Consider the following 113,234-nt stretch of genomic DNA (forward strand, 5'->3'; position numbering starts at 1 on the left):
TCCTTGCCGCGGATGGCGCGCATGGTTTTCTGCGGTGCGGCGGTCAGGTCGATCTCGCCGTCCTTGCCGAAAAACAGGATGCGTCCCGTCGGGAATTGGCCGCCCATCATGTCGGCAAGCCGCATGATGGAGAGCGACGTTACCGACTTGCCGGAGCCGGACTCGCCGACGATCGCGAGCGTGCGTCCCGGTGTCACCGTGAAGCTCAGGTCTTCCACGACCGGATTGCCGTTGAAGGCGACGGAAAGCTTCTCAACGGCAAGCAGTGGTGCAGGCGTATCGACGGTCACGCGGTCTTCCTCGTTACAATGTGGTCGCGGCGCGCGCGGACTGTTCATAGGCGCCCGACATGAAACGCAGGACGGCGGCGATCTCGGAAAGCGTCTCCTCAGAAGGACGCGCTTTGGCGGTGGAGGAAACCAGCAGGCGCTCGCGGATCTGGGCGTAGCGCGTGCAGGCCTCTGCCCCCTTGTCGGTGATGCGGATGGTCTTTTCCTTGCCTTCCTTGCCCGTCGTCACCAGGCCGGCGGCTTCGAGCTTGCGGATGGCATAGGTCGCGACATGGGTGTCTTCGATATCGAGCACCAGGCAGATGTCGGCGAGCTTCTTGCCGCGATCGCGATGGCGGATCGTGTGCAGGATCAGGATTTCGATCGCGGAAAGACCGGGTACGCCGGCGGCCGCCATGCAGCGTATCATCCAGCGGTGAAAGGCATGCGATGCGAGGATCAGCCCGTATTCCACTTCGGAGAGCCCGGGGGAGCCGCCTTCGGCAAGGTGTGCGGAAGAGACGATTGGGCCGATGGCCGCGACCGGTTTTAGATGTTCGGGCAGGGCATTTTCGGCCCATTCCCGACCTTCGAAGCTCTCCTCCGACTTCTTCGTCATTCAGCTCTTCCTCATCTTGACGATTTTATGTCATCATTTTATCGACATTTTGTCAACGAACTGCTTTGATGAATTTCCGGGCTTGCGCAATGATAAAATGCGGCTCGCGAACGAGAGGGATGGACAATGAGCGCACGCGAAACCGGCAGTTGGGACTTCTGGATCGACCGCGGCGGCACCTTCACCGATGTCATCGGTCGCGATCCTGAAGGGGTGCTGCATGCGCGCAAGGTGCTTTCGGAGAATCCGGAAGCCTATCGCGACGCCGCCGTTCAGGGCATTCGCCTGCATCTCGGCCTTGCGACAGGCGCTGCGATCCCGACCGGCCTCATCGGCGAAGTGCGCATGGGAACGACGGTCGCCACCAACGCGCTGCTCGAGCGCAAGGGCGAACCGCTGGCGCTGGTGACCACCAAGGGTTTCCGCGATGCGCTGAAGATCGGTTATCAGGAGCGCAAGAAGATCTTCGCGACCGAAATCATCAAGCCGGAAGCGCTCTATCAGGACATCGTCGAGCTCGACGAACGCGTGCTGGCCGACGGCGTTGTCGAGCAGCCTCTCGATGAAGCAAAGGCGCGCGCGGCACTCGAAGACCTCAAGGGCAAGGGCTACAAAGCCGTCGCCATCGTCTTCATGCATGCCTACAAATATCCCGAGCATGAGGCGATCGTCGCCCGGCTTGCGCGCGAGCTTGGCTTCGAACAGGTCTCCGTCAGCCACGAAGTCTCGCCGCTGATCAAATATGTCGGGCGCGGCGACACCACTGTGATCGACGCCTATCTCTCTCCGGTTCTTCGCCGGTACGTCGCCCAGGTTTCGAGCGAACTCGACGTCGCGCGCACCGGCGCGCGCGTCATGTTCATGATGTCGTCCGGCGGCCTGACCGCGGCCGATATGTTCCAGGGCAAGGATGCGATCCTCTCCGGCCCGGCGGGCGGCGTGGTCGGCCTTGCCAAGACCGGTGAAGCCGCAGGCTTCGATCGTGTCATCGGCTTCGATATGGGCGGGACCTCGACCGACGTCGCCCATTTCGACGGTGAATATGAGCGCGCGTTTGAGACCGAAGTGGCCGGTGTGCGGGTGCGTGCGCCGATGATGCTGATCCACACGGTGGCGGCCGGCGGCGGCTCGATACTGCATTTCGACGGCGAGCGTTTCCGCGTCGGTCCCGATTCAGCCGGTGCCAATCCCGGTCCTGCCTGCTACCGCAACGGCGGCCCGCTCGCGGTCACCGATGCAAATGTCATGCTCGGCAAGCTGCTGCCGGAGTTTTTCCCGGCGCTTTTCGGCCCGAACCAGGACGAACGCCTTGACGTCGAGACCGTGCGCGACCGTTTCGCGGCGATGGCGGTCGAGATCGGCGATGGTCGCAGCCCGGAGGATGTAGCCGATGGTTTCATCCGCATCGCGGTTGCCAATATGGTCGAGGCGATCAAGAAGATTTCCGTACAGCGCGGCTATGACGTGACGCGCTATGCGCTGAGCTGCTTCGGTGGCGCCGGCGGGCAGCATGCCTGCCTTGTCGCCGATCAGCTCGGCATGAAGAGCATTCTCGTACACCCGATGTCCGGCCTGCTTTCGGCCTATGGCATGGGGCTTGCGGATATCCGCGCCACGCGCCAGAAGGCGCTCGGCGTCCCGCTCGATGACGAGGCGCCGGCGGCGCTTGGCGCCCTTGGTGTCGAACTGGAAGTCGAATGCCTCGGCGAACTCGAAGCGCAAGGTATTCCCCGCGACGCGATCCGTACACACTTGCGCGCCCATATCCGCTACGCTGGCACCGATACGGTGCTCGCCGTCGAGGCGACATTCCCTGATCATGACGACATCGTCCGTCTACGCGCCGAGTTCGAGATCCTGCACAAGCGCCGCTTCGGCTTCGTCGCTGAGAACAAGGCGCTGGTCATCGATGCCGTCGAAGTCGAGACGGTTGGCGGCGGCGCCGCCCAGATGGAGCGCGAAGGCGGCACGGTCACCGAGGGAACGCCGGCTATCGCGCGGCGCACGCGCTTCTATTCGCAGGGCCAGTTCCACGATGCGCCGATCCTCCTGCGCGCGGAGATCGCGCCCGGCCAGCGGCTCGATGGTCCGGCGATCATCATCGAGCCGAACCAGACCATCGTCGTGGAGGATGGCTGGCAGGCGGAACTGACGGCCAAGGACCATATCGTGCTCACCCGCGTGAAGGCTCTCAAGCAGCAGAGTGCGATCGGCACGCATGCCGATCCGGTCATGCTGGAGATCTTCAACAACCTCTTCATGTCGATCGCCGAGCAGATGGGCGTGACGTTGCAGAACACCGCCTATTCCGTGAACATCAAGGAGCGGCTCGATTTCTCCTGCGCCGTCTTCGACAACCGGGGCAACCTCGTCGCCAACGCGCCGCATATGCCGGTGCATCTCGGCTCCATGGATGCGTCGGTCGCGACCGCGATCCGCGAGAACCCGGTGATCCGGCCAGGCGACGTGTTCCTCATCAACGCACCCTATAACGGTGGCACGCATCTGCCTGACCTCACCGTCTGCACGCCCGTCTTCGACGACGCCGGCAAGGAGATCCGTTTCTGGGTCGCAAGCCGCGGCCATCATGCCGACATCGGCGGCATCTCACCGGGCTCGATGTCGCCGCTTGCCACCAACATCGAGGAGGAGGGCGTCTATATCGACAACTTCAAGCTCATCGATGCCGGTCGCTTCTGTGAGGCGGAGCTCGAAGCGCTTCTCAGTGGCGCGCGCTACCCGGTGCGCAACATCGTGCAGAACGTCAACGATCTGAAGGCGCAGGTGGCGGCCAATGAGAAAGGCGTCGCCGAACTCAAGAAGATGATCGCCCAGTTCGGTGAAGACGTGGTCGAGGCCTACATGGGCCACGTCCAGGACAATGCCGCCGAGAGCGTGCGCCGTGTGCTCGACCAGTTGCCGGATGGCGAATTCTCCTACGAGATGGACCAGGGCTGCAGCATCGTGGTCAGGATCACCGTCGACCGCGACAAGCGCGAGGCAACGGTCGATTTCACCGGCACGTCCGAGCAGCGCGGTGACAATTTCAACGCGCCGGCGCCGGTAACCCGCGCGGCGGTGCTCTATGTCTTCCGCGTGCTCGTCGAGGCCGATATCCCGATGAATGCAGGCTGCCTGCGTCCGATCCACATAGTCATCCCCGAGGGCACGATGCTGACGCCGCGCTATCCGGCCGCCGTCGTCGCCGGTAACGTCGAGGTCAGCCAGGCGGTCACCAACTGCCTGTTCGGTGCGGTCCAGAGCCAGGCGGCCGCCCAGGGCACGATGAACAACCTCACCTTCGGCAACCAGAACTACCAGTATTACGAGACCATCTGCTCGGGCGCGCCGGCCGGTCCCGGCTATAACGGCGCCGACGCGGTCCATACCCACATGACCAACTCGCGCCTCACCGATCCGGAAATCCTCGAATCCCGCTTCCCGGTCGTGCTCGAAGACTTCCACATTCGCGTCGGTTCGGGCGGCCGGGGCCAATGGAATGCCGGCAATGGCACGAAGCGCACGATCCGCGCCCGCGAGACGCTGGATTTCGCCATCCTCTCCGGCCATCGCCGCATAGCGCCCTTCGGCATCAAGGGCGGCGGCCCGGGCGAGCTTGGCCGCAACCTCGTGCGCCGCAATGACGGCCGGACGGAGGAATTGCCCGGTTGCGCCCACACGATTCTCGAGGCCGGCGAAGCCTTCACCGTGGTGACGCCGACCGGCGGTGGCTACGGCCGGCCGTAAGTATCGAGAATAACGATCTCCCAAGACTGCTGCGGCGGTCTGCGGGCGGATGAGAAATCGTCCGCCCGCTTTTGTTTGGTTCCGGCCCACTGCCAGTTTTGCTGCGCCTGCGAAAAGCCACGGTCGCTTCCTTAACCCTAATTTAAATTCGAAATTACTAAGTACTTATTGGTCAGTGCGCGCCCCCAGTTCCTCCCTTTCGGGCGCAGCAAACAGCCGGTCCTCCTCCCGCCGGTATGGCTGACCATGTCCTCCCAACAACGCGATCGCGACATCACAGGAGTCACGGCAGTGACCTTCAAGAACCTCTCGATATTGACCAAGGTCGGCCTTGTGGTCGTGGTCATGGGCATATCTTCCATTCTGATCGCGCTTGCCGGTGCGCGCGGTCTTTCCTCCCTCGGCGCGACGATCATCGATGTCGGCGCGCGCGAAGAGGCGGCGCGCGAGGCGATGGACCTGCGCGTCGACATCATCGCCATTAGCCGCATGACCTACCAGCTCGCCGCAACCCCCGAAAAAGCTGCCGATTTCGGCCAGGAAACCGAGAAGCGCGCCGAGGAAATGCTCGGTCGTCTGACGAAGATCGAGGCGGTCGCGGACGACGCCGAAGACAAGCTGCTCAACGATGTCCGCATGACCCTCAACGGCTATTTCGACGAGATCCGGGCGATGGTCGCCGTTGCCGCCGAGAAGGGCACAGACGAGGCGGCCGTCAAGGCTGCACTCGACAAGGCGCTCGAAGCGCAGAAGACAGTGACGGCGACAGTCAAGTCCTACAGCACCTACTCCGGTGATGAACTGGCCGCTGCCCGCGCCGAGGCGCTCAACTCATCGTCCGTCGCGATGAGCATTCTTGCTGCCGCCGCCGTGGCCTGCGTTCTCTTCGGCGTCGGCGTCAGCCTCGTCGTTGCCCGCCGCGGCATCGTCATGCCGGTGCGCGAACTTACCGCGACCATGAGCGAACTTGCCGACGGCAAGCTCGACGGCAACAGCACGGATGTCTCGCGCCAGGACGAGATCGGCGAAATGGCCCGCGCCGTCGAAGTCTTCCGCAAGAACGGTATCGCCATGCGCGCAATGAAGGCGCAGGAAGCCGCACTCCATGCCCGCAGCAGCGACCTGCAATCGAACATCAGCGTCGTCGTCGCCTCGGCCGTTGCCGGCGATTTCACCGGCCGCATCAACAAGGATTATGAAAACGACGACCTCAACCGCTTTGCGGCGAGCGTCAACGAGCTGGTCTCAAGCGTCGACCAGACGGTCAATGAAGTCCGTCGCGTCATCGCCGCACTCGCTGACGCCGACCTGACGCAGAACATGCGCGGCGAGTTTCACGGCGCGTTTGCCGAACTGCAGAAGAACGTCAACCAGACGATGGTGACCTTGCGCTCGACCATGCAGAACGTGCGCACGGCCGCAAGCACCATCAACGATAACTCAGCCGAGCTAAGCACCGCCGCCAATGATCTGTCGAAGCGCACGGAGCAGCAGGCGGCAGCACTCGAAGAGACCGCCGCGGCGCTCGACGAGATCACCTCGACCGTGCGTACCGCGTCCGAGCGGGCGAACGAGGCGCACGAGATGGTGCGTGCTACCAAGGAAAGTGCGGGCCGGTCCGGAGCGATCGTGCGCAGCGCAGTCGATGCCATGGGCCGGATCGAGGATTCCTCCAACCGCATCAACCAGATCATCTCGGTGATCGACGAGATCGCCTTCCAGACCAACCTTCTGGCGCTGAACGCCGGCGTCGAGGCGGCGCGCGCCGGCGAGGCCGGTCGTGGCTTTGCGGTCGTCGCCCAAGAGGTCCGGGAACTGGCCCAGCGCTCGGCCAACGCCGCCAAGGAGATCAAGACGCTGATCCACAGCTCGGCGTCGGAGGTCGAAAACGGCGTCACGCTGGTGCGTTCCACCGGTGAGGCGCTGCTCGAAATCGAGACGCTGGTCAACAATGTCAGCGGCCACGTCAACACGATCGCGACCGCCGCCCGCGAACAGGCGACCGCGCTGCAGGAGATCAACACCTCGGTCAATCATATGGATCAGATGACCCAGCAGAATGCGGCGATGGTCGAGGAAACGACAGCGGCCAGCGGCACGCTGGCCGAGGAAAGCCGGCAGCTTCGCGCCATGCTGGCGAAGTTCAAGCTCGAAGCGCAGACGGGCCGCGAGAGCTGGAGCCGTGCTGCCTGATCGAGGGTCGGGATAAGAATGCGAACGGGCCGGCCATTGCCGGCCCGTTATCGTTTTCAGCAGGTCGATATCGATCAGGCTTCCGGTGAATAGCCGAAGACGACGGCCGGGTTCTCGGCGGTCTCGACCCAGACGCTCTTTGTCTGAGTATAGGCCATCAGCGCATCGCGCCCGGAGGAGCGGCCATAGCCGGAGCGGCCGAAGCCGCCGAAGGGCGACATCACACTGATCGTCTTATAGCCGTTGATCCAGAAGGTTCCGGCCCGCACCTTGGATGCGACCCGATGAGCGCGTCCGACATCGCCAGTCCAGACAGCGCCTGCAAGGCCATAGGGGTTGTCATTGGCAAGCGCGATCGCCTCCTCCTCGTCATCGAAGACCGAGACGCCGACGACTGGACCGAAGACCTCCTCGCGGGCGATCGTCATATCGGGCTTGACGTTGTCGAGGATGGTGGGCGCGAAATAGAAGCCGCCGGAGGATTGAAGTGCAGCCGGCTTGGCGCCGCCGGTTGCAAGGCTGGCCCCTTCGGCCACACCCTGGCGGACCATTTCCTCGATCTTCGCCCATTGGCGGGCGTTGTTGATCGGGCCGATCTGTGTGGTGTCCGCAAAGGGATCGCCGACCGGGATGCGTTCGGCGGCCTGGACGTAGCGGTCGACGAATTGCTGGTGCACGGAGCGATGCACGAGCAGACGTGAGCCGGCAACACAGCTCTGGCCGGCGCCGGAGAAGATTGCCGATTGTGCGCCGACGATGGCGCGGTCGATATCGGCATCGGCAAAGACGATGTTGCCGGACTTGCCGCCGAGTTCGAGGATGCAGGGCACGACGTTCTTTGCCGCCGCCGCCGCGATCGCCGAGCCTGCAAGCGCGGAGCCGACGAAGACGACGAGTGCCGTCTTTGGATGCGCGACCATCGCCTGACCCGCCGTCACGCCCTTTCCGGCGATGACGTTGACGAGGCCGCGCGGCGCGCCGCCTGCCTCGCAGAGCGCGCCGAGCACCAGCGTGCTGAGCGGCGTCAGTTCCGAAGGCTTGATGACAACGCCATTGCCGGCGCAGATCGCCGGGGCAATCTGCCAGCCGCCGGTAAAGAGCGGCGCGTTCCAGGGGGTGATCTGCGCGACAATGCCGACGGGCTCGTTGCGGGTATAGTTCAAGTGCGAGGTCGGCACGGGTATAACCTCGCCGTGCAGCTTGTCGCACCAGCCGGCGTAATATTCAAACATCTCGGCGACCCGCACCGCCTCGCCGCGGATATCGCGGATCGGCCGGCCGGCGGAGCGGCTTTCCAGTTCAGCAATCTCGCCGGCGCGCTCGCGGATCTTGCGGGCGATTTCGTTCATCACCCGGCCACGGGCCGAGGCGGTCATGGTAATCCATTCGCGCTGGGCGCGCGCCGCAGCCTGCATTGCGGCGTCGACGACGTCCGTGCCGGCGTCTTTGAAGGTCGCGAAGATTTCGCCGGTCGCCGGATCCGTCAGCTTCTGTTCGTCGCCGGAGCCGGATACCAGCGCGCCATCGACATAGCTGCCGATCTCGCTGCCGGATAAAAAGCCGTGGAAGAGGGCGCGGATGCGTTCGGCCTTGGCGGGCATGGTCATGTCGTTCATCATCGTTCCCTTTTGTCTCAGTTGTCGTTGGCCACGGGGCGGAAGGTGCCCATGCGGGTAAAGTCCTCGGCATTGTCGAGCGGGCTTTCGGCCCAGAGCTTCGCGACGGCGCCCGAGAGCGGCAGGTCGGTGCCGGTGCGCGCGGCAAGTTCGCTCGCAAGCCGCACATCCTTGCGCATCAGGCCCATGGTGAAACCGCTGTCGAAGCGGCCGTTCATCACCCATGTGGGAAAATGCACCTCACTTATCATCGACTTTCCAGAAGCCGCGTTCAGCACATCCAATGCCGCTTCCGGATCGAGTCCGGCGGCGAGCGCCAGCTTCAGGCCCTCGCCTGTCGTCACCATATGGGCGGCGGCAAGCAGGTTGTTGACAAGCTTGGCGACGTTGCCGGCACCGCTCGCACCCACATGCAATGCTTTTGCCGACATGGCATCGATCACAGGGCCGGCAACCGCAATATCCGCATCGCTGCCGCCGATCATTATCGTCAGCTTGCCGCTTGCGGCACCGGCCGGTCCGCCGGAGACAGGTGCATCGATGAAGCCGTGGCCGATGTCGGCGAGGGCCGCTGCGAGATCGCGTGAGACGTCCGGTTCGGATGTCGAGGTGTCGATGATGACGACGCGTCGGCCCGCGGACTTCAGCGCGTCGAGATTGGCTTCCACCACCGCTGCGACATCCTTGGCGGTCGGCAGTGAGAAGACGATGAAGTCGGTATCGACGAAGACCTCGTCGAGCGAGGCGACGGGGGAGACGCCACCGTCGACCGCGAGGGCGCGCCGTGCTTTTGAAAGGTCGAATCCCTTGACCGCGAAGCCCTTGGCGGCAAGCGCCGTCGCCATGCCAAGCCCCATGGCGCCCAATCCCACCACGCCAACACTTGTCCGTTCCGCCGTCATAGTTCGCTGCACCCCCATATGGTTTTGATGATCCGGGGAAGGTGGCATGCGGGCTGGTGAGCGGGTAGACGGCGCGCCCGGTACAATGTGTTGCTGGCGTGGCAACGGGCGGGGCGGGTCAGTCGCGGAAGGACTGCATCTCGCGTGCGAGGTGCTGCGCGAGCTTTTCGACCGACAGGGGCAGGCGTCGGTGCGCGCGCACCATCAGATGAGCGCTTGCTTCGCGAAGCAGCGGGTCGGCAAGGTCGAGAGCCTGCATGGCGCCGCGCGCCATTTCGCTGGCAACGGCCGTACGCGGCAAGAAGGTGACGCCGAGTCCGGCGGCGACGAAGCGGCGCAGCACTTCGATAAAATGGGTTTCGAGCAATGGGGCGAGCGCCAGTCCAGCATCGGCCGCCACCCGCGCCACCAATTGCGTCACGCCGTTGCCCTTGCCGAGCAGGGCGCAAGGCGAAGTAAGGCAATCCGCGAGTTTCAGGTCGCTGCGCTCCGACAAAGGGTGGCCGGTTGGCACGATCACGCAGAGCGGTTGGCGGGCGATCGCCAGCGCCCGGATGCGCGGGTCGGTGAAGGGGGTGTAGGCGATGCCGATATCGGCGTCGCTGTTGGCGATGGCATCGACGACATCTTCGGTGCTGCCGAGCTCGACGATATAGCGCACGTAGGAATGCGCCTTCGCGAACGACGAAAGCCCGTTTTCGACCAGATCGGCCATGAAGCCTTCGCCGCAGCGAATGCGGATGCGGGTCTGCTGCACGCCGCGGATCTGATCGAGCTGTTCGGCGAGCAGCCCGTTGTCCTCGAGCACCCGCTTGCCATGTTCGAGAACCAGCTCGCCGGCATCGGTGAGCACCGTGCCTCTGGCCGTCCGCTCGAAGAGGGATAGGCCGATGTCACGCTCGGTATCGGCGATCTGCCGACTGACGACGGACGGAGCAAGCCCCATATGCTCCGCTGCGCCCCGGATCGAGCCGATGCGCGCAACCGCCATAAATATCCTGAGCGCCTTCGCGTCGAGTACGTCCATGGCGGTCATGGATGCGACGGAATCCCCTTGGGGTCAACGGCCAAGCGATGTCGCGATCAGGCGCGTCCAGAGATTGACGCCCTGGCCGATAATCGCGTCGTTGAAATCATAGTGCGGCGAATGCAGCCCCGGGTTTGCGCCCTCGCGCCGGGCGCCGAGCCACAGGTAGCAGCCGGGGCGCTCGTCGAGCATGAAGGCAAAGTCCTCGGCCGCCATACTCGGCGGCGCGTCGACGACGGTCAGCGCAGGGTCCTTGGCTGCGACGGAGCGCACCAGGGCCGCAGCCGCGGCGTCGTTGATCGTTGCTGGGTAGCGTCGCTGATAGTCGAGCTCAGCGTTGCAGCCGAGCCCCTCGGCGAGCGCCGTGACGAGCGAGCGCATGCGGTTTTCCAGCGTATCGCCGACCGACCTGTCGAACCAGCGTGTCGTGCCGCGGATCACCGCCTTCTCCGGGATCACGTTCCAGGCGTCGCCGCCGTGGATCTGCGTCACCGAGATGACGGCCGCTTCGAGCGGCGAGACATTGCGGCTGGCGATCGTCTGCAATGCGGTGACGATCTGGGCGGCCGCGACCAGCGGGTCTGCGCCCTCATGCGGCATGGCGCCATGGGCGCCCCGGCCGGAAATCGTGATCTCGAAGACGCCGAAAGCGGCCATCATGGCATCGTCGCGGGCGACCACCGAGCCGACATCGAGCGCCGGCCAGTTGTGCAGCGCATAGACGGCATCGGCGGGGAAGTCACGGAAGAGCCCGTCGGCAACCATGACCCGCGCGCCGCCTTCGGCCTCCTCGGCCGGCTGGAAGATGAAGTGCACGGTGCCGTCAAAATCCATCTCGCTCGCCTGGCGGGCGGCCGCGAGCAGCATGGACACATGGCCGTCATGGCCGCAGGCATGCATTTTTCCCGCAGTTCGCGATGCATAGGCGACGCCGCTCGCTTCGACAATCGGCAGTGCGTCCATGTCGGCGCGGATGGCGATGGCCCGGCTCGAGGCGCCACGCTTCAATGTGCCGACGAGTCCGGTGCCGCCGTAACCGTCCTTCAGCTGGATGCCCCATTCCGCGAGCTTGCCGGCGATGAAAGCCGCAGTTTGTCGTTCCTCGAAGGCCAGCTCCGGACAGGCATGCAGGTGATGGCGCCAGCGGATCGTTTCCTCGATGCGCTCGGGGCTGATGTCGTGGCGTTTCATGGCATGCGTCCTGTGAATGGAGGAATGGCCGGCCGGTCCAAGTGGTCCGGCCGATCAATATGGTCTCGATTACTGCCCAAGGCGCAGGAACAGGTCAGCGACGACGACGGAACCCATATAGGTGCCGATCATCACGCAGATCGCCACGATGACGATCTTCCAGCCCGAGCAGCGCGCGATCGCAAACTCGCTCGCCGTCAGGGCGAGGCCGCCATAGGCGAGCGCCGGTGTCGCCAGCGCAAGGAAGTTGAGGTGTTCGACCTTTTCGCTGACCCAGGCAGCACCCGGCACGCCGGGGATGGTGATGAGGATCGCGATCAGCGACACCCAGGCGACTCCAGGCAGATAGAAGGGCACGAAGCGGGCGAGCGCCAGGCCGACAATGCAGGCGACGTAGAGCGTTGCCATGCCCGGCAGCGCCGTCAGCGGCGAGGTGCCTGTGCCGACCCAGTTGGCGACGAGGCCGATGGCGCAGGCGATCAAAAGCAGGCCGGCATGGCCGATGACGTCGATCTTGCGCTCGTCCTCGGCGGCAAGCGGGAGATCGTCTGCGTAGGTGGCGGAGGTGTTGGTCTGGTTGGCCATGATTGTCTCTCCCGATCAGGCTTGAGCGCGACGCTCGGACGGCCGAGCCTTGTTGTAGAGCCACTCGGTCAAGGGCAGCGCGACGAACATGCCGACATAGAGGCCGGTGGCATAGGTCAGGATGTTGCTGGCGGCGGCGAGCGCCAGGATGATGTCCTTCTGGTCAGGGACAGCGGCGACGAGCCCGCCGGTGCAGGCGGCGAGCATCGAGCCGGAGCCGACGCCGCAGGACATGGCGAGCGCCCGCACGTCGAAGACACCGAGGCCGTGGACGATTGGCGGCATGATGGCGAATACGAAGGTGCCGATCAGTGTGCCGGTGGCATAGACGCCCATGGCGCCGGCGCCTTCCGGCGAGTTGAGACCGTATTTGTCGGCGATCAGTGCGAGGTTCGGTTCGCGATCGATCGAATAGGTCGCGCCGACGGCTTCGCGACCCATCCTGAGAAGAAAGACGGCGACCGGAAAGGCGATGAGGATCGTGCCGAGATTGCCGAGTTCCTGCAGCACGAGCGCCGGGCCGGCCTCGATGATCTTCGAGATCTGCGGGCCGACGGTCGTCCCGAACTTGGCGATGAACGGCATGATGGCAACGGTGATCATCGCTCCGGAAAGCTTGACCGCATCGCGCGACAGGAACTTGGCGCTTGCCTTGAAAATGGCAGGATTGAAAAGGATGCCGAGCGCGAAGGCATAGAGAATCGGCAGGAAGATGACGGTGCCGATGCCGATCGGAAGGCGTTGAATGCCGATCAGCTCGGAGACGATGACGATCGCCAGCACAATGAGATGCAGATAGAGCGCGCCGGAGGCGGCTCCGGTTTTCCCGGTCATGATGTTCTCCTCTGGTTGGGAGCCAGTTGTTGTTCTTTACCCAGGTTTCACAGTAGGGGGTGAGGGCAAATTGCGGCTAGTCGGCCCGCAAGCAACGAAGTGTTGCGATTTGAGCAACGGGTGCGCCGTCACTCCGGCGGCAATCGGGATCCACCCCGCAGCGCCTTTATGTCATGGCTCAAATCCTGCATTTCATTCCAGTTGGCGTCACGACGAATCGTCGCCGCCTCTGTCTTTGCTGTTGCACAGCGGGAAGGGGGAGCCAAGGGGCATTGCACCTCCCGTAGCCGTTCTTCCGATGCGTTCCACTGGTTGTCGCCGGTGCTGCCGGAATGTTGGGGCGCACCTCACAAAAGCCCGTGAAAGTCCATTGAAATCGATTACATTTTCTGGCTTGATGGAATTCGCAAGATTTGGGAGGATCTTATGAAGAAATTTATCGCCGCAGCGCTTGGCGCTGTCGCAACCATTGCTATTTCCGCTTCTTTCGCCAATGCCGAGACCTTCAAGATCGGCCTGTCCAACGGTTGGGTGGGCAGCGAATGGCGTACACAGATGATCGACGAGGCCAAGGAGGCCGCGGCGAAATGGAAGGAAAAGGGCGTCGACGTCGAAGTCTCCGTCCAGAGCGCCAATGTCGACGTGCCCGGGCAGATTGCGCATGTGCGCAACTTCATCGCGGAGGGCGTTAACGCCATCATCATCAACCCCAACAGCCCGACGGCCTTCGATCCGATCTTTGCCCAGGCGAAGGAAGCCGGCATCTTGGTGATCGCAACGGACGCCGAGGTTTCCTCGCCGGACGCGATTTATGTCGGCATCGACCAGACGGCCTGGGGTGCGGCCGGTGCCAAGTGGCTCGCCGAAACGCTCGGCGGCAAGGGCAAGGTGGTTGCGATCAACGGCGTCGCCGGCCATCCGGCCAACGAGATGCGCGTCGCCGGCTACAGGAGCGTCTTCAAGGACTATCCGGATATCCAGGTCGTCAACGAGGTCAATGCAAACTGGGATCAGGCGCAGGGCCAGCAGGCCATGCAGAACATCCTTGCGACCTATCCTGACATCAACGGCGTCGTCGTGCAGGACGGCATGGCGGCCGGTGCATGGAAGTCGATCATGGATGCCGGCAAGACCAGTCAGATCGCCGCGACCGGCGAAATCCGCAAGGACTTCATCGATCTCTGGGTGAAGGACAAGCTGAACTCCGGCGCGACCGTCAACCCGCCGGGTGTGATGGCAAGCGCGCTCAACGTCGCGGTGCTAATGCTGCAGGGCAAGGAGTTGAAGGAACCGGCAACGGCGGGGCAGTACAAGAACGCCATGTATCTGCCGATCCCGTTCATCGATTCCAAGAACCTTGCAGACGCCGCCAAGCAGCTCGACGGCAAGCCCGGTTACTACTCCTACACCAGTGCACTTTCGATCGACGACGCGACGGCGCTGTTCAAGTAAGCCTTGGTTCCGCCGGGTAACTTCATAGGAGTTGTCCGGCGACCGTCGCCGACGACTGCCGAGGGCAGGGCCGCGATGGGCATGAAATCAGCTGCAGTTGAGCCCGCGCGAGGCCGGCCTGAAAGGCGATGCGGCAAGCAACCAAATGACGGACGACAGCCGATGTCGAAACTGAGATTGAACGGCGTGAGCAAGGCTTACGGCGCAACGCTGGCGCTACGCCGCGGCGACCTCGAGGTCGCCGCCGGCGAAGTGCATGTGCTGATGGGCTCCAACGGCTCCGGCAAGAGCACGCTCTGCAAGATCATCGCCGGCAGCGTTCGCCCTGACGCCGGCCAGATCCTGATCAATGACAAGCCGGTGACGATTTCCGGACCGCAAGCCGCGCGCGTTGCCGGCATCGGCGTCTTCTATCAGGAGCTCAGTCTGGCCAACCGTCGTTCGGTCGAGGAGAACATCTGCCTCTCCGCGCTGCCGGTGAAGGCCGGCCTCTTCATCGACCGCCAGGCGTTGAAGGCGCGGGCGGCGCGCTACATCGCTCTGTTCTCGCAGGTTGCCGGCGAAGGCTTCCATGCGCAGGCGCTCGTCGGCAATCTCCGGGCCGACCAGCGGCAACTGGTCGAAATCATGAAGGCGCTCGCGAGCGAAGCGCCAATACTGATCTTCGACGAACCGACCTCGGCGCTTGACCGCGCCCAGGTCGATCGCTTCTTCGAAATCCTGCGTGGCCTGAAGGCGCAAGGACGTGGCATCATTTTCATCTCGCACCGCATGGACGAAATCACCGCGATCGGCGATCGCGTGACGATCATCCGCGACGGCGAGACCATCGAGACACTGAAGCTTTCCGACATCGACCCGGCAACGGTCATCCGGCTGATGGTCGGTGGTGCCAGCGATATGCCGGCGGCGCGGTCCGCCGCGCCAGCGGTGGTGGAAACCCAGGCGAAGGCGGCAATCTCCGTGCGGAATCTCTCAGGTAAGGGTTTTCGCGATGTCAGCTTCGAGGTCGCGCACGGCGAGATCCTCGGCCTCGGCGGCCTGCACGGTCAGGGTCAATCGGCGCTGCTGCGGGCGATTTTCGGCGCGAACCCTGTGACGTCGGGCGCGGTGACGATCGGCGGCGAGCGCTATGACGCCAAAAGCCCGCGCGATGCCATCCGGCGCGGCTGCGCCTATGTCTCGGGTGACCGCGGCCGTGACGGGGTGATCCGCGGCCGTCCGATCATCGAGAATGTCACCCCGATCCATTATCTTCGCGACCGGCTGATGATCGCGCGGCCTTCTCGCCTCAGGAACAAGGCAATGCCGGCGCTGGAGGCGATGCACACGAAATTTGCGAGCCTCTTCCATCCGATCAATTCGCTTTCCGGCGGCAACCAGCAGAAGGTGATCATCGCCCGCTGGCTGATCGACCGGCCCGACGTGCTCCTGCTCGACGATCCGACCAAGGGCATCGACCTTTCGGCAAAGGCCGATCTCTTCGCGCTGATCCGGCAGCTCGCGGCCGAGGGGCTTGGTATTCTGCTCTATTCGTCCGAGGATGCCGAGCTGCTCGGCAATGCCAACCGTATCCTTGTCTTTAATGGCGGCTCGGTGACGCGCGAACTGACCGGCGACGATCGCACGCGTTACAATCTCTACCAGGCTGCATACGAGGCCGCGTGATGACATCGACCACGACAGACATTCGATCTTTCGGGGCAGGCGGCTTCCGCTCCTGGCTGGAGCGCTACCCTTTCCTTCCGGCGCTCGTCATCATTGTCGCGCTTCTGGCGCTCAACGGCATCTTTTCGCCAAACAGCCTGAGCTTCCGCTCGCTGACGGGTCTTTTCAGCACCTATCTGGCGCTGGTCATGCTGGCGATTGCGCAGACCTATGTCGTCTCCGCCGGTGACATCGATCTTTCCGCGGGCGCGACGCTGTCGCTGGTCAACGTCGCCATCGTCGTGCTGATGGAGCGCTGGGGCGGTGGCGCCGGCGCCGTGCTGCTCGCGCTGGCGCTCGGCGTCCTCATCGGGCTTGCCTGCGGCCTGGTCAACGGACTCGTCGTTGCCGCGCTGCGGCTGCAGGCGATCGTTGCGACCTTTGCGACCAGCATCTTCTTTACCGGTCTGGCGCTCTATGTGATGCCGGTCGCCGGCACGCCGGCGCCGGCGCTCTTCTGGCGCACCTATGGCGGGCGGCTTCTCGGCGTCCCCTTCGTGTTCTACGCGCTCACGGCACTCGCCGTTCTGCTCTTTCTGCTGTCGCGCACGCGCATCGTCACCGAACTCCTGGCAGTCGGCGACGACCAGCAGGCGGCCTATCAGACGGGGCTTCCCGTCGTTGCCGTACGCATCAAGGGTTACCTGCTCTGCGGGCTGTTCTCGGCGCTCGCGGCATTCTGCCTGACCGGCGACACCGCAAGCGGCGATCCGCTCGTCGGTGGCAAAATGACGCTCTACAGCGTCGCCGCCGTGGTGCTTGGCGGCAGCGCGCTCGCCGGCGGCTGGACAACGGTGGTCGGCTCGATCCTGGGTGCGCTGACGATCGGCCTCGTCAATTCGCTGGTCTTCTTCATGGGCACGCCGTCGGAATGGCAGAACTTCGTCCAGGGCCTCGCCATCCTCCTGGTGCTGATGGCAGGTGTGCTCGCCGGACGGAGGGCACACGCATGACAGCGATCACCACCTTTTTCAAACAGCCGTTGGTCGTAGCGCTCATCCTCATCGTCGTGCTGCTTGTCCTCGGCGAAAGCCTGTCTCCCGGTTTCGCTTCGGCCGATCAGATCCTGCGCCTGCTGATCGTCGCCTCGCTGCTCGGCATCGTCGCGGCCGGCCAGAACGTCGTCATCCTCGGCGGCCGCGAGGGCATCGATCTCTCCGTAGGCGGTGTCGTCTCGCTCTCCGCCATCATCGCCGGCAACGTCATGAATGGCGCCGACGGCGGGATCCTGCCGGCAGTGCTTGCCTGCCTTGCTGCGGGTGCTTTTTTCGGCTTGCTGAACGGCCTCGGCGTCACGCTTCTGCGCATCCCGCCGCTGGTGATGACGCTCGGCATGCTCGGCGTTTTACAGGGGCTGCTCGTCGTCATCCGCCAGGGCATTCCTTCAGGTCGGGCGGCACCCGGCCTCTCCGCCTTCGTCACCCAGCCGCTTCTGCTTGGCATTCCCGGCATCATCTGGCTCTGGATCGCCATCGGCCTGTTCATGGCCCTCATGCTGAACCGGACCGTCTTCGGCCACCGCATCTATGCGATCGGCTCGAATGAACATGCCGCCTACATGGCCGGCGTTCCGGTCCGCCTCATGCGCATCGGCCTCTTCATGATCTCGGGCATGTTTGCCGCGATCGCCGGGCTCTGCCTGCTCGGTTATTCCGGCTCCTCTTTCGCCAATGTCGGCGAGCAATACATGCTTTCCTCGATCATAGCGGTGGTCTTCGGCGGCACCTCGCTTGCCGGCGGCAAGGGCGGCTACACCGGCACCATGGCGGGCGCGTTGCTGCTCGTCATCCTCCAGGGCATCCTGACCACGGTCAACATCGACGAGTCCGGCCGCCAGATGGTGTTCGGCGCGACGCTGTTGTTTCTCATGCTGTTCTACGGCCGCGGGCGGGCGATGCGGGCATGAGCGAGCGGCCGAAGATCAAGGACATCGCAGAGCGCGCCGGCGTCTCGGTCGCCACCGTTTCGCGTGCGCTCAGCGGCTCTTCGCTGGTGACCGACGAGACGCGCAAACGCATCCACGAACTTGCCCGCGAGCTCAACTATCGGCCGAATGTCAGTGCCCGCAATTTGCGAACCCGACGGTCGATGTCGGTGCTGCTCGTCGTCCGCGACGTCGGCAACCCTTTCTATCTCGAGATCCTCAAGGGTGTTGAGGCGACGGCGCGCGAGGCGGGCTACGCCGTTCTCATGGGCAACACCGAGAACGACCCGGATCGCGAGGTTGAATATTTCAACATGCTGCGCGACGGCCATGCCGACGGCATGATCTTGATGACCGGCAAGCTGCCGGCGCCGCGACCGGGCGAAAGTGCCGGTCTTTCACATCTGCCCGTCGTGGTCGCGCTGGAACTGATCGAGACCTCAGGTTTTCCGCATGTGCAGATCGACAATGCCGCAGCGGCGCGTAGCGCCGTGGAACATTTGATCGGGCTCGGTCACCGCCGCATCGCCCACATCTCCGGGCCATTGCCGGAGGTGATGGCGACCCATCGTCGCGATGGCTACCGGGCGGCGATGCAGGCGGCCGGCCTGCCGATCCCTGATGGCTATGAAGTCCGTGGCGATTACCTGCTGGAGAGTGGCGAAGCGCGCGCGGCCGAGCTCTTCGATCTGCCGGAACCGCCGACGGCGATCTTTGTCGCCAACGACGAGATGGCCTATGGCGCGATTCATGCGCTGCGCCGTCTCGGCTGCGACGTGCCCGGCGATGTGTCCGTCGTCGGCTTCGACGACCTCTACTTGAGCAAGGCCTTTTATCCGCCGCTGACGACGGTCAGCCAGCCGCGCGCGGATATCGGCCGCACCGCGATGTCGCTGCTTCTCAACATCATGTCCGGCGACGATGTCGCCGCTCCGGCAATCGTCCTGCCGACCGCTCTCAACATTCGTGGCAGTACCGCGCCGCCGCGGAAATGATCTGACTCTTTGAAATGACGCAATTCCGGACGGAAGCCCGTTTCACAACTTTCCTGGAATTGCGTCGAGACAGCCCGGGAGAAAAGAATGACACAGCTACCGAAACAGACGCTGCGCGTGGGTTTCGTCGGGTCGGGTTTCATCGCCCATTTCCATCTGAAATCGATGATCGGCGTGCGCAACGTCGAGGTGACCGGCGTCTTCAGCCGCAAGCCGGAAAATCGGGAGAAGTTTGCGAAGGAGGTCGCCGCGCTCGGCCTCGGAACCTGCCGCACCCATGAAAGCCTGGAGGTGCTGCTGACGGCCGATGACGTCGACGCGATCTGGATCCTTTCGCCCAACTACACCCGCCTCGACGTGATGCGTTCGTTGCACAAGGCAATCAAGGAGGGCCGCAGCAAGGTCTTCGCCGTTGCCTGCGAAAAGCCGCTCGCCCGCACCGTCGCCGAGGCGCGCGAGATGCTGTCGCTTGCCGAGGATGCCGGCCTCAACCATGGCTACCTCGAAAACCAGGTGTTCTGCACGCCGGTACTGCGCGGCAAGGAGATCATCTGGCGGCGCGCCGCCTCCACCACGGGTCGGCCCTATCTGGCGCGGGCGGCCGAGGAACATTCCGGTCCGCACGAGCCCTGGTTCTGGCAGGGCGACAAGCAGGGCGGCGGCGTGCTCTCGGACATGATGTGCCACAGCGTCGAGGTGGCGCGCTACCTGCTGACGGCGCCCGGAGCACCGCGCAATTCGCTGAAGATCAAGGCGGTGAACGGCACGGTCGCGAACCTGAAATGGACGCGACCGAACTACGCCGAGCAGCTGCGTAAGCGCTTCGGCAGCGAGGTCGACTACCGCAAACGGCCGTCGGAGGATTTCGCCCGTGCCACGGTGACGCTCGAAGACCAGGATGGCAACGAGCTGATGATCGAGGCCACCACCTCCTGGGCCTATGTCGGCGCCGGGCTGCGCATACAGCTGGAACTGCTCGGGCCGGAATATGCGCTTGAATACAATTCGCTGAGCACCGGCCTCAAGATCTTCATGTCGCGCGAGGTCAAGGGCTCCGAAGGCGAGGATCTCGTCGAGAAGCAGAATGCCGAACAGGGTCTGATGCCGGTGCTCGAGGACGAAGCCGGCGTCTACGGCTATACGGATGAGAACCGCCACATGGTCGAGTGCTTTCGCAAGGGAGGGAAGCCGCTCGAAACCTTCGAGGACGGACTCGCCGTCGTCGAGATGCTGATGGGCCTCTACCGCTCGGCGGAGATCAATGCGACACTCAACTTTCCGGCGCCGGAACTCGAGCATTACGTGCCGGTCGTCGCGCGCCGGAGCGCCTGATGGCTGTATTTCCGGCCTCAGGAAATGGTGGCCGGGATTATACGCTCATGTCCGCGATTTCTGTTGACGGGGATCAATGCCGTCGCTCGGGGTTCTACTACGCTGATCCAAACCCAAGATCTGGTCACGAGGAGAAAACGCGATGACATACAAGACCATTCTCGCCGTCGTCGGCGTCGATCATTCCGCAGAGCATCTGCGTGCGGCAGCACAAGTCTGTGCATCCGCAAACGCCCACCTCTCCCTGTTGATCGTCAAGCTCGCCGCATCTCCACCGATCGGGGATTATGCCGCCGCCATCTCCGTCGATTGGCTGAACGAGCGGCAGCGCGACGTCGACAAGCTCGAGTCCTGCGTGGCAAGAGCAACCGATGTTCTGACCAAGGAAGGCATCTCGTTCAGCGTCGAGACGAAATACACCGAGGCTGCCTGGGCCGATGACGAGATCGGCGAGCGCGCCCGCTACGCCGACCTGACGCTGGTCGGTGATGGCCTGACGCTGGATCCGGAGTTGCGTTCACGCACCATCGATGGAACGTTGTTCAGTTCCGCTCGCCCGGTCCTCATCATGCCCAAGGGCAAGCCCGCACGGCTTGATCCGAGGACCGTGGTGCTCGCCTGGAATTCCAGACTGGAAGCTGCACGCGCAGCGCGTGAAGCGCTCGAAATGTTGGCCGGAGCCGAGACCGTCTACGTTACGATGGTCGATCCTCGTGCCGCCTATGGCAAGAACGGCGAGGAACCCGGCGCTGATATCGCCGGCTACCTTGCCCGGCACGGCGTTTCCGTCTCCGTCGAGAGACTGCCGAGCGGCGGACACAGGGTTGACGACGTGATCAACCGGTTTGCGTCGGATGTGGCGGCCGATCTGATCGTCATGGGCGCCTACGGACATTCCAGAATGCGCGAGCGCGTCTTTGGCGGGGTCACCCGCTCGATGCTCGAAAACGCGGTGATCCCCGTGCTCATGGCGCATTGATCCCCATGCTTATGGCACCGACCGGCAGGGACGGGGCGCGGCGCGCAGCCATTTGCCAGCGCGCCCGCGGCGATCAGCCGGCAGAGGCCGCTCGTCCGCTTACGTCGTCGATCTCGATTTCGAAGAAGAGATGCGGGGATGCACCGGCAACGGGCTGTTTCCCGGGCTTCAGGCCGCCCGGTTCCCACCAGTTGACGCGCTGTTCGAGCAACGACCAGGCGTTCATGCGCTCGCGATGCCATTGCTTCGTGTCCGGTAGTTCCTGAAAGCGGCCGTGGATGATGACGCTTCGCCAATTCTGCCGGTCCGCTGTCGTGTCGATCTGTACGCAGACACGCGGATTGTCGCGCATCCAGTCGATCTTCTGCCCCGGCATGGAAAAGCTGTAGAGCCGGTTGGCGGCCAAGGCATACTGGATGGGAACGACATAGGGCTGGCCATCTCGGGCACAGCCCAGGCGGGCGATGTGGTTTTCAGCGACAAGGTCGAGACATTCCTGCCGCGTCATTTCTCTGATCAACATGTGGTCTCTCCTTTTTTGAAAGAGATGTTCAACCGTCAGTCTCCGCCGATCGGATATCGAGGCATTGATCTCGCTCAAGTTCGCTCAGCCTCAGGGGCGTCGCCGTTCTCGTAAAGCGCGGTCGGCGCCGGGCGGCCGCTCGATGCGGAAGCGGCGAAAAGGTGCCCGCGGAGAAGTCGCCGCGTGGCTCAGCGTGACGTTTCGATCGGCACGGACAGGCTGACCTTGACCGGGTCCATCGTCACGAAAGTGCGAAAGCGCTTGATGTTCGGATTGCCGAAGAACATCCGCCGCGTGAAGGCTTCATAATCGGCCATTGTCGGCACGATCACGACGAGCATGAAATCGATGTCGCCGGTGACATAGTAGCATTGCTGCACCTCGGGCGCGGCGGTGAACGCCGCCTTTGCCGCGTCGAGCAGGGCGATCTGCTCACTCTCGACCTCCACCTCCACCAGGATCGTCAGCGCCTGGTTGACGCTCGCGGGATCGACCAGCGCGACATTGGCGCGGATGACGCCGGTTTCCTCCATGCGTTTGATCCGCCGCTGGACGGCCGGAGCGGACAGATTGACCGCCTCGCCGATCTGGCGCTGGGGTATCGAATTGTCCTTCTGCAGGATGGCGAGGATCGCAAGATCGAAGCGGTCGAGTTCGATCTGGGGCTTTTTCGAGGAGGTCATCCGGGGCCTGTCGGTTGCTGAGTTCGCAGCGAGCCGTGAGCGGGACATCAGCCCTCTGGCCGGTCCAACTTTACAAACTTGCATTTGCTTTGGCCATTTAGAGCGCATTTCTCGTTCGCAATGAAATAGATTTTCGCAGGTCTACGGAGATTGCACCATGTTCCTTGCCAATACCCATGCCGATTTCGGCCATCATCTTGCGCCTGAAGATGCGGATATGCTGTCGCTCGCGGCCGCCGAAAAGGTCGAACAGCAGCTTGCCCGGCGCGCGGATCATCGGCCAACGCCGCTTCATGCTTTGCCTGCCTTGGCGAGTGAGATCGGCGTCGCCGGCGTCTTCGTCAAGGATGAGGGCCATCGCCTGGGTCTTGGAAGCTTCAAGGCGCTTGGCGGCTCCTACGCGGTGATACGCCTGGTGATCGAGGAGGCGGAACGGCGCCTCGGGCGTAGCCTCGATCTCGATGATCTCGATCAGCCTGAGGTCCGGGCGATTGCCGCCGGCATGACCTTCGGCTGCGCCACGGATGGTAATCACGGCCGCTCCGTCGCCATGGGCGCCAGGCTCGTCAGGGCGAAGTCGGTGATCTTCGTGCATTCCGGTGTCAGCGAGAAGCGCATAGAAGCGATCGCCCACTATGGCGCCGAGATCGTTCGGGTGGCCGGGACCTACGACGATTCCGTCGAGGAGGCCGCGCGGGTCTGCGAGGCGCACGGCTGGACCGTGGTCTCCGACACGTCCTGGCCGGGCTACGAATATATCCCTGGTCTGGTGATGCAGGGTTACACGGCGCTCCTCAGCGAAGCACTTCGGCAAATGGATCGGCCGCCGACCCATGTCTTCGTGCAGGCGGGCGTCGGTGGTATTGCCGCCGCCACGGCGGGACATCTGGCGCTGCGCTATGGCGCGAAGCGTCCGCGTTTCGTCGTCGTCGATCCGGCGCGGGCTGCCTGCCTTTACGAAAGCGCCAAGGCCGGACATCCCGTCAAGGTGGCGCATGGCGAACCGACGATCATGGCGATGCTCGAATGTTACGAGCCGTCGCTCGTTGCCTGGCGCATCCTGTCGCGCGCGGCCGATGCCTTCATGACCGTCGCCGAAGAGGATGCCGTTTCGGTCATGAACAGGCTGGCGCGCCCTGCCGGCGCCGACCCGGCGATCGTTTCCGGTGAAAGCGGTGGCGTTGGTCTGGCCGGGCTACTGGCGGTGGCCCGGGATCCGGCACTGCGCGAAGCGCTCGGATTGACGGCGCAGTCGCGCGTTTTCGTCATCAATACCGAGGGGGCGACGGACCCCGAGCGTTATGCCGCCCTGGTCGGATTGCCGCCCGAGGCGGTTGCGAACAACTCGAACGAAAGAGGGTGACCCATGGCGGAACTGGATTTTGATCAGCTTGTCGAGGAAATGAGGGCTTGGCGCCAGGACCTGCACGCGCATCCGGAGTTCGGTTTCGAGGAGCAGCGCACGTCATCCTTCGTCGCGGCGAAGCTTCGGGAGTTCGGGCTCGACGAGGTGGTGGAAGGCGTCGGTGGCACCGGCGTCGTTGGCCGGCTGAAGCGCGGCAACGGCAATCGCGCAATCGCGCTTCGCGCCGACATGGATGCACTCCGCATTCCGGAGCAGGGAGAGCTGTCCTATCGCTCGACCCGGCCCGGCACCATGCACGCCTGCGGCCATGACGGCCACACGGCGATGCTGCTGGGCGCTGCCAAGATGCTCGCCGAAGACGGCGGATTCGACGGAAGCGTGTGCTTCGTCTTCCAGCCGGCGGAGGAGTGGGGCAAGGGCGCGCTCGCGATGCTGAACGACGGCCTGATGGAACGCTTCCCCTTTGACGAGATCTACGGCCTGCACAACATGCCGGGGCTGCCGGTCGGCCGTTTCGAAACCCGCGCGGGCGCGATCATGTCGGCAGAGGACAACTTCGAGATCGTGCTGACCGGGGTTGGCGGACATGCGGCGCGACCGCATTGGGGCAACGAGACGCTTGTTGCCGCCTGCGCCACCGTCGTCAATCTGCAGACGATCGTCTCGCGCCGCCTGTCACCGACGGACATCGGCGTCGTTTCGGTGACGGAACTGCTGACGGACGGCACGCGCAATGCCTTGCCCGGCCACGCCCGGATCCTCGGTGATGCCCGCAGCTTCCGGCCGGAGGTCAGCGCGAAGATCGAGGCGGAGATGCGCGTGATCGCCAAGGGCACGGCGGACGCCTATGGCTGCGAAGTCGAGGTCAACTACACACGCGAGTTCGTGCCGCTCATCAACGATCCGGTGCTGACCGGACACGCCTTTGCCGCGGCGGATTCCGTGTTCGGCTCCGAGAACCTCGCAACGGCGGCCGAGCCGATGACCGGTTCGGAAGACTTCGCGCGCTTTCTTGAGCATGTGCCGGGCTGCTTCGTCTTCATCGGTAACGGTGAGGCGTCGGCGCCGCTGCACAATCCGCGTTACGACTTCAACGACGATGCCCTGATCTTCGGCGCGCGCTACCACGCCGAGATCGTCCGGCAGCGACTGGCGCCCGCGGACACCCGGCCCTGATCAGAAAACGGCATGAAAGCAGGACAAGGATGCCATTGTATTCCATCGACGCCGCGCGCCTGACCGGGCGCATTCGCGAGCTTGGCGAAATCGGTCGCGATCCTCAGGGCCAATTGACGCGACTGGCCGGGTCCGACAACGACAGGGCGGGCCGCGACCGCCTCGTCGCCTGGATAAAGGCTGCGGGGCTCGACGTCGTGATCGACCGGATCGGCAACATCTTCGGCGTCTGGCGCGACGCGAGCAGTGCTGACGCAGAACCCATCATGCTTGGCTCGCATATCGACACGGTCATCAATGCCGGCATCTATGACGGCTGCTATGGCGTGCTTGCCGCGCTGGAAGTGATTGAGACCTTGACGGAGCGTGGCGTGACGCCGGCCCGGCCGATCGTCGTGGCAGCCTTCACCAATGAGGAAGGTGTGCGTTTTGCACCCGATATGCTCGGCTCACTCGTCTATGCCGGGGGCCTTTCTGTCGAGACCGCACTGGCAACCGTCGGCACCGATGGTTCGGTGCTGAGCGACGAACTGGAGCGGATCGGCTATGCCGGCGCTGTCGAGCCGGGGTTTCTCAAGCCCCATGCCTATGTCGAGCTCCATATCGAGCAGGGGCCGGTGCTGGAGCGGGAGGGGATGGCGATCGGCGCAGTCGAGAACCTGCAGGGCATTTCCTGGCAGCGGGTCACCATCGACGGTGTGGCAAATCACGCCGGCACCACCCCGATGGCGATGCGCCGGGACGCCGGACTTGCCGCCGCCCGTGTCGGCCTGTTCCTGCGTGAGTGGATCGATCGCTCGAATGCGCCGAGCGTGGCGACGATCGGCACCATGCGCTTCGAACCGAACGCGATCAACGTCATCCCGTCACGCGCGGTCTTCGCCGTCGACCTGCGCGACCCGGACGAGGACCGTCTGCAGGCACTCGAAGCGGCGCTTTCGGATTTTCTCGCGCGTGTCGGCAGGGAGGAAGGCGTAGAGATTTCCGTCGAACGTCTGGCGCGGTTCCAGCCGGTCGCATTCGACCAACACATTGTCGCGGCGATTGAGGCATCGGCGAAGGCGCGCGACCTGAAGAGCCGGCGCATGACCTCCGGCGCCGGTCATGATGCGCAGATGATCGCACGCATCGCTCCAGCCGCAATGATCTTCGTGCCGAGCCGTGAGGGTATCAGCCACAATCCGCGGGAACACACTGAACCCGCCGACCTCGTCGCCGGCGCCAATGTACTGCTCGATGTGGTCGAACGGATGGTTGGCAGCGGCTGGAAAGGCCGTTAGGAACATACGCGGCGAGAAAGACGATGCTCTGTATCCATAGCGCCGACGCCGCACTCCGGCAGGTCGTGATCGGGATAGACATTTCTCGAATGCAAAGCCGTGACGCCAGTTGAGCTGGTTCTCGCGCGTCAGAACTCGTGCCTACACGGACATCCGGAGTCTGGTTTCGAGAAGTAGCGCAGGTCCCCTCCGTTGCGACGAAGTTGACCTGCCTTCAAGGCTCTCATTTCGTGTGAACGGTCTTCTGCCGGCCAGACGATTCAGGCTGGCTATGTTGGAAGCGCCTTTCCGGTGTCCGGCGGAAAAGGTTGAGGAAACTGCTGCCGCCGTACCATACGTTGCCGCTTGGTCCGTAATCCCGTGAGTCGCGCGAGGATGAGTGGCGCTCGCTATGACTATCGCTGTCGATGACGGCAGTACCTCCGCCGCCTGCGCCGGTACCACCGGGCACGCCGCCTACGCCGCTGCCGTTACCGGTGCCCCAATCGCCGCCACCCTCTGCGCCGTTGCTTCCGCCGCCCTCGACGTTTTCGCCACCTTGGTCGCTGCCATCAGCGCCATTTTCACTATTCCCGCTGCCGCCATCGGTGTCGTCCGCATGGGCGGCGGAAATCCAGGAAAAGCCCGCGGCAAGACTTCCGCTGTCGTTGAGGCGTGGCAGATCTCCAGCGAGTGCCGCGAAGCCGCCTATCGACAGGGCCGTCAGTCTCAGCAGGCGTGTCCTCACGTCATTCTCCTCGTAAGCGGCGTTTTTTCGTCGTCTTGCAAGAGCACCACAGCAGACGGCAGCTTGGCGTGAATGACGGGTTCGCTGGCGACGACTTTTGCGTGAGGCTTACATATCGTTCAACCGATACAGGGGCAAGCTAGTCGCCCACGGCCAGCATCCGCCTTGCTGTCGGAAGGGACTGCGAGGCGTCCCTCCCGACGTGTTGCGCGTTAACTCCCAGCTTCGACTTCGCCGACCGGCATATAGAGGTCGCCGCCTTCGCGATACTTGGCGGCCATCGCCTCCAGCCCTTCCTTCTGTGCTTCCGCCCGAATGTCGTGCGAGATCCGCATCGAGCAGAACTTCGGGCCGCACATGGAGCAGAAATGCGCCACCTTGTGCGCTTCCTTCGGCAGCGTCTCGTCGTGGAAGTTGCGGGCTGTCTCCGGGTCGAGCGACAGGTTGAACTGGTCTTCCCAGCGGAACTCGAAGCGGGCGCGTGACAGCGCGTCGTCGCGCACCTGCGCGGCGGGATGGCCCTTGGCGAGGTCGGCGGCGTGGGCGGCGATCTTGTAGGTGATGACGCCCACCTTGACGTCGTTGCGGTCCGGCAGGCCCAGATGCTCCTTCGGCGTGACGTAGCACAGCATGGCGGTGCCGAACCAGCCGATCATCGCGGCGCCGATGCCGGAGGTGATGTGGTCGTAGCCGGGAGCGATATCCGTCGTCAGCGGTCCGAGCGTGTAGAACGGCGCCTCGCCGCAGACGGCGAGCTGCTTGTCCATGTTTTCCTTGATCTTGTGCATCGGCACGTGACCGGGGCCTTCGATCATCACCTGACAATCCTTGGCCCAGGCGATCCTCGTGAGTTCGCCGAGCGTCTCCAGTTCGGCGAATTGCGCCGCGTCGTTGGCGTCGGCGATCGAGCCGGGGCGCAAGCCATCACCGAGCGAGAAGGAGACGTCATAGGCGCGGCAGATGTCGCAGATCTCCTCGAAATGCTCGTAGAGGAAGCTCTCCTTGTGATGATGCAGACACCACTTGGCCATGATCGAGCCGCCGCGCGAGACGATGCCGGTCACCCGGTCGACGGTGAGCGGAATGTAATGCAGCCGCACGCCGGCATGGATGGTGAAATAGTCGACGCCCTGTTCGGCCTGCTCGATCAGCGTGTCGCGGTAGACCTCCCAGGTCAGGTCCTCGGCGATGCCGTTGACCTTTTCCAGCGCCTGATAGAGCGGCACGGTACCGATCGGAACCGGCGAATTGCGGATGATCCATTCGCGGATGTTGTGGATGTTGCGGCCGGTCGAAAGGTCCATGACCGTGTCGGCGCCCCAGCGGGTCGCCCAGACCATCTTTTCGACCTCTTCGGCCATCGACGAGGTGACGGCGGAGTTGCCGATATTGGCGTTGATCTTCACCAGGAAGTTCCGGCCGATGATCATCGGCTCGGATTCCGGATGGTTGATGTTGGCGGGCAGGATCGCCCGGCCGCTGGCGATTTCCTGGCGCACGAATTCCGGTGTGACATGGTCGGGGATATGGGCGCCGAAGCTCTCGCCATCGCGCGCTTTCGCGCGCGCCGCATCGCGGCCGAGGTTTTCTCGGATCGCCACGAATTCCATTTCGGGCGTGATGATGCCGGCGCGGGCATAGGCAAGCTGGGTTACCGCCTTGCCGGCCACTGCCTTCAGCGGCGCATGCTGGAATGGGAAGGTCGGCGTCAGCCGGTCGCCGCTGGCAAAGCCGTTGTCCTCTGGCCGGACGGTGCGCCCCTCGTAGGTTTCCACATCGCCGCGGGCGACGATCCAGTTGCGGCGCAGCCGCGGCAACCCTTCCTCGATGCGGATTTCGGCATCGTCGGCGGTATAGGCGCCGGAGGAATCATAGACCGTGACCGGCGGTTCGCCCGAGGTCGGGTGCAGCGCGATCTCACGCATCGGCACGCGGAGATCCGGATGCAGGATGCCGGCCTTGTGAACTTTTCGGGATGCCGGAAGCGGACCTTGGGTGACCGAGAGGGCTGCGGGCTTTGTGGCAATATTCATGACGAGGCTCCAAGTTTGCGATTGGAGACCCAGTTCTGATGCCGGAAGGATGAAAGACGCGCCGCCAGGTGCTGAACGCACGGAATCCTGGCTTCGATATCTGCACCGTCCCTACGCCAGTATGAACTGGATCAGGTTCAACGGGTCACTGCGCCACAGCCGGCGAGCCGGCCATCCAGCAGAATCTCAGCCCCTTGCGGGACCCCCCTGGTGAATGCCCAAGAGATAGCCATCGAACGGCACGGGTCGTCAAGCGTTAATCCGCTTATCGATCCGATTGCGCGTACTGCGGGTATATCGAGTCTACCGTGGAACTCAGCGGTCGGCCTTCACCGATCCTCCACGCTCCGCATAGTCGGCGCGGTTGATGCCGTGGCGCTGGAGCTTGTCGTAAAAGGTCTTGCGCGGAATGCCGAGCGCTTCGATGGTCGCCTTGACGTCGCCGCGCTGGGCTCGGAGCGCCTCCTTCAGGATCTCCGCCTCGTAGCGTTCGAGCCGCTCCGGCAGCGCGAAACCGGACTGTTCGGCCGAGGCAACGGGCTGCCCCAACGGGCCTTCGACGCCGAGCGCGACGCGTTCGGCAAAATGCGAAAGCTCGCGCACATTGCCAGGCCAGTGGTGCGTCATTAGGTGCTGCTGCACGGCCGGTGAGATGACGGGCATGTCACGCTTGAAGCGCTCGACTGCCCGGGTCAGGAAGTGCGAGAAGAGCAGCGGGATGTCGTCACGGCGTTCGCGCAGCGGCGGGATCGACAACGTCACGACGTTCAATCGAAAGTAGAGGTCTTCGCGAAAGTCACCGCGCTCAACCGGGTCGCCCAGATCGATCTTGGCGGCGGCGATGACGCGGATATCGACAGGGCGGACCTGATTGGTGCCGAGGGGTGTAATCTCGCGCGCTTCAAGAACACGCAGCATCTTGACCTGGGTTGCCGGCGGCATTGCCTCGATCTCGTCGAGGAACAGGGTGCCGCCGCTCGCATGTTCGATCCGGCCAACCCGCTTCTTCAGCGCGCCGGTGAAGGCACCCTGTTCGTGGCCGAAGAGTTCGCTTTCGATCACCGTTTCCGGCAGGGCGCCGCAGTTCAGCGCGACGAAATTGCCGTTGCGGCGCCGGCTCCAATTGTGGAGCAGGGTGGCGACCACTTCCTTGCCGCTGCCGGTTTCGCCGGCGACGAGCACGTCGACATCCGTGTCGGCGATGTGCCGGATCGTCTGGCGCAGCCGCTCCATGACCGGTGTCTGGCCGATCAGCGGCAGGCTATCGCCGGCCGCCTCCGCCGCCCGTTTCAACGCGCGGTTCTCCATGACGAGCCGGCGCTTTTCGAGCGCGCGCCGCACGCTCTGCACCAGCCGATCGGCGGCAAAGGGCTTGGGAATGAAGTCATAGACGCCGTCCTGCAATGCCTGCACCGCCATCGGGATATCGCCGTGGCCGGTCACCAGGATCACGGGCAGGTCGGCATCGAAGGCGACGATGCGGCGATGGAGCGCCAGGCCGTCGATGCCCGGCATGCGGATATCGCTGACGACGATGCCGTCGAAATCGGCGTCGAGCTTCTCCAGCGCTTCGGCGGCACTTGCAAGCGAGGTGACGGCAAGGCCCGCAAGTTCCAGCGTCTGCTTCATCGCCTTGCGCAGATCGTTGTCGTCGTCGATGAGGTAAACGGACGGCTGCATCGCTCAGGCCCTTTTCAGGCGGACCGTGAAGACGGTGCCCCTGTCGCTGGTTTCGACTGATATCTCGCCGCCATAGTCGGCGACGATCTCCTTGGAGATGGCAAGACCGAGGCCGAGCCCTTCGTCCTTGGTGGTGTTGAACGGTGTGAACAGATCCTCGCGGATATGCTGCGGGATACCCGGGCCGTTGTCGGCAACGACAAGCAAAACGGTGCCGGAGGGGCCGTCCTCGCAACGCACGCGGATTTCGGCGTCGGTCCGATTGCCGAGCGCTTCGAGCGCGTTCTGCAGGAGGTTGATCAGGACCTGTTCAAGACGGATACGGCTGCCGAACACGCTGAGGCCGTTTTCCGGCAGGTCGACGACGATCGCATCCATGCGGCCGGCAAAGCGGCTGCGAAGGAGCATCAGCGCGCCTTCGACCACCTCGCGCATTGGTGTCGGCTCGGCCACGAAGCGGCCCTTGCGGGCGAAGCTGCGGAGCTCGTCGGTGATGGTGCCGACCCTTTCGGTGAGTTCCGCGATGCTCGCGAGGTTCTCCACCGCCGTTTCCTGCTGGCCGCGGTCGAGGAAGGTGCGGGCATTGTCGGCATAGGCGCGGATGGTGGCGACCGGCTGGTTGATCTCGTGGGCGACGCCGGCGGCCACCTGGCCGAGGATCGCCAGCCGGTTCGCCTGGACCAGCTCCTGCTGAACTGCCTGGAGTTTCTCGCCGGTGCGCCTGTGGTCGGCGATCTCCGTTTCCAGATGGTCGCGGGCAAGGCTCAAGTCACGGGTACGCTCCGCCACGCGGCGCTCCAGTTCGTCACGGGCGGCACGTTCCCTCGCGGAAACCAGCGCGAGCCTCTGGCGCCGGCGCAGGAGGAAGGCGGCAAGAGTGAGGAGCGGCACGATGATCGCCAGCGCGATCAGGCGCGCCTCGCGGGTCGCGGCAGCAAGCGCGCCGTCCAGCGGCGCCAGTTGCTCCAGCCGCCAGCTCGTCGTCGGAACCAAAGTTTCGACGCGCAGGAACCGTCGCTCGCTGTCGCCGGGCAGCAGGGCGCGCAACTCGCTGGAACCGTCGCTGGTCGCTTCGACGTCCCGGAAGGGCAGGGCCAGTAGCGAGGCGTCGCCGAATTGCAGGCTGTCGCGGATGGCCGCGAGACGATCTTGCGGGATGGTTCTGGTCGTCATGAAGCGCCAGGATGGAAAGCTGGTGATCAGCACGATGCCGCGCCGGTCGGTGACATACACGGGTTTGCCGGAGGCGAGCCATTCCGCCTCGACGTCGTCGAATTCCAGCTTGGCGACGACGACGCCGATCGGGCCGTCGGGGCTGTCCACCCGCCGCGAAATGTAAAGGCCCGGCCGTTTGCTGACCGTACCCATGGCAAAATGCTCGGCCTTGCCGTCGCGCAGCGCCAGACGGAAATATTCGCGAAACGCGTAGTCGTTGCCGACGAAACTCGTCGGCTCCTGCCAATTGCTGGCGGCAAGCGCGACGCCGTCGGTGCCCATCACGTAGATGACGGCGGCATCGGTGTTGGCGGAGAGCGCCTCCAGCTTTTCGTTCAGCCGTTGCAGCGCCCTGCCGTCACGGGTCGAAAGTGCCGACTTCACCTCGACGTCGTCGGCAAGCACCAGCGGCGTGGCGCGCTGGCGTTCGAGCACGGCGCGCAACAGCGAGGCCTTCAGATTGGCATCGATCCGACTTTGTGCGGCGACCGTTTCGAGCGCCTGTTTGCGCCCATATTCGCCCGCAACGAGAAGGCCGGCGACGACGAGTGCCAGAGCGAGGCCAGCGAACAACAGCCAGGCACGGCGCATGGGCTGATCGAGATCTTGCAGATCGACGAGGGCGGCGGAGGGTTTGGACATGGGTGGATTGTGCATTTATCCGCCCAGATTTCCAGATGGCTTGTGCGGAAATCCGCTCAAATGTTCGCGTGCTTGGGGCCGAACACACAAAACATTCCCATCGATTCAACGGCTTGGCTCCATCCGCAGAGAACTGGCACGTCTGTTGCAAATGGCATCCTCATGACAGCCCGAGCTGTCGCGCATCGGAAATTGACCCGGGAGGCCCGGCATGACGCCGGACTGGGTCCAGTGGAGGATCTCATGATTATCGACCAATCCGCGGAACCGCGCGGCAAGACACCTTTCTATCGGCATCTCTACGTCCAGGTTCTGGCGGCGATCGCGGCCGGCATTCTGCTCGGCCATTTCTATCCGTCGCTCGGCACCGAGCTGAAGCCGCTCGGCGACGCCTTCATCCGCCTCGTCAAGATGATCATCGCGCCGGTCATCTTCCTGACGGTTGCGACCGGCATTGCCGGCATGACCGATCTCGCCAAGGTCGGTCGCGTCGCCGGCAAGGCGATGATCTACTTCCTGACTTTCTCGACGCTGGCACTGGTCATTGGCCTGATCGTCGCCAATGTCGTCCAGCCCGGCTCCGGCATGCACATCGATCCCGCCTCGCTCGACGTCAAGGCCGTGACGACCTATGCGGAGAAGGCGCATGAGCAGACGATCACCGGCTTCCTGATGAACATCATCCCGACGACGCTGGTCGGTGCTTTTGCAGAAGGCGACATCCTGCAGGTGCTGTTCATCTCCGTTCTCTTCGGTCTCGCGCTGGCGATGGTCGGCAAGAAAGCCGAGCCGGTCGTCGACTTCCTGCATGCGCTGACGCTGCCGGTCTTCAAGCTCGTCGGCATCCTGATGAAGGCTGCCCCGATCGGCGCCTTCGGCGCCATGGCGTTTACCATCGGCAAATACGGCGTCGCCTCGATTGCCAACCTGGCGATGCTGATCGGCACGTTCTATCTCACGTCCTTCCTCTTCGTGTTCCTGGTTCTCGGCGCCGTCGCTCGCTACAACGGTTTCTCGATCCTCGCGCTCATCCGCTACATCAAGGAAGAACTGCTGCTGGTGCTCGGTACCTCTTCCTCGGAGGCTGCACTGCCGGGGCTGATGAGCAAGATGGAAAAGGCCGGCTGCAAGCGCTCGGTCGTCGGTCTCGTCATCCCGACCGGCTATTCCTTCAACCTCGACGGCACCAATATCTACATGACGCTGGCGGCGCTGTTCATCGCCCAGGCAATGGATATCCAGCTGTCGCTCGGCGACCAGGTACTGCTGCTGCTCGTCGCCATGCTGAGCTCCAAGGGTGCCGCCGGCATCACCGGCGCCGGCTTCATCACGCTGGCCGCAACGCTCTCGGTCGTGCCGGCCGTGCCGGTCGCCGGCATGGCGCTGATCCTCGGCATCGACCGCTTCATGTCGGAATGCCGTGCGCTCACCAATTTCGTCGGCAATGCGGTCGCCACGATCGTCGTCGCGAAGTGGGAAGGTGAGTTGGACGAAGCGCAGATGGCCGCGACGCTCGGCGGCCGTGCGCCTGTCGCCATTCCGCAGCCGGCGCTTCAGCCCGCCGAATAAGCTTGCCTCCCAAGGCATGACTGCGAAATGCAGTCCGGACGCGGCTCGTGGCAACACGGGCCGCGTTGTCGTTTGGGTTTACTGGCCGGCCAGTTTCATTTTCGGCCGGTCAGGCGCGCCACCGTTCAAGTAGGCGATGAACTCTCGAAGCATCGGCACCCGGCGCGGACGGAAACTCTCGTCCGTCATCCTGATATCGGCGATGCGGTCGATGCGGAACTTGCGGAAATCCTGGCGCAGGCAGCACCAGGCGAGCAGCACCAGCATCCGTTCCAGATAGACGATCGCGAGCGGCAAAACCTCCCTGTCCGTTCGCTGCTGGTTTGCATCCACATAGCCGATGACGACGGCGCGCTCCTGCCAGCAGGCCTCGCGCAAAAGGCCGACATCAGCCACCGGCGGATCCCTGCGTTCGAAGCGGTAGACCTGCGACGCGGCATGGAGCGCCTGGCGCTGCAGCCTGTCGGGCAACGTCGCCGTTATCTTGGAAAGCACCGCGGCTGCCGCCGCCGCGAGGTCGGGCTCGCCCATGTGCTGCACTTCCGCGAGGCCCAGCACCAGAGCCTCGATTTCGAGCCGCGTGAAAGTTTGCGGCGGCAAGGCGATGTCCTCCGTCAGCCGGTAGCCGAAACCGCGTTCGCCGTCGATCACGGCGCCGGCGGCCCGCAGGCTGTCGATGTCGCGATAGAGCGAGCGCATCGACACCCCGGTTTCCTCGGCAAGGCGAGCGGCCGTTACCGGAGAGGGCAACGTGCGAAGCGCTTGGAGCAGGCGGAACAGACGATCACTACGGGCCATGGCTTTGGAAGATAGACGAAGCCTACTGACGAAAACTGGCAGTTGGGCGACTGTATAAGACCCGCATCCGCAAACGCAACCAAGGAACCTCATCATGCTGACGCTGTTTCACGCCCCGCGCTCGCGCTCGTCGCGCATCATCACGCTGCTTCGCGAACTCGACGCCATCGACAAGGTGGAGATCGAGATCGTCGACATCACCCGCGGAGACGGCAGTGGTCGGAAGGACCCGAAGAATCCGCACCCGGAGGGCAAGGTGCCGCTGCTTGTGCATGATGGCGTCGTGCTTTGGGAAAGCATTGCGATCATCCAGTATCTGACCGATCTCTTCCCGGAAAAGAAGCTGGCGCCGCTTGCAGGCGACCGGGAACGCGGCCGGTATCTGAGCTGGCTTGCCTGGTATGCGGGCGTGGTCGAGCCCGTCCTGATCATGCAGGCAGCGGGGCTTTCCCATCCCTATCTGGATTTCACCTTCCGCGGTCCGAAGCAGATGGCCGAGCGCCTTGAAAGCGCGCTGAAGGATAGCCCCTATCTGATGGGCGACCACTACACGGCCGTAGACCTGCTGCTGCATTCGCCCTTTGCCTGGTATCCTGCAGCGACACCGGACAGCAATGCCGTCAAGGCATGGGTCGAGCGTTGTGGCGCGCGTCCGTCGCTGCAATGGACCGCCGACTACGATACCCGCACTGCGGCCGCGGCCTGACTGCGCTTAATGGCCACGCGCGGAGAGGGTAGCATTCCTCCGCTATTGTCGTTTGAGGTTTATCTCGCTCGTCACCACGTGCTTACCCGAAGCAGGATCGACGTCAATCGTCGTCAACTGCATTCCGTTGGTGCCGATCTTGCGCACGGTCAGATCGGCCCGGCGGTCGCCGTTGACGTCCCTGGCCCAACGGATGGTGAGGTTGATCGCGTCGCCGCGGCGACGGCCATTGAGCCCGGCGCGCCCGCCGCGGGGGCCGAGATAGGAGCCGCTATAGGTCGAACCCGTGTAGCGCAGCTTTGCGTCGATGGAGCGCGAGATCAGCAGCATCCCCCGGCAGACACCGGCCATTGACAGCGCGAGACCGGTTGCCTCGGAGTTGAAGCTGCAGGAAACGTTGATTGGGGACATGTTCGCCCGGATACGAACGACGCCAACGCCCGCCCAGCTACCACCCAACGACTTCAGGAATGCACCCTCGTCCGCGCGCGCAACGCCAGGGGCGAGCGCGGCCATGACAACAAGCGACAACCAACGAGGCATGGATGCAATCCTCCGTTCAGCGGTGTCGATAGTACAATAGTCGGCGTCTGGATCACTAGCCGAACGCTGTCAGCGTGGCGGATGTTCCGTTCCTCGTCTCAGATTCCGTGCAGAACCTGTGTGGCCTTGACGGCGGCCGACGCCCGGTTCTCGACTCCGAGCTTCACATAGATCTGTTCCAGATGCTTGGTCACCGTACGCGCGCTCAGGCCCAGGATCTCGCCGATGTCGCGGTTCGCCTTGCCCTTGGCGATCCAGAGCAACACCTCGGATTCCCGTTGCGTCAGTGCGAAATGTTGGCGGAGCATTTCATCGTCCGTCAGTCGGTTCTCGGCCGTCAGGCGAAAGAGATATTCGTTCGGACCGATGCCGCCGAGATAGGATATCTGCAGACCCGATTGGCCCGGCTGGTCGAGCGTGAAGCTATCCTCGTGCGATGACGTTCCTCGACCGCGGTTTTCCATCCAGTGCGCGATGCGTTTCGTGACCGTACTCAATCCATCGTCGCGGCCGGTTGCGGCATTGACGAGGCGGGTCGCCTGGGGCGTCGACCAGCAGATACTGCCATCGGCGCGAACCGCCAGCAGGTGGCGCCCGGCGGCATCGAGCGCGACCCGCGCGCTCTGGGCCGAGCGCGCATTGGACAGATGAACGCGGATGCGCGCCCTGAGTTCGTCGATGTTGATCGGCTTGGTCAGATAGTCGACGCCGCCAGCCTCGAGGGCGCGAACAACATGCTCGGTCTCCGTCAATCCGGTCATGAACAGTATCGGTGTCTGGCCGACGGCGGCATTGGCCTTGAGGCGTCGGCAGGTCTCGAAGCCGTCCATGCCGGGCATGACGGCGTCCAGCAGAATGACGTCGGGGGTTATGCGCTCCGCGATCGAAAGCGCGGCGTTGCCCGACGTGGCGATCAGCGCGGAAAAGCCCGATTGCTCCAGGGCCTCGGTGAGGAAGCCGAGGGCTTCCGGTGAATCGTCGACGAGCAGAACGATGTCCCGGCGGTCGTAGGTCTCAGCCACGAGCATCGCCTCCTTCTTGGGTGCTGTTCTTGAGGAAGGCGTCGTAGCCGGAGAGATCGAAGGCCTGCACGTAGGAACGGGCTTCTTCGACGAAGGATTGATGTTCGGGCTCCATCGCAATCTCCGTCAGTTTGGCCTCGATGCCTCTGATGTAGCCGATCTCGCCGAGGCGGATCAGTTCCTGGACGTGGTGGAGGTGCGGGCGCGTCATCGGCCGGGCAACTGGGGCGGTATGCAGCTTTTCTTCGCCTTCGTGGATCCAGGTCAGGCCAAGATGGACCGCAAGCTTGTCGACGAGTTGCCCGACGACGAAGGGCTTGGCGAGCGTGTCGTCGTGGCCGGTGAAAGATCCGGTGGTCGAGCCGTCTCCGATGTTGGCCGACAGCATGATGATCGGCGCCGTTTGTCCAGTTTCGCGCAGCCGCCCCGCGAGTTCCCAGCCGTTCATGCCCGGCATCGAAATGTCGATCAGGAAGAGGTCCGGGCTGACGTCTTCAAGGAGAGAGAGGCAGTCGCCCCCGGATGGAACGGCGAAGACCGTGAAATCCATGGGCAGGAGGATTTCACGCATCAGGGCGCGATGATCGGCATTATCGTCGACGACGACGATCGTGCGCCGCGGGCCGAGATAGGAGGTGATGCGCCGGACGGGCGCTGCCAGCGCCGGGCGGTCGACCGCCGAAAGCATCAGCCGGACGCGGAAGCTGGTGCCTTCGCCGAGCTTACTGGTCACGGCGATTTCGCCGCCGAGCGTCTGCGTCAGAAGCCTGGTGATCGTCAGCCCCAGGCCGAGGCCCGGCATGCTGCCTTGATGCTCGGCCTCGCCGCGCTGGAAGGGGTCGAAAATGCGCGGCAGGTCCTTCTCGGCAATGCCGCGGCCGCTATCGGCAATCATGAAGGTCGCAACCTGGCTTCGATAGGCGACCTCCAGGCGGATGCCGCCGCGCTCGGTGAACTTCAGCGCGTTGGAGAGAAGGTTGACGAGGATTTGGCGCAGACGCTTCTCGTCGGTCTTCACGTAGCGCGGCAGGCTCGCGGTGCGCTCGTGCTCGAAGGTGATGCCCTTGGCCTGCGCCTGCGGTCGGAACATCTCGACTATCTGGTCGAGGAAGTCGTGAATGTTGATCTCGTTGGAATAGACCTGCAGCTTGCCGGCCTCGATCTTGGAGATATCCAGTAGCCCGTCGATCAGGCCGGAGAGATGATCGGCGCTGCGCTTGATCACCTTGATCGCGCCCTGTCGGGCCGGCGGAATGGTCTCGTCGCGCTCCAGCACCTGGGCATAGCCAAGCACGGCGTTGAGCGGCGTCCTGAGTTCGTGGCTGAGGCCGACGACGTAGCGGCTCTTGGCACGATTGGCCGCCTCCGCCGTTTCCTTCGCCTGCTGCAGCGCCGCGTCCGTCTTCTTGTGGGCGGCGATTTCTTTCAGAAGGAGGGTGTTCTGGCGCGAGGATTCTTCTTCCGCGACGACGCGGCTGTCATGGGCGAGCACATAGAACCAGGAGACAATGCCGGCGAGCACGGCAAAGACGAAGAAGACGACGGCGATGGTGCGTTCGACGACGGCGGCAGTCTCTGGCGACGCGCCGGCGGTCTGGTGCGCGATCATCGCCAGGATCACGCCGATGCCGGCAATCGAGAGCACCGCGGAGATCGCGTAGCGGCCGAGGCGCGTCGCGAGCTTTTCCGTGACGGTGCGCGGAAGCAGGGTGTTGGCGACGGCTGCGACCTGGGCGTTGAAGCGCGCCTTCGGCTTGCACATGTCATGGCAACGGCTGTCGAGCGAACAGCAAAGCGAACAGATCGGCGCAGCATAGGCCGGGCACCAGGCCATGTCCTCCGGCTCGAACGGATGCTCGCAGATCGAGCAGGCGATTTCGTTCTGGTTTGCCCAGCTTCGGCGCGGTTTGCGGGCGAGGTAGAATTTGCCATCTGTCAGCCAGGCAATTAGCGGAGAGGCGATGAAGGCGACGACGAGCGCGATATAAGGCGCCAGCGAAGCGGCGATCTCTCCGAAGGCGCCGAAATGCGCCGTCAAAGCTACCGTCGCCGAGATCGCCATGGCGCCAAGCCCCACCGGATTGATGTCGTACAGATGGGCGCGCTTGAACTCGATGCCCGGCGGTGAAAGGCCGAGCGGCTTGTTGACGAAGAGATCGGCCGAAATCGTGCAAAGCCAGGCCATGGCGATGATCGAGAAGACGCCGAGCGTTTCTTCAAGCAGCCGGTAGATGCCGAGCTCCATCAGGAGAAGCGCGATGGCGACATTGAAGACCAGCCAGACGACGCGGCCCGGGTGACTGTGGGTCAGGCGCGAAAAGAAGTTCGACCAGGCAAGCGAGCCGGCATAGGCATTCATGACGTTGATTTTCAGCTGCGACACGACGACGAAGGCGACCATCAAGAGCAGCGCAGCCGCTTCGGACGGGATCATGTAGCCGAAGGCGGTGTAGTACATCTGCGCCGGATCGGCGGCTCTGGTCGAGGGCACGCCGCTCGAAAGCGCCAGCACGACGAGGAAGGACCCGGCAAGCAGCTTCGGCGCGCCGACGATCACCCAGCCGGAACCGGCGAGGAAGACGGCGATGCGATGATGCAGCTTGCGCTGCCCGTCCGGCGGCAGGAAACGCAGGAAGTCGACCTGCTCGCCGATCTGCGCCATTAGCGCGAAGATCACGGCCGACGCTGCACCGAATTCGACGAGACCGAACGGCGCAAACGTGCCGGGAGGGCCCGAAGCGTGATGAATGCCGGAATAGGCAAGCCAAGAGCCGACCTTCTCCCAATCGGCGAATGCGATGAAGACGAAGGGCAGGATGTTGAGCACGATCCAGAAGGGCTGGGTCAAAAGCTGGAACTTGCTGATCAGCCGCACACCGTGAGTGACGAGCGGGATGACGACGGCAGCGCTGACGATGTAACCGACCCACAAGGGGATGCCGAGCGCCAGTTCGAGCGCCCCCGACATGATCGAGGCCTCGATCGCGAAGAGGATAAAGGTGAAGCTCGCATAGATCAGCGAGGTCAGCGTCGAGCCGATATAGCCGAAGCTGGCGCCGCGGGTGAGCAGATCGATGTCGACCCCGTGACGGATGGCGTAGCGGCTGATCGGCAGTCCCACGGTCAGGATCATTAGGCTTGCGACCAGGATCGCGACAATCGCATTGGTGGTGCCATAGGACATGGTGATGGCGCCGCCGATAGCTTCCAGTGCCAGGAAGGAGATGGCGCCGATGGCGGTCTGCGAGATGCGCTCGGAGGAAAAGCGCCGCGCGCTCTTGGCGGTAAAGCGCAACGCATAGTCTTCAAGCGTCTGGTTGGCGACCCAACGATTGTACTCCCGCCTTATGGGAATGATGCGCTGGCGTGCCGCCATGGGGTTCCTAACGTGCCGTCGAGGGAGTTTCTGCACTTTTTCTTAGCACGGATGTTTTCTGCTTAAAATTGCTGCAACAGAGAAATGTGACGGTCCGCACGGAAAAACCGGACCCTCCGGTTTTGGCTGTCGAAGTGCCGAACCGGATGGCTGCCCGGAAGTTCTTGAGTGCAGTGTGCCGTTAGCTGGGCCGGCAATAGATCGGGTTGCTGATGGCGCGGCGGATCGTACGGTTCACGAGATCGTCCTCGCAAAGCTGCCAGGGGAGGGCCTTGCCGCGAAGGGCCTCCCGGAATGTCTCGACGATCCCGCCGCGGCTTGCAGCTGCAACGATCTCGGTGCGCAGGAAGCGATCGGGCGCGCCGACGTACTGGCCGGTCCAGTCGTCGGCTTCGATCACCTGGTCACCGATGACGCCCGAGGCATCGAGCCACATCAGCTTGTCGCCTTTGGCGCCTCGAACCTGCGCATCCGCTGCCACGGGGCCGGCGACGGTCGATCCCATCGGCTCACCATTGGCAGTGAGTTCCAGATGCGGTCCCGTTGGGCTCTCCGTGACATAGCCGCGGCCGGATTTCATGGCGCCGAGCACGGCCTCTTCGGATAGTTCCTCGAGATGAAGCACTGTCGTCGGACGGGCGAGGACCAGGGGGCCTTCCGGCATCAAACGGGCGGGCTGGTGAAAGTCGCTGCCGCCGATGGCGGAGATCTTCAGGCCTGAGGCGAGGCGCTGCTGGTAGCGCTCCAAGGACACCCAGTTCCAGGCAAGCCAGTGGGATTGCCAGACCTCCATGCAATCGATCTTCGGCACCTCGTAGTCCCAGGGGATCGTCGGCTTGTCGTGGTTGATCGAAAGCAGTCCGCCGCGCTCATGCACCAGGCGCGCGAGCGTATGGGCGTGCTCGGGTCTCGTCATGCGGAAATCGATCCAGTCGTCGACACCAAAGACATTGGCGTGGCCGATGGCGGTGGTGACTTCCATGGCACTTACGAAGACGAGGTCTGGAGAAGAGTGCGGATGAAAATAGCGTCGCTGGGTGATCGTGTTGTGGTCGGCAACCGCGAGGAAGTCGAGCCCTGCCTGGCGCGCGGCCGCGTGCAGCAGTTCCGGCGAGCCTGCCGCATCCGAATGGAAGGTGTGGCAGTGCAGGTCGCCGCGATACCAGCCGGGTCCCTTGCGTATCGGGAACTGTCGCGCCGGCTGCGGTGCGATCGCGCGCGGGCTGCTGTCATAGTCTACGGTCACCAATGCCTCGACGCCGTCGTCAGGGATCTTGTAGAGACCCAGCATGACCATCCATCGTCCGGGTGGTATCGCGCCATGGATATAGCCGGGTGTGGCGTCGTCGATGGCGACGAAGAAGCGGTCGCGTGCGCCGCCGCTCCAGCCGCGAAAGCCCCGCTCCGTCGGATAGTCCGTGGCACGCGGGTCAAGCACGCCGAGATCGACGATGCACCCCTCAGACTTGGGATAGCTGAGCGTCACGTCGATCCGTGTCACGCCGTCCGGCACATCGAAGGGCACATAGAAATAGGGATCGGCGGCCTGGTGCTTGCGGGTGATCCGCACGGCGAATTCCTGCATGGCCGCCTCAGCGCTCGCCGGCCGCGGGAATGCGCGCGCCGCTGTCGTCGAAGAGGGTGACGTGCCTGGCATCGAAGGCGAGGTGCACCGAGGTACCGACTTTGATCTCGTCGTCGGTAAAGATGCGCGCGGTGACGCGGCCATTGTCGCCGCGCTCGAGGGTGACGAGGCTTTCCGGCCCCATGTTCTCATTGGCGAAGAGTTCGCCAGAAAGAATGTTGTGGTCGGTGGGACCGGCGACGCGCAAATGCTCTGGTCGGACGCCGAGCGTCATCTTTCCGGCCTTTGCCGCTTTGGCGATGGCGTCGTTAAGTTCGATCGGCGCGACCTGAAGACCGTCAGCGCTGAGATGCAGCGCGCCTTCGCCGATGGATGCTTCGACGGCAACGAGGTTCATCGGCGGGTTGCCGACGAAATTGGCGACGAAGGTGGTCGCCGGCCGGCGATAGATCTCGATCGGCGGCGCAAACTGCACGATCCGGCCCTTGTCCATGACCGCGATGCGGGTGGCGAGCGCCATGGCCTCGGCCTGGTCGTGGGTGACATAGACCGCCGTCATGCCCATGTCGCGCTGCAGATGGTTCAAGAAACCGCGCGCTTCTAGGCGCAGTTTGGCGTCGAGGTTCGAGAGCGGCTCGTCGAAAAGGTAGACCTCGCTCGGATAGACGAGCGCGCGGGCGAGCGAGGTGCGCTGCTGCTGGCCGCCGGAAATCTGGCTCGGCAGGCGTTTCAGGAGATCGCCGATCTTCAGCACGTCGGCCACCTCCTTGGCCCGGGCGTGGCGCTTGGTTTCCTGCTCGCCGCGCACCTTCAAGGGATAGGCGATGTTGTCGGCGATGTTCATGTGCGGATAGAGCGCATAATCCTGGAAGACCATGGAAATGCCGCGGTCCTTCGGATGCAGATAGGTGACGTCGCGGCCGCCGATCATCACCCGGCCCGACGTCGGCGTTTCGAGGCCGGCGATCATGCGAAGGCTCGTCGTCTTGCCGCAGCCGGAAGGGCCGAGTAGGCAGATGAACTCGCCATCGGCGATCTGGAAGCTGATGTCGGGAACGGCGACGAAAGCGCCGAAGCTCTTGGAGACGTTCTGGAATTCGACAGAGGCCATGGCGGATTTCCGATTACGACTTGATGCCACCGAAGAACCGGAAACCGAATTTCCAGTTCACGAAGAGATAGAGGGCGATGACCGGCAGCGAATAGATCAGCGAATAGGCGGCAAGCAGCGTGACGATCGGCGTGCCGGCTTCCGAATAGAAGGAATAGATGGCAACGGAAGCCGGCATCAGTTTGTCGCTGCGCAGCAGGATGAAGGGGATGAGGAAGCTGCCCCAGATGTTGACGAAGGCCCAGACGACGACCACGACGATGCCGGGCCGGATGACCGGCAGCGCGACATCGAAGAAAGCCTGCAGCGGCGAGGCACCCGCGACCATCGCGCTTTCCTCATACGAGCGCGGGATGGCGTCGATGAAGTCGCGAAGGATGAACATCGCCGTCGGTAACAGCCCGCCGGCGAAGACGAGGATGACGGCGAGATGGGTGTCGATCAGCCCGGCCGCCGAGATGATCAGGAAAATCGGCACCATTGCCGCCGAACCTGAAACCACGGACGAAAAGAGCAGCAGGATATAGGTGACGGCGCCTTTGCCCGGGATCGGCGAGCGCGAGAGCGCATAGGCCGCGAGCGTCGCCGCCGCGCCGACCAGCACCACGCCGCCTGCCGCCTGTATGAGACTGTTCAAGAGCGCCTGCATGGCGAAGGTGTTCTCAAAGACGGTCGCGAAATTCGACAGCGTGAAGGGCGAAGGGATGGCAAGCCCGAGTTCGGCTCGGGCATTGAAGGGGGCGAAGATGAACCAGACGAGCGGCAGTGCGAAGACCGTGCCGAGGAAGGTGGCGGCAGCCGCAAAGACCGTACGCCTTACGAAGATGTTCTGCGTCCTCTTCTGCATCATTCCGCCTCCACCGGCTTCTTATGGGCTATGCGAAGATAGACGAGCGCGAATGCCAGGTTGATCAGCATGATGACGACGCCGACGGCAGCGCCTTTGCCGAATTCGAAATCCTTGAAAGCGATGCGATAGGTGTAGATCGAGAGGATCTCGGTGCGATAGGACGGCCCGCCATGGGTGAGCAGGAACGGCGTGAAGACGTTGAAGGTCCACATGGTGATGAGGATCAGGTCCGTCACGACATGACCGCGGATCAGCGGCAGCGCGATGTCGCGCAGCTTCTGCCAGGAGGTGGCGCCGGCAACGTCGGCAGCTTGAAAGTAGCTCGGCGGGATCGACTGGAAGGCCGAGTTGAACAGCATCATCGAGAAGGCCGCTCCCCGCCAGGTGTTGAAAAACACGATCACCCAGAAGGGCTGCTGCAGCAGCCAGTCGCCGGGCGGCAGGCCGAGGCCGCGCAGGATCATGTTGAGGGTGCCGTTGTCGTAGTCGAGAAAGGCGAACCAGGCGAAGCCGATCACCACTTCCGGCAGGATCCAGGCGGCGATGACGGCCGTCTGCAGAAAGGATTTGAGCGTCGGCGTGACTGACTGGCTAAGCCAGGCGAGCAGCAGACCGAGAAGCGCCTGGCCGATCAGCGCCGAAAGCAGCACGAACTGGATCGTCAGGATCAGTGAAAAGCCGAACTGGCCGCGGGTGAAGAAGGTCGCGGGGTTGAAGAGGGCGAAATAATTCTGCAGCCCGACGAAATCAGGGTCGACCGCCGTGCGGCCGAGCAGCGTGCGATTGGTGAAGGAGACGAAGATCACCCAGAAGAAAGGAATGATGACGAAGACCCCGACGAGAGCCGTCGCAGGCGCAAGGAAGAGTGCGCCGGCGCGCGTCGAAAGCAGTGAGAATTTCTTCATGCCCTTTTTCCGGATCGGTCACCCGACCGCTGGAGGGCCGGGCGCGCTGGTCGCTGGATGGGGGCGGGATGAGGAAGCCGAATGAGTTTCCGCTTTCACCCCGCGCGGCTTTCAGAGCGTGCTGACGGTGTTTTCTTCGCCGACGATGGCAATGACCGCCGCCTTGTACTGGGCCATCGCATCCTCGGGCGAAAGCTCGCCGGAAACGACGCTTTCCGTCATACGCTGGATCTCGGTCGAGATCTTGTTGTAGTTGGCATCGTTTGGCCGGGCCGTGGTGATCGGCAGCAGTGTCGTCGCCGTTTCCGTCAGGAACGGCGAATTCGGGATCGCTACGTCATCGCGGATGCGGATCGCCGGCTGGATCTCCTGGAAGGCCGTGAGCTGCTCCTTACTGTTCATGAAGGAAAGCAATGCCCAGGATTCCTGAGGCGCATCGGTATGCGGGTTGATGACGAAGCCGGTGCCGCCCGAGACGGTGACGAAGTCCTGGCCGCGAAGCCCCTTGCCGGGTGCTGTTGCCGGCATCTTCTTCCAGGTCATGACATTGTCGCGATCGGCCACCGCAAACTCGGCTCCGGGTGCCGTGACGGAGCGGTAGAACCAGTCGCCTTCGACCAGCATTGCGGTCTTGCCGTCACGGAAATTGGCGAAGGTGCGGTTGCGGCCGTCAGCAAGCAACTGCGCGCGTTGGTCGCCGAGCTTCTCATCGACATAGATAGTCTTGTAGAGCTTTAGCGTGTCGAGAATGCCCTGGCTAGAAACGATGTATTTGCCGCTGTCGTCGGTGACCTGCTCGCCGGTGCCGAGCAGTGCCATCCAATAGCCCTGCATCGTCGTTGCCTCACCCATCGAGACTCCCGCATTGAGCTGCAGCGGGAAGCTTTCGGGTGCCGCCGCCTTGATCTTGCGGGCGGCTTCGAGCAGCTCCTCCCAGGATTTCGGCTGCCACTTGTCGGCGTCGAGCCCGGCGGACTTGAAGAGGTCCTTGCGCACGAAGATCATGCGCGCGTCGGTGCCAAGCGCGATGCCGTAGGGCTTGCCCTGGTAGCTCATCAGAGCTTTGGTGCCGTCGGAAATGTGCTGCCAGCCGTCCCATTTCGCAACGACGGGACCGGCCACTTCCTCGAGTGATTTGAGAAGGTTGCCCTGAACGAAGCTCGGGATGAGGAAGCCGTCGAAGCCCGAGACGTCGGGGCCGGCGCCGGTGGAGAAGTCGAGTGCGAGCTGCTGCGTCAGCTGCTCGTCTTCGCCGCCAAACTGCGTCAGCTTGACGGTGACGTCCTTGCCTTCGGCCTTCATCTTCTCGGTGAAGGCTGGAATGACCTTCTGTTCGATCCACTCTGCCATGCCGCTGTTGACGCCGCCGACGACGCATCGGCAGGTGATGTTGAGTTCGGTGGCGCTCGCCGGCGCCGCAAAGGCTATGGCTGCGGCCGCGCTGAGCAACAGGGAATGAAACCTGGTACGCATGTTTTCTCCTCCCGGCGGTCCACTCCGGACCAAAGTGTCTGGCTGTGACAGTCCGGCCCTCCTCCAGGTCCGCTGTCCCGACGACGATCAAGAATGAACACGCTTTCATTTTTGTCAACATAGACGATCTGTTCTTTCTACGATTACGACTAGAATTGCTATTCTGCTTGACGAAATCGATAGGTTGTTCTCTTTTGCTGGTGAACACGTTTTCATTTTGTGACGGATAGATGAACGATCGCGCCGACAAGAAAGCCGCCCGAGCCACCGCAGACCAGGTGGCGCGCGAAGCCAATGTTTCCCGCGTTGCCGTATCCCGGGCCTTCAACCCGAACGCCTCGCTGAAGCCGGAGAAGCGCGACCGTATCCTCAAGGTGGCGCGCGAACTAAACTACACGCCCGACATGGCGGCGCGTTCGCTCGTCACCGGCCGCTCGCACCTTGTCGGCATGATCGTGCCCGACGTCTGCAGCCCTTGGGAAAGCCAGGAGATCGACGCGCTGACGACGGCATTGCAGGCGGAAGGTTTCGCGACCCTTCTCTTCAAGGTGAAGGCCGATTTCAGCATGGACCCGCGCTTGCTTACCTATATGCGCGGCTTCAATCCCGATTCGGTAATCGCCTTCACCGAGAACATCCTGCCGGACGTGCTGTGCGGTTTTCTCGATCGCGCCGTGCCGATCTATGTGATCTACGACGACGTCGCGCAGTTTGCGGGGGCGGCATCCGGCACCCTCTACGATCGGCTGCTTGTCCGGCAGAAGAACGGCATCGAGCAGGCCGTGGCCCTGCTTCAGGGCTATGGCGCGCGCCGCATCGCCTATCTCGGCGGCAAGGCGCAATCGCTCGCCAATGCCGAGCGCGAGCGCACGCTGAAGGAGACGCTTGCCGAGCGCGGCATGGATGCGCCGATCGTGCTTCCCGGCGACTATACCTACGACACCGCCTATCAGGCGACGCTCGATCTCTTTCGGATCGGTGAGGGGGCCGACGCGATCTTCGCGGCCAACGACGTCGGCGCCTTCGGTGCCATCGATGCGCTCCGCCACGAACTTGGCCTTTCCGTGCCCGATGACGTCAAGGTCGTCGGCTTCGACGACATCCCCCAGTCGCACTGGAAGAGCTACAACCTCACCACCGTGCGCATCGACCTCGAAGAGCGGGTGCGCGCGCTCGTTCGCCTGATCCTCATGCGACTTCGGGCACCCGATGCCGAGCCGCTCACCGAGACACTCAACACCCGCCTGATCGTGCGGGGCACCGTCGGCTGAAGGTAATGAACATGATCGAAAAGCGCATTCACGTCGTCTTCAAGACTCATCTCGACATCGGCTTCACCGATCACGCCGAAAAGATCCGTCAGCAGTACCACGAGCGCTTCATTCCGCAGGCGATCGAAACCGGGGCGCATTTCTACAACGAGAATCCGCACGAACCGCAATTCATATGGACGACCGGTGCCTGGCTGATCTGGGACCACCTGCATTCGCGTTCGAAGGAAGAGGTCGCGCGGTTGGAACAGGCGATCGAGCGCGGTCTGATCCGCTGGCATGCGCTGCCCTTCACGACCCATACGGAGCTGATGTCGCCGGAGCTTTTCCACGCCGGGCTCTCCTATGCCCAGGAGCTCGACCGCCGCTTCGGTTTGACGACGACCGCCGCCAAGATGACCGACGTGCCCGGCCATACACTCGGCATGGTGCCGCTGCTTGCGGAAGCGGGCGTACGCTTCCTGCATATCGGCGTGAACTCGGCTTCGCCGCCGCCGGAAATTCCCGATGTCTTCCGCTGGCGGGCGCCGGGCGGCGAGGAAATCGTCGTCATGTACCAGCGCTCCTATGGCGAGACCTATTTCCCGCAAGGCCTTTCCGACGGTCTGAGCTTTGCCCACACGAGCGACAATATCGGCCCGCAGAGCGTGTCGCAGACGGCCGAGGCGTACCGCGATATTCTGAAGCACGAGCCCGGCGCCACCGTGCGTGCCGCGACGCTTGAGGATTATGGTGCGCTGATGTGGGACGCGCGCGCGCGTTTTCCGGTCGTGGAGAAGGAACTCGGCGATAGCTGGATCCATGGCAGCGGCACGGACCCGGAAAAGATAGCCCGCTATCTCGCGTTGCAGCGGCTCTATGGTCGCTTCACGGAAGAGCAGATGACGGCGAGCCGTCAGGCTTTCGGGCGCAAGCTGACGCTGGTCGTCGAACACACCTGCGGCGTCGATATCAAATCCTTCCTGCGCGACGAAAAGGCCTGGGCGCGCCCTGCCTTCGAGGCGGCACGAGGGGCCGATCCGCGCTTTCAGTACACGGAGGCTTCGTGGCGGGAGCAGCGCGCCTATCTCGACCAGGCGGTGGCGGAACTGGAGGTCGAGGATGCGGCCCGCGCCGAGGCAGCCCTTGCCGATCTCACGGTTGCGCCGCGACCCGTGCCCACCGGTGCCGCAACGCGGCTTGAGGTCGGCGGATGGAGCATCGATCTCGATCCGGGGACGGGCGACGTCGCCGCGCTGACTGCACCCGACGGCCGAAAGGTCCGCGGCGCCAATGGATCGCTGATGGCCTACCGCTATGAAAGCTATGATGCCGGCGATGTCCGCCGGCACATGGATAGCTATCTGACTCATTGGATGGACTGGGCTGTGCTCGATCATGACAAGCCCGGACTTGCTCACGTCACCGAGGCCCGCTCGCAAGCCTATCGACCGGAGCTTCGAGGCACGACGGCCACATCGATCGTCGCAGCGATGCCGGCCGAGGCGGTAGAGCAATGCGGTGCCCCGGCTGATATTGCGCTGGAGTTTTCCGCGACCTCAACCGGCCTCGACGTCCGGCTGACACTTTACGGCAAGAATGCCAACCGTATGCCGGAGGCGAGCTTCCTGTCTTTCACGCCCGAGGGGCGCTCTGCCTGGACCGTGCGCAAAATGGGCCTCTGGCACGACACCGACAATTTTGCCCGCGCCGGTGGCGCCCAATTGCAGGCGGTCACGGCCGTGCGGGGGCGGCCGGAATCGGGCGTGGAGTTGATGGTCGAGAACCTCGACACGCCGTTGGTCGCGCCTCAGGCATGGCCGTTCATGGCCTTTTGCAAGGGCCTGCCCGACTATTCCGCCGGCGTCCGCTTCAACATCCACAACAACAAGTGGGGCACCAACTTCCCGATGTGGTGGGGCGGCGATTTCACCACACGCTTCAAGCTCAGTTTTGTCGACGGGTAATTGGCGCAAGGCCCGCGATTGCGCGCATTCCGAGTGCGGGGCTACGCCATCGATGATAGGATGCCCTGGCGGCCGAACCATGGGAGGTCGGAATGCGTCGCCCTGTCATCGCCCTCGTCGTCGGAGGGCTATCCATCACAAGCGCGATCGCGGGAGAGCTGGCGGTCTTCCATGCGGAACATTTCAGCGACGACACGGTCGTTAGCCTTGCACTTGCCGGCAACCGCGCGGCACTGCTGCCCGGGTACGACTACGATGTGCTGATCTCGATCTCCTCCCGGCGGGTTGTCGATGGGAGCGTGTACAATGATCCCGGAAAGCACCGTGCGCTGGTGAAGTGCAGCGAGCCGGCGAAAGTCTCCGTCCGGGGCGTCGACTATCCGGTGCTGGCGTCGGCGCCGGTTGATTGGAAAGCCGATCTCTGGAGAGCTGTTTGTATGGTGCCTGTCTTGTAAGGCGAGGTTACGGCGGCGGACAGGCCGCCGGCGTGGCGGGGCAGATACCAGACATCGACAGGCAGTCTGCGTCCGGGAAGCGTGACGTCCTTCTGCGCCATCCAGTTGGCTGGCGGGACCGGAGTCATGAGGCGCGTCATCAGCGCAGCCGATATCGCCAGCGGTGCATCAAGCGATTTGGTCAAGCTTTCCAGGCGCTGGGCGACATTGACCGCGTCGCCAATGACGGTGAATTCGCTGTGGCAACCGCTGTCCAGCACGCCGCCGACCACCTTGCCGTAATGCAGGCCGATGCCGGCATCGAGGGCGGGGTGGCCGTTGAGGGCGTTGTGATTTTTCCAGTCGGTCAGGGCGTCGACGAGATCGAGGGCGCAGGCCATTGCCCGATCTGCATCGTCGTCCATGGGCCTCGGCTGACCGAAGACCGCCATCACGCCGTCACCAATGAATTTGTCGACGGTGCCGCCATGCTCGAAAATCGTCTGCGAGACGAGCTGGCGATACTCAGCCAGCACAAAGGCGAGTTCCGGAGCAGGTGCGGTCTCGGCGAATCGAGTGAAATCGCGCAGATCAACGAACATGATTGCCGCATTCCGGCGTTCCAGACGAAGAGCGCCTCCACGCTCCTGCAGTCCCGAGACCACAAGCGGCGAGAAGAAGCGGGAGAGATTGAGGCGCCGCTGGTCAGCCTTGAGGGCCTCCTTGCGCGTCCGGTCGTGATCCGGCGCGAGAAGATAGATGGCGAAGGCGGTGAAACCGAAACTGACGGTCAGGCCGAGATCCTGATTGAAGAACGAGCGAGCAGCGGGAACACCCCCGCGGTAGGATGTCTTGCGGCCGTAATTGCCAGCATCGCACCCAGGACGTGAGCACGATGCCGCAGAAAATAAGGACGAGCCGTCTTTCCAGCTTGAGGCCGACATGGACGAGCAGGATGAACGCCACGACCAGGCTCGTCGTCGTCAGATTGTGGTTTTCGTTGACCGGCCCGGCGAGGATGTGTGCGTAAAGGAGCAGCGCGACCAACAGGGCGTCAAGGACGACGAACGCCGTCTTCAGCCACGAGCGCCCGGGCAGATAGCGCGCCATTGCCACCGAAGCGACGCTGATGACCAGATAGCTGACGACCACGATCGAATGCACTCGTTCGGCACCCTCGTTGCCGCCGAGCAGCAGGTTTGCCAAAAGGATCGCAAAGGCGACCAAGCGAAGAAAGATCGAGCGTATCTCGCGGGCAAAATCCCATTGGGGGTGTAGTGAGGACGTCATGTTTGTCGGCCCTGAGGTTTGAATATCTTGCCCGTGCCCGCGGACGACCACCGGCTAAAAGCTGTCACCAAAAGTTGCCAACTATCAGCCTTGCTACCGTTCGATTCGCGTCGAATGTGTGGCGAGGCCAAAAGGTCCACTGAGGGTGGGTCGGTCTGGTTTAGCGTTTCCAACGATGGCAAGGTCAAGCGTTGGCGGGATCGAAGGAAATGAACGGGTGGCCTCGTCTGCGGCGCGTATCGCCAGGCACTTCCTCTTTGCCCCCGGCATCTACGTAGAATGACGTATGTGCAGTGCAGCGTGACTGTCCGATGATCCCTCAAGCAACGGCTAAAAAACTCGAAAGCCGCGCTGCTCCAGAACGAGAGGGGTTCCATCAGATGACTATCAGGGCAAGCGTCACCGGCGCATTCCTCGCAGCCGTCCTGTCGACGACGGCATTCAACGGCGCCTTTGCCGCCGATGACACGATCAAGGTCGGCATCCTGCATTCGCTCTCCGGCACCATGGCGATCTCCGAGACGACGCTGAAAGATGCCATGCTGATGCTGATCGACGAGCAGAACAAGAAGGGCGGCCTGCTCGGCAAGAAGCTCGAAGCCGTCGTCGTCGACCCGGCGTCCGACTGGCCGCTCTTTGCCGAAAAGGCGCGCGAGCTGATCTCGGTCGACAAGGTTTCGGCCGTCTTCGGTTGCTGGACCTCGGTGTCGCGCAAGTCGGTTCTGCCGGTCTTCGAGGAGCTCAACTCGATCCTCTTCTATCCCGTCCAGTACGAAGGCGAGGAAAGCCAGCGAAACGTCTTCTACACCGGGGCCGCGCCGAATCAGCAGGCAATCCCGGCCGTCGACTATCTGATGGAAAACGAAAGCGTCGAGCGCTGGGTGCTCGCCGGTACCGACTACGTCTATCCGCGCACGACCAATAAGATCCTCGAGGCCTATCTGATTTCCAAGGGCGTGAAACCTGAAGACATCATGATCAACTACACGCCTTTCGGCCATTCCGACTGGCAGACGATCGTTTCCGACATCAAGAAGTTCGGTTCGGCCGGCAAGAAGACGGCAGTCGTCTCGACCATCAACGGCGACGCCAACGTGCCCTTCTACAAGGAACTGGCGAACCAGGGCGTCAAGGCCGAAGACATTCCGGTCGTCGCCTTCTCGGTCGGCGAAGAGGAACTCGCCGGCCTCGATACAGGCCCGCTCGTCGGGCATCTCGCGGCCTGGAACTATTTCCAGTCGGTCGATACGCCGACCAATGCTGAGTTCATCAAGACCTGGAAGGCCTATACCAAGAACGACAAGCGCGTGACCAACGACCCGATGGAGGCGCACTATATCGGCTTCAACATGTGGCTGAAGGCCGTGGAGAAGGCCGGCACGACCGATACGGATGCCGTGCTCGACGCGATGATCGGCATCTCGGTGCCGAACCTTTCCGGCGGCTATTCGACGATGATGCCGAACCACCACATCACCAAGCCGGTGCTGATCGGCGAGATCCAGGGCGATGGCCAGTTCGAGACCGTATGGGAAACGCCCGGCCTCGTCGTCGGCGACGAATGGTCCGACTATCTGCCCGACTCGAAGGACCTGATCTCCGATTGGCGCGCGCCGATGTCCTGCGGCAACTTCAACGTCGCCACCGGCAAATGCGGCGGCAAAGGCTCCTGATTTCATCACGTAGTCATAGACCGGGCGGGCAGTCCGCCCGGCCAATCCTTGCATGACGAAATCCGGGGGCGAGCATCCCTTCGTCCGGTGATGCGGCCGGGCGGAGGGATCTTAACGCGAAAACCTCGACCGAAGCGCCCGTCGCCCACGCGACGCGCAAGACCCGAGCGAGAGGGCAATGTACCGAATTCTGCAGATCCTGTTTGTTGCGCTCTGCCTGTTGATTTCGACCCATGTGGTAGGCTCCCGTGCGGCGGACGACCTTGGCGCGCTGGTCGACCAGCTCGGCGTCGCGAAACTCTCGGATATGGACGAGCGAATCTCGTCGCTCGCCAAGACAGGCGACGCCAAGGTCATTCCCGTGCTCGAGGCGCTGGGCGAGGGAGAACTCTACCAGCGCAAGTCCGACGGCAAGGTCTTCCTCGTCAAAGTGCAAGGCGCGGACCTGCTGCTGATTGATCCAGTGACGGGAATGGAAGCTGGGCAAGCGCCGAAGGCGGCCATGCAGAAGGTCAAAGTCAACAATGCCGTGCGTCGCGCCGTGCGCAGCGCGCTTGGCGGCTTGACCCTTTTCAGCGATGACACGAGCGCGCGGCTGAAGGCGGCGCAATCCATGCTGCAGACGCCGAACGCCGATGCGCTCGACGCGATCGAGGCCGCGATTGCGACCGAAAAGGATGCAACTGTTCGCAAGGTTCTCGACGAGGCACGCGCCGTCACGCTTCTTCTGTCAGAGCGAAGCGACGAGGAAAAGCGTCAGGCGATAACACTCCTCGCCAAGGGCAATGGACGCACCGGGCTTGCCGTTCTGACATCCGCACTCGCAAATGCCGATGCTGCGCTCAAACTCGACATCGAAGCGGCAATTGCCCGCATCGAACAGACCCAGGCGTTCTGGAACGCCGGCCAGAACGTCTGGTACGCCCTGTCGCTCGGCTCGGTCCTGTTGCTGGCGGCGATCGGGCTTGCCATCACTTTCGGCGTCATGGGCATCATCAACATGGCCCATGGCGAGATGGTCATGCTCGGCGCCTATACGACCTTCCTCGTGCAGGAGGTCATACGCAACTCTTATCCCGGTCTTTTCGACTGGTCGCTGGCGATCGCGCTGCCGCTCGCCTTTCTGGTGACCGGCACCGTCGGCCTTGCGATCGAACGCGGCGTCATCCGCTTTCTCTACGGTCGCCCGCTCGAGACGCTGCTTGCCACCTGGGGAATTTCGCTGATCCTGCAGCAGGCGGTGCGCTCGATCTTCGGGCCTACGAACCGCGAAGTCGGCAACCCATCCTGGATGGCTGGTGCCTTCGATCTTGGCGGGCTGACGATCACCTGGAACCGGCTGTGGATCATCGTCTTCGCGCTGACGGTTTTCGCGGCACTTCTGTTCCTGCTCAAGAAAACGCCGATGGGCCTGCGCATGCGGGCCGTCACGCAGAACCGGCGCATGGCGTCCTCCATGGGCATCCGCACGCCCTTCGTCGACGCACTCACCTTCGCGCTTGGTTCCGGCATCGCCGGCATGGCGGGAGTGGCGCTTTCGCAGATCGACAATGTCTCGCCCAATCTCGGCCAAGGCTACATCATCGACAGCTTCATGGTCGTCGTCTTCGGCGGTGTCGGCAATCTCTGGGGCACGCTCGTCGGCGCCTTCTCGCTTGGCATCCTCAACAAGTTTCTGGAACCCTATGCCGGCGCCGTGCTTGGAAAGATCCTCGTCCTGGTTCTGATCATCCTCTTCATCCAGAAGAAACCGCGCGGCCTCTTCGCGCTCAAGGGAAGGGCGGTCGAAGCATGATCACCTCGTTTCTGATGAAATCGCTCGATCGCAGCATCCTCATTGTCGTGGCGATCCTCCTCGGCCTTGCGCTCCTCGTTCCAGCGCTCAACCTTTTGACCGCGCCCAACCATCCGTTGCACGTGCCGACCTACCTGGTGTCGCTGTTCGGCAAGTATCTCACCTATGCGCTGCTGGCACTGGCGCTGGATCTCGTCTGGGGCTTCTGCGGCATCCTTTCGCTGGGGCATGCTGCCTTCTTCGCGCTCGGCGGCTATGCCATGGGTATGTATCTCATGCGCCAGATCGGTGCGCGCGGCTCCTATGGCAATCCGCTGCTGCCGGATTTCATGGTGTTCCTCAACTGGAAGGAACTGCCCTGGTTCTGGTACGGCTTCGACATGTTCTGGTTCGCCGCGCTGATGGTCGTGCTGGTGCCGGGTGTGCTTGCTTTTGTCTTTGGCTGGTTCGCCTTCCGCTCGCGCGTCAACGGCGTCTATCTCTCGATCATCACTCAGGCGATGACCTATGCGCTGTTGCTCGCCTTCTTCCGCAACGACATGGGCTTCGGCGGCAACAACGGGCTGACCGACTTCAAGGACATTCTCGGCTTCAACATCCAGGCGGATGGCACGCGCGCCGTGCTCTTTGCCGCCTCGGCGCTGATGCTGGCGCTCTGCCTTATTCTCACCGCTGCGATCGTGCGCTCGAAATACGGCAAGGTGCTCGTGGCGGTGCGCGACGCCGAGAGCCGGACACGCTTCCTCGGCTATCGGGTTGAACACATCAAACTCTTCGCCTTCACCGTCTCGGCGATGATGGCCGGCATCGCCGGCGCGCTTTACGTGCCGCAGGTCGGCATCATCAACCCCGGCGAGTTCGAGCCCGGCAATTCGATCGAGGTGGTGATCTGGACGGCGGTTGGCGGGCGCGGCACGCTGGTCGGCCCGATCGTCGGCGCCATCCTCGTCAACGGGGGGAAGAGCATCTTTACGGCGGCATTTCCGGAGTTCTGGCTCTTTGCGCTCGGCGGTCTCTTCGTGCTCGTTACCCTGTTCCTGCCGAAGGGTGTCGTCGGTACGGCCGGCGCCTATTTCGCTCGCCGTCGCGCTGAACGAAAGGCGCGCGCGAACGAAGCGCCGGACAATCTGGCGATTGAACCCATGGCGGCGGAGTAAGCGACATGAACCAGACCATCGGCCAGAGCAAGCCGACGAGCATTCTCTATCTCGACGGCGTCTCCGTCTCCTTCGACGGCTTCAAGGCGCTGAACGGGCTCTCCTTCGTCATCGAGCCCGGCGAACTTCGGGCGATCATCGGTCCGAACGGTGCCGGCAAGACGACGATGATGGACATCATCACCGGCAAGACCCGGCCTGACGAGGGGCAGGTCTTCTTCAAGGGCGAGATCGACCTGACGAAGAAGGACGAGGCGGAGATTGCATCGCTCGGCATCGGCCGTAAGTTCCAGAAGCCGACCGTCTTCGAAAGCCATACGGTGTGGGACAATCTCGAACTTGCTCTCAACCGGAATCGGGGGGTATTTCCAACGCTCTTCTATCGTCTGACGGCCGAGGACATGATCCGCATCGAGGAAATCCTTACGACCATCCGGCTCGCGACCCGCCGCGATGATCTCGCCGCCAACCTTTCGCACGGCCAGAAGCAATGGCTGGAGATCGGCATGCTGCTCGCTCAGGAGCCGGAACTGCTGCTGGTCGACGAACCGGTCGCTGGCATGACCGATGCGGAGACGGCCGAGACTGCCGTTCTGCTCAAGGAGATCGCCAAGACCCGATCCGTCGTCGTTGTTGAGCACGACATGGGTTTTATCCGCGAATTGGGGGTCAAGGTTACCTGTCTTGCCGAAGGAACGGTGTTGGCGGAAGGCTCGATCGACTTCGTCAGCAGTGATCCGAAGGTGATCGAGAACTATCTCGGGCGCTGACTTTCGATGCCGGAATTGTTTGAGGAGGGCGCGTCATGCTGAGCGTCGAGAACGTCAATCTTCACTACGGTGCCGCACAGGCGCTGCGCAATGTGTCGATCAACGCCGAGATGGGCAGGATCACCTGCGTGCTCGGGCGCAACGGTGTCGGCAAGTCGAGCCTGCTTCGCGCCGTCACCGGCCAGCATCCGGTCAGCGCCGGTGCGATCGGCTTCAACGGCGTGGCACTCGCGGGCATGGCACCTTACCGTCGCGCCAAGGAAGGCATCGGCTACGTGCCGCAGGGCCGTGAGATATTTCCATTGCTGACGGTCAAGGAAAACCTCGAAACAGGTTACGCGCCGTTGAAGCGCGCAGATCGCTCCATACCGGAGGACGTCTTCAATCTCTTCCCGGTTCTTCGCTCGATGCTCGGGCGTCGCGGCGGGGATCTCTCCGGTGGCCAGCAACAACAGCTGGCGATCGGCCGGGCGCTGGTCACGCGCCCGAAGATCCTGGTGCTCGACGAGCCGACCGAGGGCATCCAGCCGTCGATCATCAAGGATATCGGCCGGGCAATCCGCTACCTCCGGGACTCGACCGGCATGGCAATCCTGCTTGTCGAACAATATCTCGACTTTTGCCGGGAACTTGCCGATCACGTTTATATCATGGACCGCGGCGCCGTGGTTCACGAGGGGCCGCCCGAGACGCTGGACACGGCAGAAGCGCGGCGTCATCTCACGGTGTAATCGCTTTCGTTGATATCGGTGACGGCGGTCTCGACGCGCTGGCGGTTCAAGTGCGGCGCTACTCGTTCCCTCTTCGTTCCGATAGAGGCTGCAAATTTCGCCTTCTGGCGATTGCTTGCCTGCGGAATAAGCTTGCACGCCAGCGGTCTTCCCGGTGAAATTCTCGCCTTGCCATGAAAGCGCCAACAAAGCGCACTAAATCTATGCAGTAACTTACGTAATTTCTTGAGAATGGTGCGGTTTGGGTGTAGCACATCCTAAGCGAAAGAGTGCGGCCGTCACAACCCATTGCCTCCGGCGGATGCCCGAGGAAAGGACTTGTGGCGGCCTTCTTGTTCACGAAAGCGAAGTCACATGTTGACCAAAAAAGGAAAATACGGGCTCAAGGCCCTTGTCGACCTGGCTCAACTGGAGCCCGGAGAGACCGCCTTCATCACCGAGATCGCGACGCGGAACAATATTCCGAAGAAGTTCTTGGACGCGATCCTGCTCGAATTGCGCAATGCCGGCATCCTTCGTTCGAAGAAGGGTCCAGGCGGGGGCTACTCGCTGTCCCGACCCGCCTCCGACATTCGCATCGGCCAGGTGATCCGCACGCTGGACGGGCCGCTCGCGCCGATCCGCTGTGCCAGCCGCACCGCCTTCGAAGCCTGCGACGATTGCACCGATCCGGTGAACTGTCATGTGCGCAAGTCGATGAGCGATGTCCGCGACGCGATCGCCTCGATCCTCGACAACATGACGCTGGAGCAGTTTGCAGCCAACGACAATGCCTCTGAGATCGTGGGGCTGCGCGATGCGGAGGCCGGCTGAAGCGGTCAACGGCCGGTAGGACATTTCCAGTGGCCGCATCCGTGTGGAATCACGTTGCTGTTATTGTCTATAGAATAATTGTATTATTCTGCCTCAGCCAAGGAGAGGCGGATGAGCAACGTACATTTCCTCAGAGAACAAACACCGGCCAGCAGTAGCAACGCACAAGATGAAAAGCGGCGGGAGCTGTTTGTCCGCGCCGAGGCACTATCGCAGGATTTCGCTCGCCGAGGCGCCGAGCTCGATCGCGTCGGCGCACCGCCGCGTGAAGAGATCGAGGCACTCCGCCAGGCCGGCCTTTTGACCACGCTGCATTCGCCGGAGGTTGGCGGTGCGGGCTTGAGCTGGGTAGACGGGCTTCGGCTGGTGCGCATCATCGCGCGTGGCGAAAGCTCGATCGGCCAATTGCTTGGCTATCACTACGTCAACAGCCAGTATGTCTACTGGGCCGCTGCCGATCCCAAACAGGCCTGGGTGCTTGGGGCGGAGACCGTCGAGCGGCAGCTCTATTGGGGAGCCGCGGTCAACCCGCGCGATCCGAGCCTGACATTGGAGCGGCGTGGTGGCCATTATGTGCTGAACGGCCGCAAGACCTTTTCGACCGGCGCCCATGTCTCCGACCGCATCAACGTCAACGCTGCGATCGACGGCAAGATCGCCAACTTTGTCGTGCCGACCGATCGGCCGGGTTATGTCGCCAACGATGATTGGGACAATATCGGCCAGCGCCTGTCGGACAGCGGCAGTGTCGAGTTCCGCGATTTTCCCGTCTACGAGCGCGATTTCATCTTGCCGCTGGCCGATCCCTCCGATCCGCCCCCGGTGCAGGCAACATTCAACACGCCGCTGATCCAGCTCGTCTTCGTGAATTTCTACCTTGGCACGGCCGAAGGCGCGCTTGCCGCGGCCCTCGACTATGTGCGTAGCACGACGCGCCCCTGGATCACATCTGGCGTCGAACGCGCCAGCGATGATCCCTATATTCTCGAACGGATTGGCGAATTGCAGGCAAATCTGAAGGCGTCGATCGCCTTGGCCGATGCGGCGGCCGCCCTCGTCGAAGCGGCGCTGTCGCAGGGCCGCTCGGTGACGGCCGAGGCGCGTGGCCAAGCCGCGATCGAGGTCTACGCGGCCAAGGTTCACTCGACCCATGTCTCGCTCGACGTGACGACGAAGGTCTTCGAGTTGATGGGCGCGCGGGCCACGGCGGGGTACTATCGCTTCGATCGCTACTGGCGCAATGTCCGCACCCACACGCTGCATGACCCGGTCGCCTACAAGGCCCGCGAGGTTGGCGACTTCGCGCTGAACGGGCGGATACCGCCGGTCAGTCTCTATAGCTGAACCTACCCACCGGCACGATTAGCTTTGCCTGCAAGAAAAACGCCGCCTGGACCAAGTCCCGGCGGCGTCTCTACGATAGCCTTGCCCTTAAGCCGAAGCTGCGATCGCTGTTCTCGTTGCCCCAAGATCCCGATAGCCGGCGCCCGGATGCGGCGCCACCAGCCTTGGCCCGCCACCGAAGAGCTTTTCCCTGAGTGTGCCCTGGCGATAATCGGTCTTGTAGACGCCGCGCTTCTGCAGTTCCGGCACGAGCAGATCGACCGTATCCTCGAAAGTTTCGGGCGTCACCGCATAGGCGAGGTTGAAGCCGTCGACGTCGGTGTCCTCGACCCATTCCTGCATGAGGTCGGCAACCGTCGCCGGTGAGCCGACGAAGACGGGGCCGAAGCCGCCGATGCCCACCCAGTCGGCCATTTCGCGAACGGTCCAGACCCGGTCCGGATCGATGGTCGTGAAGGTTTCGACGGCGGATTGCACCGCATTGGTGTAGCGATGGCGCAAGGGTTCGTTCTGAGCGAACTGGCCGAAATCGATGCCCGTCCAGCCGGAGATCAGCGCCAAAGCGCCTTCGTAGGAAACGTGCTTGCGGTACTCGTCGAACTTCTTCTTCGCCTCGGCATCGGTTTCGCCGAGGATCACCGTCTGCAGATTGAAGGCGAGGATTTCGCGCGGGTTTCGGCCGGCGCGCTCTGCCGCCTCGCGAACATTGGCGACATAGCGTTTCAGCACCGCCTTCGACGGTGCCGCGACGAAGATGCATTCGGCGTGTGCCCCGGCGAAGTCTTTGCCTTTGCTCGAAGAGCCCGCCTGGTAGAGCACCGGCGTGCGCTGCGGCGATGGCTCGCTCAAATGGATGCCCGGAACCGTGAAATGACGCCCGCGATGGTTGATCGGATGCACCTTTTCGGGATGGGTGAAGATGCCGGTCGCGCGGTCGCGCGCCACCGCTCCGTCTTCCCAACTCCCCTCCCAGAGCTTGTAGCAGACCTCGAGATATTCCTCGGCTAGATCATACCGGTCGTCATGGCGCGTCTGCTGCGCCTGGCCAATGTTGAGTGCGCCGCTGTTCAGGTAGGAGGTGACGATGTTCCAGCCGATGCGCCCTTTGGTCAGATGGTCGAGCGTCGAGATGCGGCGGGCGAAGGTGTAAGGGTGTTCGAAGGAGAGCGACGCCGTCAGGCCGAAGCCCAGATGTTCCGTCTCATAGGCCATCGTCGGCACCAGCTGTAAGGGGTCGTTGACCGGGATCTGGGCGGAATGCCGAAGCGCCGCCTCGGCATTGCCGTTCAGCACATCATAAACGCCGAGCACGTCGGCGATGAACAGCCCGTCGAATTTGCCGCGCTCGAGCGTCTTCGCCAGATGGACCCAATAGTCGAGATCCTTGTAGCGCCAGGACTGGTCTCGCGGGTGGGTCCACAACCCTGGCGACTGATGGCCGACGCAGTTCATGTCAAAGGCATTCAGCCGGATTTCGCGACTCATGGAGCTCTCCTTCGGGCAAGGTTTGGGCATTGCCCGAAGTGCCGATCACGCCTCGGGCCGCCTGTGCGCTATCGATGGGATCAAAGCGCGCCGTTCTTCGGCGGCTTGACGCCGTTCAGGTGATAGTTGCCGACGACGTGATGCTTCCAGCGCACCGGGTCGTGCAGCGTGTGGGTGCGGGCGTTGCGCCAATGCCGGTCGAGGTTGAGCCCGATCCTCGTCGAGGCGGTTCCCGACAGTTCGAAGAGCGTATTGCTCGCTTCCAAAGCGATCTCGGTGGTCAGAACCTTCGCCGCGGCAACGGCAAGCGTTGCCTCGACGACGCTTTCCTCGGTGCCGTTGATCTGCGCGACATCGACCTTCTTGCCCGCCCGTTCGACGGTGGCTGTCGCCGCCGCCAGGCGGATGGCGAGCTGGCCGATGCGGGCGATCGTGAGGGGATCATCCGCTGCGCGCTCGACGCCGCTGTCCATCCAGGGCCGCGCATGGTTGCGTACGAACTCGAGGGTTTCGGCAAAGGCCGCCCGGGCGATGCCGAGGTCGATGCCGGCGTGGATGATCTGGCCGACGGAGCCGATCGTCGTCGGTCGCTCGAAGCCGCGGTGGTGGCGCACCACCGCATCGGCGGTGACATGGACATCTTGCAGCACGGTCGTGCCGCTGCCGGTCGTGCGCTGTCCGAAGCCATCCCAGTCGTCGATGATCTGTAAGCCTTCCGCACCGCGCGGCACGAAGGCCATGGTCAGCTTTTCATTCGGATCGAGTGCGAAGACGACGATCCATTCGGCAAACAGCACGCCGGTCGAATAATACTTGCGGCCGTTCAGTCGGAAGCCGAGGCCATCGGGCGTCAGCCGCGTCGCATAGTCGCCGACGGTTTTCGTGCCGCGCTCGGAAAGGGCGTTGCCGAAGCGGTCGCCGGCCAGCGCCCGGCCGAAGAAGAAGGCCTTTTGTTCCTCCGTCCCGTCGGTGCGCAGCGCTTCCAGGATGTAGAAATGGTTCTGCGGGATCTGACCGATCGAGGAATCTGCCTCCGAGAGGATGGCGGTGATCTCCGCCAGAACCGCATTGGAAACGTCGATGCCGTCATATTCCGGCGGCACGGTGATCGCGAGCAGGCCGGATTGAGCCAGCGCATCGAGTTCGTCGAAGGGCAGGATGCGATCCGTATCCCGCTCATTGGCGCTCTTGGCGAATTCCGCAGCCAAGTCCCGGGCGATCGACAGCGCTTCCTCCTCGCTCTCGATCCGGTGCGCCGGGGCTCGTGTCTTCTCTGAAAGCCGCGAGATCGTTCCCATGTGACTGCTCCCTATCGATTGAGGTGCATATCAGTGAATTATCTGGCAAGACCGAGTAAGATAGTATATTCTATAGAAATTATCGATTTGAGATTTTCGTTTCTGCCGCGATGGCGACCGGTGTTTACCTTCGGGGCTGGATCGTTAATATCGAGTCGGGGGGAGACCATGAGACGATACCTAGGTCGAGGCACGCGGCGTTCATGCGTGCCGGCTTTCCGCCAAAAATGTCTGCGGCACAGGGAACCATCGCCCGATTTGCGCATTGCGTCATCGCCCGCAGTTTGACCAGTCGCGTGGCCACAGAATATCGGCCACCTGACACGAACACAAATACATGCTGACAGAATTGGCCATTCGCGTTTCCCGGCCTTGAACACTGAAGGAGACACAAATGACGAATTTCCTGCCTGCTCTACACGAAGGGCACGCCCCCATCACGCTGCAGAACCTGTTTCGCGATGCTCTGGAGGCCTATGACGACTGGGGCGCGGGTATGCCCGAGCCGCTCGTTGCGTTCGAAGGTAAGCTGCTTCCGATCAGCGAGGTCTTCGAATGGATGAAACCTTGCACCGACATCATGCCGGCGAACCTCATCGGCATTGTCACGGATCGGCTGAACAAACCCTGGAGCGGTGAAGGTCCGCTCGATGAAATGACGGTGTCGACCGCGGCGAGGGTCATGTCTGTCTTGACCAGACGCCAGTTGCGCAACTTCGGCAGCGGATCGATCGAGGTCTTTGCCGAGCGTTTCAATCATCCGGTGCGTGCCAACGCCTGACGAAACGCTTTTCGAGGAGCGCGTTCGCGCGCTCCTCAAGTTGAAGCGTCCGTTCGATTTTACCGCATTCAACCCACCCTCTTCCTTGAAGGAGCGCCCCGTAAACACGGGAAAAGGTGTAGCTCGAGGGGCGAAGCGGCGTGAATTTTCGACAGTTGGAAGTGTTGCGCACGCTCCTGGCGACCGGATCGACGATCGCGGCCGCCAAGACCATGGGGCTCAGCCAGTCCGGCGTCAGCCGGCTCCTGCAGCAGCTCGAGGAAGACCTGTCTCTGACGCTGTTTGCTCGCGACAAGGGCCGGTTGATACCGACACCCGAGGCGATGAAACTTGCCGAGGATGCCGAGCACATCCTCTTGGGTATCGACCGCTTCACCAACCTGGCGCAAGATCTGCGCAGCGGCGCCGTCGGTCCCGAGGTCGTGCGCATCGGTCTGCCGAACAGCATGTCCGAAACCTTTGCTCCGGCGATGCTTTCCGACTACGCCAAGGATTTTCCCGGCGTGCGGATCGAGACCTTCTTCGATACGACCGTGGCCATCGCCCGTCTGGTTGAACAGCGCATCATCGACTTCGGCTTCCTGCGCTATGAGGGGCAACTGAGCGCCGGCATCGAGATGCAGCCGGTCGCAACCGGGGTCAGCGTCTGCGTGATGGAAAAGGGACATGCCCTTTCGGCACACAATACCCTCACGCCCAAGGAACTGCGCGGCGTGCCATTGATCCTGATTGGCCGCCGCCGGCCGACACGGGTCATGCTCGACGAGATCTTCCGCAAGGCGGGCGTGCCGCAGAAGGTCAAGATCGAGACCCACAGCAACAGTTCGGCATGCGCCTATGCGGCCTATGGCCTTGGCGTTGCCATCATCAGCAGCTTCTTCGCCAACTTGCATCGCCATCTGCCGATCGAGATCCGACCATTCTCGCCGCACCTGACCCAGGATTTCGGCGTTGCGACTGCGTCCGGTGTTCCCTTGTCGCTCGCGGCTCAGGCGCTCATCGACTGCCTGAAGCGACAGGTCGCCACCGTTCACGAGCTGTGAGCGTTTGGGCTGATCGACCCGCCCGCGGCGAATAATACTTTGCTTTAGCTATTGTATTTGGCACATCGAACGACCCGATGGTGCTCGCCTGGCTGATCGATAGGCCTTTTAACTTCGACATTTTCGGCTGAAATTGTTGAGGGAAATCAGTAAGCGGAAACGCGTTTGTGCACTTTGGCACGATTGTCATAGGGGTCAGCATTACACTTCCGCTTTCGTCAGAAAGACACTCGACAGAACGGCTTTTACTTTATCCATCGTGTCGGAAACGCCGATGTCCGCGAGATCACGTTTGGACTGTCTTCCACCGTTTCAAGGAACTGTTTCAGATGCTCCCGCGCCAGCTCAGGGATTTCGAAGCGGTCGTCATCAGACAGCAATTGGGAGAGCCGTAGAATGTCGCCTTCGTGCTTTTTTATGTTTTTGGAGTCGACCTGTTCACCGCGCTCGCGCCGTGCTCGCAAATCGACCCAAGCGCGATCTGGGGCCATGCGGAACTGAGCTTTCATGAAGAGAAGTCGGCTGCCGCCCAGATCGCCATGCTGGAGAAGCACGGGTTTCGCGTGGCGCGCGGGCTCGCCGAAATAGCCACCGCCTTTGTCGGCGAGATCGGCGACGGTGGCCCGGTGATCGCCTTCCTTGGCGAGTTCGATGCGCTGGCCGGCTTGAGCCAGGTTGCCGGCGTCTCCGAACCGCAGGCGGCGGTCGAGGGCGGTACGGGCCATGGCTGCGGCCACAATCTGCTCGGCACCGGCTCGATGCTTGCCGCCGTCGCGCTTGCCCGCTACCTCAAAGAGAACAGGCTGCCGGGCACGATACGCTATTACGGCTGCCCCGGCGAGGAGGGTGGTTCCGGCAAGACCTTCATGGCGCGCGCCGGCGTCTTTGCCGATGTCGATACGGCGCTGACCTGGCACCCGGCGCCCTTCAACGGTGTCCGCTCGACCAACAATCTCGCCGTTCTCGAAATCTATTATCGCTTCAAGGGCGTCTCGGCGCATGCGTCGAATAGCGCGCATCTCGGCCGCAGCGCGCTCGACGCGTTGGAACTGATGAATGTCGGCGTCAATTTCCTGCGCGAGCACATGCCGCAGGATTGCCGCGTGCACTATGCGATCACCGATGCCGGCGGCAAGGCGGCAAACGTCGTCCAGGCGCGCGCCGAGGCGCTCTATCTCGTTCGCGCGCCGCAGATGCCCGAGGCGCTGGCCCTCGCTGCTCGCATTGATAAGATCGCCAAGGGCGCCGCCATGATGACCGAGACCGAGGTCGAGATCGTCTTCGAGCGGGCAGCCACGAACCTCCTGCCCAACATCGCCTTGGAAACGGCGATCCACCAGAACATGGTGACGCTCGGCCCGGTTCCCTTCGACGAGACCGACATCGCATTTGCCAAGGAAATCCAGAAGACGCTGACGCCGGAGGCGATCTCGAGCAGCATCCGGCTTTACCAGATCAAGGGCGACGTCTTCGCTACAGCCGTCTCGACGGCTCGACCGGCATGCATCTCGGTCTCCGGGATTTCGAGGGGCAGTCGCATTTCCGCGCCGGCTCGACCGATGTCGGCGATGTGAGCTGGATCACCCCGACGGCACAGTGCTGGGCGCCCGCCTGGGCGATCGGAACCGCGCCGCATACCTCGCAGGTCGTCGCACAGGGCAAGAGCCCGGCCGCGCACAAGGCCTTCGCCCATGCGGCTAAATCATTGGCGGCGACGGGTCTCGATCTGATCCTTGATGCCGACCTGCTGGCGCGCGCAAAGGCGGAGTGGCGTGAAAAAACCAAGGATAAACCCTATCAGTGTCCGATACCGTCTCACATCGGCCCCAAGCTCTGAAGGCCGATTTGACGGCTTTATCGAACGCTCGCGCCGCCGTCGCGGGCATTTTTCTTTGCGAGATTGGCATCTTCGGCCTGCCGTTCGTCGTTGCCTCCGATCGTGGTCCAAGCCTTGACGCGAATCATAGGCTCGGGCATGTCTGTTACGGACTTTTTCGAATAAGTGCTGAATGGCCGTATTTGAATGGAATCTCTGTTAATGCTCTCCGGCCGCGTCGGGCCGTCAGGTGCATGCAAGGAGTATGGCGGAATGAATATGACGGCAACCCAGGCAAGGCAGGACGCGGATCACTCCCAGGCGCGCCGTCCGGCAGACGAAGCGATCGCCGCGGATGCGCGCGCCCTTTCCGAACAGCTGAAGGCAATGCGTGAGCGGCTTTTCCCGCCGACCGCGATGAAGACGCTACGAAGCTTCACCTCCGGCGAGGCGGCCAAGCTGATCGGCGTCTCCGACGGCTATCTGCGCCAGCTCTCGCTTGCCGGAGAAGGGCCACAGCCGGACACGGGGCTCGGTGGTCGCCGTTCCTATTCGCTCACCGACATCAATGCGCTGCGCCGTCATCTGGCCGAACAGGCGCTGGCCAAGGGTAATGCCGCCAAGGCCCGCAGCTACCTGAAATGGCGCGATGCGGAGGCGGGCGAGCATCTTCAGGTCATCTCGGTCACCAACTTCAAGGGCGGATCCGGCAAGACCACCTCGTCGGTGCATATCGCCCAATATCTGGCCATGACCGGCCATAGGGTGCTGGCCGTCGATCTCGACCCGCAGGCGTCGTTGTCGGCGCTTTTCGGCTACCAACCGGAGCTCGACCTCACCGGCAACGACACGCTCTACGGCGCGATCCGCTACGACGCCGAAGCGCGGCCACTGAAGGACATCATTCGCAAGACCTATTTCGATGGTCTCGACCTCGTGCCCGGCAACCTCGAACTTCAGGAATTCGAGCACACGACGCCGCAGGCACTGAGCGCCCGCCACAATGGCAGCGACGCCGGCCCGCTGTTCTTCGCCCGCGTGCAGACCGCACTCGCCAGCGTCGCCGACGACTACGACGTCGTCATCATCGACTGCCCGCCGCAACTCGGCTACTTGACGCTCTCGGCGCTCTGCGCTTCGACATCCGTCATCGTCACCGTGCATCCGCAGATGCTCGACGTCGCCTCGATGAACCAGTTCCTCTATATGACGTCGGATCTCCTCAGCGTCGTGCGTGAGGCCGGCGGCGAGCTGAATTTCGATTTCCTGCGTTATCTCGTCACCCGCTTCGAACCGAATGACGGGCCGCAGGCGCAGATTGTCGGCTTCATGCGCTCGCTCTTCGGCGACCGTGTTTTGACATCGGCCATGGTGAAATCCACCGCGGTCTCCGATGCGGGCCTGACGAAACAGACGCTATACGAGGTGGGGCGCGAGAATTTCACGCGCGCCACCTACGACCGCGCGGTCGAATCGCTGAACGCCGTCAACGGCGAGATAGAAGCACTCATTCATGCGGCATGGGGGCGCTGATCGACATGGCTGGTAACCGCAAGAACGAACTGCGCGCCCTTTTCTCCGGCAACGTGCCGGCATCGGTCCCGGCCGCACCGGCTGACGAAACGCAGCCCGCCGCTGTAACGAACGCGCAGCCAGCCAAGCCATTGGCGGCCAAGGCGCCGCTCGCCGAAGTGCCGCGGGCAGCCTCTGGCGCGATCAAGGCCATGGGCCTTTCACTCGGCACCATCACCCGCGAAGCGGAAGAGGCGCGCGCGCTCCGTGAAGCCTTGCACCAGGGCGAGCGCGTGGTCGAACTCGATCCGGACCTGATCGATGCCTCCTTCATCGAGGACCGGCTGACCGACGGTGAGACCGATGATCCGGATTTCCTGGCGCTCGCCGACAGCATTCGCGACAGCGGCCAGCAATCGCCGATCCTGGTGCGACCGCATCCGGAGAAGCAGGGGCGCTACCAGACGGCCTATGGCCACCGGCGCCTCAACGCCGTCCGTAGCCTCGGCATCAAGGTCAAGGCGATTGTCCGGCCGCTGACCGACGACGAACTGGTGCTCGCCCAGGGCAAGGAGAACGCCGAGCGGCGCAATCTCTCCTTCATCGAGCGGGCGATGTTTGCTTCCGCGCTCGCCGACCGCGGCTTTGACCGCAAGGTGATCGGCGAGGCGCTTGCCGTGCAGAAGAGCGAGCTATCGCGTCTGATCCAGGTGGCCGAAGGCGTGCCGCCGGTGATCGCGCGCGCCATCGGCCCGGCGCCCAAGGTCGGCCGCGAGCGCTGGATGGCGTTTGGCGCGCTGCTCGAAGACGAGGCTGCGGTGCAGGTCGCGCAGGAGGAAAGCCGCTCACGCCGCTTCCTCGAAGCCGAAAGCGATCATCGCTTCCAGATTCTCTTCACCCGGCTGTCGCGCAAGCCGAAGTCGGAAACGGTGAAGCCGGAGACGCTGGTCGACGCCGGCGGAAGGGTCTTCGCCAAGCTCAAGCGCGACGGCAAGAACGCCCGAATCGAATTTGCGTCGGACGTCGATCCGGCTTTCATCGACGAGGTGGCCGCGCTCCTCGCCAAACACCATGCCGCCTTTGCATCCGAGCGCGAAGGCTGACGGCGGGACCTCGCTTAGGGTCGCAGTCGTGCCCCGCAACCAATTTCAGCTTAAACCATCGCGATCCCCGTCTAATCATCGGGGATACTTGAGGATGGTAGGCGAGTGATGACATGGCGATCCGCCAGCCATTCCAAGCGGCCGTCGCCATTCTTGCCGCCATCCGGCGCCGCGCCAGCACCACGAAGCACGCGCCCATGATCCAGCGCACGGCCACCGCCAACCTTCCGGAACAAGAGTTGCTCGACATCGTACGCCAAGGCTCAACGAAGCATGAACCTCCGAGTGGGAACGCTTGAGAGGGAACAGGATTCCATAACTATTTGGGACTTGACGTGTCGCGTCCCCTCTGCACGGTTCCCTCCCGTGTCCCGCCAACCGCTTCAGTTGTTCGGCTTACCCGCACTGCAATGCTGTTGGATGAATTCCGACAGGAAGGTTGAAGCGTGAACGCACCTCCGATGCACAGCGATCGCCTGCGGCACTTTCGAGAATGTCCCCTCAACAACGCGGAAACCTGAATTCTCTTCGCAGAAACGTGACAGGGACTCGGTCAAGCCCGCCGCCGCATCGCACCGGGAGGATACAAGCATGTCCAAAGCGGAGGCGGGATTTTCAGTATGGAGGACAATTGCATTTCTAACCTGTCGCTCAAGCTGCTTTGTATAGGCAGCGGTTCTGGCGGCGGCAATGCGCATCCCTTCGACATCAACATGCTCCACGCTACCTAGCGGGCTACTGTCTGACACCAGAAAGCTGGCGGTCACCGTGGTATAGGGGGGCGAGAAGGAGAACCTGTCGGCACGTGACGGATCGGAAGCAATGAACGCAACGTCCCACTCGTTGCCTTCGGCAGCCGCAAGAATGTCAGCGGCCGATCCGTATTGAACCAGCGACAAACCGCAGTCGAGTTCTGCCGCAAGTGCGATTGCGATCTGCGCGCTCGGCCCTGTTAGATCGCCTGTCACTGGATCGTGTTGGACAAGTGCGGCATTCGACATGTTGACCGCCGCTCTGATGACTCCCATCGGTGCGATTTCAGTGAGGAGTTCGTCACGTTCCGGCATCGCGGTACGCTCCTTGCGATGCAAATCGTGCCGCGAGTGCTTCCGATCCCCTTGCCAGGACAGCGACATCGACACCAACGGCAGTAAATAGTGTTCCCAGTGAGATGCACCGTGCCGCGAACTTCTCATCCGGGGTAAGAATGCCCGCAGGCATGCCCAACGCTTTCAGGCGTTCAATCGCGTCGACAATTGCATCGACCACTTCCGGGTGGCTCGGTTGGCCCCTGTGTCCGAAACTCGCTGCCAGGTCTGCCGGTCCTAGGAATACCCCATCCACGCCCTCTACCGAGGCAATCGACTCGAGGTTGCCGAGTGCTTCCCGCGTCTCAACTTGCAGCAACAGGCAAATTTCCCGTTCCGCATTTTGCGCATAGTTCGCAACTCGGCCGAAACGAGTGGCGCGCGTCAGGGCAGAAACACCACGAATTCCATCCGGAGGATATCGCACCGCCGCGACTGCGGCTTTCGCCTCTAACGCGTTTTGAACGTAGGGAATGAGCAGTGTCTGAACACCAATATCCAGGAAACGTTTGATGAGAACGGTGTCGTTGATGGCCGGGCGGACAACTGGGGAAACGTCGTATGGTGCGACCGCTTGCAATTGTGGCAGGACGGTCAGAACGTCACCTGGAGAATGTTCCGTGTCGAACAAGAGCCAGTCGAAACCTGAAGGCGCGACGATTTCCGCGGCATAGTTTCCCGGCAGGCCACACCACAGCCCGATCTGACTTTGACCAGCAAGGAGCTTCCGCTTGAACCGATTGACAGGATGTTCCATCTGGCACCTCACACGAACGACACGCCGATGGAGCCGACAGGGCCATAGTCGGCTTGAATGACATCACCCTTCGCGATGTCGACAGGACGCGTGAAGGAGCCGGCCAGGACTATTTGTCCCTTCTTCAGGCCACCGCCCACAGCATGAAGTTTGTTGACCAGCCACGCGATGCCGGCTGCCGGATGTCCCATGATCGCCGCCGACACGCCCGACTCCTCGATAATGCCGTTCTTGGAAAGAGTTGCTCCGACCCAACGGATATCAATGTCCATCGGGCGAATTATACGGCCGCCAACGACGAGGGCGCCGAAAGCCGCGTTGTCGGCAATGGTATCGGTGATCGCTCGAGGGACTTCGGTCCGGTAGTCGATAATCTCGAGCGCCGGGACAACGAACTCGGTCGCACGCATGACGTCATAGATCTTGGTGCCGGGCCCGACGAGATCCTCACCCATAACAAAGGCCAGCTCAACCTCGAGGCGCGGCTTGATAAAAAAGTCAGCCCTGATCTGCGCTCCGTCGTTGTAAAGCGCATCGTCAAGAATGCAGCCGTAGTCCGGCTCCGTCATCTTCGAAGCCATCTGCATTGCGCGTGACGTCAGGCCAATCTTATGCCCGACGATCCGTGCGCCCTTGGCTACCCTCGCCTCCGCCCACAAGGCCTGGATCCGGTAGGCGTCCTCGAGTTCGAGGTTCGGGTAGGTCTCGCTAGGCTGTATGATCGGCTTGCGCTCGATTTCAGCTTTGAGCAGCGCGTCTGCCGCGGCCCGGCGTTCTTCTTCGGTAATCATATCGTTTGCTCGGCTGATCGTGATTTATTTGATTGGGGGACGCGGCAAAACGGCTTCGCCGGGTTCCATGACATAGGTGTAGTCGAGCGAGAACCACGGACCGGGAATATCTGCTTCGGTCGGATGGGGCTCCTCATGACGAATGAAGTCGCCGGTCAGCGCTGCCGTGACCCCGAACTGAACATCGGAGTCGATGTTCGGGTCGCTAGGGTCGAAGACCTGGGAAATCAGCGTCTTGTATCCATGCTTGAAGATCAGTGCGTGCAGGTGCGCTGGTCGGTACGGATGTCGTCCCTGAGCTTTGAGCAGGCGTCCGACCACGCCATCGACCGGTATCGGATACCCGACCATCTTGACGGTCCTGAACCAGAACCGACCTTGCTCGTCGGTCGTGAATTTGCCGCGCAAGTTCATCTCGGCCTGGTCCGGGTCCTGGTTTTCATAAAGACCGACGGGAGATGCATGCCACACATCCACTTCGGCGCCGGCAATTGGCTTGCCGTCGCGGTCAACGACTCTGGCATGCACGAACAAGGGCGTGCCCGGCGTCTCGGATCGGATGATCGACCCGCCATTTTCGACTCGCGGAGAGTTGAGGCGCCAGAATGGGCCCAACAGCGACTGGGAGGTCTCAGTCTGTCCCCTGTCGCCATTGTTCAACAGGCAAACAAGTGAAGACACGCCAAGAGAACCGGCCATCAGCACAAACTCGTTGTGGTGGTCAGTATGCAGCTTCCCGATCTCATTCAGTATGGCTGTCGCCTCCCGAAACTCGACCTCCGTCAGTCGAACCTCGCGCACGAAGGCATGAAGATGCGTGACCATCGCCACGAGGATTTCCCGCAGGCGGGGTTCTTCAGTGCGATTCATCACAGCGAGGACGGCTGGCGTCAGATCGCTTTCAGTTTTGATCACCATATGGCTACCTCCCGATTTCTCCGACTACCAGAATAATCGATTATCTGTCAAGTCTGCGGGACATTCGTTCGACAGCAATAAGCCGAGAGAAGAAAGACAGTGATGTGAAGTGCTTTGATTTAATTACATAATAATCGCACAAGGGAGGCTGAGGTTTTGCTTTTTGCAGAATTTAGCGCGCGCAAGTTGACATCAATAATCGTTTATTGTATCGATCATCGACAATTAGTTAAGGGAGCCTTGGAAGGAACGATGGTACCGAATGATGACGGCGCTCTTGCTCCGACGACAGAAGATGCTCCATCGTCTTCTGGCTTTCTCGACGACGGCAAAAACACAATTGGGAGCCAGCTTGCATCCCGACTTCGCGAGGCGATCATCTCCGGCGAGCTTCAGGCCGGCAGCAAGATTAATCTCGACAAGGCGCGCAAGACGTTCAACGTGAGCCTCAGTCCGCTGCGTGAAGGGTTGGCGCGGCTGATATCGGACGGCCTAGTGGAGTTCGAGGACAATCGCGGCTACCGCGTTTCATCAATTTCCCTAGCCAATCTGGAAGAAGTCACCACCCTGCGCGAAGAGTTTGAAGTCTTTGCGCTTCGCGAGTCCATGCGGCTCGGCGATGTGGAGTGGGAGGGCAACGTCATGCGCGCGCTGCATCGCCTAAACCGCACCGAGCGTGACGCGGATCGGCCAGAGACACTGGAGCGCTGGGAAGAGCTTCACCGCGAATTTCATCTGACACTCATAGCTGGCTGCGGGAAGCCGATCCTGCTCCATTTCTGCAGATTGCTTCTTAATCTCAACGATCGTTATCGTCGGGTGTTTCTGACCCGCACGTCGGGTGACCGCAACGTCAGCCAGGAGCACAGTGAGATTGCTCAGGGAGCCGTCGCGCGGGATCTGGACTATTCGTGCGATATGTTGCGTCAGCATATCCACCGCACGGGAACCAATCTGCGCAATCACCTCGCGACAAAGGGGATCTTGTGATGGTCGTCGCGACGCCAGGGCCGAGCCTCGAACTGGGCGTGGCGCATTTTTCATCCATCGCGCTGCCGCCCAAGCAATTCGCCGTGACGGCTGCTCGGGCGGGTTTTGCGTCGATAGGTCTGCGCCTGCACCCTGCCTTTCCCGGAGCCCCTTTCTACGAGTTGCCGGTGGGCAGCCATAGTGCCGAGGAGTTCAAGACAATTGCCAATGGCGAAGGCATCAAGGTGTTCGATATCGAGTTCTTCGTGATCGACGAGAACTTCGTTGCGGCCTCCCACGAGGCGACTGTGGCAGCCGCTGCGAACATCGGGGCGCGCCGGCTGAGTGTTTGCGGCGATGATCGAGACGGCGGCCGTCTTGCCACGAACTTTTTTGAGTTTTGCGCCCTCGCGGCGCGATATGGCCTGTCAGTCGACATCGAAAACATGGGCTGGCGGACGGTAAGAACCTTTCACGACAGCGTAGCGGTCGTGAATTCCTGTGGAGCAGAGAACGCCGGTGCCCTCGTTGACGGGATTCACTTCTTCCGAAACGGCGCCTCGATCGACGAGCTTCGCGCGAATGCAGGGAGGGTGAAACACGTCCAGCTTTGCGACGTCCGCGGGCCTGCGCCCAAAACATCGGAAGCAATGATCGCCGAGGCGAGAAGCGGCAGGCTCGCTCCTGGAGAAGGCGAATTGCCGTTGAAAGACCTCTGGGCGGCAACCGAAGCCGGTGCTGCTATCTCGGTTGAAGTGCCGCTCGTCGGGCCGGCGGACCCGGAGGCACATCTAAAACATCTGCACGACAGCGCACTAGGGATTTTGAAATCGGATCATTGATCCGGCGCCGACCCGGCGTGACCGGTCGGAGGGAGGAAGCCTTACATGTCCTATACGTTCGATTTCGGTGCGGTCCTCGACCGCGCCCCGGAATTGCTATGGGGTTCGCTTGGAACGCTTGGCCTTGCGTTGGCTGGGATGTTCCTCGCGCTCGTCATCGGAATCCTGGGCGTTGTTGCAAGGACTTCCAAGAGTGAGATCACGCGCACTCTCGTGATCATCTTCGTTGAGGTCGTGCGTAATACGCCATTCCTCGTGCAGATCTTCTTCATATATTTTGCCCTTCCTCTCATGGGCATTCGCCTCAATCCGACCGTTACGGCGATTATTGCCCTCGGCATCAATGGTGGGGCGTACGCAATCGAGATCATTCGAGGCGGGGTCGAGAGCGTGTCGCGCGGCCAGATCGAGGCAGGTTTCGCACTTGGTCTGCACAAGGCGGACGTCTTCCGGCTCATCGTGCTCAAGCCGGCGCTGCGGGCGATTTATCCCTCGCTCACAAGCCAGTTCATCATGCTGACACTGACAACGTCTGTCTGCACGTCGATCGCCGCCTACGAACTGACCTCGGCCGCTCAGCGCATCGAGTCTGACACCTTCCGCAGCTTCGAAGTCTATTTCACGGTGACCGCTATCTACCTGGTTATCTCGAGCCTGATGATGGGCCTCTTTGCCCTCATTTCTCGCCAATACTTCAACTACCCGACGCGATAGGAGGCAATCATGGGTCCCATCGGCGAAAATGAATTCTTCTTTTTGATGCAGGGTTTGAAGTGGACCGTGCTGCTCGCGATCGTGGGCTTTATCGGCGGGGGGATATTCGGAATCCTGATCGCGCTGTTGCGCACCTCGAAGACGAAAGTCGCCCGGAGGATCACCGCAGGCTTTATCGGCGTCTTCCAGGGCACGCCCCTTCTGATGCAGCTCTTCGTTGTCTATTACGGCGTTGCGCTGTTGGGCATCGAGGTCAACGCGTGGATCGCGGTCGCAATCGCCTTCACGCTTCATGCCAGCGCCTTCCTGGGAGAGATCTGGCGCGGCTCGATCGAGGCTGTGCCGAAGGGCCAGACGGAAGCGGCCAACGCCCTCGGCCTGCATTATGTTTCGCGGATGAAAGACGTCATCCTGCCGCAGGCCCTGAAAATCTCGATGCCGGCCACGATCGGCTTCCTTGTCCAGCTCATCAAGGGCACGTCGCTGGCAGCAATTGTCGGCTTCATTGAACTGACTCGCGCCGGCCAGATCATATCAAACCAGACCTATCGCCCGCTGCTCGTCTTCGGGATCGTCGGCGCAATCTACTTCATCATTTGCTGGCCGCTCTCCCATGCCGGAAGTGGCCTCGAAAAACGGATGGCGAAAGCTGCCCGCTAACCGCTTCGCTCGAAGCAAAACTCTTGAGGAGGAGAATAAGCATGCATAACAATCGTAGGAGTTTTCTCGGACTTGCACTGGCAACCGTTGCCTTCGCAACCGTTGGCGCTGCCACCGCCTCTGCGGCAAGTGTGGAGGAAATCAAGGCAAAGGGCACGCTTGTGGTCGGCATCCAGGGCGACAATGCGCCATGGGGGTTCGTCAACACAAGCGGCGTGCAGGACGGCTTCGACGCTGACGTCGCCAACCTTTTTGCCAAGGAATTAGGCGTGAAGGTTCAATTCCAGCCGCTCGCCGTTGCCAACCGAATTCCGGCGCTTACGACCGGCAAAGTCGACATCTTGTTCGCAACGATGGCGATGACGGAAGAGCGCGCGAAATCAATTCAATACAGCAAGCCCTACGCCGCCAACACGATTTCGCTTTATGCCGCGAAGTCCGACACGGTTTCGAAACCTGAAGACATTGCGGGATGGGAGATCGGCGTTCCGAAGTCCAGTTCGCAGGATAAGGCAGTAACGGACGCCGTCGGATCCACCGCAACGGTCCGCCGCTTTGATGACGACGCCGCAACCATCCAGGCTCTCATCTCCGGACAGGTAAAGGCGGTTGGCGGCAACCAGTTCTATGGTCAGCGTCTGGATGGGGCGAGTGCTGGCACCTATGAGCGCAAGATTAACTTTCTGACGACCTACAACGGCGTCGGGACCCGTCTCGGCGAGAAGGACTGGAACGAAGCCGTCAACGCCTTCATCGACAAGATCAAGGCCAATGGTGACCTGGCCGCCATCACGAAGAAGTGGATGGCGATCGATCTGCCGCAGTTCCCGGAATCCATCCCGAACATCCCGTTCACCGTCAATTAAAGCCCAAATGGAGGGTTCCGTGCTCAATACCGCAAACGATCAACCGACGCTGATTTCCCTTGAGGACGTGCAGAAGTGGTACGGCGCTTTCCATGCCTTGAAATCCATCAGTCTGTCGGTCCGCAAAGGCGAAAAAATCGTCCTCTGCGGGCCGTCAGGCTCCGGGAAATCAACGTTAATCCGCTGCATCAATGCCCTCGAAACGATCGAGGAAGGCAAGATCGTCGTCGAGGGTCAGGTACTGGACGGAAGCACCAAATCCATCGATGCGATACGTCGCGAAGTGGGAATGGTCTTCCAGAGCTTCAATCTCTTCCCCCACATGACCGTACTTCAGAACTGTACACTCGCCCCGATGCGTGTTCGAGGCACAAGCCACACTGACGCAGAGCGACTGGCTCGAAAATATCTCGAGCGGGTTCGAATCCTTGACCAGGCGGAAAAGTATCCTGCGCAGCTATCCGGCGGACAACAGCAACGCGTTGCCATCGCTCGCGCGCTCTGCATGGAGCCGAAGGTCATGCTGTTCGACGAACCGACCTCTGCCCTCGATCCTGAAATGGTGAAGGAGGTGCTCGACACCATGATCGGGCTCGCCCGTGACGGCATGACGATGATCTGTGTCACGCACGAAATGGGGTTTGCCCGCCAGGTCGCTGATCGCGTCATCTTCATGGCCTCCGGAGAGATCGTCGAAGAGGCCGAACCGGAAGTCTTCTTCAAGTCGCCCAAGCACCAACGCACGAAAACCTTTCTCGGCGAAATCCTGGCTCACCACTGACGTTCGAAAGCGATGCCAATGCGCGACAAGAAATTCCTCGTAGGACTGATCGGTGCCGACATCCAAATGTCAAAGTCCCCGGCGTTGCACGAAACGGAGGCTCGACACCAGGGCCTCGATTACCATTACGAACTTCTTGACTTCGCCGAACGAGGCCTTCCCGCCTCGGCGCTGCCGGACCTCCTCGACGAGGAAGAGCGGCGCGGTTTTGCCGGGAGCAACATTACACATCCTTGCAAGCAGACGGTGATCGCCCACCTCAATCGCCTTTCCGAGGATGCAGAGATGCTCGGTGCGGTCAACACCGTGGTGTTTCGGGGCGGCGAGAGGATCGGCCACAACACTGATTGGTATGGTTTCTACGAGAATTTCCAGCACGGCCTTTCTGACGTCGCGAAGGCGCATGCCGTCCTGCTCGGCGCCGGCGGCGCCGGTGTCGCCGTGGCGCATGCCGCAATCAAGCTCGGTATTGAGAAATTATCGGTCTTTGACCAGGATTCGAAACGGGCAGAAACCTTGGCTGGGCAGTTGAACAATCGGTTCTCAAGGGATTGCGCTCGTGCCACGACGGATGTCGGCGGCGCCCTGCGTTCCGCCGATGGGCTTATCCACGCGACGCCGACGGGTATGAAAAGCCATCCTGGTTTGCCGATCGACCCGGAATGGCTTCTGCCACGGCATTGGGTCGCCGACATCGTCTATATGCCGCTCGTCACAGAGCTCCTTGCTCTCGCCGAAAGAAAAGGCTGCCGGACCCTTCGTGGCGGCGGCATGACCGTCTATCAGGCAGCAGCGGCTTTCGAGCTGTTCACCGGGATAACACCCGACGCAGAGCGCATGTCCCGTCACTTTACGGACTTGTGCCGCCTGTCGGTTTGATGGGGAGATCCCAAATGCCGCATATCATCATCGATTATAGCCGGGGCGCAGGCGAGCATGTAGCCATGGACCGGCTGACGCAGACCGTGCATCGCTGCGTTCGCGATGGCGGTCTTGTGAAACCGTCCGCCGTGCGCACGCTTGCGCGGGAGGCGACATACTCCTGCGTGGGCGATGAGCATGTCGATAACCATTTCATCCAAATCATCCTGAGGGTGGCACCGGGTCGTACTGCAGAGACCAAGCAGAAGCTTCTTACTGCCGTTCTCGAGGCCGCGCGGGCGATCGCCTCGCCTGCTCTCGAAGCGGGAAGGCTCGGCTTGCGCGCAGATCTCTACGAGTCGGACCCTGATTTTGCTGTTCAAGCAATCGCGTTCGTCTGACCAGAAAAACGTGCTCAAGAAGGACACTATACTATGAGCCTGATATACGTTCTCAATGGACCAAACCTCAACCTGCTTGGCAAACGCCAGCCGCACATCTACGGGCACGAAACGCTCGCAGACGTGGAGGCGGACTGTCGCAAGCTGGCAGCCGAACTCGGCCATGAAATCCGCTTTCATCAGAGCAACCGGGAATACGAGATCATCGATTGGATTCATGAGGCGCGCGAGGACGGTGCGGGTATCGTCATCAATCCGGCAGCCTTCACCCATACCTCACTCGCCATCCTCGACGCTCTGAACACATTTGAAGGGCCTGTGATCGAGATCCACATCTCCAATGTGCACAAGCGCGAAACCTTCCGACACCATTCGTTCGTTTCGCACCGCGCGGACGGCGTGATCTGCGGCCTTGGAACGGAAGGATACCAGCTTGGCATCCGGCGCGCGGCGACAATGATCAAGGCCGCGAGCAAGGGCTGAGGTGATCATGACCCAACGGGTTAAGCTGGCCGTACTTGGCGCAGGCCTCATCGGTAAGCGCCATATTCAGCACGTCCTGACCGAGCCCTCGGCGCAACTCAGTGCCGTGGTCGATCCCACGCCGGTTGGCGAGACCATTGCCAAGGAAGCCGGCGTGAAGTGGTTTGCAAGCTTTGCGGACATGATTGCCGCAGACCGACCTGATGGGATCATCGTGGCTACGCCAAACCCGGCTCACGTTCAGAACGGGTTAGAAGCCGTTGAAGCCGGCATTCCCGCACTCATCGAGAAGCCTATCGCCGACGACATTATATCCGGGGAAAAGCTGATCGCAGCGGCTGAGGCAAAAGGTGTTCCTCTTTTGACCGGCCATCACCGCCGACACAATCCGGTGACTCAGAAGGCAAAAGAAATCATCGAAAGCGGGAAGCTCGGCCGCGTTCTTGTCGTCAATGCGATGTTCTGGCTATTCAAGCCCGACGATTACTTCGACATCTCGTGGCGTCGTGAGCGCGGTGGCGGGCCCGTTTTCCTCAATCTCATCCACGATGTCGATAATCTGCGCTACCTTTTCGGCGACGTGGCAGCGGTTCAGGCACGCGAGTCCAGCGCGGTGCGCGGCAACGCAGTTGAGGAAACGGCTGTGATCCTGATCGAGTTCAAGAATGGAGTTTTGGGAACTGCGACAGTCTCGGACGCGGTGGTCGCACCGTGGAGCTGGGAGATGACAAGCGGAGAGAATCCGGCTTACCCCAAAACCGGGCAATCCTGTTACATGATCGGAGGAACGCACGGGTCGCTGGCTGTTCCGTCGCTCGAGGTCTGGCGCAACCCTGGTAAACGGAGTTGGTGGGAACCATTCGACCAAACGCGTATCGAGGTCGACGACGAGGACCCGCTCGTTCTGCAGATCAGGCAATTCTGCAAGGTGATCCGCAGAGACGAACCGCCGCTTGTCAGCGGGCGTGAGGGGCTCGAGACCTTGAGGGTAGTCGATGCGGTAAAACGCTCGGCGGCAACGGGAGAGCGTATCGAGTTGAACTGACGCCGAGTAATGTAACCGCCTGCTCGCTCTTCGCGTCTCCTTGCATCCGATGATGAGAACGCCGGCTCAACACCGACCTTAGGCATCGCGCTTCTGGCGGATGAAATCGTCGCCGCTCTGTCTTCGCTGCCATCGATACGCGCCTGCTTCGGCAACGACGCAACGCTTCATCGAATTTCTGGGTGACTGCTTGAGGCCGACGTAAGGCAGAAATCAACATCCGCCCTGCCGTGCCTTTTTGTCATTCGGTACTTGGAGCCGGATGTCCGCAAGAAGTCGAAGTGAGCCGTTCTTCACGAGCCCCGTGCACGGATTGTTGCGAGGATCTTCACGTTCTGGGCCAAAAAGATCGCATAATGTATCATCGGGACGAAATCGGCAGCAGGCCCCGGTCAAACATCGTCGTTTGCATTTCTCCCCAATGATAATTGCGACCGGTTAACCGGTGTGCGGCGGGCAGCCGACGTCATTCAGGGGATTGGCCATAACTGTCGGGTGACTCTAGGCTGCAGGGCAATATCAGGCCCTAAATACGGGATCCGTTTAATAGGCGAAGATAGGCCTCTGGCGGGCAGGGACAACTGACCGTTGAGCAGAAAGGTTTCCGATTGGGCGCCCCCGTGTTGCGGGCTGTAAGGCGCCCAGCTCGAAGCCGAAGATGGCTTTTCAGCACTCGTGAGTTGACTCTAAAAAAGGCTTGTTGACTCTAATATGTATCTGCTTTAAACAAATACAAATAGCGCGACGGGAGGTCGCGCTGACACGTGCGGTAGGGATGCCGCACGCAAATCTCGTTCAGAGGGAGGAGCCTAATGTCGAAGTTTTCGAGAATCCTTGCTGCTAGCGTTGCCACGTTGGCACTCATCACTGGCGCGTCCTCGGCCGTTGCCCGGGATGCAGTAGGTGTCAGTTGGCGCTATTTTCAGGACGAACGCTGGAAGATCGACGAAGCCGCGATGAAGTCGGTCTTCGACGCGGCGGAGGTAGAATACGTCGGGATCGACGCGCAGGGTGACCCGCAGAAGCAGGCTGCCGACATAGAAAGTCTCATCGCCCGCGGCGTGAAGGTGCTGATTATCGTCGCTCAGGACGCGAAGGCGATTATCCCCGTCATCGAGTCGGCGAAACGCGAAAACATCACCGTCATAGCGTACGACGCCCCAATCGACACGGGCGACGTGCTCTACACCAGCTTCGATAACGTCGCCGTCGGCCGGGTGATGGGCGAAGCGCTCCTCAAGGCCGTGCCAAAGGGAAACTGGGTCGCCATGGATGGTGATCCGGCGCAGACGATCATGCAGGTCTTCAAGAGTGGCCAGATGCAGGCCGTCCAAGGTGCGGTCGACAAGGGTGACGTCAAGTTCGTCGCACAGCAGAACGTGGAGCAGTGGAAGCCCGACGTCGCGCAGGCTCTCATGGAACAGGTGCTGACTGCCAACGACAACAAGGTCGACGCCGTCCTCGCCATGAACGACAGCATCGCCAACGGCGTCGCCGCAGCGCTGGCAAGTCAAAATCTTCTCGGAAAGGTCGCCATCTCCGGACAGGACGGCGACAAGAACGTGCTGAACCGGATCGCCAAGGGGCAGCAAACCATGACCGTGTGGAAAGACGCCAATGCGCTGGGAACCGTGGCAGCGAAGGCGGCTGTCGAGATCATCAAGGGCGCCAAGATCGACACGGTCACCGGCGTGTCGCCGGGCACTACCGACTCCGGAGCATCGCAACCCGCCATTATCCTCGATCCGATCGCCATCACGCGAGACAACCTCGACCTCGTCGTGCAGTCCGGCTGGATTTCGAAGGATGCGCTGTGCAACGGCGTGGCCGAAAATCCGCCGAAGGCGTGCGAATAGGCCGCGACATCCAGGAGTTTTGCAATGACAACGGTGTCCCAGCCCGTGTCCAGTTCAAGTAAGGTCCTCCCCCGCTTGCTACGTGCGATCGGGGGAGGGCACGCCGACACACGCCTGATGGCGATGGTCGGCGTGCTCGCCTTGATCTGGCTTTGTGCCAACATTCTCACCGGCGGAGTTTTTCTGTCGCCGCGCAACCTGTTCAATCTGTCGCTTCAGGTGTCGGTCGTCGCCATCATGGCGTCCGGCATGATCCTGGTGATCGTGACCCGCCATATCGATCTGTCGGTCGGTTCTCAAGTTGGCTTTCTTGGCGTTCTCGGTGGCCTCGTTCAAAGCGTATGGCTCCCCGATAGCGTCCATGCATGGTGGATCGCCAGCCTGGTGATACTGGGCGGAGGCGTGTTCATCGGCCTTATTCAGGGCGCCCTGGTGGCCTACGCGCGGATACCCTCCTTTGTCGTAACGCTCGGAGGGCTGCTCTTTCTGCGGAACGCGGCCTATGAACTGAACGACGGGACGACCATCGCGCCCCTGAGTGAGATTTTTCAAATTCTGGGGGGCGGTCAGAATGGCGTCCTCGGCGGTCCGTTGAGTTGGCTCTTTGCCTTCGTGGTCGCAGGAATAGTCGTGGGAAGCCTGGTGCGCAAACACCGGCGCAAGAGACGGCTCGGAATCCAGAAGCCTCTTCAGGCATCTGATTACTTCTCCGCTGCAGCCTGGTGTGCCTGCGCATTCGGTTTCGTCGCGATCGTGAACAGCTACAACAAGCCAGGCACGGATGAACCGATGGGGATGGCGTTCCCCGTCCTGATCCTCATCGCAGTGACGGCGGCGATGACGCTTGTCGCCAAACGACACAGGTTCGGACGACACGTGTTTGCCGTCGGTGGTGACCCACAAAGTGCGCGTCTAACCGGCATCAACACCCAGCGCGTGGTCCTCAAGGTATTCGCTCTGATGGGGCTGCTTTCGGGCCTTGCATCCATAGTTCTGACCGCGCGGCTCAATGCGGCGGCGAGCGGCGCAGGCACGATGATGGAACTTTACGTGATCGCCGCGGCCGTCATCGGCGGAACTTCGCTTGCCGGCGGCGCCGGGACGATCCTTGGGGGATGCGTCGGCGCTCTCATCATGCAGAGTCTGCAAAGCGCCATGGTCCTCCTTGGCATTCCAAGCCCCACCCAAAGCATGGTCCTTGCAGGCGTCCTCGTCGTCGCTGTCTGGATCGATACGATGTGGCGCGAAAGGAGGCCATCATGACGACCCCTTTGCTTGAGGCCCGTAACGTCAACAAGGCATTTGGAGGCGTTCACGCCGTCGAGAATGTTAGCGTTTCACTCATGCCGGGCGAGGTCGTGGCCTTGCTTGGTCACAACGGCGCGGGAAAGTCCACCTTCATCAAGATGCTCTCGGGCGTCTTCCCGGCGGACAGCGGACAAATCCTGATCGACGGAAAGTCGGTCGACATCCGCTCACCGCATGACGCTCAGGAACTGGGGATCGAGACGATTCATCAGACGCTTGCGCTCGCCGACAACCTTGACGCCGTCTCCAACCTCTTCCTTGGGCGCGAGCAGACCGATCGCTTCGGCTTTCTCGACACGGAAGCGATGGAACATGGCGCGCGGCAGACGATCGAGCGCATGCGCTTGAGAATCCCATCGCTCAACGCTTCCGTCCGCTCGATGTCGGGCGGACAGCGACAGGCGGTTGCGATCGCGCGAGCCTTGCATTTCAATGCCCGCATTCTGATCATGGATGAACCTACCGCGGCATTGGGGCCCGAGGAGACGAAGAATGTCGGCCTGCTCATTCAAGAGCTGAAGCGGCAGGGACTCGGGATTTTCCTGATAAGCCACGACATGCATGATGTTTTCCAGCTCTCCGATCGGATTACGGTCATGAAGTCCGGGCGGCTCGTCGGCTCCTACCCAACGAAGGAACTGACGCAGGACGATGCCCTCGAAATGATCATCCTCGGCCGCAAGCCAGCCAGGTTCGCAGCCGCTACCGCATAATCAGCGACAATTGAAGCGAGTGGAATTCCGAAATGACAGTCAAAGCTCCAAATTTCAGTCTCGATGGCAAGGTCGCGCTCGTTACTGGCGCCGCGCGTGGCATCGGACGAGCCTGTGCGCTCGCGTGTGCAGCCGCCGGGGCCGACGTGATCATTGGCGTGCGTAACGTCGAGGCGGTCGCGGATCTCGTGGCGGAACTGGAAAGCACGGGCCGCCGCGTCCTCGCGGTCCCGATGGATATCTCCGACAACCGCCAGATCGCACAAGCGGTCGACACCGCGTTGGCGACCTTCGGGACGATCGATATCCTCGTGAATAATGTTGGCGTGGCGCCTGGCAATCTGGCGGAGCTTGTTGAAGAGAAGGATATCGACCAGATCCTGAACGTCAACATCAAGGGCACCTTCCTCGTTACCCAGGCCGTCGCACGCCATATGATCGAAAAGAAAAGCGGACGGATCGTGAACATAAGTTCGCAAGCGGGTACAGTGACGCTGCGCGGTGAGGCGATCTATTGCATGAGCAAGGCCGCTATCAATCACCTCAGCCGTTGCCTCGCGGCCGAATGGGCCCAGTACAGGATCACCGTCAATACGGTCGCGCCGACCTTTATTTGGACGGACTCGACGCGGCCAGTGCTTGCAGATCCGGATTTTTACAGTCGGACGGTGGGCCATATTCCACTTGGCCGCATCGGTGATACCGACGACGTTGTTGGGGCAGTGATCTATCTTGCCTCGCCAGCGGCCTCGATGGTGACCGGTGCAAATCTGCTTGTCGACGGTGGATGGTCAGTGGCTTGAGTCCGTCACATGGAGGGTAACCTTTGCTTGCGTTCGGGCATCTGATAGTTCGTCAAGATATGTCGTCGCCAGCGATTCGAATGCGCTGCCGACATCCTACGATAGCTCCTGACTGACATATGGTGTCCCTGGGAGGAATGTTGACGACGAACAGTGTGCTACGACACATGAATGCGGTCCGTTGCCTGCGCGTGTTGCGCAGGGACGTGTCACTATCGCGCGCGGACATTGCACGTGAGTTGAACGTGACGCGCGCTACAGTAGGCAATTCGATCAAGCAACTCCTCGCCGAAAAGCTCGTCATCGATCTCAACGAGAGCGCAGAGGTAAGCGGTGCGGGGCGCCCGGGCGCTCTCGTATCCCTCAATCCGACGGGCGCATATTTCATCGGGCTGGACATATCCTCGGCTGAGATCAACGCGGTTCTCGTCGACTTCTCGATGCGTGTCGTGGCCAAAAGGATTGTGTCCATCGCGGATCGCTACCAAGATCCCCGCCAGGTGATCGAGCTTCTTGCCACGTTGCCGAAAGAACTCATCGAAGTTTCCAAGGTGCGGTCCTCGCGAGTAAGGGGAGTTTGCATCTCCGTGCCCGGCATCGTCCGGGAGGGAAAAATCATCTCGGCGCCATGGCTTAATTGGCGGGACGTCGATGTTGTCACGGCAATGGCCGAAGCCATGCAGCCCTTGCAGAAGATCCACATCTGCAATGACGCTGTCGCGCTCGCGAGCGCGGTGGCCACGGATGCCGGGGAGGGCGATTTGAGCGATGCGCTCCTATTGCTGCTTGCCCAGGGGATTGGCAGTGCGCACTTACGACAGGGCCGTGTCATTGAAGGTGCGCACGGGCTTGGTGGGGAGGTGGGGCACATGGTGATGGGCGCGCGGCCACAGATGGCGGCAACTCACACCTTCGAAATCCTCGCCGGCTACCAGAAGTTCTTGCCTTTTATCGACCATGGAACTCCGATTCCGGAAGGGTTGGCGCGTCTGGCGACGCTTGGGAGCTCGCCGGAGTTCGACAAGGCCTTGGACGAATGGGCGTCGGCCCTTGCAACTGGCTTTCTCAACCTCATCCACATTCTTGATCCCAAGACGATCGTCCTAGGCGGTCCACTTGCGGTGCTCTATCCCAGGGTCGCGTCGAGAGTGGAGGCATTGGTGGCCGAAAATCTCGTTCATGGCTTCGAAGTACCTCCGATTTCCGTTGCGAAGTTCGGTGGTGACGGTGCGGCCATCGGGGCGGCCGCGCTTTTGCGCGAAAGCCTTTTCGACCTTCCCGAACTTCCTGCAATTTAGATGACCGACGTACAAAGTTGTTTGACAGCATATTTGTATTTGTATAAAGCAAAAGCAAATAAACCCTGAGGAGGAAGAACCAATGCTGAAGCACATCGATCCCATTCTGTCGCCCGAACTGCTCTGCGCCCTGAGGGCAATGGGACATCGCCATGACATCGCGATCGTCGACGCCAACTTTCCATGCGACGGGGGAGACGACCGCCTCATCCGCCTCGATGGCGTCGATGGCCCACGCGTCCTCGAAGCCATCATGGGAGTGTTTCCTCTCGAAGAGCAGGAGCAGCATGTGGCCTGGCGCATGATCGCGGAAAACGACCCGGCAAAAATCCTACCGGTGTTCAAGGACTACGCTGCCGTTCTCGAAAAGAGCGAAGGAAAGACGATCGAGTTGACCGCGGTCGAGCCGGATAACTTCAAGGATCGCGTGCGGGCGGCCCACACGGTCGTCGTCACCGGGGAGCGACGCTTCTATGGCGGGGTCATTCTGCGCAAGGGAGTCATCGCTCCCGAGTGAGGAGCAATGGCCTGAAGAAAACCTGATCCGAACGTTGATACATGTCCGACCATTTTTTCGACGATACCTTCGAAGCCTTCCTGTTCGACATGGATGGCACCATCCTCAATTCGATTGCCGCCGCGGAGCGTGTGTGGGGGGCCTGGTTCGGAAAGTTCGGACTTGATCCTGACATCTATCTTCCAACCATTCATGGGAGGAGGGCGTCGGAAACGATTGCGTCTCTCGGGCTGCCTCACGTCGACGCAGAGGCCGAGGCGTCGGCCATCACGCGGGCCGAAATCGCCGAGGTCGAAGGGGTGGTACCCGTTCCGGGGGCGCCGCTCTTCCTCAACAGTCTGCCTCCGCGCAAGTGGGCCGTCGTGACATCGGCGCCATTGGTCCTGGCAAGAACAAGGCTGGAGGCGGCGGGATTGCCGGCGCCGACCATCCTGGTGACGGCTGAGGACGTCCAGAGGGGAAAGCCGGCGCCGGATTGTTTCATCCTCGCGGCCGAGCGGCTGGCCGTGAACCCTGCGCGCTGTCTGGCTTTCGAGGACGCGGAGGCCGGAATCGCCGCCGCAGTTTCAGCCGGTTGCACAGTCATGGTTGTGACTGAGACCCACAAGCACGACTTTGAGGGCGCCCACAAGCAAATTGCGAACTATCAGCACGTCCGGCCCGAAATCCTTCGCGGGGGCCTCGGCTTGACCCGCATCTAGCCGTTCTCAGCGCCCCGCCGGAGGGCGGTTACGTCGATAGATCAACTCTTCATCGACCGAAAGCATTCGTTTGTGCAGCATCGAGGCTCCTCCGATCGCGGGCCCTTCCGGGCCCAGCTTGGACAGGCGGATCTCCGGGATCGGGTGCTCGTCCAGCAGATTCTGGCGAACATTGGCCATGACCTGGTCCCGGCACAGGTCGTAGAGCATCGCGACGGGGCCACCGAGCACAATTCGTGCCGGGTTGAAGATGCTTGTCAGGGTGGCGACACCCCTGCCAAGGTAAAAGGACCAATCAGTCAGCGTCGACAGAGCTGCACGCTCTTGTCGCCGGGCAGCGCTGGCGAACTCATCGATGTTGCCGGCCGATCCTCCATGAAAGCGATAGCGGGCGAGCACCGCCTCACGGCCTATGAAGCTCTCGAAGGATCCGGAAATGGTCGCGAGCTCAACGAAGCCTTCATCTCCAAGGATGATATGACCAAGCTCTCCGGCATAACCGTCCTGCCCATGCAACAATTGTCCGGAGTTGACGATCGCGCCGCCGACGCCGGCGTCGAGAAAGATGTAAATTTCGGTATCGGTGCTCTCGTCCTTCGAGCGGTACATCTCCGCCATTGCGAAGGCATTGGCATCGTTTTCCGCGGCAAGCGGCAGATCTTCGGGAAGCACTTTCTCGAGTTTGTCCAGGATCGGTTCCTGGCGCCACCCAAGGATCGGAGCGCGTAGGATCGTTCCGGTCCGATCAATGACGCCGGGCGCCGTCAGGCACAGCCCTCGGACCGTATGTGTCTGCGAAAGGCTCTTGGTGAGCGATTTTACGGTCTTCACCAATTGCTGAATGATGCGTTCGGGGTCGGCGTCAGCCAGATCGAAGTTCGATTGCGACTGAGCGACGACCCGCGCCTCCATGTCGAGCGCGACGACCGTAAGACGACCGACGCCTATGTCTGCGCCAATGAAAACTCCGTAGTTGGAGTTGAGACGAACGAACGTGCCGGGGCGTCCGGTGCCCGCGCTCTTGTCGTCTTCCGAATTGTCTTCGACAAGCAATCCTTCTTCGGTGAGGCTCGCCACAATGCTGCTGGCGGTCGACCGCGTAAGTCCAAGTTCACGGGCGATGTTGGCGCGGCTGACCTTGCCTTGCCGAAAGACGACATCGAGCACCCTGACTTCGTTGATGTGCCTGACGGCGCTGGGCATGGACATGAAGTGCTCCGACTAGGTTGGGCCCGCAAGGCCGGTAGCGAATCCGCGCGGGATCCCCTTTCGAGCGAAAGCATATAGTCGTTTCAGGCGCGGCTGTCGCCGATTATGCGGTTTCTAAAATTGTGACCGCCTCGCCGCCGCGGCGTCTTTCTGTTCACTTTTTTGTTCGCCGCCTATCGAAGCAAGTTGACACGCTCGCGTCAATATGTTTGTTTTCAATCCAAACAAACGGAAGAGGAGAAGCCGTCTGTTTGCAGAGGCGGCATGGGGCCGCCCAGGGGAGGAACTAAATGAAATCGACCTTCGCATCACTGGCCATCGCCGCGGCGCTCAGCGCTTCGGTGTCCGGCTTCGCCCTCGCGCAGGACAGCGTCGAGGTGTTGCACTGGTGGACCTCGGGCGGCGAAGCCGCCGCCGTCGGCGTCTTGAAGGATGACCTTCAGAAGCAAGGTGTCGGCTGGCAGGACATGCCAGTCGCGGGTGGCGGCGGCGAGGCGGCCAACACGGCCCTGAAGGCGCGGGTGACTTCCGGCAATCCACCGACCGCGGCGCAGTTGCTCGGCATGGCGGTCAACGAATGGTCGGAGGAGGGGCTCCTCGGCGATCTGACTTCTGTCGCCGATCAAGAAGGGTGGGGCACGGTCGTCCCTGACGCGATCAAGAACTTCGCCGTGCACGATGGCAAGTGGCAGGCCGTGCCGGTGAACATCCATCGCCCGAACTGGCTCTGGATCAACGCGAAGGTCTTCAAGGACAACGGCCTGGAGCCACCCAAGACTTGGGACGAATTCAACGCGGTCGCGGACAAGCTCAAGGAAAAGGGCATCGTTCCCCTCGCCCACGGAGGGCAGCCGTGGCAGGACACGACGGTCTTCGACGACGTCGTTCTCGGGATCGGTGGTCCGGAGTTCTACAAGAAGGCCATCCTGGAATTGGACGATGCCGCACTGAAGTCCGACACGATGGTCAAGGTCTTTGACCAGATGCGCAAGATCCGCGGGTATGTCGATCCTAACTTCTCCGGAAGGGATTGGAACCTTGCCACCGCGATGGTGCTCAAGGGCGAGGCTGCCATGCAGCTCATGGGCGATTGGGCGAAGGGCGAGATCGTCAAAGCCAACCTCACGCCGGGCGTGGATATCCTCTGCGTCACAGCGCCCGGCACAGAAGGTTCGTTCCTGTTCAACACCGACTTTTTTGCCATGTTCCCGGTGGGAGACAGCAAGCTGGCGGCCCAGCATAAGCTCGCGGCGAGTGTCATGTCGCCGAGCTTCCAGGAAGCGTTCAATCTGGTGAAGGGCTCGATCCCGGCTCGAACGGACGTTTCCGGCGATAAGTTCGACGCCTGCGCGAAGAAATCCATGGGCGATCTCAAGAGCGCCGTGTCATCCGGTAGACTTCTGGGTTCGCTCGCACATGGCCATGCCGAGCCGGCAGGCATCCAGCGCGCCATGTTTGACGTCGTCACGCAGCACTTCAACTCCGACATGTCGTCCAAGGATGCTGCCGCGGCGCTTGTGACTGCGATCAACGCCGCCAGATAGAGATCCTCCCAGGGGTTGGCCGCACCACAGCCGCGACCAACTCTTGCGCGGCACCAGTCGCCCAGGCGGCTGGTGCCGCTGAAATCGGGCAGAAAGCAATGACTCTTTCCAAACGTATACAGGCCGCGCTGCCGGCGTTCGTCCTATCGCCATCGTTGGCGGCGATCGCGATCTGCGTTTACGGCTTCATCGCGTATACCGCGCTTCTTTCCTTCACTGGATCGAAGATGTTCGCCAAGTTCGATTTTGTCGGCTTGCGGCAATACGAACGGCTGTTCGACAATCCACGTTGGATCACCGCGGTTGAAAACATGGCGATCTTCGGCGGCCTCTATGTCGTGGTTGCAACCTGTCTCGGCCTCTACATCGCCGTCCTAATTGACCAGAAAATTCGGTTGGAAGGCGTGTTCCGCGCGATCTTCCTCTATCCGATGGCGCTGTCTTTTGTGGTCACCGGGGTGATCTGGCAATGGCTTCTCAATCCGGGTCTGGGTCTGGAGCACATGGTGCGCAGCCTCGGCTGGCAGTCATTCACCTTCCAATGGCTGGTGGAACCGGACTGGGCTATCTACACGATTGTCATCGCGGGCGTATGGCAGGTCACCGGCTTCGTCATGGCGCTGTTCCTGGCAGGTCTTCGCGGGGTCGATACGGAGATCCTGCGCGCAGCGCGCGTCGACGGCGCCCCTGTTCATAAGGTATACACGCGCATTGTCATTCCGGCTCTTAGGCCCGTTTTCCTGACCGCGTTCGTTATCGAAGCCCATCTTGCCATCAAGAGCTATGACCTCGTCGTGGCTCTTACCAAGGGCGGGCCAGGTGTGTCGACGGAACTGCCCTCGACATTCATGTACTCGATGACCTTCACCCGCAACGAACTTGGCGTGGGCGCGGCCAGTGCGACCGTCATGCTGACGAGCCTTGCCGCCATCATTGTCCCCTATCTCTATTCGGAGCTGCGCGATGACCGCCGTGCCTGACAGCAACTTTGCGATGGCCCTCATGCGCCCACGATCGCTGAACCCCACTAAGATGTTGGGCCGCATCTTCGTCTATGGCTGCTTGGTCGTGCTCGCCGCTTTGTTTCTCGCGCCGCTGGCCTCGATGGTCATGACTTCGCTGAAGAGCATGGACGAAATCCGCAGCGGAACCCTTCTTTCCGTACCGCAGGCCCCTACGATCGAAGCATGGGCGTCCGTATGGAGTTCGGCATGTATCAGTATCGCCTGCGGCGGTCTTAAGGGCTACTTCGGCAACTCGTTCCTGATTGCCGTCCCGGCGACGCTGATATCGGTCGGTCTCGGCGCGCTGAATGGCTACGTATTTTCCACCCGGCGGTTCCAAGGAGACAACATACTCTTCGGACTGATCCTGTTCGGCTGCTTCATTCCGTTTCAGATCGTGCTGATCCCGATGGCCGGGTTGCTCGGCATGCTCGGTCTCGCGGGCACCATTCCGGGACTTGTGCTGGTGCACGTCGTGTATGGCGTTTGCTTCACCACCATGTTCTTCCGCAACTATTTCGTGACGGTGCCAGCCGAAATCTTCAAGGCGGCTCGGGTCGACGGCGCGGGCTTTTGGGCGATCTTCTTCCGCATCCTGCTGCCTATATCGTGGCCAATCGTCATGGTGTCGATCATCTGGCAGTTTACTGGCGTTTGGAACGACTTCCTCTTTGGCGTCTCCTTTGCCGCCGGCTCCAATCAGCCGGTGACCGTCGCCGTCAACAATCTCGTCAATACCTCGACCGGGACCAAGGCTTACAACGAGGACATGGCGGCCGCGATGATCGCGGCCCTGCCAACCATCGTCATCTATGTGGCTGCCGGCCGCTACTTCCTTCGCGGCCTGATGGCCGGCGCAGTCAAAGGATAACGCTCATGGCCAATCTCGGCATCAGCCACGTCACCAAAAGCTTCGGAAGCCTAGCCGTTCTGAAGGACATAAAGATCTCGATCGAAGATGGGGAGTTCCTGGTCCTTGTCGGACCCTCGGGATGTGGAAAGTCCACCCTGCTCTCGATCATCGCCGGGCTGGAGGAACACACGTCCGGGACTATCACGATCGACGGCAGGCCCGTGGACGGTCTGGAGCCAAAGGAACGCGACATTGCCATGGTGTTCCAATCTTACGCGCTCTATCCGGCAATGACCGTGGAACAGAACATCGGCTTCTCGCTAGAAATGAGCAAAATGCCGAAAGCCGAGCGCGTCGAGCGGGTAGGCAAGGTTGCGGACCTTCTCCAGATAAGCCATTTGCTTAAGCGCCGCCCCGGCCAACTTTCCGGTGGCCAGCGTCAGCGCGTCGCTATGGGACGAGCGTTGGTACGCGAGCCGAAAATCTTTCTCTTCGACGAGCCGCTCTCCAACCTCGACGCCAAGCTCCGCGTCGAGATGCGGACCGAAATCAAGAGGCTCCATCAACGGCTCGGAGCCACCATTGTCTACGTCACGCACGACCAGATCGAGGCGATGACGATGGCGACGCGCATCGCAGTAATGAAGGACGGCGTCCTCCAGCAATTCGGTACGCCCGAAAACATCTACGACCGGCCCGCCAATGTCTTCGTCGCCACGTTCATGGGATCGCCGCCGATGAACCTTCTACCTGCAACCGTGGTGGATGGCGCGTCGGGACCGCGCCTGAGCCTGAAGGGAACGGACGTTACCCTGCCGTTGCCTTCTTCAGTGACGGCGCGATTGGCGCCTGGCAGCGACGTGCTTCTCGGCTTGCGGCCCGAATGGCTTTCGCTCGCGATGGAGGGAGCGTCTGCCAACCCGACGCTTACGCTTCATGTCGACGTCATTGAGCCGACTGGCCCGGACGTGTTCGTGGCCCTTCGCGCAGGTGAGCGCGAGATCATGGCGCGTCTGCCGACGGGCACGCCGATTTGCCCCGGTGAAAAGCGGGCGTTTGCGCTTGATCTTTCGAAAGCAGTTGTCTTCGACGCCGCGACCGGCGTCGCCCACTAAAACCTCAGTTTCAGGGACCTACCAATGCCAGCAAAACAGGAAAGACGTCTTCGCGTGGGAGTACTGGGAGCCGGGCAGATTGCCCAGGCGGCGCACTTCGAGGCATGTACAAAAGCTGCTAACGCCGACCTATACGCGATCTGCGACGTTGCGGACGATCTGCGCGAGCGGATGGTCATCACCCATGGGGCTCAGAAATCCTACAATGACTATGACCGGATGCTCGCCGATCCGGAACTCGACGCCGTCATCATCGCAACCGCAGACGCGTTCCATGTTCCGGCCTCCATTCGTGCGTTGGAAGCGGGCAAACATGTGCTGTGCGAGAAGCCCGTCGGCGTGACCGTGGAGGAGTGCCTTGATCTGAAGTCGGCCGTCGAAAGGTCGGGCAAGGTGTTCCAGGTGGGGCATATGAAGCGCTTCGACGCAGGGCTCCAGGCGGCCAAGTCGTTCATCCGTGACGAGATGGGCGACATGATCGCGCTGAAGGCGTGGTATTGCGATAACACCCACCGCTATCCGATGACAGATGCCGTTCAGCCGCTGATTGTGACCAGTGCGAATGCCAAGCGTCCGTCCACCAACCCCAAGGCGGATCTTCGTCGATACTACATGCTGGCCCACGGCTGCCATCTGATTGATACGGCCCGATACTTCGCCGGCGACATCGTTGCCGTAAATGCGCGCCTCTCGGAGCGATCGGGTATCTGGTGCTGGTTCGTAGACGTCGAATTCGCCTCCGACACGCTCGGCCATCTCGATCTGACCGTGCAAGTGCGTATGGACTGGCATGAAGGTTTCCAGATCTACGGCAAGAACGGCAGCATCCTCGGTAAGACGTACAATCCCTGGTACTACAAATCGAGTGAAGTCGACATCTTCCGCGAGGCGGACGGCGCCACCCACCGCGTGCTGGGCGCGGACGGCCACTTCTATCGTCGTCAGGTGGAGGGCTTTGCGCGCAGCATTCTGGACGGCACGGTTCTCGAAGGGGCGAACATCGACGACGGTGTCGCCTCCGTTCAGGCGATGGTCGCGATCGCGCGGTCGGCCGAGACCGGGAAGCGCGTCGCGCTGGCGGACGTTTCAGGTGGTGTGTGATGAAGCTTGGAATTTTCGCAAAGACGTTCGACGGCACTGATCCCCGCGCAGTGCTCCAGTCTGTCGCCGCCGCAGGCTTTGCGGGGGCGCAGTACAACATGGCCTGCTCCGGCCTTCCTTCAATGCCAGACGAGATTTCAGACGGTCAGGCCCAGGCGGTGGCCGAGGCGGCCAAGGCCTGCGGTGTGGAAATCGTGGCGGTGTCCGGCACCTACAACATGATCCACCCGGACCAAACTTTGCGTGTGGCGGGCCATGAGAGGCTCGAGGTGCTTGCGCGCCGTTGCGCGGGGATGCAGACGCGTCTGATCACGCTTTGCACCGGCACGCGTGATCCGCTCGATCAGTGGAAGGAGCATCCCGACAATGGCAGGCCCGAGGCATGGCGCGACCTGCTGGGGGCCATGGAAGCGGCTGTTAGTATCGCAGAACGGTACGACGTCGATCTCGGGATCGAACCGGAACTGGCCAACGTCGTGAATTCTGCCGAGAAGGCGCGCTTGCTGATCGACGAGATGAAAAGCTCGCGTATCAAGGTCGTGCTCGATCCCGCCAATCTTTTCGAAGTGGCAAGCCTGGATCAACAACGTAGGGTCGTCTCGCAGGCAGTCGACCGTTTGGCGGATCGCATCGTCATGGCACATGCCAAAGACCGCAATCCAGACGGCACTTTCGCCACCGCAGGCAAAGGCGTCCTCGACTACGCTCACTACCTGGGATGCCTGAAGGCCATCGGCTTCAACGGCAGCCTCGTCACCCACGGTCTGTCGGCCAGCGAAGCTTCAGGAGTCGCATCATTCTTGACGCAACTCCTTCAGGACGGAGCAGGCTGATGACCAAGGCCATCCCTCCGTTCAAGACCGCCGATGGAACCGTGTTGAATGTCGATACGGCTGGCGAAGGCCAGGCAATCATATTCCAACATGGTCTATGCGGCGACGCAGGCCAAACGGATGAAGCATTCCCGGCGAAGCCTGGCTTGCGCCGCATCACGGTCGAGGCCCGTGGGCACGGCCGCTCGCAGGCGGGGCCCCTCGACAGCCTGTCGATCGCCACGTTCACCGACGACGTTGCTGATTACATCGAGCAGAACTTCCCTGATCCGGTGGTGGTCGGCGGTATTTCGATGGGAGCGGCGATCTCGCTGCGCCTTGCCGTCAAGCGCCCGGATCTCGTCAAGGGGCTGGTCATCGCCCGACCGGCCTGGGTGATCGAAGCGGCGCCAGCGAACATGGCGCCCAACGCCAAGGTTGGTCGGCTATTGAAAACGATGCCGCAGCAAGAGGCGAGGGCGGCCTTTCTGGCCAGCGCCCACGGACGCAGCCTCGCCGACGAGGCGCCGGACAATCTGGCGTCGCTCGAGGGGTTCTTTACGCGTGTTCCCATTGAAGTGACCGCGGCGCTTCTGTCTGCGATCGCGGCCGATGGACCGGGTGTGACGGAAGATGAGGTCCGCAGTCTCGATGTGCCGGCGCTGGTAATCGGCCACAAGAGGGACCTTATCCATCCGCTCACGCATGCGTCTGCACTCACCCAAATGATACCTGGAGCGCGCCTCGTAGAAATCACACCGAAAGCCGAGAGCCGAGAGCGATACGTCGCCGATTTTCGCCTCGCACTGGGCGGTTTCCTAGAGAGCTTGAGAGATGACTGGACCTGAAAAGAATTGGATCGCCAACCTTCCCAAGAACCGGCTGATTGCCGAATTTTCAGTGTGGTCGGCCGACCTCGTGCGTCTGGGCGACGACATTGCCCGCGTCGAGCCTTTCGCCGACATTTTGCACATCGACGTCGCCGACGGCCATTTCGCGCCTGCTATGTTGTTCTTTCCCGACCTCGTCGCAGGCATGCGCAGAGTTTCGTCACGTCCGATCCATGTTCATCTGATGGTCGCGGACAGTATTCTTCTGCCTCAGGTTGAGCAGTTCGTCGATGCGGGCAGCGATCTCATCAGCATCCATGTCGAAAACGAAGCCGTGGCGGACGCCGCGCTCGACCTGCTGGATCGGCGGAACGTGGCCGCAGGTATGGTGCTTAAGGTGGATACGCCCGTTGAGCGTGTGGCCAAATTCGCATCCCGACTAAGTTTCATCACGCTCCTCGGGACCGCGATTGGCGTCAAGGGCCAAGGATTGGACGAGAGGGCGGGTCCCCGCCTGCAACAAGCCAGCAAGATCATAGCCGATTGCGGTGCAACGCATCGCATCGTCCTAGCTGCCGATGGCGGCATTCGCGAACACACGGTGCCCCTGCTTCGCCAGGCCGGCGCGGAGACGGTCGTACTTGGGTCGCTGGCTTTCAACGCTCCGTCGCTTGAAGGGCGAATGGGGTGGCTACACGCACTCTAACCCACGGTTCGGAAATGCATCAGGTTGCCATTGGGATAGATTTGGGAGGGACTCAGGTCCGCGCGGCTCTCGTCGATGAGCGGGGCAATATTGTCGCGCGCATAGAGGAACAGACGGAGGCCCACGCCGGTCCTGAACGGGTCCTTTCGCAAATCAGTGGATTGGTCGAGAGCCTGCTGGCAACAACGAAGCCGTCGCTAGTCGTAGGTATCGGCGTCTCCACGCCCGGCCCGATCGATACGGTGAGTGGGGTTGCCAGGGATATCCCGACGCTTTCCGGATTTGCGGACTTCCCACTGAAGGCCGAACTTCAGCGCCAGTTCGCATTTCCGGTTTGCCTGGAGAATGATGGGATCGCCGCCGCAATCGGCGAATGGCAGTTTGGGGCCGGGCGCGGCTTAGCCAACCTGGTTTATGTCACCGTCAGCACGGGCATTGGCGGCGGGATTATTGCAGATGGACGAGTGCTTCGCGGCAGGAAGGGCATGGCCGCCCACGTGGGGCACATGTCGGTCATGCCAAATGGGGAGATTTGCCCCTGCGGCAACAAAGGGTGCTTTGAGGCATACGGCTCCGGAACGGCGTTCACCAAGCGGGCTCGCGCTCGTGCGGCAGATAGTCACGAGACTAGACTCGGCAAAAATGGAACCACGATCGATAGCCGGGACGTCTTTACGGCTGGAAGAGGCGGGGACTTCCTCGCCAACCTGCTAATTGACGAGGAGGCCGAAATCTTGGGACGCGGTTTCGTGAGTCTGATCCACATTTTTAGTCCCGACGTTGTGATCATGGGAGGAGGTCTTTCCCAGGAGTTCGACCGCCTAAAACCGGGGATTCAGGGATACATTGCCCGCTGGGCGATGCCGGCCTTCAAGGACGTAACCGTCGTTAGGGCTGCGCTTGGACAAAATTCCGGGCTGGTCGGGGCCGCAGCCCTGGCATTCCTTGCGGACCGCCCGAGCGAAGAAACCTTGGCGCTTGTCGCGCATCGATGAATTCCAGAGGAGCTACAGCTTTGTTGACGATCAGAAGGTTAAGTCTGCCCGACGCCCGCATACTCATCGAGGGCGCCCGTGAACGTGCTCGCGAAATTGCGGTGCCAATGTGCATCGCGGTGACGGATGAGTCGGGGCAGCTCATCGCGTTCGAACGTATGGACGGCGGGAAGGTGACCAGCACGATCATCGCGCAGGACAAGGCATTCACTGCCGCAGGCGCCAAGCGCACGACCGAAAGTTACTGGGAGGTAAGTCAGCCCGGTAAACCGGCTTTCGGCATCAATTCCGCAATCGGTGGACGGCTCATGGTGGTGGCCGGTGGGATTCCCGTCGTGGTGGACGGCGACGTGGTCGGCGCCATCGGCGTCAGTTCCGGGACGCCCGCCCAGGACAGCGACTGCGCACAGTCCGGGATCGACCATTTTCTTGCCAGCCTGCGCGGGCCCGAAGCGAGCTGAGCTCCAGGGGCCATGGCGGCCAGGTCGAACCTCAACAGTTGGGAGTAACGGAAGCGATATGGACTCAGAGATAGTTTTCTTGGAACCGCGCCCTGCTGTTCTCGCCCGCCGCCGCGAGATTGTCGCGGACCTTGCCTCGTTCCTACCGGAGGACGCCCTCATCACTGACGAACGCGGCCTCAAGCCCTTCGAAACTGATGCCTTTGTCTCGTACCGGCGGATGCCCCTGGCTGTCGCACTTCCGGAAACAACCGAGCAGGTGGCTGAAGTTCTCAGATACTGCAGCGCGAATGGCATTCCGGTGGTGCCGCGCGGGGCGGGCACTTCGCTCTGCGGTGGCGCGATTCCGCAAGAGGACGCGGTTGTCATCGGACTTTCGAAGATGGTACGCGTTCTAGATGTGGATCTGGTCAACAGGACGGCCACCGTCCAGGCGGGCGTTACAAACCTCTGCATTTCCGAAGCAGTATCTGGCGAGGGTTTCTTCTATGCGCCGGACCCGAGCTCTCAGCTTGCGTGCACCATTGGCGGCAACATCGGCATGAATTCGGGCGGTGCCCACTGCCTGAAATATGGCGTGACGACTAATAATCTGCTCGGGGTGAAAATGGTGCTGTTCGACGGGACGATAATCGACGTTGGTGGTAAAGCACTCGATCCCGCCGGCTACGATCTTCTTGGGATTATTTGCGGTTCGGAGGGTCAACTCGGAATCGTAACCGAGGCTACCGTGCGATTGATAGCCAAGGCCGAAGGCGCGCGTCCCGTGCTCTTCGGATTCAGTTCTTCTGAGGCTGCTGGCGCGTGCGTCGCAGATGTCATAGGCGCCGGCATCATTCCCGTCGCTATGGAATTCATGGACAGGCAGGCGATCGAGATCTGCGAAGCATTCGCGCAAGCCGGCTACCCGCTCGACGTCGAAGCGCTGCTCATCGTCGAGGTCGAAGGCTCCGCGACGGAGATGAGCGCGATCCTCGCGGCTATCGTCGATATAGCGCGCAGGCATGACGTCAAGGTCGTTCGAGAATGCCAGTCGGCGCGACAGGCGGCTCTGATCTGGAAAGGCCGCAAGTCTGCCTTTGGCGCGACCGGGCGGGTCGCCGACTACATCTGCATGGATGGCACCGTGCCCTTGAGCGAACTTTCGAACGTCCTGCGTCGAACTGGCGAGATTGTCGCGAGTTACGGCCTGCGTGTCGCCAATGTCTTCCATGCCGGCGACGGCAACATGCACCCACTGATCTTGTTCAACGCAAACGATCCGGTCGAGGCCGCGAAAGCGGAGGCCGCCGGAAACGATATCCTGAAGCTCTGCGTGGACGTGGGCGGGTGCCTAACCGGAGAGCACGGCGTGGGGATCGAAAAGCGGGATCTTATGCGGCATCAATACGGGGAATCCGATCTTGAACAGATGATGGCGGTGCGCGCCGCGTTCGATCCCGACTGGATCTTGAATCCGTCCAAGGTTTTTCCGCTCGATGGGCGAGGCGTCGCATGAAAACCTTCGCTCCGAGAACCGAGGAAGAGGCCTCGGCAGTCATCGCCGCCCATGCTGCGCGCCGCGAACCTTTGGTCATTTGCGGGAACGGCACCCGCAGCGGCTACGGCAATCCTGTCGCAGCCGAAGCACGGCTTCAATCATCCGAACTTGCCGGCATCGTCGCGTACACCCCGCATGAAATGGTCATGACGGCGCGCGCAGGTACTCCGGTAGCGCTGGTAGAAGAGGTGCTTGCGGCGAAGAACCAGATGCTGGCTTTCGAGCCGGCGGACCATCGGGCCCTGATGGGAACGATAGGTGAGCCGACGATCGGCGGGGTGTTCGCCGCCAACGTATCGGGGCCACGGCGGATCGTCGCCGGGGCGGCGAGAGATAGTCTCCTCGGCGCGCGTTTCGTCAATGGGAAGGGACAGATCGTCAGGGCAGGCGGAAGGGTGATGAAGAACGTCACTGGACTTGACGTGACGAAGCTGGTGGCAGGGTCGCACGGCACGCTGGGCCTGCTGACCGAGGTGACGTTCCGCGTTTTGCCCCGCCCCGTGACTGAGACGACCGTTCTCATTTGCGGTCTCGAGGGGCCAGCAGCAACATCGGCCATGGCCGAGGCAATGGCGCTGTCAGTGGAGGTGTCCGGGGCTGCGCATTTGCCGCTGGGGAGGGCGGGGGGCGGCTGTAATGGAGAAGCGAACCCCGTCGCCACGACTGCTCTTCGTCTTGAGGGGACGGCATCGTCGGTGGAGGAACGTGCCGTGAAACTGCTACGAGCGATGAGCGCATTCGGACCGGCCGAACGACTGGACCCCGACCGCAGCGTCACGCTTTGGCGAACGGTTCGCGACATATCGCCGTTCTGCGACGGGTCCACGAGGGCGCTCTGGCGGGTATCGGTGGCTCCTAATTCTGGTCATCGTCTGGTTGCCGCGCTGCGCGAGACGGTGAATGTCGACGCATTCTACGATTGGCAGGGGGGCCTGATTTGGTTGAGAACTGAAGGCGATCCCCATGCCGATGTTCTTCGCGGGCACCTCAAAGCGTTCGGCGGACACGCGACGTTGCTGCGAGCCAGTGCCGAGGCGCGCCGGGCGGTGCCTTCGTTCGAACCGAGTAGCGACGGCGTCTCCATGCTCTCGCGAAAGATCAAGGAGAGCTTTGATCCGGCCGGAATTCTGAATCCAGGAAAGATGGGATGACGTTGATCACGATGGTCCCGAAAGATCCCTATCGGAAGCACTAGCGCTGCCTTAGAGAACTATCATGGGCGGCTCCAAGCGCGGGCTTGATCGAGACGATTGAAAGAGAAGAACGCGTTCTTGCGTTCGCGGAGCCTTGCAGATGCAGACTAACTTTACTGCCTCCCAACTGGCGGATCCGGCCGCCGCCGAATCCGAGTCGATACTGCGGCGTTGCGTGCATTGCGGTTTCTGTACCGCAACATGTCCGACGTACCTCACACTTGGCAATGAGCTCGACAGCCCCCGCGGGCGGATCTATCTCATCAAGGACATGCTCGAGAACGGCAGGCCCGCCGACGAGTCGGTTGTCACCCATCTCGATCGCTGCCTCTCCTGCCTCTCCTGTGCGACGACCTGTCCATCCGGTGTCGACTACATGCACCTAATCGATCACGCGCGCGCCCACATCGAAAAAAGCTATCGTCGGCCGCTGATGGACAGGGTCATCCGTGGGATGCTGGTTTCAATCCTGCCGCATCCGAAGAGGTTCCGCATGGCACTGAAGTTGGCGCGAGTAGGCCGGCCCTTCCGAATGGTTGCTAAAAGTTTCCCGGCGTTGAAACCGATCGCAGCGATGCTTGAATTGGCCCCAAGGCGGGTCACACCACTATCACCATACTCGTTACCGCAAACTCATCAGGCGCAAGGAACCAAACGTGGTCGGGTGGCAATTCTGACGGGCTGCGCCCAGCCGGTTCTCGACCCTGGTATCAACGCTGCTGCGATCCGATTGCTTACGCGTTTTGGGATTGAAGTGGTAGTCCCCGACCGGGAAGGGTGTTGCGGGGCGCTGGTTCACCACATGGGACGCGAGGAGCTAGCGCTGAAAAGCGCTAGAGCCAATGTCGACGCATGGTTCAGCGAGACAGAAACAAAGGGGCTCGACGCAATAATCATAACTGCTTCCGGCTGTGGGACGACGATCAAAGATTATGGTCATATGCTGAGGCACGATCCGCAGTACGCGGCAAGGGCCGCTACTGTGTCTGCTTTGGCACGGGACGTTACGGAATACCTCCCCACGCTTGCACTTCCCATGCTTCCGCCGAAAGGAATAGCTGTAGCCTATCACTCGGCATGCTCAATGCAGCATGGTCAGAAGATCTCGTCAGCGCCGAAGCTTCTCCTGTCGGCAGCGGGATACACAGTGCGCGATCCGAAAGAGGGGCATCTATGCTGCGGGTCGGCCGGTACCTACAACATTTTGCAGTCAGATATCGCAAGCAAGCTGAAACTACGCAAAGTCGCCAATCTTGAGGCGACAAAAGCAGATATCATCGCGACCGGCAACATCGGCTGCATTGCCCATATCGGTTCAAGTACGTCGATGCAGATACTGCACACGGTCGAATTGCTCGACTGGGCCTACGGTGGGAAACGTCCTGACAAACTCCACCCTCGCTGAGTACCTTGCAAGGAGATCCCCGGCCGACTGCGACACGGAAATTGGCTACATTGTCGTTCCGGTTCGTTGAACTGCAGCCGATGGTGAGCGCGGCCTTCGCACGGACAGCAACTACAATGAAGCCTGTGGATCCAGGTTCCCCCCAGAAGCCGCTCAGTATCGTCCACTCGAGTCCTGTCGATCCTAGACCGTCCGCTGCAATTGCTGCAAAGCTTTCGCGCCGCGACCGGCCGTCAACTGCGCAGAAGTCCGGCTGGTGGGATCATCGTCAAATCAGCAGTCGCTGTCTTTGGTTGATAAGGGCCATGTATCCACCGGAACGAAGGCGCACCACCGCTTGGCAGCGTCGTCCCGGTGCGACCGCTGTCTCAATCAGGTGCGGTTAGGTCGGCAAGTCCGGCGCAATCAATGTCAATGTGGGGAAATAGGTTCGATAGCGAGCAACATCACGCGTGAGCAACGGTAGCCCGCTGACGGCCGCACGGGCTCCTATAAAGAAATCCGGGAGAACGCCAGTTCTCGTTTCCCCTACTTTGCGATAACGTGTGAAAACCTTGCTTGCCAAAAAGAGAGCCTCCCGCGGGACTGGCGCGAGTTCTAACCCGGCTTGATCAAGGAGCGCGTCGACTTCTTCGATTCGATCGTAGCGAACGGCGAGTTCTGCATAGACGATATCGTTGATCCACAGTGTCCCCTCAAGACTTGCGTTTTCGAGTTGCGCTATGGACCAATCGGCCCATTTCGGATCGTCTGTTACGATGTCGAGAAGAACGTTCGTGTCTACGAATGTCACGGTTCGCCACGCGTGAGGGCCATGATCGCGTCCGTATCCAGCCCTTTGCCGGCGTGCCCCCGCAACTGTGCGAAGCGGCTGGGTTGCTGTTTCTTAGCGGCATGGACGAGCACTATGCTCCCATCCGGTGCACGGCGGAAATCAACCTTGCTCCCAGGCACTATACCCAAGAGGTCGCGCACCGGTTTGGGGATCGTAATCTGCCCCTTAGCTGTAACCGTTGTCGTCATTGTCGAACCGTTGTAAGGAATGATTTCTAGAAAGTGTTACTTCGCGGCCCGGTTTTCTAGAGAATGGGACGACGAACAATCACCAGGAAGCGCTCCGGCGCCAAAATTGGACGTTGGCTAGCGCTTGCTCGGGGCGCATCGGAACCTGATTACCGTCATGCCGATAAACTGTTGTCACGCAGAAGCGGAAGCAACTGCTTGCCCTGGCGCCTGATTTCCTGGAGATAGGGCGTAAAGCACGAAATGCGTGATGCCCAGTTCTTCGTACCTGCGCAGCGAGCGGGCGACATCCTCGGCACAGCCAACCAGCCATGTGGTACTCGCCCCGCCGCCACCGAACCTGCCGGGGGCGGCCGGACAAGCTCAAAGTGTGAGCGCGAGTTGATGTTTGTCTTCGATGGTTGCACTGTCGAGCGATGACAGCAACACACCCAAAAGCCGAATACCTTTCGCGACCGGGAAAAGCGGCGAGAGCAGGAGCGTCGAGACGTCGGCGAGTTCGCCGGCGCTTGCGATCGGGAAGGTGACGGCCTTGCTCCGGGTGACCTGTGTGAAATCACCCCATTTCACCTCAGGCTTTGGAACATTGTCGTCGCACGGGCGTAGCCGACCTAAGTACCGTCGCTCGACCAGTCGTCAAATCGGTCCGTCTGCATTTTTCAGGTAGCTGATAACGGCATCGGCGATCATGGTTCGATGCCTGCCAATCGTCTCTGGCTCAGAGAGATCGCGGCGGAAGATCATGCCGAATGTGTAGCGGTTCGAAACGCGGAAAAAGCAGAAGGCGCTAATCAGCATGTGCACATCGATCGGGTCGGCCTTTCGCTTGAAGACGCCTTCAGCGACACCGCGCTCCAGAATGCCAGCGATCGTCTCGATGACTGAGACATTCAGATCACGGATGGCTTCGGAACGAAGCATATGTGCTGCGTGGTGGATGTTTTCGATGCTGACCAATCGCACGAAATCGGGATTGGCCTCGTCGTGGTCGAAGGTACTGGAGATCAGCGTGCGCAACGCTTCTTCCGGCGCAAGGCTAGCGAGTTTCAGATCCTCCTCAAGCGTGCGGATCTTGCGATAGGCGCGCTCTAGCACGGAGAGGTAAAGTCCCTCCTTGCCTCCGAAATAGTAATAGATCATGCGCTTGGAGGTTCGGGTCCGTTCTGCGATCGCATCGACGCGCCCGCCGGCGAGGCCATGCGTCGAGAACTCCTCCGTGGCGACGACAAGGATGTCTTCCTTGGTTCGTTCCGGATCGTTCTTCCGACTTGCCTCAGCCCGCCCTGCCATTCTTTCGTCGTCACTCCCGACATCAGCCGATATCTTTCACCAGCCGAAATTTTCCCAATAAAACCAAATCGAAACAGGCGGGCCACAGGCCTCCTCATTTCGTCTCCCCTGGAAGTCATATTGAGGTTGTCGGGCTCTTTCAAGAGAGTCCACTTGACATACGTACTAGTTCGTACATTTTGTAATGAGCGAAGACGGCCGGAGGAGGTCGTGCTCGCACCGTGCCCCTGACGCCGCCCATCGTCGCCACTGCGACGCTCGGGCGTCAAGACGGCACGCCGCTTTGGGAGGAGCGCATGACCCGCATCATCGATTTCTATTTCTTCGCGCTGAAGGTGGCGATTGCCCTGCTGCTCGCCGGCATGGTTGTGCTCGTCTTCGGCAATGTCGTTCTGCGTTATGCGTTCAACCAAGGCATCACGGTCTCGGAGGAGCTGTCGCGCATCTTTTTCGTCTGGGTTACCTTCCTCGGCGCCGTCGTCGCCATGCGCGAACACGGACATCTTGGCGTTGATACAGTCATCAAACGACTGCCGCCCCTTGCGGCAAGGATCGCGGTGCTCTCGGGCTATGCGCTGATGCTTTTCGCGACCTGGCTGATGATCAGCGGCAGTTGGGCACAGACGCTGATTAATCTTCACGTCGGCGCGCCGGCGACCGGGCTCTCGATGGGCTTCTTCTACGGCGCCGGTCTCGCCTTTGGTGTCCCTGCATTCCTGATCCTGCTTGCCGACGCCTTCGCCATCGCCACAGGCCGTATCGATGTGACAACAGCCGAACTGGTGCGCGACAGCGAGGACGAGATGGCGCTGGACGATCTTCCCGAGCCGGTGCTCGGCCCCGTTTCCGTCAAGCGCTGAGGATCTTGTGATGACCGTTACGATATTCCTCGGCGCACTTCTCGGACCCATGGCGCTCGGCGTGCCGATAGCCTTCGCCCTCATTATCAGCGGTGTCGCGCTGATGCTCTACCTAGGTCTCTTCGACGCACAGATCGTGGCACAGAACGTCTTGAACGGTGCCGATAGCTTTCCGCTGATGGCCGTGCCATTCTTCCTGCTCGCCGGCGAGGTCATGAACACCGGAGGGCTTTCCCGCCGCATCGTCGCGCTGGCAATGGCGATGGTCGGCCATGTCCGCGGCGGCCTTGGTTTCGTCGCGATCTTCGCCGCCTGTATTCTTTCCAGTCTCTCGGGCTCGGCCGTCGCCGACGCGGCTGCCCTCGGGGCGCTGCTTCTGCCGATGATGCTGAAGAGCGGTCATGACGCGGCGCGCGCCGGCGGGTTGCTCGCCTCCGCCTCGGTGATCGGACCGATCATCCCGCCGTCGATCGGCTTCATCCTCTATGGCGTCGTCGGCGGCGTCTCGATTACCAAGCTCTTTCTCGCCGGTATTTTCCCGGGGCTGATGATAGCCGTGGCCCTTTGCGTCACCTGGCTGATCGTTGCCCGCAAGGAGCAGTTCGAGTTGCCGCCAAGGCAGAGCGGGGCAGTGCGGTTCAAGGCGCTCGTCGATAGCATCTGGGCCCTCATGCTGCCCGTCATCATCATCGTTGGCCTTAAGTTCGGGGTCTTCACGCCAACCGAAGCCGGCGTTATTGCTGCCGTCTACTCGCTCTTCGTCGCCATGGTTGTCTATCGCGAACTGCCGCCGGCGCAGCTCTTTCATGTCTTCGTGTCGGCGGCAAAGATCACCTCTGTCGTTATGTTCCTGGTCGCCTGTGCCGCGGTCTCCGCTTGGCTGATCACCGTTGCTGACGTCCCCGGCGCGCTTGCCTCGTTGATCGAACCCCTGATGGACAACCAGACGCTTCTCTTGATGACGATCATGGTTCTCATCGTGCTCGTCGGCACTGCGATGGATATGACGCCGACCATCCTCGTGATGACGCCGGTTCTGATGCCCATCATCAAGCAGGCAGGCATCGACCCGGTCTATTTCGGCGTGCTGTTCATCATCAACAATTCGATCGGCCTCATCACACCGCCGGTCGGCACGGTTCTGAACGTTATCTGCGGCGTCTCGAAACTGTCGATGGAAGACCTGATGAAGGGCGTGTTGCCCTTCCTGGTCGCCGAACTGATCGTCCTGTTCCTGCTCGTCCTGTTCCCCGCCTTGGTGACCGTTCCGGTTACCTGGTTCGGGCACTGACAGAAATTGCACGCTTCAACACGACCGGCGGAAATACCGGCCAAATCTGGGAGGAGAACATGTTGAAACTGACGAAAATGGCCCTAGGGCTTGCCTTGCCGCTCGTTTTGCTGACGGCAGGGCCGACGCTTGCCGAAATACGCGACCAGACCATCAAGTTCGCTTCGGCCAACAACAAGGGTCACCCGCAGGTAATGGGCATGGAGAAGTTCGCCGAACTCGTGAAGGACAAGAGCGGCGGCAAGATCGAGGTGAAGCTCTTTCCGGGCGGCACGCTCGGTGGTGACGTCCAGACCGTCTCGGCGCTGCAGGGCGGCGTCATAGAGATGACGGTACTTAACGCCGGCATTCTTGCCAACAACGTCAAGCAGTTCGGCGCCGTCGACCTTCCCTTCCTCTTTGACAGCGGTGCGGAGGCGGACAAGGTGATGGACGGTGCCTTCGGCGACAGTCTCCTCAAGCTTCTGCCGGATACCGGCCTCGTCGGTCTCGGCTACTGGGAGCTCGGCTTCCGCAATCTCACCAACAATCGCCATCCAGTGACGAAGCTCGAGGACATCAAGGGTCTGAAGATCCGCACGATCCAGTCCCCGATCCCGATCGAGCTCTTCAACACGCTCGGCGCCAACGCCGTGCCGCTGCCCTATACCGAACTCTATACCGCGCTTGAGACCGGGACGGTCGATGGGCAGGAAAACCCGGCCGCAAACATCCTGAACGCCAAGTTCTATGAAGTGCAGAAATACATGACGTTGACCCGTCACCAGTACAATCCGCAGATCGTGCTCGTCAGCAAGAAGTTCTGGGATGGGCTGAACGACGAGGAAAAGACCGTCCTGCAGGCGGCTGCAACCGAAGCGCGCGATTATCAGCGCAAGGTGTCGCGAGAAGCGGATGCCACAGCCCTTGAGGAAATCCGCAAGACCGGAATGGAAATCAGCGAACTCAGCCCCGAGGAGACGCAGAAGCTGCGTGATGCCGTCAAGCCGGTGATCGAGAAGTTTAGCGCCGAGATTGGCACGGAGACGGTGCAGGCGCTGTTCAAGGAGATCGGCGCCGCACGGGGCCAGTAACAGGGCGAAAACTCCGGCCCGTCCGCAAGGCACGGCGGGCCGGAGGCTGGCTGCCCGTTGCTGCGGGCTTTTGAGGATGGAAACGCAAACCATGACCGAAACGCTTGTAAGACCCTTGAAGGCCGGTCTGATCGGCGCGGGCATTCAAGCGTCGCTGACCCCGGCGATGCACATGACCGAAGGCGCAGCTCAGGGGCTTCGCTATGCGTACGAGCTGATCGACCTTCGCGAAATCGACGCGACGGAAAACGACCTGCCGCGCCTGCTTGCCGAGGCTGAACGGCAGGGGTTTGCAGGCCTCAACATCACCCATCCGTGCAAGCAGGCAGTCATAGCCTATCTCGATGAGCTTGCACCTGATGCGCAGCGGCTCGGCGCCGTCAATACCGTCGTGCTCAAGGGTGGGCGGCGTTATGGCCACAACACCGATTGGTGGGGTTTTGCCGAAGGTTTCACGCGCGGGCTGCCGGATGCCGACCTTTCCTTTGCCGTGCAGCTCGGGGCAGGCGGCGCGGGCGTCGCGACCGCTTACGCCGCGCTATCGCTCGGCTTGAAGCGCCTTGCTGTTTTCGATCGCGAGCCGGATCGGGCGCAGTCGCTTGCCGAGATGCTGACCGCCCTGTTCCCCGAAGCGGACATCTCAGCCGGCACGGACCTCGCGGCTGCAATGCGATCGGCGTCGGGGCTGATCCACGCCACGCCGACGGGCATGGCGAATTATCCGGGGCTGCCGCTCGACGGCGACCTTCTCGATCCGCGCCATTGGGTCGCCGAGATCGTCTATTTCCCGCTCGAAACGGCGCTGCTCGCGGAAGCCAGACGACGCGGCTGCCGCACGCTCGACGGCGGCGGAATGGCCGTCTTCCAGGCGGTCGGCGCCTTTCGCCTGTTTACAGGGCTCGAGCCGGACGCGGCGCGGATGCTCAACCATTTCAAGGCGATGACCGGCTGACGCCGAGAACTCCAGCGAGGAATGAACGATGAAGACCTCGATAGCAACGGTTTCGCTCAGCGGCGATCTCAAGGACAAGCTGCATGCCATCGCCAAAGCGGGCTTTGCCGGTGTCGAAATTTTCGAGAACGATTTCCTCGCCTTCGACGAGAGCCCACGCGAAGTTGGCCGGATGGTGCGTGACTTCGGTCTGGAGATCAGCCTGTTCCAACCCTTCCGTGATTTCGAGGGCATGCCCGAGCCGCTTCGGACACGGACTTTCGACCGGGCGGAGCGCAAGTTCGACCTGATGCAGGAGCTTGGTACCGACCTCGTCCTCGTCTGCTCCAATGTGTCGCCGGCGGCACTGGGTGGACTTGACCGGGCGGCCGCTGACTTTCGCGAGCTCGGGGAACGCGCCGCGAAGCGGGATCTGCGCGTTGGCTACGAGGCACTCGCCTGGGGCCGCCACATCAGCGATCATCGCGACGCCTGGGAGATTGTCCGGCGCGCCGATCATCCAAACATTGGCCTGATCCTCGATAGCTTCCATACGCTGTCGCGCAAAATCGAAGTCAACTCGATCCGCTCGATTCCCAAGGAGAAGATTTTCATCGTCCAGCTCGCCGATGCCCCGCTGATCGATATGGATCTGCTCTACTGGAGCCGGCACTTCCGCAACATGCCGGGCGAGGGCGACTTGCCGGTGACCGACTTTACCCGCGCGGTGGCGGCAACTGGCTATGACGGCTATTTGTCGCTCGAAATCTTCAATGACCAATTTCGTGGCGGCAACGCCAATGCGATTGCCGTCGACGGATATCGCTCGCTGATCTATCTCGGGGACCAGGTCAGGCGCGCCGAAGCGGATATACGGTTGCCGGTTCCAAAGATGCCTCCGCGCGTTGATGTCAAGGGTGTGGCCTTCGTGGAGTTCAGTGCCTCCGAGGAAGAAGCAGGCGAGCTCGAAGCGCTGCTCGTTTCCATCGGCTTCAAGAAGGCGGCACAGCACCGGACGAAGCAGGTGGTAGTCTACCGCCAGGGCGCAATCAATCTGGTCGTCAATACCGAGCGGGAAGGCTTCGCCAGCGCGTCCTATCTGGTACACGGCACGTCCGCCTATGCCTTCGGCCTCATGGTGGACGATGCGGCCGCGACCGTGGAACGGGCGCGGGCGCTTGGCGCCGAACCTTTCGAGCAGCCGGTCGGCCCAGGTGAACTCCTGGTCCCGGCGATCCACGGTGTTGGCGGGGGCCTCATCTATTTCCTGGACGAAAAATCCGAGCTCTCCAGGATCTGGGAGATCGAATTCGATCCGGTGCGAGACGAAGGCTCGGTCATCCCGGCCGGACTGTCCACCATCGATCACATCGCTCAGACCGTCAAATACGAGGAGATGTTGACCTGGCTGCTCTTCTACACATCGCTACTGGATGCGCATAAAACACCCATGGTCGACATTATCGATCCGGCCGGCATCGTGCGCAGCCAGGTCGTGGAAAACGACGCGGGCACGCTGCGTCTGACGCTGAACGGCACGGAGAACCGCAATACGCTGGCTGGCCGCTTCATCGCCGAAACCTTCGGCTCCGGCGTACAGCACCTTGCTTTCACCACCGAAGATATCTTCGCGACGGCGCAAGCATTGCGGAAAAACGGCTTCAACGCACTGCCGATCTCGCCGAATTACTACGACGACGTCGAAGCCCGCTTCGGTCTCGATGCGGAGCTTATCGATCAGCTGAAGTCCGAAAACATTCTCTATGATCGCGATGACGGCGGCGAATATTTCCAGCTCTACAGCCCGACCTTTGGAGAAGGTTTTTTCTTTGAAATCGTCGAAAGACGCGGCTATCGCGGCTACGGAGCCGCCAACGCTATCTTTCGCATCGCGGCGCTGAGAAAGTACTTGAGGCCAGACGGGCTGCCGAAAAGCTAGTCGCCAAGCGATAGACTCGGGACACCGATTGGCTCAGGGGAGTTGTAACGGTGGTCGTCAGGCGACATTCTCCGCTGCCGAGAACGGCGCCATGCTTGGTGTGACCTGCCATTCCCCTGTTCCGTCTGGCGCTGGTTATGCTTGACGTTGCTCGGCACCTCGATCCTCGCCGAGTTGGCGAAGACAGCATCCCAGTTCGCAAGCACACCGTCGCCAACGTCGCAAACTGCCACATAGAACTTCAGCGCGGGTGTCAGCGTTTTCGCCTGGTATGGTTTGGGCGACCACATCAGGCCTGTACAGCCGTTTCTCTTTATGGGCCAAAATAATCGCATAATGTATCGAGCGGAACACCGTAGGTGACATCGCAGCCTTGCGCAGAGTGACCGCGCGAGGTTTGTTCAAAATGCCGCCGCCACTATACTCTCGCGTTACAGCCGGGAGAACGTTCATGCGTCCTCTAGCCCAATGCCAAGCGTTGATGGCGGCGGTTCTCGCAAGCGCTGCCGCCGTGGTTTCGACATCCGCGCCCGCTCAGGATCGCCTTGGCGAGCGTGCAGCGATGATCGAGACGATCAAATCGCACGCCCGCTCGGCGCCGTCAGCGGTCGAAGGCCAGGGCATCGATCCGGCTGTGTTGGAGGCGATGGGAAAGGTGCCGCGCCACCTTTTTGTGCCCGAGGAGCAGCGCGGCGAGGCCTATCAAGATCGGCCACTGCCGATCGGATACGGCCAGACCATTTCGCAACCCTTCATCGTCGCGCTGATGACCGACCTGATCAACGTCGGACCTCGTGACGTTGTTCTCGAGATCGGTACTGGCTCGGGTTATCAGGCAGCCGTCTTGTCGCCGCTCGCAGCGAAGGTTTACTCGATTGAGATCATACCGGAGCTGGGCGAAAGGGCAGCCGCCCGCTTGGCGGAGCTCCGCTTCGACAATGTCGAGGTGAAGGTGGGCGACGGTTACTATGGTTGGGCTGCGCACGCGCCTTTCGACGGTATCGTCGTAACTGCCGCTGCCAGCCACATCCCGCCGCCGCTGGTCGAGCAGCTTGCCAAGGGAGGCCGTATGGTCGTCCCTGTGGGAGGCCCCTTCGCGACCCAGTTTCTCATGTTGGTCGAGAAGCGACGGGACGGAAGCATCACGACCCGGCAGTTGCTGCCGGTGGCCTTTGTGCCACTGAGGGGAGGTAGGGCCCGATGAGAGCGGGGCGCCTACTGCCGGTTGCTCTGATATCAGCGGCAACCCTTGCTTACGAAGTGCTGCTGATGCGGCTCTTTTCGATCATTCAATGGCATCAAATTGCCTATATGATCATAAGCATTGCCCTCCTGGGCTTTGGTGCGAGCGGTACGTTCGTTGCCTTGGCCCGCCGTCCTCTGGTGAAACGGTACTCGACCGCCTTCGCAGCGTCGGCAGCGCTGTTCGGCATTACTGCGGTCGCCAGCTTCGCGGGTGCTGAACGCCTGCCGTTCAACGCGCTCGAGGTCGTCTGGAATCCGGGCCAGCTCGGTTGGCTCGCTGCCAGCTATGCACTGCTCATCCTGCCGTTCTTTTTTGGTGCAACCTGTATCGGCCTTGCCTTCAGTCGCCATCCTGGCCAGATCGGACGCGTCTATGCCTTCGACCTGGTCGGCGCTGGGGTCGGCGCACTGGGTATCATCGGACTGTTGTTCCTGGTCTTTCCCTCTGTGGCACTGCGCTACATCGCGGCGTTGGCATTTGCGGCGGCTGCCCTCGCCGCGACAGGCATGGCTCGCCGTCGGCGGTTCGCCGCGGGCAGCCTTTGGCTTGCAGCCGCGGTCGTCGCGGTGTGGCTGCCACCGTCCTTTACGGCCACCGCACCGCACATGTCGCAGTACAAGGGCCTAAGCCTGGCTCTCGACGTCCCAAGCGCGCAGATGGTCGAAGAGCGATCAAGCCCGCTCGGACTACTGACAGTCGTGGCAAGCCCGAGCGTCCCTTTCCGGCACGCGCCGGGCCTCAGCCTCGCCAACACCCAAGAGCCGCCCGCGCAACTCGCCGTCTTCAGCGATGGCGATGGTATTACGGCGATGACCGCCTATAGCGGCGATCCGGCGACCGTCGCCTATCTCGAGCGGACAACGGCGGCGCTCCCGTACCGAATGCTTGCGCGGCCGCGCGTGCTGGTCCTCGGTGCTGGTGGCGGCGAGCAGGTGCTGCTGGCGCTACGCGCCGGAGCCAACATCGTGGACGCTGTAGAGATCAACCCGCAGATGATCGACCTGGCTCGCAATCGTTTCGCGAAGTTCATCGGCGGCATCTTCAGCCTTCCGCACGTGCATCTGCATCTAGCCGAGGCGCGCGCCTTCGCTGCGTCCGCTGGTGAGCGTTACGACCTGATCCAGATGCCGCTCCTTGACTCCTTCAGCGCGGCCGCGGCCGGGGTACAAAGCATGCATGAGAACTACACCTACACCGTGGAGGCACTGCGGGATTACCTGGCGGTACTGAAACCAGATGGCATCGTCGCCGTCACGCGCTGGCTACGGGCGCCTCCGCGCGACATCCTCAAGCTATTCGCCACCGCTATCGCCGCGCTTGACGCGGATGGCGTGTCCCAGCCCGGCCGGCACCTGGCGCTGATCCGGAGCTGGAATACCGCAACCCTGCTCGTCGCCAAGTCGTCCTTTAGCAGTGAGGACGTCGCAGCCATTCGCGCCTTCGCGGCCGAGAATTTCTTTGATGTCTCCTGGGTGCCGGGCATCTCCGCGAGCGACGTGAACCGCTACAATCAACTCGACCAGGAATATCTCTACGAGGGAGCC

At 61.8% G+C, this 113,234-nt stretch carries 100 protein-coding genes, 3 pseudogenes and 1 riboswitch (2 of these 104 running past the window's edge); of the genes and pseudogenes, 67 read left to right on the forward strand and 36 right to left on the reverse strand.

Annotated elements, in window-relative coordinates:
- Together BHMPCIPO_RS26265 and BHMPCIPO_RS26270 are read right to left on the reverse strand one after the other, a co-directional pair.
- Window positions 1–290: the beginning of an ABC transporter ATP-binding protein gene (locus tag BHMPCIPO_RS26265; protein ID WP_312033066.1), read on the reverse strand. The gene continues 1,543 nt to the left of window position 1, outside the view; only the first 290 of its 1,833 coding nucleotides appear in the window; it begins with the start codon at window positions 288–290; its stop codon lies off the left edge, out of view.
- Between the two features lie 13 nt (window positions 291–303).
- Window positions 304–888 carry a winged helix DNA-binding protein gene (locus tag BHMPCIPO_RS26270; protein WP_173519665.1) on the reverse strand — a complete coding sequence of 195 codons (585 nt, stop codon included), beginning with the start codon at window positions 886–888 and terminating at the stop codon, window positions 304–306.
- Window positions 889–1,014: 126 nt separating this feature from the next.
- Between BHMPCIPO_RS26270 and BHMPCIPO_RS26275 the strand changes: the two genes are divergently transcribed.
- The gene (locus BHMPCIPO_RS26275; RefSeq protein ID WP_173519666.1) at window positions 1,015–4,635 is read left to right on the forward strand and encodes a hydantoinase B/oxoprolinase family protein; all 3,621 of its coding nucleotides are present in this window, start codon (window positions 1,015–1,017) and stop codon (window positions 4,633–4,635) included.
- A gap of 291 nt (window positions 4,636–4,926) precedes the next feature.
- Window positions 4,927–6,828, forward strand: a complete 1,902-nt coding sequence (locus BHMPCIPO_RS26280; protein ID WP_173519667.1) for a methyl-accepting chemotaxis protein — start codon at window positions 4,927–4,929, stop codon at window positions 6,826–6,828.
- 74 nt (window positions 6,829–6,902) lie between these two features.
- Here the strand turns inward: BHMPCIPO_RS26280 and BHMPCIPO_RS26285 are convergent, their stop codons facing one another.
- The 6 genes from BHMPCIPO_RS26285 to BHMPCIPO_RS26310 all read right to left on the reverse strand — a co-directional run bounded on the left by BHMPCIPO_RS26285 (window position 6,903) and on the right by BHMPCIPO_RS26310 (window position 12,983).
- A complete protein-coding gene (locus tag BHMPCIPO_RS26285; protein ID WP_376741704.1) occupies window positions 6,903–8,444 on the reverse strand; it encodes an aldehyde dehydrogenase family protein in 1,542 nt (513 codons plus the stop codon).
- A 17-nt stretch (window positions 8,445–8,461) separates the two neighbouring features.
- Window positions 8,462–9,346, reverse strand: a complete 885-nt coding sequence (locus tag BHMPCIPO_RS26290; RefSeq protein WP_173519669.1) for an NAD(P)-dependent oxidoreductase — start codon at window positions 9,344–9,346, stop codon at window positions 8,462–8,464.
- 118 nt (window positions 9,347–9,464) lie between these two features.
- Window positions 9,465–10,382, reverse strand: a complete 918-nt coding sequence (locus BHMPCIPO_RS26295) for a LysR family transcriptional regulator (protein WP_246304569.1) — start codon at window positions 10,380–10,382, stop codon at window positions 9,465–9,467.
- A gap of 24 nt (window positions 10,383–10,406) precedes the next feature.
- Window positions 10,407–11,564, reverse strand: coding sequence for a M20 aminoacylase family protein (locus BHMPCIPO_RS26300; RefSeq protein ID WP_173519670.1), 1,158 nt, complete (start codon window positions 11,562–11,564; stop codon window positions 10,407–10,409).
- Window positions 11,565–11,633: 69 nt separating this feature from the next.
- Window positions 11,634–12,149, reverse strand: coding sequence for a hypothetical protein (locus BHMPCIPO_RS26305; protein WP_173519671.1), 516 nt, complete (start codon window positions 12,147–12,149; stop codon window positions 11,634–11,636).
- Window positions 12,150–12,164: 15 nt separating this feature from the next.
- Window positions 12,165–12,983 carry a DUF3100 domain-containing protein gene (locus tag BHMPCIPO_RS26310; protein WP_173519672.1) on the reverse strand — a complete coding sequence of 273 codons (819 nt, stop codon included), beginning with the start codon at window positions 12,981–12,983 and terminating at the stop codon, window positions 12,165–12,167.
- 426 nt (window positions 12,984–13,409) lie between these two features.
- Here BHMPCIPO_RS26310 and BHMPCIPO_RS26315 point away from each other — a divergent pair, with 426 nt between their 5' ends.
- The 7 genes from BHMPCIPO_RS26315 to BHMPCIPO_RS26345 all read left to right on the forward strand — a co-directional run bounded on the left by BHMPCIPO_RS26315 (window position 13,410) and on the right by BHMPCIPO_RS26345 (window position 21,372).
- On the forward strand, window positions 13,410–14,435 hold the full coding sequence (locus BHMPCIPO_RS26315) for an ABC transporter substrate-binding protein (RefSeq protein WP_173519673.1): 1,026 nt from the start codon (window positions 13,410–13,412) through the stop codon (window positions 14,433–14,435).
- A 162-nt stretch (window positions 14,436–14,597) separates the two neighbouring features.
- Window positions 14,598–16,103 carry a sugar ABC transporter ATP-binding protein gene (locus BHMPCIPO_RS26320; protein WP_173519674.1) on the forward strand — a complete coding sequence of 502 codons (1,506 nt, stop codon included), beginning with the start codon at window positions 14,598–14,600 and terminating at the stop codon, window positions 16,101–16,103.
- Complete coding sequence (locus BHMPCIPO_RS26325) at window positions 16,103–17,095, forward strand: ABC transporter permease (protein ID WP_173519675.1); 993 nt, start codon at window positions 16,103–16,105, stop codon at window positions 17,093–17,095. Before BHMPCIPO_RS26320 ends, BHMPCIPO_RS26325 begins: the two co-directional genes overlap by 1 nt.
- Window positions 17,092–18,048 (forward strand): ABC transporter permease, encoded by a 957-nt coding sequence (locus tag BHMPCIPO_RS26330; protein ID WP_173519676.1) that lies wholly within the window; start codon window positions 17,092–17,094, stop codon window positions 18,046–18,048. Before BHMPCIPO_RS26325 ends, BHMPCIPO_RS26330 begins: the two co-directional genes overlap by 4 nt.
- A complete protein-coding gene (locus tag BHMPCIPO_RS26335; RefSeq protein WP_173519677.1) occupies window positions 18,045–19,061 on the forward strand; it encodes a LacI family DNA-binding transcriptional regulator in 1,017 nt (338 codons plus the stop codon). Before BHMPCIPO_RS26330 ends, BHMPCIPO_RS26335 begins: the two co-directional genes overlap by 4 nt.
- Before the next feature lie 87 nt (window positions 19,062–19,148).
- Window positions 19,149–20,393 carry a Gfo/Idh/MocA family protein gene (locus tag BHMPCIPO_RS26340; protein WP_173519678.1) on the forward strand — a complete coding sequence of 415 codons (1,245 nt, stop codon included), beginning with the start codon at window positions 19,149–19,151 and terminating at the stop codon, window positions 20,391–20,393.
- A 142-nt stretch (window positions 20,394–20,535) separates the two neighbouring features.
- Window positions 20,536–21,372, forward strand: coding sequence for a universal stress protein (locus tag BHMPCIPO_RS26345; protein WP_173519679.1), 837 nt, complete (start codon window positions 20,536–20,538; stop codon window positions 21,370–21,372).
- Window positions 21,373–21,445: 73 nt separating this feature from the next.
- Here BHMPCIPO_RS26345 and BHMPCIPO_RS26350 read toward each other — a convergent pair whose 3' ends face one another.
- Together BHMPCIPO_RS26350 and BHMPCIPO_RS26355 are read right to left on the reverse strand one after the other, a co-directional pair.
- Window positions 21,446–21,895 (reverse strand): pyridoxamine 5'-phosphate oxidase family protein, encoded by a 450-nt coding sequence (locus BHMPCIPO_RS26350; RefSeq protein ID WP_173519680.1) that lies wholly within the window; start codon window positions 21,893–21,895, stop codon window positions 21,446–21,448.
- Window positions 21,896–22,083: 188 nt separating this feature from the next.
- A complete protein-coding gene (locus BHMPCIPO_RS26355) occupies window positions 22,084–22,578 on the reverse strand; it encodes an Lrp/AsnC family transcriptional regulator (protein ID WP_173519681.1) in 495 nt (164 codons plus the stop codon).
- A gap of 157 nt (window positions 22,579–22,735) precedes the next feature.
- Here BHMPCIPO_RS26355 and BHMPCIPO_RS26360 point away from each other — a divergent pair, with 157 nt between their 5' ends.
- The 3 genes from BHMPCIPO_RS26360 to BHMPCIPO_RS26370 are packed head-to-tail and all read left to right on the forward strand — an operon-like array spanning window position 22,736 to window position 26,400.
- On the forward strand, window positions 22,736–23,941 hold the full coding sequence (locus tag BHMPCIPO_RS26360; RefSeq protein WP_173519682.1) for a diaminopropionate ammonia-lyase: 1,206 nt from the start codon (window positions 22,736–22,738) through the stop codon (window positions 23,939–23,941).
- Between the two features lie 3 nt (window positions 23,942–23,944).
- The gene (locus BHMPCIPO_RS26365; protein WP_173519683.1) at window positions 23,945–25,120 is read left to right on the forward strand and encodes a M20 aminoacylase family protein; all 1,176 of its coding nucleotides are present in this window, start codon (window positions 23,945–23,947) and stop codon (window positions 25,118–25,120) included.
- A 29-nt stretch (window positions 25,121–25,149) separates the two neighbouring features.
- Entirely contained in the window at window positions 25,150–26,400 is a 1,251-nt protein-coding gene (locus BHMPCIPO_RS26370; RefSeq protein WP_173519684.1) for a Zn-dependent hydrolase, read from the forward strand.
- Between the two features lie 223 nt (window positions 26,401–26,623).
- On the opposite strand, the gene BHMPCIPO_RS26375 is transcribed toward BHMPCIPO_RS26370, so the two are convergent.
- The 4 genes from BHMPCIPO_RS26375 to BHMPCIPO_RS26390 form a co-directional block, all read right to left on the reverse strand.
- Window positions 26,624–27,127, reverse strand: a complete 504-nt coding sequence (locus BHMPCIPO_RS26375; RefSeq protein ID WP_173519685.1) for a hypothetical protein — start codon at window positions 27,125–27,127, stop codon at window positions 26,624–26,626.
- Window positions 27,128–27,339: 212 nt separating this feature from the next.
- Window positions 27,340–29,160, reverse strand: a complete 1,821-nt coding sequence (gene thiC / locus BHMPCIPO_RS26380) for a phosphomethylpyrimidine synthase ThiC (RefSeq protein ID WP_173519686.1) — start codon at window positions 29,158–29,160, stop codon at window positions 27,340–27,342.
- 90 nt (window positions 29,161–29,250) lie between these two features.
- Window positions 29,251–29,379, reverse strand: a riboswitch (TPP riboswitch).
- A 96-nt stretch (window positions 29,380–29,475) separates the two neighbouring features.
- A complete protein-coding gene (locus BHMPCIPO_RS26385) occupies window positions 29,476–30,840 on the reverse strand; it encodes a sigma-54-dependent transcriptional regulator (protein ID WP_173519687.1) in 1,365 nt (454 codons plus the stop codon).
- Window positions 30,841–30,843: 3 nt separating this feature from the next.
- Window positions 30,844–32,712, reverse strand: a complete 1,869-nt coding sequence (locus BHMPCIPO_RS26390; protein ID WP_173519688.1) for a sensor histidine kinase — start codon at window positions 32,710–32,712, stop codon at window positions 30,844–30,846.
- Between the two features lie 228 nt (window positions 32,713–32,940).
- On the opposite strand from BHMPCIPO_RS26390, the gene BHMPCIPO_RS26395 reads away from it, so the two are divergent.
- Window positions 32,941–34,266 carry a dicarboxylate/amino acid:cation symporter gene (locus BHMPCIPO_RS26395; protein ID WP_173519689.1) on the forward strand — a complete coding sequence of 442 codons (1,326 nt, stop codon included), beginning with the start codon at window positions 32,941–32,943 and terminating at the stop codon, window positions 34,264–34,266.
- A gap of 78 nt (window positions 34,267–34,344) precedes the next feature.
- On the opposite strand, the gene BHMPCIPO_RS26400 is transcribed toward BHMPCIPO_RS26395, so the two are convergent.
- Complete coding sequence (locus BHMPCIPO_RS26400) at window positions 34,345–35,064, reverse strand: helix-turn-helix transcriptional regulator (protein WP_173519690.1); 720 nt, start codon at window positions 35,062–35,064, stop codon at window positions 34,345–34,347.
- Window positions 35,065–35,158: 94 nt separating this feature from the next.
- Between BHMPCIPO_RS26400 and BHMPCIPO_RS26405 the strand changes: the two genes are divergently transcribed.
- On the forward strand, window positions 35,159–35,770 hold the full coding sequence (locus tag BHMPCIPO_RS26405; RefSeq protein ID WP_173519691.1) for a glutathione S-transferase family protein: 612 nt from the start codon (window positions 35,159–35,161) through the stop codon (window positions 35,768–35,770).
- 42 nt (window positions 35,771–35,812) lie between these two features.
- Here the strand turns inward: BHMPCIPO_RS26405 and BHMPCIPO_RS26410 are convergent, their stop codons facing one another.
- From BHMPCIPO_RS26410 to BHMPCIPO_RS26445, 8 genes are all read right to left on the reverse strand, one after another.
- Window positions 35,813–36,313: a hypothetical protein gene (locus tag BHMPCIPO_RS26410; RefSeq protein ID WP_173519692.1), complete on the reverse strand. Its 501-nt coding sequence runs from the start codon at window positions 36,311–36,313 to the stop codon at window positions 35,813–35,815.
- A gap of 98 nt (window positions 36,314–36,411) precedes the next feature.
- Window positions 36,412–37,341, reverse strand: coding sequence for a response regulator (locus tag BHMPCIPO_RS26415; RefSeq protein WP_173519693.1), 930 nt, complete (start codon window positions 37,339–37,341; stop codon window positions 36,412–36,414).
- Window positions 37,328–40,711, reverse strand: a complete 3,384-nt coding sequence (locus tag BHMPCIPO_RS26420; protein ID WP_173519694.1) for a hybrid sensor histidine kinase/response regulator — start codon at window positions 40,709–40,711, stop codon at window positions 37,328–37,330. The genes BHMPCIPO_RS26415 and BHMPCIPO_RS26420 overlap by 14 nt, the downstream gene beginning before the upstream one ends.
- Window positions 40,712–40,892: 181 nt before the next feature.
- Window positions 40,893–42,296, reverse strand: coding sequence for a CehA/McbA family metallohydrolase (locus BHMPCIPO_RS26425; protein WP_173519695.1), 1,404 nt, complete (start codon window positions 42,294–42,296; stop codon window positions 40,893–40,895).
- Window positions 42,297–42,303: 7 nt separating this feature from the next.
- Complete coding sequence (locus BHMPCIPO_RS26430) at window positions 42,304–43,407, reverse strand: ABC transporter ATP-binding protein (RefSeq protein ID WP_173519696.1); 1,104 nt, start codon at window positions 43,405–43,407, stop codon at window positions 42,304–42,306.
- Between the two features lie 13 nt (window positions 43,408–43,420).
- A complete protein-coding gene (locus tag BHMPCIPO_RS26435) occupies window positions 43,421–44,254 on the reverse strand; it encodes a carbohydrate ABC transporter permease (RefSeq protein WP_173519697.1) in 834 nt (277 codons plus the stop codon).
- Window positions 44,254–45,162, reverse strand: coding sequence for a carbohydrate ABC transporter permease (locus BHMPCIPO_RS26440; protein WP_173519698.1), 909 nt, complete (start codon window positions 45,160–45,162; stop codon window positions 44,254–44,256). Before BHMPCIPO_RS26440 ends, BHMPCIPO_RS26435 begins: the two co-directional genes overlap by 1 nt.
- Before the next feature lie 111 nt (window positions 45,163–45,273).
- Window positions 45,274–46,635: an extracellular solute-binding protein gene (locus BHMPCIPO_RS26445; protein ID WP_173519699.1), complete on the reverse strand. Its 1,362-nt coding sequence runs from the start codon at window positions 46,633–46,635 to the stop codon at window positions 45,274–45,276.
- Between the two features lie 230 nt (window positions 46,636–46,865).
- Between BHMPCIPO_RS26445 and BHMPCIPO_RS26450 the strand changes: the two genes are divergently transcribed.
- The 3 genes from BHMPCIPO_RS26450 to BHMPCIPO_RS26460 all read left to right on the forward strand — a co-directional run bounded on the left by BHMPCIPO_RS26450 (window position 46,866) and on the right by BHMPCIPO_RS26460 (window position 50,307).
- Entirely contained in the window at window positions 46,866–47,906 is a 1,041-nt protein-coding gene (locus tag BHMPCIPO_RS26450; protein ID WP_173519700.1) for a LacI family DNA-binding transcriptional regulator, read from the forward strand.
- Window positions 47,907–47,917: 11 nt separating this feature from the next.
- A complete protein-coding gene (locus BHMPCIPO_RS26455) occupies window positions 47,918–49,852 on the forward strand; it encodes a DUF5054 domain-containing protein (RefSeq protein ID WP_173519701.1) in 1,935 nt (644 codons plus the stop codon).
- Window positions 49,853–49,944: 92 nt separating this feature from the next.
- The gene (locus BHMPCIPO_RS26460; protein WP_173519702.1) at window positions 49,945–50,307 is read left to right on the forward strand and encodes a hypothetical protein; all 363 of its coding nucleotides are present in this window, start codon (window positions 49,945–49,947) and stop codon (window positions 50,305–50,307) included.
- Here BHMPCIPO_RS26460 and BHMPCIPO_RS26465 read toward each other — a convergent pair.
- A pseudogene (locus tag BHMPCIPO_RS26465) lies at window positions 50,229–51,576 on the reverse strand (adenylate/guanylate cyclase domain-containing protein). The gene BHMPCIPO_RS26460 and the pseudogene BHMPCIPO_RS26465 overlap by 79 nt on opposite strands.
- 380 nt (window positions 51,577–51,956) lie before the next feature.
- Here BHMPCIPO_RS26465 and urtA point away from each other — a divergent pair.
- From urtA to BHMPCIPO_RS26500, 7 genes are all read left to right on the forward strand, one after another.
- The gene (urtA, locus tag BHMPCIPO_RS26470; RefSeq protein ID WP_173519703.1) at window positions 51,957–53,249 is read left to right on the forward strand and encodes an urea ABC transporter substrate-binding protein; all 1,293 of its coding nucleotides are present in this window, start codon (window positions 51,957–51,959) and stop codon (window positions 53,247–53,249) included.
- 178 nt (window positions 53,250–53,427) lie between these two features.
- Window positions 53,428–55,044 carry an urea ABC transporter permease subunit UrtB gene (gene urtB / locus BHMPCIPO_RS26475; RefSeq protein WP_173519704.1) on the forward strand — a complete coding sequence of 539 codons (1,617 nt, stop codon included), beginning with the start codon at window positions 53,428–53,430 and terminating at the stop codon, window positions 55,042–55,044.
- Window positions 55,041–56,201, forward strand: a complete 1,161-nt coding sequence (gene urtC / locus BHMPCIPO_RS26480; RefSeq protein ID WP_173519705.1) for an urea ABC transporter permease subunit UrtC — start codon at window positions 55,041–55,043, stop codon at window positions 56,199–56,201. The genes urtB and urtC overlap by 4 nt, the downstream gene beginning before the upstream one ends.
- A 5-nt stretch (window positions 56,202–56,206) precedes the next feature.
- Window positions 56,207–56,971, forward strand: a complete 765-nt coding sequence (gene urtD, locus BHMPCIPO_RS26485; RefSeq protein ID WP_173519706.1) for an urea ABC transporter ATP-binding protein UrtD — start codon at window positions 56,207–56,209, stop codon at window positions 56,969–56,971.
- A 35-nt stretch (window positions 56,972–57,006) separates the two neighbouring features.
- A complete protein-coding gene (gene urtE, locus BHMPCIPO_RS26490; protein WP_173519707.1) occupies window positions 57,007–57,702 on the forward strand; it encodes an urea ABC transporter ATP-binding subunit UrtE in 696 nt (231 codons plus the stop codon).
- A gap of 354 nt (window positions 57,703–58,056) precedes the next feature.
- Window positions 58,057–58,515: an RrF2 family transcriptional regulator gene (locus BHMPCIPO_RS26495; protein WP_173519708.1), complete on the forward strand. Its 459-nt coding sequence runs from the start codon at window positions 58,057–58,059 to the stop codon at window positions 58,513–58,515.
- A 111-nt stretch (window positions 58,516–58,626) separates the two neighbouring features.
- On the forward strand, window positions 58,627–59,859 hold the full coding sequence (locus BHMPCIPO_RS26500) for an acyl-CoA dehydrogenase family protein (protein ID WP_173519709.1): 1,233 nt from the start codon (window positions 58,627–58,629) through the stop codon (window positions 59,857–59,859).
- Between the two features lie 87 nt (window positions 59,860–59,946).
- Here the strand turns inward: BHMPCIPO_RS26500 and BHMPCIPO_RS26505 are convergent, their stop codons facing one another.
- Together BHMPCIPO_RS26505 and BHMPCIPO_RS26510 are read right to left on the reverse strand one after the other, a co-directional pair.
- Entirely contained in the window at window positions 59,947–61,344 is a 1,398-nt protein-coding gene (locus BHMPCIPO_RS26505; protein ID WP_173519710.1) for an LLM class flavin-dependent oxidoreductase, read from the reverse strand.
- An 80-nt stretch (window positions 61,345–61,424) separates the two neighbouring features.
- On the reverse strand, window positions 61,425–62,642 hold the full coding sequence (locus BHMPCIPO_RS26510; RefSeq protein WP_173519711.1) for an SfnB family sulfur acquisition oxidoreductase: 1,218 nt from the start codon (window positions 62,640–62,642) through the stop codon (window positions 61,425–61,427).
- Between the two features lie 394 nt (window positions 62,643–63,036).
- On the opposite strand from BHMPCIPO_RS26510, the gene BHMPCIPO_RS26515 reads away from it, so the two are divergent.
- From BHMPCIPO_RS26515 to BHMPCIPO_RS26540, 6 genes and pseudogenes are all read left to right on the forward strand, one after another.
- Window positions 63,037–63,423 carry a BRA0787 family protein gene (locus BHMPCIPO_RS26515; protein ID WP_173519712.1) on the forward strand — a complete coding sequence of 129 codons (387 nt, stop codon included), beginning with the start codon at window positions 63,037–63,039 and terminating at the stop codon, window positions 63,421–63,423.
- Window positions 63,424–63,563: 140 nt separating this feature from the next.
- Window positions 63,564–64,466: a LysR family transcriptional regulator gene (locus tag BHMPCIPO_RS26520; RefSeq protein WP_173519713.1), complete on the forward strand. Its 903-nt coding sequence runs from the start codon at window positions 63,564–63,566 to the stop codon at window positions 64,464–64,466.
- 434 nt (window positions 64,467–64,900) lie between these two features.
- Window positions 64,901–66,303: pseudogene (locus BHMPCIPO_RS26525) on the forward strand (M20 family metallopeptidase).
- A 258-nt stretch (window positions 66,304–66,561) separates the two neighbouring features.
- The gene (gene repA, locus BHMPCIPO_RS26530) at window positions 66,562–67,815 is read left to right on the forward strand and encodes a plasmid partitioning protein RepA (protein WP_173520199.1); all 1,254 of its coding nucleotides are present in this window, start codon (window positions 66,562–66,564) and stop codon (window positions 67,813–67,815) included.
- A gap of 5 nt (window positions 67,816–67,820) precedes the next feature.
- Entirely contained in the window at window positions 67,821–68,897 is a 1,077-nt protein-coding gene (gene repB / locus BHMPCIPO_RS26535) for a plasmid partitioning protein RepB (RefSeq protein ID WP_173519714.1), read from the forward strand.
- A 113-nt stretch (window positions 68,898–69,010) separates the two neighbouring features.
- Window positions 69,011–69,196 carry a hypothetical protein gene (locus BHMPCIPO_RS26540; RefSeq protein ID WP_173519715.1) on the forward strand — a complete coding sequence of 62 codons (186 nt, stop codon included), beginning with the start codon at window positions 69,011–69,013 and terminating at the stop codon, window positions 69,194–69,196.
- An 84-nt stretch (window positions 69,197–69,280) separates the two neighbouring features.
- Here the strand turns inward: BHMPCIPO_RS26540 and BHMPCIPO_RS26545 are convergent, their stop codons facing one another.
- Genes BHMPCIPO_RS26545 through BHMPCIPO_RS26560 form a run of 4 tightly spaced genes read right to left on the reverse strand, consistent with a single transcriptional unit; the run spans window position 69,281 to window position 72,451 of the window.
- Window positions 69,281–69,964 (reverse strand): transporter substrate-binding domain-containing protein, encoded by a 684-nt coding sequence (locus tag BHMPCIPO_RS26545; protein WP_173519716.1) that lies wholly within the window; start codon window positions 69,962–69,964, stop codon window positions 69,281–69,283.
- Window positions 69,951–70,742: a 4-hydroxy-2-oxoheptanedioate aldolase gene (gene hpaI / locus BHMPCIPO_RS26550; RefSeq protein WP_173519717.1), complete on the reverse strand. Its 792-nt coding sequence runs from the start codon at window positions 70,740–70,742 to the stop codon at window positions 69,951–69,953. Before hpaI ends, BHMPCIPO_RS26545 begins: the two co-directional genes overlap by 14 nt.
- 8 nt (window positions 70,743–70,750) lie before the next feature.
- The gene (locus BHMPCIPO_RS26555; RefSeq protein WP_173519718.1) at window positions 70,751–71,533 is read right to left on the reverse strand and encodes a fumarylacetoacetate hydrolase family protein; all 783 of its coding nucleotides are present in this window, start codon (window positions 71,531–71,533) and stop codon (window positions 70,751–70,753) included.
- 24 nt (window positions 71,534–71,557) lie between these two features.
- Window positions 71,558–72,451, reverse strand: coding sequence for an intradiol ring-cleavage dioxygenase (locus tag BHMPCIPO_RS26560; RefSeq protein WP_173519719.1), 894 nt, complete (start codon window positions 72,449–72,451; stop codon window positions 71,558–71,560).
- 252 nt (window positions 72,452–72,703) lie between these two features.
- On the opposite strand from BHMPCIPO_RS26560, the gene BHMPCIPO_RS26565 reads away from it, so the two are divergent.
- The 17 genes from BHMPCIPO_RS26565 (at window position 72,704) to BHMPCIPO_RS26645 (ending at window position 87,269) form a co-directional block, all read left to right on the forward strand.
- Window positions 72,704–73,441, forward strand: a complete 738-nt coding sequence (locus BHMPCIPO_RS26565) for a GntR family transcriptional regulator (protein ID WP_173519720.1) — start codon at window positions 72,704–72,706, stop codon at window positions 73,439–73,441.
- The gene (locus BHMPCIPO_RS26570) at window positions 73,441–74,262 is read left to right on the forward strand and encodes a sugar phosphate isomerase/epimerase family protein (protein WP_173519721.1); all 822 of its coding nucleotides are present in this window, start codon (window positions 73,441–73,443) and stop codon (window positions 74,260–74,262) included. The genes BHMPCIPO_RS26565 and BHMPCIPO_RS26570 overlap by 1 nt, the downstream gene beginning before the upstream one ends.
- A gap of 45 nt (window positions 74,263–74,307) precedes the next feature.
- The gene (locus BHMPCIPO_RS26575) at window positions 74,308–74,976 is read left to right on the forward strand and encodes an amino acid ABC transporter permease (RefSeq protein WP_173519722.1); all 669 of its coding nucleotides are present in this window, start codon (window positions 74,308–74,310) and stop codon (window positions 74,974–74,976) included.
- A gap of 9 nt (window positions 74,977–74,985) precedes the next feature.
- Complete coding sequence (locus BHMPCIPO_RS26580) at window positions 74,986–75,636, forward strand: amino acid ABC transporter permease (RefSeq protein WP_173519723.1); 651 nt, start codon at window positions 74,986–74,988, stop codon at window positions 75,634–75,636.
- 41 nt (window positions 75,637–75,677) lie between these two features.
- Complete coding sequence (locus BHMPCIPO_RS26585) at window positions 75,678–76,502, forward strand: transporter substrate-binding domain-containing protein (RefSeq protein ID WP_173519724.1); 825 nt, start codon at window positions 75,678–75,680, stop codon at window positions 76,500–76,502.
- 7 nt (window positions 76,503–76,509) lie between these two features.
- Window positions 76,510–77,283 carry an amino acid ABC transporter ATP-binding protein gene (locus BHMPCIPO_RS26590; protein ID WP_173519725.1) on the forward strand — a complete coding sequence of 258 codons (774 nt, stop codon included), beginning with the start codon at window positions 76,510–76,512 and terminating at the stop codon, window positions 77,281–77,283.
- An 18-nt stretch (window positions 77,284–77,301) separates the two neighbouring features.
- Complete coding sequence (locus BHMPCIPO_RS26595) at window positions 77,302–78,162, forward strand: shikimate dehydrogenase (RefSeq protein WP_173519726.1); 861 nt, start codon at window positions 77,302–77,304, stop codon at window positions 78,160–78,162.
- Between the two features lie 14 nt (window positions 78,163–78,176).
- Window positions 78,177–78,545 carry a 5-carboxymethyl-2-hydroxymuconate Delta-isomerase gene (locus BHMPCIPO_RS26600; RefSeq protein WP_173519727.1) on the forward strand — a complete coding sequence of 123 codons (369 nt, stop codon included), beginning with the start codon at window positions 78,177–78,179 and terminating at the stop codon, window positions 78,543–78,545.
- A 33-nt stretch (window positions 78,546–78,578) separates the two neighbouring features.
- Window positions 78,579–79,028: a type II 3-dehydroquinate dehydratase gene (gene aroQ, locus BHMPCIPO_RS26605; RefSeq protein ID WP_173519728.1), complete on the forward strand. Its 450-nt coding sequence runs from the start codon at window positions 78,579–78,581 to the stop codon at window positions 79,026–79,028.
- A 7-nt stretch (window positions 79,029–79,035) separates the two neighbouring features.
- Entirely contained in the window at window positions 79,036–80,073 is a 1,038-nt protein-coding gene (locus tag BHMPCIPO_RS26610) for a Gfo/Idh/MocA family protein (protein WP_173519729.1), read from the forward strand.
- Window positions 80,074–80,885: 812 nt separating this feature from the next.
- Window positions 80,886–81,929: a substrate-binding domain-containing protein gene (locus tag BHMPCIPO_RS26615; protein ID WP_173519730.1), complete on the forward strand. Its 1,044-nt coding sequence runs from the start codon at window positions 80,886–80,888 to the stop codon at window positions 81,927–81,929.
- A 117-nt stretch (window positions 81,930–82,046) separates the two neighbouring features.
- Window positions 82,047–83,192 (forward strand): sugar ABC transporter permease, encoded by a 1,146-nt coding sequence (locus BHMPCIPO_RS26620; RefSeq protein WP_246304573.1) that lies wholly within the window; start codon window positions 82,047–82,049, stop codon window positions 83,190–83,192.
- Window positions 83,189–83,950 carry an ATP-binding cassette domain-containing protein gene (locus BHMPCIPO_RS26625; protein WP_173519732.1) on the forward strand — a complete coding sequence of 254 codons (762 nt, stop codon included), beginning with the start codon at window positions 83,189–83,191 and terminating at the stop codon, window positions 83,948–83,950. Before BHMPCIPO_RS26620 ends, BHMPCIPO_RS26625 begins: the two co-directional genes overlap by 4 nt.
- 32 nt (window positions 83,951–83,982) lie before the next feature.
- Window positions 83,983–84,753 carry an SDR family NAD(P)-dependent oxidoreductase gene (locus tag BHMPCIPO_RS26630; protein ID WP_173519733.1) on the forward strand — a complete coding sequence of 257 codons (771 nt, stop codon included), beginning with the start codon at window positions 83,983–83,985 and terminating at the stop codon, window positions 84,751–84,753.
- 140 nt (window positions 84,754–84,893) lie between these two features.
- Window positions 84,894–86,051: an ROK family transcriptional regulator gene (locus BHMPCIPO_RS26635; RefSeq protein ID WP_173519734.1), complete on the forward strand. Its 1,158-nt coding sequence runs from the start codon at window positions 84,894–84,896 to the stop codon at window positions 86,049–86,051.
- An 82-nt stretch (window positions 86,052–86,133) separates the two neighbouring features.
- Window positions 86,134–86,568: an RbsD/FucU family protein gene (locus BHMPCIPO_RS26640; protein ID WP_173519735.1), complete on the forward strand. Its 435-nt coding sequence runs from the start codon at window positions 86,134–86,136 to the stop codon at window positions 86,566–86,568.
- A 41-nt stretch (window positions 86,569–86,609) separates the two neighbouring features.
- A complete protein-coding gene (locus BHMPCIPO_RS26645) occupies window positions 86,610–87,269 on the forward strand; it encodes an HAD-IA family hydrolase (RefSeq protein ID WP_173519736.1) in 660 nt (219 codons plus the stop codon).
- 6 nt (window positions 87,270–87,275) lie between these two features.
- Here BHMPCIPO_RS26645 and BHMPCIPO_RS26650 read toward each other — a convergent pair whose 3' ends face one another.
- The gene (locus BHMPCIPO_RS26650; RefSeq protein WP_173519737.1) at window positions 87,276–88,478 is read right to left on the reverse strand and encodes an ROK family transcriptional regulator; all 1,203 of its coding nucleotides are present in this window, start codon (window positions 88,476–88,478) and stop codon (window positions 87,276–87,278) included.
- Window positions 88,479–88,768: 290 nt separating this feature from the next.
- Here BHMPCIPO_RS26650 and BHMPCIPO_RS26655 point away from each other — a divergent pair, with 290 nt between their 5' ends.
- The 13 genes from BHMPCIPO_RS26655 to glcF all read left to right on the forward strand — a co-directional run bounded on the left by BHMPCIPO_RS26655 (window position 88,769) and on the right by glcF (window position 102,037).
- A complete protein-coding gene (locus tag BHMPCIPO_RS26655; protein WP_173519738.1) occupies window positions 88,769–90,022 on the forward strand; it encodes an ABC transporter substrate-binding protein in 1,254 nt (417 codons plus the stop codon).
- 98 nt (window positions 90,023–90,120) lie between these two features.
- Window positions 90,121–91,002: a carbohydrate ABC transporter permease gene (locus BHMPCIPO_RS26660; RefSeq protein ID WP_173519739.1), complete on the forward strand. Its 882-nt coding sequence runs from the start codon at window positions 90,121–90,123 to the stop codon at window positions 91,000–91,002.
- Between the two features lie 13 nt (window positions 91,003–91,015).
- Window positions 91,016–91,897, forward strand: a complete 882-nt coding sequence (locus BHMPCIPO_RS26665) for a carbohydrate ABC transporter permease (RefSeq protein ID WP_173520200.1) — start codon at window positions 91,016–91,018, stop codon at window positions 91,895–91,897.
- A gap of 5 nt (window positions 91,898–91,902) precedes the next feature.
- A complete protein-coding gene (locus tag BHMPCIPO_RS26670; protein WP_173519740.1) occupies window positions 91,903–92,994 on the forward strand; it encodes an ABC transporter ATP-binding protein in 1,092 nt (363 codons plus the stop codon).
- A 24-nt stretch (window positions 92,995–93,018) separates the two neighbouring features.
- The gene (locus BHMPCIPO_RS26675; RefSeq protein ID WP_173519741.1) at window positions 93,019–94,095 is read left to right on the forward strand and encodes a Gfo/Idh/MocA family protein; all 1,077 of its coding nucleotides are present in this window, start codon (window positions 93,019–93,021) and stop codon (window positions 94,093–94,095) included.
- Window positions 94,095–94,928: a sugar phosphate isomerase/epimerase family protein gene (locus BHMPCIPO_RS26680; RefSeq protein ID WP_173519742.1), complete on the forward strand. Its 834-nt coding sequence runs from the start codon at window positions 94,095–94,097 to the stop codon at window positions 94,926–94,928. Before BHMPCIPO_RS26675 ends, BHMPCIPO_RS26680 begins: the two co-directional genes overlap by 1 nt.
- Window positions 94,928–95,755: an alpha/beta fold hydrolase gene (locus tag BHMPCIPO_RS26685; protein WP_173519743.1), complete on the forward strand. Its 828-nt coding sequence runs from the start codon at window positions 94,928–94,930 to the stop codon at window positions 95,753–95,755. The genes BHMPCIPO_RS26680 and BHMPCIPO_RS26685 overlap by 1 nt, the downstream gene beginning before the upstream one ends.
- Window positions 95,742–96,443 carry a ribulose-phosphate 3-epimerase gene (locus tag BHMPCIPO_RS26690; RefSeq protein ID WP_173519744.1) on the forward strand — a complete coding sequence of 234 codons (702 nt, stop codon included), beginning with the start codon at window positions 95,742–95,744 and terminating at the stop codon, window positions 96,441–96,443. Before BHMPCIPO_RS26685 ends, BHMPCIPO_RS26690 begins: the two co-directional genes overlap by 14 nt.
- Before the next feature lie 14 nt (window positions 96,444–96,457).
- Window positions 96,458–97,438: an ROK family protein gene (locus BHMPCIPO_RS26695; protein ID WP_173519745.1), complete on the forward strand. Its 981-nt coding sequence runs from the start codon at window positions 96,458–96,460 to the stop codon at window positions 97,436–97,438.
- 20 nt (window positions 97,439–97,458) lie between these two features.
- Complete coding sequence (locus BHMPCIPO_RS26700; protein ID WP_173519746.1) at window positions 97,459–97,899, forward strand: GlcG/HbpS family heme-binding protein; 441 nt, start codon at window positions 97,459–97,461, stop codon at window positions 97,897–97,899.
- A 58-nt stretch (window positions 97,900–97,957) separates the two neighbouring features.
- Window positions 97,958–99,397 (forward strand): FAD-binding oxidoreductase, encoded by a 1,440-nt coding sequence (locus BHMPCIPO_RS26705; protein WP_173519747.1) that lies wholly within the window; start codon window positions 97,958–97,960, stop codon window positions 99,395–99,397.
- Window positions 99,394–100,590 carry a glycolate oxidase subunit GlcE gene (gene glcE / locus BHMPCIPO_RS26710; RefSeq protein ID WP_173519748.1) on the forward strand — a complete coding sequence of 399 codons (1,197 nt, stop codon included), beginning with the start codon at window positions 99,394–99,396 and terminating at the stop codon, window positions 100,588–100,590. Before BHMPCIPO_RS26705 ends, glcE begins: the two co-directional genes overlap by 4 nt.
- Before the next feature lie 142 nt (window positions 100,591–100,732).
- Complete coding sequence (gene glcF / locus BHMPCIPO_RS26715; RefSeq protein ID WP_173519749.1) at window positions 100,733–102,037, forward strand: glycolate oxidase subunit GlcF; 1,305 nt, start codon at window positions 100,733–100,735, stop codon at window positions 102,035–102,037.
- Window positions 102,038–102,419: 382 nt separating this feature from the next.
- On the opposite strand, the gene BHMPCIPO_RS26720 is transcribed toward glcF, so the two are convergent.
- The 5 genes and pseudogenes from BHMPCIPO_RS26720 to BHMPCIPO_RS26735 form a co-directional block, all read right to left on the reverse strand.
- Window positions 102,420–102,830 (reverse strand): type II toxin-antitoxin system VapC family toxin, encoded by a 411-nt coding sequence (locus BHMPCIPO_RS26720; RefSeq protein WP_173519750.1) that lies wholly within the window; start codon window positions 102,828–102,830, stop codon window positions 102,420–102,422.
- On the reverse strand, window positions 102,827–103,060 hold the full coding sequence (locus BHMPCIPO_RS26725; protein ID WP_173519751.1) for an AbrB/MazE/SpoVT family DNA-binding domain-containing protein: 234 nt from the start codon (window positions 103,058–103,060) through the stop codon (window positions 102,827–102,829). The genes BHMPCIPO_RS26720 and BHMPCIPO_RS26725 overlap by 4 nt, the downstream gene beginning before the upstream one ends.
- A gap of 155 nt (window positions 103,061–103,215) precedes the next feature.
- A pseudogene (locus BHMPCIPO_RS33160) lies at window positions 103,216–103,411 on the reverse strand (LLM class flavin-dependent oxidoreductase); the annotation flags it as partial.
- 12 nt (window positions 103,412–103,423) lie between these two features.
- Entirely contained in the window at window positions 103,424–103,630 is a 207-nt protein-coding gene (locus BHMPCIPO_RS26730; protein ID WP_173519752.1) for a DinB/UmuC family translesion DNA polymerase, read from the reverse strand.
- A gap of 66 nt (window positions 103,631–103,696) precedes the next feature.
- A complete protein-coding gene (locus BHMPCIPO_RS26735; protein ID WP_173519753.1) occupies window positions 103,697–104,350 on the reverse strand; it encodes a TetR/AcrR family transcriptional regulator in 654 nt (217 codons plus the stop codon).
- A gap of 296 nt (window positions 104,351–104,646) precedes the next feature.
- On the opposite strand from BHMPCIPO_RS26735, the gene BHMPCIPO_RS26740 reads away from it, so the two are divergent.
- The 7 genes from BHMPCIPO_RS26740 to BHMPCIPO_RS26770 form a co-directional block, all read left to right on the forward strand.
- Window positions 104,647–105,210, forward strand: a complete 564-nt coding sequence (locus tag BHMPCIPO_RS26740) for a TRAP transporter small permease (RefSeq protein ID WP_173519754.1) — start codon at window positions 104,647–104,649, stop codon at window positions 105,208–105,210.
- A gap of 10 nt (window positions 105,211–105,220) precedes the next feature.
- Entirely contained in the window at window positions 105,221–106,501 is a 1,281-nt protein-coding gene (locus tag BHMPCIPO_RS26745; protein WP_173519755.1) for a TRAP transporter large permease, read from the forward strand.
- A gap of 59 nt (window positions 106,502–106,560) precedes the next feature.
- Window positions 106,561–107,574 (forward strand): TRAP transporter substrate-binding protein, encoded by a 1,014-nt coding sequence (locus BHMPCIPO_RS26750; protein WP_173519756.1) that lies wholly within the window; start codon window positions 106,561–106,563, stop codon window positions 107,572–107,574.
- 91 nt (window positions 107,575–107,665) lie between these two features.
- Entirely contained in the window at window positions 107,666–108,526 is an 861-nt protein-coding gene (locus BHMPCIPO_RS26755; protein WP_173519757.1) for a shikimate dehydrogenase, read from the forward strand.
- 28 nt (window positions 108,527–108,554) lie between these two features.
- A complete protein-coding gene (locus BHMPCIPO_RS26760; protein WP_173519758.1) occupies window positions 108,555–110,444 on the forward strand; it encodes a bifunctional sugar phosphate isomerase/epimerase/4-hydroxyphenylpyruvate dioxygenase family protein in 1,890 nt (629 codons plus the stop codon).
- 562 nt (window positions 110,445–111,006) lie between these two features.
- Window positions 111,007–111,648: a protein-L-isoaspartate(D-aspartate) O-methyltransferase gene (locus tag BHMPCIPO_RS26765; RefSeq protein WP_246304574.1), complete on the forward strand. Its 642-nt coding sequence runs from the start codon at window positions 111,007–111,009 to the stop codon at window positions 111,646–111,648.
- A protein-coding gene (locus BHMPCIPO_RS26770; protein ID WP_210266655.1) for a spermidine synthase family protein crosses the window boundary here: on the forward strand, window positions 111,645–113,234 show its 5' portion. Its footprint extends 921 nt past the window's final position; only the first 1,590 of its 2,511 coding nucleotides appear in the window; its start codon is at window positions 111,645–111,647; its stop codon lies beyond the right edge, outside the window. Before BHMPCIPO_RS26765 ends, BHMPCIPO_RS26770 begins: the two co-directional genes overlap by 4 nt.

The sequence above is a fragment of the Ensifer sesbaniae genome (assembly GCF_013283665.1).
GTDB lineage: Bacteria > Pseudomonadota > Alphaproteobacteria > Rhizobiales > Rhizobiaceae > Ensifer > Ensifer sesbaniae.

Excerpts from the sequence above, each read along its gene's own strand:
- BHMPCIPO_RS26270 (WP_173519665.1), bottom strand. The coding sequence starts at position 888 with ATGACGAAGAAGTCGGAGGAGAGCTTCGAAGGTCGGGAATGGGCCGAA.
- BHMPCIPO_RS26275 (WP_173519666.1), top strand. The coding sequence starts at position 1,015 with ATGAGCGCACGCGAAACCGGCAGTTGGGACTTCTGGATCGACCGCGGC.
- BHMPCIPO_RS26285 (WP_376741704.1), bottom strand. The coding sequence starts at position 8,444 with ATGAACGACATGACCATGCCCGCCAAGGCCGAACGCATCCGCGCCCTC.
- BHMPCIPO_RS26290 (WP_173519669.1), bottom strand. The coding sequence starts at position 9,346 with ATGACGGCGGAACGGACAAGTGTTGGCGTGGTGGGATTGGGCGCCATG.
- BHMPCIPO_RS26295 (WP_246304569.1), bottom strand. The coding sequence starts at position 10,382 with ATGACCGCCATGGACGTACTCGACGCGAAGGCGCTCAGGATATTTATG.
- BHMPCIPO_RS26300 (WP_173519670.1), bottom strand. The coding sequence starts at position 11,564 with ATGAAACGCCACGACATCAGCCCCGAGCGCATCGAGGAAACGATCCGC.
- BHMPCIPO_RS26305 (WP_173519671.1), bottom strand. The coding sequence starts at position 12,149 with ATGGCCAACCAGACCAACACCTCCGCCACCTACGCAGACGATCTCCCG.
- BHMPCIPO_RS26310 (WP_173519672.1), bottom strand. The coding sequence starts at position 12,983 with ATGACCGGGAAAACCGGAGCCGCCTCCGGCGCGCTCTATCTGCATCTC.
- BHMPCIPO_RS26315 (WP_173519673.1), top strand. The coding sequence starts at position 13,410 with ATGAAGAAATTTATCGCCGCAGCGCTTGGCGCTGTCGCAACCATTGCT.
- BHMPCIPO_RS26320 (WP_173519674.1), top strand. The coding sequence starts at position 14,598 with ATGTCGAAACTGAGATTGAACGGCGTGAGCAAGGCTTACGGCGCAACG.
- BHMPCIPO_RS26325 (WP_173519675.1), top strand. The coding sequence starts at position 16,103 with ATGACATCGACCACGACAGACATTCGATCTTTCGGGGCAGGCGGCTTC.
- BHMPCIPO_RS26330 (WP_173519676.1), top strand. The coding sequence starts at position 17,092 with ATGACAGCGATCACCACCTTTTTCAAACAGCCGTTGGTCGTAGCGCTC.
- BHMPCIPO_RS26335 (WP_173519677.1), top strand. The coding sequence starts at position 18,045 with ATGAGCGAGCGGCCGAAGATCAAGGACATCGCAGAGCGCGCCGGCGTC.
- BHMPCIPO_RS26340 (WP_173519678.1), top strand. The coding sequence starts at position 19,149 with ATGACACAGCTACCGAAACAGACGCTGCGCGTGGGTTTCGTCGGGTCG.
- BHMPCIPO_RS26345 (WP_173519679.1), top strand. The coding sequence starts at position 20,536 with ATGACATACAAGACCATTCTCGCCGTCGTCGGCGTCGATCATTCCGCA.
- BHMPCIPO_RS26350 (WP_173519680.1), bottom strand. The coding sequence starts at position 21,895 with ATGTTGATCAGAGAAATGACGCGGCAGGAATGTCTCGACCTTGTCGCT.
- BHMPCIPO_RS26355 (WP_173519681.1), bottom strand. The coding sequence starts at position 22,578 with ATGACCTCCTCGAAAAAGCCCCAGATCGAACTCGACCGCTTCGATCTT.
- BHMPCIPO_RS26360 (WP_173519682.1), top strand. The coding sequence starts at position 22,736 with ATGTTCCTTGCCAATACCCATGCCGATTTCGGCCATCATCTTGCGCCT.
- BHMPCIPO_RS26365 (WP_173519683.1), top strand. The coding sequence starts at position 23,945 with ATGGCGGAACTGGATTTTGATCAGCTTGTCGAGGAAATGAGGGCTTGG.
- BHMPCIPO_RS26370 (WP_173519684.1), top strand. The coding sequence starts at position 25,150 with ATGCCATTGTATTCCATCGACGCCGCGCGCCTGACCGGGCGCATTCGC.
- thiC (WP_173519686.1), bottom strand. The coding sequence starts at position 29,160 with ATGAATATTGCCACAAAGCCCGCAGCCCTCTCGGTCACCCAAGGTCCG.
- BHMPCIPO_RS26385 (WP_173519687.1), bottom strand. The coding sequence starts at position 30,840 with ATGCAGCCGTCCGTTTACCTCATCGACGACGACAACGATCTGCGCAAG.
- BHMPCIPO_RS26390 (WP_173519688.1), bottom strand. The coding sequence starts at position 32,712 with ATGCACAATCCACCCATGTCCAAACCCTCCGCCGCCCTCGTCGATCTG.
- BHMPCIPO_RS26395 (WP_173519689.1), top strand. The coding sequence starts at position 32,941 with ATGATTATCGACCAATCCGCGGAACCGCGCGGCAAGACACCTTTCTAT.
- BHMPCIPO_RS26400 (WP_173519690.1), bottom strand. The coding sequence starts at position 35,064 with ATGGCCCGTAGTGATCGTCTGTTCCGCCTGCTCCAAGCGCTTCGCACG.
- BHMPCIPO_RS26405 (WP_173519691.1), top strand. The coding sequence starts at position 35,159 with ATGCTGACGCTGTTTCACGCCCCGCGCTCGCGCTCGTCGCGCATCATC.
- BHMPCIPO_RS26410 (WP_173519692.1), bottom strand. The coding sequence starts at position 36,313 with ATGCCTCGTTGGTTGTCGCTTGTTGTCATGGCCGCGCTCGCCCCTGGC.
- BHMPCIPO_RS26415 (WP_173519693.1), bottom strand. The coding sequence starts at position 37,341 with ATGCTCGTGGCTGAGACCTACGACCGCCGGGACATCGTTCTGCTCGTC.
- BHMPCIPO_RS26420 (WP_173519694.1), bottom strand. The coding sequence starts at position 40,711 with ATGGCGGCACGCCAGCGCATCATTCCCATAAGGCGGGAGTACAATCGT.
- BHMPCIPO_RS26425 (WP_173519695.1), bottom strand. The coding sequence starts at position 42,296 with ATGCAGGAATTCGCCGTGCGGATCACCCGCAAGCACCAGGCCGCCGAT.
- BHMPCIPO_RS26430 (WP_173519696.1), bottom strand. The coding sequence starts at position 43,407 with ATGGCCTCTGTCGAATTCCAGAACGTCTCCAAGAGCTTCGGCGCTTTC.
- BHMPCIPO_RS26435 (WP_173519697.1), bottom strand. The coding sequence starts at position 44,254 with ATGCAGAAGAGGACGCAGAACATCTTCGTAAGGCGTACGGTCTTTGCG.
- BHMPCIPO_RS26440 (WP_173519698.1), bottom strand. The coding sequence starts at position 45,162 with ATGAAGAAATTCTCACTGCTTTCGACGCGCGCCGGCGCACTCTTCCTT.
- BHMPCIPO_RS26445 (WP_173519699.1), bottom strand. The coding sequence starts at position 46,635 with ATGCGTACCAGGTTTCATTCCCTGTTGCTCAGCGCGGCCGCAGCCATA.
- BHMPCIPO_RS26450 (WP_173519700.1), top strand. The coding sequence starts at position 46,866 with ATGAACGATCGCGCCGACAAGAAAGCCGCCCGAGCCACCGCAGACCAG.
- BHMPCIPO_RS26455 (WP_173519701.1), top strand. The coding sequence starts at position 47,918 with ATGATCGAAAAGCGCATTCACGTCGTCTTCAAGACTCATCTCGACATC.
- BHMPCIPO_RS26460 (WP_173519702.1), top strand. The coding sequence starts at position 49,945 with ATGCGTCGCCCTGTCATCGCCCTCGTCGTCGGAGGGCTATCCATCACA.
- urtA (WP_173519703.1), top strand. The coding sequence starts at position 51,957 with ATGACTATCAGGGCAAGCGTCACCGGCGCATTCCTCGCAGCCGTCCTG.
- urtB (WP_173519704.1), top strand. The coding sequence starts at position 53,428 with ATGTACCGAATTCTGCAGATCCTGTTTGTTGCGCTCTGCCTGTTGATT.
- urtC (WP_173519705.1), top strand. The coding sequence starts at position 55,041 with ATGATCACCTCGTTTCTGATGAAATCGCTCGATCGCAGCATCCTCATT.
- urtD (WP_173519706.1), top strand. The coding sequence starts at position 56,207 with ATGAACCAGACCATCGGCCAGAGCAAGCCGACGAGCATTCTCTATCTC.
- urtE (WP_173519707.1), top strand. The coding sequence starts at position 57,007 with ATGCTGAGCGTCGAGAACGTCAATCTTCACTACGGTGCCGCACAGGCG.
- BHMPCIPO_RS26495 (WP_173519708.1), top strand. The coding sequence starts at position 58,057 with ATGTTGACCAAAAAAGGAAAATACGGGCTCAAGGCCCTTGTCGACCTG.
- BHMPCIPO_RS26500 (WP_173519709.1), top strand. The coding sequence starts at position 58,627 with ATGAGCAACGTACATTTCCTCAGAGAACAAACACCGGCCAGCAGTAGC.
- BHMPCIPO_RS26505 (WP_173519710.1), bottom strand. The coding sequence starts at position 61,344 with ATGAGTCGCGAAATCCGGCTGAATGCCTTTGACATGAACTGCGTCGGC.
- BHMPCIPO_RS26510 (WP_173519711.1), bottom strand. The coding sequence starts at position 62,642 with ATGGGAACGATCTCGCGGCTTTCAGAGAAGACACGAGCCCCGGCGCAC.
- BHMPCIPO_RS26515 (WP_173519712.1), top strand. The coding sequence starts at position 63,037 with ATGACGAATTTCCTGCCTGCTCTACACGAAGGGCACGCCCCCATCACG.
- repA (WP_173520199.1), top strand. The coding sequence starts at position 66,562 with ATGACGGCAACCCAGGCAAGGCAGGACGCGGATCACTCCCAGGCGCGC.
- repB (WP_173519714.1), top strand. The coding sequence starts at position 67,821 with ATGGCTGGTAACCGCAAGAACGAACTGCGCGCCCTTTTCTCCGGCAAC.
- BHMPCIPO_RS26540 (WP_173519715.1), top strand. The coding sequence starts at position 69,011 with ATGGCGATCCGCCAGCCATTCCAAGCGGCCGTCGCCATTCTTGCCGCC.
- BHMPCIPO_RS26545 (WP_173519716.1), bottom strand. The coding sequence starts at position 69,964 with ATGCCGGAACGTGACGAACTCCTCACTGAAATCGCACCGATGGGAGTC.
- hpaI (WP_173519717.1), bottom strand. The coding sequence starts at position 70,742 with ATGGAACATCCTGTCAATCGGTTCAAGCGGAAGCTCCTTGCTGGTCAA.
- BHMPCIPO_RS26555 (WP_173519718.1), bottom strand. The coding sequence starts at position 71,533 with ATGATTACCGAAGAAGAACGCCGGGCCGCGGCAGACGCGCTGCTCAAA.
- BHMPCIPO_RS26560 (WP_173519719.1), bottom strand. The coding sequence starts at position 72,451 with ATGGTGATCAAAACTGAAAGCGATCTGACGCCAGCCGTCCTCGCTGTG.
- BHMPCIPO_RS26565 (WP_173519720.1), top strand. The coding sequence starts at position 72,704 with ATGGTACCGAATGATGACGGCGCTCTTGCTCCGACGACAGAAGATGCT.
- BHMPCIPO_RS26570 (WP_173519721.1), top strand. The coding sequence starts at position 73,441 with ATGGTCGTCGCGACGCCAGGGCCGAGCCTCGAACTGGGCGTGGCGCAT.
- BHMPCIPO_RS26575 (WP_173519722.1), top strand. The coding sequence starts at position 74,308 with ATGTCCTATACGTTCGATTTCGGTGCGGTCCTCGACCGCGCCCCGGAA.
- BHMPCIPO_RS26580 (WP_173519723.1), top strand. The coding sequence starts at position 74,986 with ATGGGTCCCATCGGCGAAAATGAATTCTTCTTTTTGATGCAGGGTTTG.
- BHMPCIPO_RS26585 (WP_173519724.1), top strand. The coding sequence starts at position 75,678 with ATGCATAACAATCGTAGGAGTTTTCTCGGACTTGCACTGGCAACCGTT.
- BHMPCIPO_RS26590 (WP_173519725.1), top strand. The coding sequence starts at position 76,510 with ATGGAGGGTTCCGTGCTCAATACCGCAAACGATCAACCGACGCTGATT.
- BHMPCIPO_RS26595 (WP_173519726.1), top strand. The coding sequence starts at position 77,302 with ATGCGCGACAAGAAATTCCTCGTAGGACTGATCGGTGCCGACATCCAA.
- BHMPCIPO_RS26600 (WP_173519727.1), top strand. The coding sequence starts at position 78,177 with ATGCCGCATATCATCATCGATTATAGCCGGGGCGCAGGCGAGCATGTA.
- aroQ (WP_173519728.1), top strand. The coding sequence starts at position 78,579 with ATGAGCCTGATATACGTTCTCAATGGACCAAACCTCAACCTGCTTGGC.
- BHMPCIPO_RS26610 (WP_173519729.1), top strand. The coding sequence starts at position 79,036 with ATGACCCAACGGGTTAAGCTGGCCGTACTTGGCGCAGGCCTCATCGGT.
- BHMPCIPO_RS26615 (WP_173519730.1), top strand. The coding sequence starts at position 80,886 with ATGTCGAAGTTTTCGAGAATCCTTGCTGCTAGCGTTGCCACGTTGGCA.
- BHMPCIPO_RS26620 (WP_246304573.1), top strand. The coding sequence starts at position 82,047 with ATGGCGATGGTCGGCGTGCTCGCCTTGATCTGGCTTTGTGCCAACATT.
- BHMPCIPO_RS26625 (WP_173519732.1), top strand. The coding sequence starts at position 83,189 with ATGACGACCCCTTTGCTTGAGGCCCGTAACGTCAACAAGGCATTTGGA.
- BHMPCIPO_RS26630 (WP_173519733.1), top strand. The coding sequence starts at position 83,983 with ATGACAGTCAAAGCTCCAAATTTCAGTCTCGATGGCAAGGTCGCGCTC.
- BHMPCIPO_RS26640 (WP_173519735.1), top strand. The coding sequence starts at position 86,134 with ATGCTGAAGCACATCGATCCCATTCTGTCGCCCGAACTGCTCTGCGCC.
- BHMPCIPO_RS26645 (WP_173519736.1), top strand. The coding sequence starts at position 86,610 with ATGTCCGACCATTTTTTCGACGATACCTTCGAAGCCTTCCTGTTCGAC.
- BHMPCIPO_RS26650 (WP_173519737.1), bottom strand. The coding sequence starts at position 88,478 with ATGTCCATGCCCAGCGCCGTCAGGCACATCAACGAAGTCAGGGTGCTC.
- BHMPCIPO_RS26655 (WP_173519738.1), top strand. The coding sequence starts at position 88,769 with ATGAAATCGACCTTCGCATCACTGGCCATCGCCGCGGCGCTCAGCGCT.
- BHMPCIPO_RS26660 (WP_173519739.1), top strand. The coding sequence starts at position 90,121 with ATGACTCTTTCCAAACGTATACAGGCCGCGCTGCCGGCGTTCGTCCTA.
- BHMPCIPO_RS26665 (WP_173520200.1), top strand. The coding sequence starts at position 91,016 with ATGGCCCTCATGCGCCCACGATCGCTGAACCCCACTAAGATGTTGGGC.
- BHMPCIPO_RS26670 (WP_173519740.1), top strand. The coding sequence starts at position 91,903 with ATGGCCAATCTCGGCATCAGCCACGTCACCAAAAGCTTCGGAAGCCTA.
- BHMPCIPO_RS26675 (WP_173519741.1), top strand. The coding sequence starts at position 93,019 with ATGCCAGCAAAACAGGAAAGACGTCTTCGCGTGGGAGTACTGGGAGCC.
- BHMPCIPO_RS26680 (WP_173519742.1), top strand. The coding sequence starts at position 94,095 with ATGAAGCTTGGAATTTTCGCAAAGACGTTCGACGGCACTGATCCCCGC.
- BHMPCIPO_RS26685 (WP_173519743.1), top strand. The coding sequence starts at position 94,928 with ATGACCAAGGCCATCCCTCCGTTCAAGACCGCCGATGGAACCGTGTTG.
- BHMPCIPO_RS26690 (WP_173519744.1), top strand. The coding sequence starts at position 95,742 with ATGACTGGACCTGAAAAGAATTGGATCGCCAACCTTCCCAAGAACCGG.
- BHMPCIPO_RS26695 (WP_173519745.1), top strand. The coding sequence starts at position 96,458 with ATGCATCAGGTTGCCATTGGGATAGATTTGGGAGGGACTCAGGTCCGC.
- BHMPCIPO_RS26705 (WP_173519747.1), top strand. The coding sequence starts at position 97,958 with ATGGACTCAGAGATAGTTTTCTTGGAACCGCGCCCTGCTGTTCTCGCC.
- glcE (WP_173519748.1), top strand. The coding sequence starts at position 99,394 with ATGAAAACCTTCGCTCCGAGAACCGAGGAAGAGGCCTCGGCAGTCATC.
- glcF (WP_173519749.1), top strand. The coding sequence starts at position 100,733 with ATGCAGACTAACTTTACTGCCTCCCAACTGGCGGATCCGGCCGCCGCC.
- BHMPCIPO_RS26725 (WP_173519751.1), bottom strand. The coding sequence starts at position 103,060 with ATGACGACAACGGTTACAGCTAAGGGGCAGATTACGATCCCCAAACCG.
- BHMPCIPO_RS26735 (WP_173519753.1), bottom strand. The coding sequence starts at position 104,350 with ATGGCAGGGCGGGCTGAGGCAAGTCGGAAGAACGATCCGGAACGAACC.
- BHMPCIPO_RS26740 (WP_173519754.1), top strand. The coding sequence starts at position 104,647 with ATGACCCGCATCATCGATTTCTATTTCTTCGCGCTGAAGGTGGCGATT.
- BHMPCIPO_RS26745 (WP_173519755.1), top strand. The coding sequence starts at position 105,221 with ATGACCGTTACGATATTCCTCGGCGCACTTCTCGGACCCATGGCGCTC.
- BHMPCIPO_RS26750 (WP_173519756.1), top strand. The coding sequence starts at position 106,561 with ATGTTGAAACTGACGAAAATGGCCCTAGGGCTTGCCTTGCCGCTCGTT.
- BHMPCIPO_RS26755 (WP_173519757.1), top strand. The coding sequence starts at position 107,666 with ATGACCGAAACGCTTGTAAGACCCTTGAAGGCCGGTCTGATCGGCGCG.
- BHMPCIPO_RS26760 (WP_173519758.1), top strand. The coding sequence starts at position 108,555 with ATGAAGACCTCGATAGCAACGGTTTCGCTCAGCGGCGATCTCAAGGAC.
- BHMPCIPO_RS26765 (WP_246304574.1), top strand. The coding sequence starts at position 111,007 with ATGATCGAGACGATCAAATCGCACGCCCGCTCGGCGCCGTCAGCGGTC.